At 71.2% G+C, this 104,734-nt stretch carries 94 protein-coding genes, 1 tRNA gene and 1 pseudogene; 38 read left to right on the top strand and 58 right to left on the bottom strand.

The genetic code is table 11. The features are described 5' to 3' along the window. Positions 1-941, bottom strand: a 941-nt coding sequence (locus tag OM076_RS29775; protein ID WP_270043768.1) for a serine/threonine-protein kinase, incomplete at its 3' end; no start/stop codon positions are given. A gap of 66 nt (positions 942-1,007) precedes the next feature. Between OM076_RS29775 and OM076_RS29770 the strand changes: the two genes are divergently transcribed. The 3 genes from OM076_RS29770 to OM076_RS29760 all read left to right on the top strand — a co-directional run bounded on the left by OM076_RS29770 (position 1,008) and on the right by OM076_RS29760 (position 4,306). Further along, a complete protein-coding gene (locus OM076_RS29770; protein WP_270043770.1) occupies positions 1,008-2,759 on the top strand; it encodes a putative manganese-dependent inorganic diphosphatase in 1,752 nt (583 codons plus the stop codon). An 18-nt stretch (positions 2,760-2,777) separates the two neighbouring features. Next, the gene (locus OM076_RS29765; protein WP_270043767.1) at positions 2,778-3,029 is read left to right on the top strand and encodes a hypothetical protein; all 252 of its coding nucleotides are present in this window, start codon (positions 2,778-2,780) and stop codon (positions 3,027-3,029) included. A gap of 203 nt (positions 3,030-3,232) precedes the next feature. Next, a complete protein-coding gene (locus OM076_RS29760; protein WP_270043766.1) occupies positions 3,233-4,306 on the top strand; it encodes a family 20 glycosylhydrolase in 1,074 nt (357 codons plus the stop codon). Between the two features lie 174 nt (positions 4,307-4,480). Here OM076_RS29760 and OM076_RS29755 read toward each other — a convergent pair whose 3' ends face one another. Then, positions 4,481-5,314, bottom strand: coding sequence for a Type 1 glutamine amidotransferase-like domain-containing protein (locus tag OM076_RS29755; RefSeq protein WP_270043765.1), 834 nt, complete (start codon positions 5,312-5,314; stop codon positions 4,481-4,483). Beyond that, positions 5,301-6,044 carry a Type 1 glutamine amidotransferase-like domain-containing protein gene (locus tag OM076_RS29750; RefSeq protein WP_270043764.1) on the bottom strand — a complete coding sequence of 248 codons (744 nt, stop codon included), beginning with the start codon at positions 6,042-6,044 and terminating at the stop codon, positions 5,301-5,303. The genes OM076_RS29755 and OM076_RS29750 overlap by 14 nt, the downstream gene beginning before the upstream one ends. A 160-nt stretch (positions 6,045-6,204) precedes the next feature. On the opposite strand from OM076_RS29750, the gene OM076_RS29745 reads away from it, so the two are divergent. Further along, the gene (locus OM076_RS29745) at positions 6,205-7,368 is read left to right on the top strand and encodes a carboxylate-amine ligase (RefSeq protein ID WP_270043763.1); all 1,164 of its coding nucleotides are present in this window, start codon (positions 6,205-6,207) and stop codon (positions 7,366-7,368) included. Positions 7,369-7,556: 188 nt separating this feature from the next. Here the strand turns inward: OM076_RS29745 and OM076_RS29740 are convergent, their stop codons facing one another. After that, positions 7,557-8,501: an endonuclease/exonuclease/phosphatase family protein gene (locus OM076_RS29740; protein WP_270043762.1), complete on the bottom strand. Its 945-nt coding sequence runs from the start codon at positions 8,499-8,501 to the stop codon at positions 7,557-7,559. A gap of 215 nt (positions 8,502-8,716) precedes the next feature. Between OM076_RS29740 and OM076_RS29735 the strand changes: the two genes are divergently transcribed. The 3 genes from OM076_RS29735 to OM076_RS46375 are packed head-to-tail and all read left to right on the top strand — an operon-like array spanning position 8,717 to position 10,324. Then, positions 8,717-9,208, top strand: a complete 492-nt coding sequence (locus tag OM076_RS29735) for a FixH family protein (RefSeq protein WP_270043761.1) — start codon at positions 8,717-8,719, stop codon at positions 9,206-9,208. Beyond that, on the top strand, positions 9,205-9,597 hold the full coding sequence (locus tag OM076_RS29730) for a c-type cytochrome (protein WP_270043760.1): 393 nt from the start codon (positions 9,205-9,207) through the stop codon (positions 9,595-9,597). Before OM076_RS29735 ends, OM076_RS29730 begins: the two co-directional genes overlap by 4 nt. A gap of 10 nt (positions 9,598-9,607) precedes the next feature. Next, positions 9,608-10,324, top strand: a complete 717-nt coding sequence (locus OM076_RS46375; protein WP_270043759.1) for a VOC family protein — start codon at positions 9,608-9,610, stop codon at positions 10,322-10,324. Here OM076_RS46375 and OM076_RS46370 read toward each other — a convergent pair. Both OM076_RS46370 and OM076_RS29715 read right to left on the bottom strand, forming a co-directional pair. Beyond that, positions 10,312-10,926, bottom strand: a complete 615-nt coding sequence (locus OM076_RS46370; RefSeq protein WP_270043758.1) for an alpha/beta hydrolase — start codon at positions 10,924-10,926, stop codon at positions 10,312-10,314. The two genes, OM076_RS46375 and OM076_RS46370, sit on opposite strands and share 13 nt — an antisense overlap. 13 nt (positions 10,927-10,939) lie before the next feature. Continuing rightward, positions 10,940-13,288 (bottom strand): aminotransferase class I/II-fold pyridoxal phosphate-dependent enzyme, encoded by a 2,349-nt coding sequence (locus OM076_RS29715; protein ID WP_270043757.1) that lies wholly within the window; start codon positions 13,286-13,288, stop codon positions 10,940-10,942. 266 nt (positions 13,289-13,554) lie between these two features. On the opposite strand from OM076_RS29715, the gene OM076_RS29710 reads away from it, so the two are divergent. Continuing rightward, positions 13,555-15,633 (top strand): putative bifunctional diguanylate cyclase/phosphodiesterase, encoded by a 2,079-nt coding sequence (locus tag OM076_RS29710; RefSeq protein ID WP_270043756.1) that lies wholly within the window; start codon positions 13,555-13,557, stop codon positions 15,631-15,633. On the opposite strand, the gene OM076_RS29705 is transcribed toward OM076_RS29710, so the two are convergent. Both OM076_RS29705 and OM076_RS29700 read right to left on the bottom strand, forming a co-directional pair. Next, positions 15,630-16,124: a DUF2269 family protein gene (locus OM076_RS29705; RefSeq protein WP_270043755.1), complete on the bottom strand. Its 495-nt coding sequence runs from the start codon at positions 16,122-16,124 to the stop codon at positions 15,630-15,632. The two genes, OM076_RS29710 and OM076_RS29705, sit on opposite strands and share 4 nt — an antisense overlap. Then, positions 16,124-16,774, bottom strand: a complete 651-nt coding sequence (locus OM076_RS29700) for an HAD family hydrolase (RefSeq protein ID WP_270043754.1) — start codon at positions 16,772-16,774, stop codon at positions 16,124-16,126. Before OM076_RS29700 ends, OM076_RS29705 begins: the two co-directional genes overlap by 1 nt. Positions 16,775-16,836: 62 nt before the next feature. Between OM076_RS29700 and OM076_RS29695 the strand changes: the two genes are divergently transcribed. The 6 genes from OM076_RS29695 to OM076_RS29670 all read left to right on the top strand — a co-directional run bounded on the left by OM076_RS29695 (position 16,837) and on the right by OM076_RS29670 (position 21,093). Continuing rightward, positions 16,837-17,115 carry a hypothetical protein gene (locus tag OM076_RS29695; RefSeq protein ID WP_270043753.1) on the top strand — a complete coding sequence of 93 codons (279 nt, stop codon included), beginning with the start codon at positions 16,837-16,839 and terminating at the stop codon, positions 17,113-17,115. After that, on the top strand, positions 17,112-17,639 hold the full coding sequence (locus OM076_RS29690; RefSeq protein ID WP_270043752.1) for a ferric reductase-like transmembrane domain-containing protein: 528 nt from the start codon (positions 17,112-17,114) through the stop codon (positions 17,637-17,639). Before OM076_RS29695 ends, OM076_RS29690 begins: the two co-directional genes overlap by 4 nt. Next, complete coding sequence (locus OM076_RS29685) at positions 17,636-18,544, top strand: FAD:protein FMN transferase (RefSeq protein WP_270043751.1); 909 nt, start codon at positions 17,636-17,638, stop codon at positions 18,542-18,544. Before OM076_RS29690 ends, OM076_RS29685 begins: the two co-directional genes overlap by 4 nt. Beyond that, positions 18,525-18,953 (top strand): hypothetical protein, encoded by a 429-nt coding sequence (locus tag OM076_RS29680; RefSeq protein WP_270043750.1) that lies wholly within the window; start codon positions 18,525-18,527, stop codon positions 18,951-18,953. The genes OM076_RS29685 and OM076_RS29680 overlap by 20 nt, the downstream gene beginning before the upstream one ends. 105 nt (positions 18,954-19,058) lie before the next feature. Continuing rightward, on the top strand, positions 19,059-20,345 hold the full coding sequence (locus OM076_RS29675) for a TolB-like translocation protein (RefSeq protein WP_270043749.1): 1,287 nt from the start codon (positions 19,059-19,061) through the stop codon (positions 20,343-20,345). Positions 20,346-20,355: 10 nt separating this feature from the next. Further along, positions 20,356-21,093, top strand: coding sequence for an SDR family NAD(P)-dependent oxidoreductase (locus OM076_RS29670; RefSeq protein ID WP_270043748.1), 738 nt, complete (start codon positions 20,356-20,358; stop codon positions 21,091-21,093). A 4-nt stretch (positions 21,094-21,097) separates the two neighbouring features. On the opposite strand, the gene OM076_RS29665 is transcribed toward OM076_RS29670, so the two are convergent. The 8 genes from OM076_RS29665 to bglX form a co-directional block, all read right to left on the bottom strand. Further along, the gene (locus OM076_RS29665; RefSeq protein WP_270043747.1) at positions 21,098-21,517 is read right to left on the bottom strand and encodes a hypothetical protein; all 420 of its coding nucleotides are present in this window, start codon (positions 21,515-21,517) and stop codon (positions 21,098-21,100) included. Positions 21,518-21,522: 5 nt separating this feature from the next. Then, a complete protein-coding gene (locus OM076_RS29660) occupies positions 21,523-21,984 on the bottom strand; it encodes a CYTH domain-containing protein (protein ID WP_270043746.1) in 462 nt (153 codons plus the stop codon). 38 nt (positions 21,985-22,022) lie between these two features. Next, positions 22,023-23,168 carry a sensor histidine kinase gene (locus OM076_RS29655; RefSeq protein ID WP_270043745.1) on the bottom strand — a complete coding sequence of 382 codons (1,146 nt, stop codon included), beginning with the start codon at positions 23,166-23,168 and terminating at the stop codon, positions 22,023-22,025. A gap of 85 nt (positions 23,169-23,253) precedes the next feature. Further along, positions 23,254-24,378, bottom strand: a complete 1,125-nt coding sequence (locus OM076_RS29650) for a coiled-coil domain-containing protein (RefSeq protein ID WP_270043744.1) — start codon at positions 24,376-24,378, stop codon at positions 23,254-23,256. Positions 24,379-24,438: 60 nt separating this feature from the next. Further along, positions 24,439-25,176, bottom strand: a complete 738-nt coding sequence (locus tag OM076_RS29645; protein ID WP_270043743.1) for a hypothetical protein — start codon at positions 25,174-25,176, stop codon at positions 24,439-24,441. A gap of 391 nt (positions 25,177-25,567) precedes the next feature. Further along, complete coding sequence (locus OM076_RS29640) at positions 25,568-26,266, bottom strand: hypothetical protein (protein ID WP_270043742.1); 699 nt, start codon at positions 26,264-26,266, stop codon at positions 25,568-25,570. Continuing rightward, on the bottom strand, positions 26,263-26,571 hold the full coding sequence (locus OM076_RS29635) for a PadR family transcriptional regulator (RefSeq protein WP_270043741.1): 309 nt from the start codon (positions 26,569-26,571) through the stop codon (positions 26,263-26,265). The genes OM076_RS29640 and OM076_RS29635 overlap by 4 nt, the downstream gene beginning before the upstream one ends. 53 nt (positions 26,572-26,624) lie before the next feature. Continuing rightward, positions 26,625-28,826 carry a beta-glucosidase BglX gene (gene bglX, locus OM076_RS29630; protein WP_270043740.1) on the bottom strand — a complete coding sequence of 734 codons (2,202 nt, stop codon included), beginning with the start codon at positions 28,824-28,826 and terminating at the stop codon, positions 26,625-26,627. Positions 28,827-29,044: 218 nt separating this feature from the next. Between bglX and OM076_RS29625 the strand changes: the two genes are divergently transcribed. Both OM076_RS29625 and OM076_RS29620 read left to right on the top strand, forming a co-directional pair. Continuing rightward, positions 29,045-30,508: a glucoamylase family protein gene (locus OM076_RS29625; protein WP_270043739.1), complete on the top strand. Its 1,464-nt coding sequence runs from the start codon at positions 29,045-29,047 to the stop codon at positions 30,506-30,508. Between the two features lie 47 nt (positions 30,509-30,555). Further along, positions 30,556-31,641 (top strand): hypothetical protein, encoded by a 1,086-nt coding sequence (locus OM076_RS29620; protein WP_270043738.1) that lies wholly within the window; start codon positions 30,556-30,558, stop codon positions 31,639-31,641. Here OM076_RS29620 and OM076_RS29615 read toward each other — a convergent pair. Next, positions 31,608-32,405 carry an SDR family NAD(P)-dependent oxidoreductase gene (locus OM076_RS29615; protein WP_270043737.1) on the bottom strand — a complete coding sequence of 266 codons (798 nt, stop codon included), beginning with the start codon at positions 32,403-32,405 and terminating at the stop codon, positions 31,608-31,610. The genes OM076_RS29620 and OM076_RS29615 overlap by 34 nt on opposite strands. Positions 32,406-32,444: 39 nt before the next feature. On the opposite strand from OM076_RS29615, the gene OM076_RS29610 reads away from it, so the two are divergent. The 3 genes from OM076_RS29610 to OM076_RS29600 all read left to right on the top strand — a co-directional run bounded on the left by OM076_RS29610 (position 32,445) and on the right by OM076_RS29600 (position 34,779). Continuing rightward, positions 32,445-32,978: a TetR/AcrR family transcriptional regulator gene (locus tag OM076_RS29610; protein ID WP_270043736.1), complete on the top strand. Its 534-nt coding sequence runs from the start codon at positions 32,445-32,447 to the stop codon at positions 32,976-32,978. 65 nt (positions 32,979-33,043) lie between these two features. Continuing rightward, positions 33,044-34,210, top strand: coding sequence for a sensor histidine kinase (locus tag OM076_RS46365; RefSeq protein ID WP_270043735.1), 1,167 nt, complete (start codon positions 33,044-33,046; stop codon positions 34,208-34,210). After that, positions 34,207-34,779 carry a response regulator gene (locus OM076_RS29600; RefSeq protein WP_270043734.1) on the top strand — a complete coding sequence of 191 codons (573 nt, stop codon included), beginning with the start codon at positions 34,207-34,209 and terminating at the stop codon, positions 34,777-34,779. Before OM076_RS46365 ends, OM076_RS29600 begins: the two co-directional genes overlap by 4 nt. Here the strand turns inward: OM076_RS29600 and OM076_RS29595 are convergent. Next, a complete protein-coding gene (locus OM076_RS29595) occupies positions 34,771-36,345 on the bottom strand; it encodes a hypothetical protein (protein ID WP_270043733.1) in 1,575 nt (524 codons plus the stop codon). The two genes, OM076_RS29600 and OM076_RS29595, sit on opposite strands and share 9 nt — an antisense overlap. Before the next feature lie 28 nt (positions 36,346-36,373). On the opposite strand from OM076_RS29595, the gene OM076_RS29590 reads away from it, so the two are divergent. Continuing rightward, a complete protein-coding gene (locus tag OM076_RS29590; protein WP_270043732.1) occupies positions 36,374-37,771 on the top strand; it encodes a DUF2252 domain-containing protein in 1,398 nt (465 codons plus the stop codon). A 115-nt stretch (positions 37,772-37,886) separates the two neighbouring features. Then, positions 37,887-39,665: a GTP-binding protein gene (locus OM076_RS29585; RefSeq protein WP_372518093.1), complete on the top strand. Its 1,779-nt coding sequence runs from the start codon at positions 37,887-37,889 to the stop codon at positions 39,663-39,665. Here the strand turns inward: OM076_RS29585 and OM076_RS29580 are convergent. Then, on the bottom strand, positions 39,640-41,916 hold the full coding sequence (locus tag OM076_RS29580; protein WP_270043730.1) for a CocE/NonD family hydrolase: 2,277 nt from the start codon (positions 41,914-41,916) through the stop codon (positions 39,640-39,642). The genes OM076_RS29585 and OM076_RS29580 overlap by 26 nt on opposite strands. A gap of 107 nt (positions 41,917-42,023) precedes the next feature. After that, complete coding sequence (locus OM076_RS29575) at positions 42,024-42,656, bottom strand: TetR family transcriptional regulator (protein WP_270043729.1); 633 nt, start codon at positions 42,654-42,656, stop codon at positions 42,024-42,026. Positions 42,657-42,732: 76 nt separating this feature from the next. On the opposite strand from OM076_RS29575, the gene OM076_RS29570 reads away from it, so the two are divergent. Beyond that, on the top strand, positions 42,733-43,467 hold the full coding sequence (locus OM076_RS29570; protein ID WP_270043728.1) for a phosphatase PAP2 family protein: 735 nt from the start codon (positions 42,733-42,735) through the stop codon (positions 43,465-43,467). On the opposite strand, the gene OM076_RS29565 is transcribed toward OM076_RS29570, so the two are convergent. Genes OM076_RS29565 through OM076_RS29555 form a run of 3 tightly spaced genes read right to left on the bottom strand, consistent with a single transcriptional unit; the run spans position 43,464 to position 46,068 of the window. Continuing rightward, complete coding sequence (locus tag OM076_RS29565) at positions 43,464-44,156, bottom strand: RES family NAD+ phosphorylase (RefSeq protein ID WP_270043727.1); 693 nt, start codon at positions 44,154-44,156, stop codon at positions 43,464-43,466. The genes OM076_RS29570 and OM076_RS29565 overlap by 4 nt on opposite strands. Then, entirely contained in the window at positions 44,153-44,545 is a 393-nt protein-coding gene (locus OM076_RS29560; protein WP_270043726.1) for a hypothetical protein, read from the bottom strand. Before OM076_RS29560 ends, OM076_RS29565 begins: the two co-directional genes overlap by 4 nt. A gap of 53 nt (positions 44,546-44,598) precedes the next feature. Beyond that, positions 44,599-46,068: a hypothetical protein gene (locus OM076_RS29555; RefSeq protein WP_270043725.1), complete on the bottom strand. Its 1,470-nt coding sequence runs from the start codon at positions 46,066-46,068 to the stop codon at positions 44,599-44,601. Between the two features lie 119 nt (positions 46,069-46,187). Between OM076_RS29555 and OM076_RS29550 the strand changes: the two genes are divergently transcribed. Next, positions 46,188-46,718 (top strand): hypothetical protein, encoded by a 531-nt coding sequence (locus tag OM076_RS29550; RefSeq protein WP_270043724.1) that lies wholly within the window; start codon positions 46,188-46,190, stop codon positions 46,716-46,718. Here the strand turns inward: OM076_RS29550 and OM076_RS29545 are convergent. Next, positions 46,702-47,622, bottom strand: coding sequence for an SGNH hydrolase domain-containing protein (locus tag OM076_RS29545; RefSeq protein ID WP_270043723.1), 921 nt, complete (start codon positions 47,620-47,622; stop codon positions 46,702-46,704). The genes OM076_RS29550 and OM076_RS29545 overlap by 17 nt on opposite strands. Before the next feature lie 128 nt (positions 47,623-47,750). Between OM076_RS29545 and OM076_RS29540 the strand changes: the two genes are divergently transcribed. Continuing rightward, positions 47,751-48,734: a magnesium and cobalt transport protein CorA gene (locus tag OM076_RS29540; RefSeq protein ID WP_270043722.1), complete on the top strand. Its 984-nt coding sequence runs from the start codon at positions 47,751-47,753 to the stop codon at positions 48,732-48,734. Positions 48,735-48,739: 5 nt separating this feature from the next. Here the strand turns inward: OM076_RS29540 and OM076_RS29535 are convergent, their stop codons facing one another. From OM076_RS29535 to OM076_RS29490, 10 genes are all read right to left on the bottom strand, one after another. Further along, a complete protein-coding gene (locus tag OM076_RS29535; protein ID WP_270043721.1) occupies positions 48,740-49,306 on the bottom strand; it encodes a universal stress protein in 567 nt (188 codons plus the stop codon). Next, positions 49,303-50,370: a histidine kinase gene (locus OM076_RS29530; protein ID WP_270043720.1), complete on the bottom strand. Its 1,068-nt coding sequence runs from the start codon at positions 50,368-50,370 to the stop codon at positions 49,303-49,305. The genes OM076_RS29535 and OM076_RS29530 overlap by 4 nt, the downstream gene beginning before the upstream one ends. Then, on the bottom strand, positions 50,371-50,805 hold the full coding sequence (locus tag OM076_RS29525) for a hypothetical protein (RefSeq protein WP_270043719.1): 435 nt from the start codon (positions 50,803-50,805) through the stop codon (positions 50,371-50,373). A gap of 2 nt (positions 50,806-50,807) precedes the next feature. Beyond that, positions 50,808-52,904, bottom strand: coding sequence for a potassium-transporting ATPase subunit KdpB (kdpB, locus tag OM076_RS29520; protein ID WP_270043718.1), 2,097 nt, complete (start codon positions 52,902-52,904; stop codon positions 50,808-50,810). After that, positions 52,901-53,509 (bottom strand): potassium-transporting ATPase subunit C, encoded by a 609-nt coding sequence (locus OM076_RS29515; RefSeq protein WP_270043717.1) that lies wholly within the window; start codon positions 53,507-53,509, stop codon positions 52,901-52,903. The genes kdpB and OM076_RS29515 overlap by 4 nt, the downstream gene beginning before the upstream one ends. Before the next feature lie 3 nt (positions 53,510-53,512). Beyond that, the gene (kdpA, locus tag OM076_RS29510; protein ID WP_270043716.1) at positions 53,513-55,201 is read right to left on the bottom strand and encodes a potassium-transporting ATPase subunit KdpA; all 1,689 of its coding nucleotides are present in this window, start codon (positions 55,199-55,201) and stop codon (positions 53,513-53,515) included. A gap of 2 nt (positions 55,202-55,203) precedes the next feature. Continuing rightward, the gene (kdpF, locus tag OM076_RS29505) at positions 55,204-55,293 is read right to left on the bottom strand and encodes a K(+)-transporting ATPase subunit F (protein WP_270043715.1); all 90 of its coding nucleotides are present in this window, start codon (positions 55,291-55,293) and stop codon (positions 55,204-55,206) included. 167 nt (positions 55,294-55,460) lie between these two features. Further along, positions 55,461-56,144 carry a response regulator gene (locus OM076_RS29500; protein ID WP_270043714.1) on the bottom strand — a complete coding sequence of 228 codons (684 nt, stop codon included), beginning with the start codon at positions 56,142-56,144 and terminating at the stop codon, positions 55,461-55,463. 13 nt (positions 56,145-56,157) lie between these two features. Further along, on the bottom strand, positions 56,158-56,916 hold the full coding sequence (locus tag OM076_RS29495; RefSeq protein WP_270043713.1) for a glycosyltransferase family 25 protein: 759 nt from the start codon (positions 56,914-56,916) through the stop codon (positions 56,158-56,160). Further along, on the bottom strand, positions 56,913-58,205 hold the full coding sequence (locus OM076_RS29490; protein WP_270043712.1) for an aminotransferase family protein: 1,293 nt from the start codon (positions 58,203-58,205) through the stop codon (positions 56,913-56,915). Before OM076_RS29490 ends, OM076_RS29495 begins: the two co-directional genes overlap by 4 nt. A gap of 569 nt (positions 58,206-58,774) precedes the next feature. On the opposite strand from OM076_RS29490, the gene OM076_RS29485 reads away from it, so the two are divergent. Genes OM076_RS29485 through OM076_RS29475 form a run of 3 tightly spaced genes read left to right on the top strand, consistent with a single transcriptional unit; the run spans position 58,775 to position 64,275 of the window. After that, positions 58,775-59,233: a hypothetical protein gene (locus OM076_RS29485; protein WP_270043711.1), complete on the top strand. Its 459-nt coding sequence runs from the start codon at positions 58,775-58,777 to the stop codon at positions 59,231-59,233. After that, the gene (locus OM076_RS29480) at positions 59,220-61,130 is read left to right on the top strand and encodes a potassium transporter Kup (protein WP_270043710.1); all 1,911 of its coding nucleotides are present in this window, start codon (positions 59,220-59,222) and stop codon (positions 61,128-61,130) included. The genes OM076_RS29485 and OM076_RS29480 overlap by 14 nt, the downstream gene beginning before the upstream one ends. Positions 61,131-61,140: 10 nt before the next feature. Continuing rightward, positions 61,141-64,275 (top strand): ATP-binding protein, encoded by a 3,135-nt coding sequence (locus OM076_RS29475; protein WP_270043709.1) that lies wholly within the window; start codon positions 61,141-61,143, stop codon positions 64,273-64,275. On the opposite strand, the gene OM076_RS29470 is transcribed toward OM076_RS29475, so the two are convergent. From OM076_RS29470 to OM076_RS29440, 7 genes are all read right to left on the bottom strand, one after another. Further along, the gene (locus tag OM076_RS29470) at positions 64,268-65,029 is read right to left on the bottom strand and encodes an ABC transporter permease (RefSeq protein WP_270043708.1); all 762 of its coding nucleotides are present in this window, start codon (positions 65,027-65,029) and stop codon (positions 64,268-64,270) included. The two genes, OM076_RS29475 and OM076_RS29470, sit on opposite strands and share 8 nt — an antisense overlap. Then, positions 65,026-65,781 carry an ABC transporter ATP-binding protein gene (locus tag OM076_RS29465; protein ID WP_270043707.1) on the bottom strand — a complete coding sequence of 252 codons (756 nt, stop codon included), beginning with the start codon at positions 65,779-65,781 and terminating at the stop codon, positions 65,026-65,028. Before OM076_RS29465 ends, OM076_RS29470 begins: the two co-directional genes overlap by 4 nt. Before the next feature lie 54 nt (positions 65,782-65,835). Next, positions 65,836-67,491, bottom strand: a complete 1,656-nt coding sequence (gene kdpA, locus OM076_RS29460; RefSeq protein WP_270043706.1) for a potassium-transporting ATPase subunit KdpA — start codon at positions 67,489-67,491, stop codon at positions 65,836-65,838. A gap of 381 nt (positions 67,492-67,872) precedes the next feature. Continuing rightward, positions 67,873-68,640 (bottom strand): ABC transporter permease, encoded by a 768-nt coding sequence (locus tag OM076_RS29455; protein WP_270043705.1) that lies wholly within the window; start codon positions 68,638-68,640, stop codon positions 67,873-67,875. Continuing rightward, positions 68,637-69,566 (bottom strand): ATP-binding cassette domain-containing protein, encoded by a 930-nt coding sequence (locus OM076_RS29450; protein WP_270043704.1) that lies wholly within the window; start codon positions 69,564-69,566, stop codon positions 68,637-68,639. The genes OM076_RS29455 and OM076_RS29450 overlap by 4 nt, the downstream gene beginning before the upstream one ends. After that, a complete protein-coding gene (locus OM076_RS29445) occupies positions 69,563-70,411 on the bottom strand; it encodes a DUF4097 family beta strand repeat-containing protein (protein WP_270043703.1) in 849 nt (282 codons plus the stop codon). The genes OM076_RS29450 and OM076_RS29445 overlap by 4 nt, the downstream gene beginning before the upstream one ends. Continuing rightward, positions 70,411-70,902, bottom strand: coding sequence for a hypothetical protein (locus tag OM076_RS29440; RefSeq protein WP_270043702.1), 492 nt, complete (start codon positions 70,900-70,902; stop codon positions 70,411-70,413). The genes OM076_RS29445 and OM076_RS29440 overlap by 1 nt, the downstream gene beginning before the upstream one ends. A gap of 135 nt (positions 70,903-71,037) precedes the next feature. On the opposite strand from OM076_RS29440, the gene OM076_RS29435 reads away from it, so the two are divergent. Further along, positions 71,038-71,727 carry an MgtC/SapB family protein gene (locus OM076_RS29435; protein ID WP_270043701.1) on the top strand — a complete coding sequence of 230 codons (690 nt, stop codon included), beginning with the start codon at positions 71,038-71,040 and terminating at the stop codon, positions 71,725-71,727. A 7-nt stretch (positions 71,728-71,734) separates the two neighbouring features. Here OM076_RS29435 and OM076_RS29430 read toward each other — a convergent pair whose 3' ends face one another. The 6 genes from OM076_RS29430 to OM076_RS29405 form a co-directional block, all read right to left on the bottom strand. Then, positions 71,735-72,208: a hypothetical protein gene (locus tag OM076_RS29430; protein WP_270043700.1), complete on the bottom strand. Its 474-nt coding sequence runs from the start codon at positions 72,206-72,208 to the stop codon at positions 71,735-71,737. A 172-nt stretch (positions 72,209-72,380) separates the two neighbouring features. After that, a complete protein-coding gene (locus OM076_RS29425) occupies positions 72,381-72,842 on the bottom strand; it encodes a hypothetical protein (protein WP_270043699.1) in 462 nt (153 codons plus the stop codon). Then, complete coding sequence (locus OM076_RS29420) at positions 72,812-75,037, bottom strand: helix-turn-helix transcriptional regulator (RefSeq protein WP_270043698.1); 2,226 nt, start codon at positions 75,035-75,037, stop codon at positions 72,812-72,814. The genes OM076_RS29425 and OM076_RS29420 overlap by 31 nt, the downstream gene beginning before the upstream one ends. A gap of 51 nt (positions 75,038-75,088) precedes the next feature. Further along, on the bottom strand, positions 75,089-75,595 hold the full coding sequence (locus OM076_RS47140; RefSeq protein WP_270043697.1) for an AAA family ATPase: 507 nt from the start codon (positions 75,593-75,595) through the stop codon (positions 75,089-75,091). 38 nt (positions 75,596-75,633) lie between these two features. After that, positions 75,634-77,208: a PAS domain S-box protein gene (locus OM076_RS29410; RefSeq protein ID WP_270043696.1), complete on the bottom strand. Its 1,575-nt coding sequence runs from the start codon at positions 77,206-77,208 to the stop codon at positions 75,634-75,636. Positions 77,209-77,371: 163 nt separating this feature from the next. Continuing rightward, on the bottom strand, positions 77,372-80,080 hold the full coding sequence (locus tag OM076_RS29405; protein WP_270043695.1) for an ATP-binding protein: 2,709 nt from the start codon (positions 80,078-80,080) through the stop codon (positions 77,372-77,374). 58 nt (positions 80,081-80,138) lie between these two features. Here OM076_RS29405 and OM076_RS29400 point away from each other — a divergent pair, with 58 nt between their 5' ends. The 3 genes from OM076_RS29400 (at position 80,139) to OM076_RS29390 (ending at position 83,268) form a co-directional block, all read left to right on the top strand. Beyond that, positions 80,139-80,504 carry a DUF488 domain-containing protein gene (locus OM076_RS29400; RefSeq protein WP_270043694.1) on the top strand — a complete coding sequence of 122 codons (366 nt, stop codon included), beginning with the start codon at positions 80,139-80,141 and terminating at the stop codon, positions 80,502-80,504. Between the two features lie 43 nt (positions 80,505-80,547). Beyond that, a complete protein-coding gene (locus OM076_RS29395) occupies positions 80,548-80,970 on the top strand; it encodes a hypothetical protein (protein WP_270043693.1) in 423 nt (140 codons plus the stop codon). A gap of 561 nt (positions 80,971-81,531) precedes the next feature. Further along, on the top strand, positions 81,532-83,268 hold the full coding sequence (locus OM076_RS29390; protein ID WP_270043692.1) for a hypothetical protein: 1,737 nt from the start codon (positions 81,532-81,534) through the stop codon (positions 83,266-83,268). Positions 83,269-83,467: 199 nt separating this feature from the next. Here OM076_RS29390 and OM076_RS29385 read toward each other — a convergent pair whose 3' ends face one another. From OM076_RS29385 to OM076_RS29370, 4 genes are all read right to left on the bottom strand, one after another. Beyond that, positions 83,468-84,211, bottom strand: a complete 744-nt coding sequence (locus tag OM076_RS29385) for an MgtC/SapB family protein (protein ID WP_270043691.1) — start codon at positions 84,209-84,211, stop codon at positions 83,468-83,470. Between the two features lie 582 nt (positions 84,212-84,793). Continuing rightward, entirely contained in the window at positions 84,794-86,611 is a 1,818-nt protein-coding gene (glmS, locus tag OM076_RS29380) for a glutamine--fructose-6-phosphate transaminase (isomerizing) (RefSeq protein ID WP_270043690.1), read from the bottom strand. A gap of 18 nt (positions 86,612-86,629) precedes the next feature. After that, a complete protein-coding gene (locus OM076_RS29375) occupies positions 86,630-86,896 on the bottom strand; it encodes a hypothetical protein (protein ID WP_270043689.1) in 267 nt (88 codons plus the stop codon). A 449-nt stretch (positions 86,897-87,345) separates the two neighbouring features. Next, positions 87,346-87,418: transfer RNA gene (locus OM076_RS29370), tRNA-Thr, on the bottom strand. 41 nt (positions 87,419-87,459) lie between these two features. Here OM076_RS29370 and OM076_RS29365 point away from each other — a divergent pair. The 3 genes from OM076_RS29365 (at position 87,460) to OM076_RS29355 (ending at position 91,021) form a co-directional block, all read left to right on the top strand. Continuing rightward, positions 87,460-88,251, top strand: a complete 792-nt coding sequence (locus OM076_RS29365; RefSeq protein WP_270043688.1) for a peptidylprolyl isomerase — start codon at positions 87,460-87,462, stop codon at positions 88,249-88,251. Positions 88,252-88,457: 206 nt separating this feature from the next. Beyond that, on the top strand, positions 88,458-88,937 hold the full coding sequence (locus tag OM076_RS29360; protein WP_270043687.1) for a response regulator: 480 nt from the start codon (positions 88,458-88,460) through the stop codon (positions 88,935-88,937). Positions 88,938-88,939: 2 nt separating this feature from the next. Further along, a complete protein-coding gene (locus OM076_RS29355) occupies positions 88,940-91,021 on the top strand; it encodes a putative bifunctional diguanylate cyclase/phosphodiesterase (protein WP_270043686.1) in 2,082 nt (693 codons plus the stop codon). On the opposite strand, the gene OM076_RS29350 is transcribed toward OM076_RS29355, so the two are convergent. Beyond that, a complete protein-coding gene (locus OM076_RS29350) occupies positions 91,018-91,542 on the bottom strand; it encodes a hypothetical protein (protein ID WP_270043685.1) in 525 nt (174 codons plus the stop codon). The two genes, OM076_RS29355 and OM076_RS29350, sit on opposite strands and share 4 nt — an antisense overlap. A gap of 51 nt (positions 91,543-91,593) precedes the next feature. On the opposite strand from OM076_RS29350, the gene OM076_RS29345 reads away from it, so the two are divergent. After that, positions 91,594-92,442: a PHP domain-containing protein gene (locus tag OM076_RS29345; protein ID WP_270043684.1), complete on the top strand. Its 849-nt coding sequence runs from the start codon at positions 91,594-91,596 to the stop codon at positions 92,440-92,442. Continuing rightward, complete coding sequence (locus tag OM076_RS29340; RefSeq protein ID WP_270043683.1) at positions 92,439-95,588, top strand: ATP-binding protein; 3,150 nt, start codon at positions 92,439-92,441, stop codon at positions 95,586-95,588. The genes OM076_RS29345 and OM076_RS29340 overlap by 4 nt, the downstream gene beginning before the upstream one ends. Here OM076_RS29340 and OM076_RS29335 read toward each other — a convergent pair. From OM076_RS29335 to OM076_RS29310, 6 genes are read right to left on the bottom strand one after another with little or no spacing between them, the layout of a single operon-like run. Then, entirely contained in the window at positions 95,499-96,260 is a 762-nt protein-coding gene (locus OM076_RS29335) for an ABC transporter permease (protein ID WP_270043682.1), read from the bottom strand. The genes OM076_RS29340 and OM076_RS29335 overlap by 90 nt on opposite strands. Next, positions 96,257-97,222: an ATP-binding cassette domain-containing protein gene (locus tag OM076_RS29330; RefSeq protein WP_270043681.1), complete on the bottom strand. Its 966-nt coding sequence runs from the start codon at positions 97,220-97,222 to the stop codon at positions 96,257-96,259. Before OM076_RS29330 ends, OM076_RS29335 begins: the two co-directional genes overlap by 4 nt. Positions 97,223-97,267: 45 nt before the next feature. Beyond that, positions 97,268-98,350 (bottom strand): NrfD/PsrC family molybdoenzyme membrane anchor subunit, encoded by a 1,083-nt coding sequence (gene nrfD, locus OM076_RS29325; RefSeq protein ID WP_270043680.1) that lies wholly within the window; start codon positions 98,348-98,350, stop codon positions 97,268-97,270. Continuing rightward, on the bottom strand, positions 98,347-99,189 hold the full coding sequence (locus OM076_RS29320) for a 4Fe-4S dicluster domain-containing protein (protein ID WP_270043679.1): 843 nt from the start codon (positions 99,187-99,189) through the stop codon (positions 98,347-98,349). The genes nrfD and OM076_RS29320 overlap by 4 nt, the downstream gene beginning before the upstream one ends. Then, positions 99,182-102,412, bottom strand: a complete 3,231-nt coding sequence (gene fdh / locus OM076_RS29315; RefSeq protein WP_372518092.1) for a formate dehydrogenase — start codon at positions 102,410-102,412, stop codon at positions 99,182-99,184. Before fdh ends, OM076_RS29320 begins: the two co-directional genes overlap by 8 nt. 10 nt (positions 102,413-102,422) lie before the next feature. Further along, positions 102,423-103,523, bottom strand: a complete 1,101-nt coding sequence (locus OM076_RS29310; RefSeq protein WP_270043678.1) for a DNA polymerase III subunit — start codon at positions 103,521-103,523, stop codon at positions 102,423-102,425. A gap of 180 nt (positions 103,524-103,703) precedes the next feature. On the opposite strand from OM076_RS29310, the gene tmk reads away from it, so the two are divergent. Both tmk and OM076_RS29300 read left to right on the top strand, forming a co-directional pair. Further along, entirely contained in the window at positions 103,704-104,282 is a 579-nt protein-coding gene (tmk, locus tag OM076_RS29305) for a dTMP kinase (protein ID WP_270043677.1), read from the top strand. Continuing rightward, a pseudogene (locus tag OM076_RS29300) lies at positions 104,279-104,734 on the top strand (hypothetical protein); the annotation flags it as partial. The gene tmk and the pseudogene OM076_RS29300, both read left to right, overlap by 4 nt.

The raw sequence follows: 104,734 nt of genomic DNA, 5'->3' as shown, positions 1-104,734 counted from the left end.
GGCGTCGCGGCGGTGGGGGTGGAGGCGTCGGCGGCGATGCCCGGTTCGGTGAGCGCGGCGTCCGGCGCGGCGGCGCCGCGGGCGACGACGCGCTCGGGCTCGGTCGGCACGGTGCCGGCCACGGCGGCCTGCGCGGCGCGGCCGAGGTCGCCGGCCGACGGGTAGCGCTCGTCGGCCTCCTTGGCCATCGCCCGCGCGACGACGACGTCGAAGTCGCCGCGCAGCCCGCGGCGCAGCGTCGACGGCACCGGCGGTGGCGCGGAGAGCTGTGCCCACAGCTTCGCCTCGTCGCCCTCGCGCTCGAACGGCACCCGCCCCGTGAGCGCGTAGTGCAGGACGCCGCCCAGCGCGTAGACGTCGGCGCGGGCGTCGACGCGCCCGCCGCGGATCTGCTCCGGCGCGACGTAGTCGAGCGTGCCGACCCACTGGCCGGTCCGGGTTCCGCCCACTCCGGTCAGCACCTGCTTGGCGAGGCCGAAGTCGGTCAGATAGACGTGGCCGCCGGGGTCGACCAGGAGGTTGGCCGGCTTGACGTCGCGGTGCACGAAGCCGGCGCGATGGATCGCATCGAGCGCCGCCGCGGCCTGCGCGACGTGGCGCGCCGCCTGCGCGGGGTCCAGCGCGCCGCCGCGCCGGACGAGCGAGCGCAGGTCGCTCCCGGCCACGAAGCGCATCGCGATGAACGCGACCCCGTCGTCCTCACCCGCCTCGTGGACCGGGAGCACGTTGGGATGGTCGACGCTCGCCGCGGCGCGCGCCTCAGCCAGGAAGCGCCGCCGCACGTCCTCCACGTCGAGCAGCTCGGGCGCGATCACCTTCAGCGCCACGACGCGCTCGAGAGCGAGCTGCGAAGCCCGGTAGACGACGCCCATCCCGCCCCGTCCTACGAGCGACTCGATCCGGTAGCCGGCCACGATGGTGCCGGGCTCGAGCGGCCCCATCCGGGCTGTATAGCCGACTTCAACTTCTTGGGCAATGCATCCGAACCGGTGCGGCTGCTCGTGCGTATGCACCCGCGAGGACCGGAACTGACGCCTTCGACGGACCCCCCTCCTGACGGGCGTCACCTTCTCCTCGCGGCCCGGCCACGGTCGGCCGGGCCGCCTGGAGGGAATACATTTCCGGCCATCACCCCGCTCCCTCGCATCTACGTCACGGGTCATCGCAACCCGGACACGGACTCGATCGCCTCCGCCGTCGGCTACGCCGAGCTGATGGGCCGCCTCGATCCGCACAACGAATACCGCCCGGTCCGCTTGGGCGAGATCAACACGCAGACGCGCTGGGTACTCGAGCGTTCCGGCGCGCGCGAGCCGCGCTTCCTGCCCCACGTGATGCTGCGCGTGCGCGACGTTATGCGCGAGGACTTCCCGAAGGCCGCCGACGGCGAGCCGGTGCGCGAGGTCGGCCTGCTGATGAGCCACCACGACCTCGACCTGCTGCCGATCGTCGACGACAACGAGGAGCTCGCGGGCGTGATGACCGAGCGCGCACTCGCCCGCCGCTACATCCGCGAGTCGCGCGAGCCGTCCGAGCTGGACGCGCCGACCACCGTGGGGGCGATCGCCCGGGTCCTGGAGGGCGAGCTGGTCTCCGGCGACGCGGACGCCGAGGTCTCGGGCCAGATCTGGTGCATGGCGATGGACATCGGCGCGCTGCCGAGCGAGATCGGCCCCGGCGACGTCGCCGTCGTGGGCAACCGCGACGACGCGCAGCGCGCGGCGATCTCCCTCGGCGTCGGCCTGCTCGTGGCCTCGAACGGGACCACGCCGAGCGAGTCGACGCTCGCGCTCGCGGCCGAGGAGGGCGTGCCCGTCGTCACGTCGCCGCTGGACAGCTACGTCACCGCCCGCATGGTCACGCTGTGCGCGCCGTGCCGGTCGCTGATGGACCCCGAGCCGCTGACCGTGCGCCCGGACGACCTGCTGTCCGACGTCGCCGACGAGGTCAAGGAGGTCCACTACCGCGCGGCGGTGGCGGTGGACTCCAGCCGCAAGCCGATCGGCCTCATCACCCGCACCGACCTGCTGAACCCGCGCCCGCGGCGGGTGCTGCTCGTCGATCACGCCGAGCAAGCGCAGAGCGTGATCGGCGTCGAGCAGGCCGAGATCGTCGAGATCCTCGATCACCACCACATCGGCTCGATCGAGACCACGGTGCCGGTGCGGGCGACGTTCGACCCGGTCGGCTCGACGGCCACGCTGGTGATCGAGCGCTTCCGCCAGAACGGGCTGGAGCCCAGCCGCTCCACCGCGATCCTGCTGCTGTGCGCGATCATGTCGGACACGGTCATCCTCAACTCGCCGACCACGACCGAGCGCGATCGCACCGTCGTGGAGTACCTGCAGCGCGTCCTGGCGCTGGACCCGATCGAGCTCGGGCGCGAGATGTTCACCGCCACGTCGAACCTCGCGGGCGTATCGGCGGACGCGATCGTCGCGCGTGACGCCAAGGAGTACGAGGTCTCGAGCGGGCAGACGATCGCGATCGCGCAGGTGGAGACCGTCGGGCAGGGCCTCGACGACCGCCGCGAAGAGCTCCAGGAGGCGATGCGCCAGGCGCGCGAGAAGCGCGGGCACGCGCTCTACGCGCTGATGGTGACCGACATCCTGGCCAAGGACACCGATCTCTACGTGTCCGGCGACGCGGGTCCGCTCGAGGCCGCGTTCGGGACCGAGGCCCACGATGGGGTGATCCCGCTGCCCGGTGTGATGAGCCGCAAGAAACAGGTTGCGCCAAAGGTTCTCGCGGCGCTGTGAAGGGGGTAGTGTCGTCACATGGTCCTCAGAAAACAGAAGAGCCGCAAGGCCCAGGTCACGGACCTCGCGTTCGACTACCTGAAGCTCAAGGCCGCCGGCAAGGCCGCCAAGGGCGCGGGTAAGGCCGCCAAGGGAACCGCCGTCTACAAGGCGGCCAAGAAGACGCCGGTGGTGAAGCGGGTCCCGGTGATCATCGGTGCCGGCGTGGCCGCGATCGTCGCCACCAAGGTCGTCAAGAACCGCAGCGGCGGCGCCCAGGCCGCGACCTGATTCCTCCGCTCATCCCCGCCCCGGCCGCGGTCCAGGCGCGGCCGGGCGAGCCGTTTCACCTGACGTCGGAGCCCGACTGCGGCGCGTACGACGGCCCCGCAGAGAGCTACCGGCTCGAAGTCTCAAGCGGCGGCGTCGAGTTCGCCGCCGCCGACGACGCGGGCCGCGCCCGCGGACTGGCCACCCTGCAGCAGCTCGGGCCGGTGATCGCGCCCGTCGTGATCGAGGACGCGCCGCGCTACGGCTGGCGCGGCTTCATGCTCGACGTCTCTCGCCACTTCTTCGGCGTCGACGACGTCCTGCGCCTGCTCGACCTCGCGGCGCTGTACAAGCTCAATGTCCTGCACCTGCACCTCACCGACGACCAGGGCTGGCGGTTCCCGGTCACGACGTGGCCGGAGCTGACGGTGTCGGGCGCCGCGACGCAGGTCGGCGGCGGGCCGGGCGGGTCCTACACCCACGCTGACTACGCGCGGATCGTCGCGCACGCGGCTGGGCGCGGGATCACGGTGGTGCCGGAGATCGACGTTCCCGGCCACGTCAACGCCGCGCTGCACGCCTACCCGGAGCTGGGCGGCGGCGAGCGGCCCGAGCCGTTCACGACCTGGTCCTCGCCGGGGCTGTCGCTGGACGTCGGGTCCGAGATCGCGCTGCGCTTCCTCGGCGACGTGGTCGGCGAGCTGGTCGCGCTGACGCCGGGCGACTACATCCACCTCGGCGGCGACGAGGTCGAGGGGATGGACCACGACGCCTACGTGAAGTTCATGTGGGATGCCGCGACGGTCGTCCTGCGCCACGGCAAGCGGCCGGTGGTGTGGGAGGAGGCGGGCGTCGCCAAGCTGCCCGAGGGCACGATCGTCCAGCACTGGTCCGACGCGGTTCCCGCGCGGGCCGGCGCCGCGCAGGGCCTGCCGCTGATCATGTCGCCCGCGCCGCACACGTATCTCGACCAGAAGTACGACGACTCGACCGAGCTCGGGTTGACGTGGGCGGGGGCGGTCGAGGTGCGTGACGCCTACGAGTGGGATCCGGCCGCGGTCATCCCCGAGGCGGAGGTGCTCGGCGTCGAGGCGGCGCTCTGGACCGAGACCACCGAGACGCGGGCCGACGTCGACTCGATGGTCTTTCCGCGACTGCCCGCCGTGGCCGAGGTCGGGTGGTCGGGGCGGCACGATTGGGAGGATTTCCGGAGCCGGTTGGGCGCTCACGGACCGCTGCTCGAGCGCCTCGGGGTGAACTTTCACCGCTCGAAACAGATCGACTGGTCTGAGGAGTAGCTGAATGGGGTAGTCGGGCGTCCGGTCCGAGACCGCGCGATCGGTCGTCGTCCGCATCCGCGACGCGCGCACCGGGCGCGTGCTCGCCCGCGGCACCTACCGGCTGCGCGCGGGCGTTCGGCGTGACGTGCGGCTGCGCGTCACCACGCGTCGCAAGATCGTCGCGACGGCGAGCTAGGGCCGGCGGCGGGGGCGCCGGGGGCGGAGCTGGTGTGCGGTCGGCGCCTGTGGCGCGGTGAGCGCGCGGACGCGGCGGTACTCGGCGATCTCGGGCGTCGGGCCGAAGCGGTCAGGCGTCGCCAGCAGGCGCGGCTCGAGCTGCTCCTCGACGCCGTCCGGGCCCAGGCGCAAGGCCTTGCGGTTCGGGCGCGAGGCGACGACCTCGGCCAGCTCGGTCCCGCGGAAGAGCAACGCGACGCCGTCGTCGGCGGCGTAGCCGGGTGGGATCGTCCCGTCGGCGATCGACTGGCGGCAGATCGGCAGGCGGGCGGGTTCGCCGTCCATGTGCACCGACATCGAACCCGGGAGGAAGCCCAGGCCCGGCGACGGGGCGGGATGGCCGAGCGATTTCGTGATCCCCCACTCGAACCAGCACATCGCCCCCGCGGACAGGCCGGCGAGCACCACGCCGGACTCCCACGCCTCGCGCAGGATCACGTCCAGCCCCAGCGCGCGCCAGACGGCGAGCAGGCCGAGCATCGACCCGCCGCCGACGTAGATCACGTCCTGGGCGAGCAAGGTCTCGCGCAGCGGCACCGGGTGCGAGCCCAGCCGGAAGAGCGAGATGTGCATCGGCTCGCACGAACGCGAGCCGAACGTGGCGTGGAACTGGCGGATCTGCGCCTCGCCGTCGCCCGAGGCGGTCGGCAAGAGACAGATCCGTGGCAGCGGTGCGTCCTGGGCGAGGCCCAGGACGTAGTCATCCAGCGCGGGGTTCTCCGGCTCCATCGTGAAGCCACCCCCGCCCATGGCGAGGATCGTCGGCGGCCGCCCCTTAGGCGGCGGCAAGGGTGATCTTCGGCCGTTCGCCGAGATAGGTCGCTTCCAACGGGAGCTCCACGACCTCGTCGCCGACGGCCTCCACCCGGTAGGCGCGCGCCTCGGGGCGCGAGCTCACCACCCGGTGCAGGTCCTCACCCACGAAGTGCAGCGCCGCCCCGTCGGAGGCCGCGTAGCCACCGGGGAGTGATCCATCGAGCAGCGCGGAGTGGTACGCCGGCCGCCGGTTGTCCTCTTCCTCGTAGTGCACCGCGTTGGAGTGCGGGAGGAAGCTCAAGCCGTCGTAGGGCTTGGCGTCGTGATGGTAGGCCGTGAGGCCCGACGCGAACCAGCAGAGTGACCCGGCGGACACGCCCACAAGGATGACACCTGCCTGCCACGCGGCGCGCAGATCCTCATCGATCCCGTGAGCCCGCCACACGCCGAGCAGCGACAGGATCGATCCGCCGCCGACGTAGATCAGGTCCTGTTTGAGCAGGTGCTCCCTGACCTTCCCCGGACCGCGATCGCGACGGAAGAGCGAGATGTGCGACGGATCGCAGATCTCGCTCGAGAAGTGCCGGTAGAAGCGCACGACGTAGTGGTCGGCGTCACCGGACGCGGTGGGGAAGAAGCACACCTTCGGCTTCTTGCGTCGGCACAGCGACAGCACGTATTCGTCGAGGAGCGGATTACCCGGCTCCATGCTGAATCCGCCGCCGCCGTAGGCGACAATCTGTGGTGGACGTCCACGTGCCATGGCGCCGAATGTACGGTCGATGAACGGCCGTGCGTCGGTACCGCGAGTACAAGCCGTTTCGACCGCCTGTCCTGCCCTCGACCCCAGGGCGATCATTGCTCATTTTCTCTGGACCACGGGGAAGGTCACAGCACCGATTCACGTGGGCACGCTGGCGTGCATGAGGATGGAAGCGGTGCTGCCTGAGTGGGCTATGTGGAAGGTACATCCCGACCTCGAGCCGTGGACCGTGGGCATCGAGGAAGAGGTCATGTTGCTCGAGCCCGACGGCTCGCCGGCGTGGCGCTCCGAGGACGTACTGCGGGTGCTGCCGGACGCGCTCGCCGAGCACACGCGCGGTGAGACGCACGGGCTTGCGCTCGAGCTGGCGACCGACCCCCACCGGACCGTGTGCGAGGCGACCACGCAGTTGCGCCAGCTGCGCGCCGGGCTGTCCGAGGCGGTGCGTGGGCTCGGGCTGCGGGCCGCGGTCGCCGGCACCCACCCGATGGTCCGCGCCGAGGACGTCCAGGTCTCTCCCGGCGCCCGCTACCAGTACCTGCACTCGTCGCTGCGCGAGCTCGCCCGGCGCGAGCCGACGTTCGCGCTGCATGTACACGTCGCCGTGCCCGACCCGGAGCTGGCCGTGCGCGCCTACAACGGCATTCGCGCCCACATCCCGGTCCTGCTGGCGCTGGCGGCCAACTCACCGTTCACCCGCGGGCGGGACTCCGGGCTCGCGAGCGCCCGCACCCCCGTCTTCCAGGCGTTCCCGCGCACGGGCATCCCGCGCGAGTTCGCGACCTACAGCGAGTACGCCGAAGCCGTCGACGTGCTGATCCGCTGCGGCGCGATCCCCGAGCCGACGTTCATCTGGTGGGACGTCCGGCTGCAGCCCAAGCTGGGGACGCTCGAGGTGCGGGTGATGGACGCGCAGACACGGATTCGCGACACCGCCGCGCTCGTCGCCCTCGTGCAGTGCCTGGTGCGGATCGAGGCGCTGGACCACATGGCCGAGCCGGAGCTCTCGCACGCGACCGAGGTGCTCGACGAGAACCGCTTCCTGGCCGCCCGCGACGGCATCCGCGCGCAGCTGCTGGACCCGCTGCGCGATCGCTGCGTGCCGGCATCGGGCCGGCTGGCGACGCTCGTCGACGCCTGCTGGCCGCACGCGCGGGCCCTCGGCTGCGAGCGCGAGCTCGGCCTCCTCGCCCACCTGGCGGGTGACCCTGGGGCGGATCGCCAGCGGGCGATCGCGTCCGAGCGGCAGGGCCTCGGCGGCCTCGTCCGAGCGCTCCAGGGCGAGTTCTCTCCACCGCGGCCGCAACTCGCGGCCGCGGCGTAGCCATTCGGTCGACTCCGAGTCGGTCCTCTTTCGACACCCGGTCGGTTGGAGGCCAGCCTGCCTTGCCGCAGACTCTTGAGAGGAGAAAGGGTGCTGCACACCGAGCTTCTGGACTCTCCTCCCTCGGAGCTCGGCTATCGGTGGCGGACCTTCCCGGCCAGGCCTGGACAACCTGGCCGGGACTCCGCTTACTGCCGCGGAAGTCTCAGTACCGCGATGACCGCCCGGTGATCACTGCCCGGGACGCGCACGACGGTGACCTTCTCGACCGTCACCCGCTTGTCCACGAGGATGTGGTCGATCGTGAGCGGCAGGGCGCGGGTGCGGCGCAGCCACGGCCAGGTCGATGTGAAGCCCTTGCCGGCGGCGTCCGCGGCGTCCGTGTAGCCGCGGCCCAATAGCGCCCGCAGCTCCGGGTGGTCGAGCGTGGCGTTGAAGTCGCCGGCGAGGATCTGCACGTCGCCGCGGCCGTCGGAGGACGGCAGCGCCTCGAGTGCTCCCCGCCACAGCGGCGCCGCCGTGGGGTTGACGGGCGGCGCCGGGTGCACGGCCTTGATGCGCACGGGCGGCGCCCCGGCGACCTTGAGGGAGACCTCCGGCTCGGCGTGGCCCTGGCGGTTCGGCGCCGTGTCAACCACCGCCAGCGGCGTCCGCGAGAGCACGCCAGAGCCCGAGGCGCGCTCGCGCGGATCGAGCACCCGGTCGGGGAAGAGCGTCTTCGCGCCCGCCCGGTCGAGCTTGCGCACCAGGCCGGGGCGCAGCTCCTGCAGGCTCCAGACGTCGACGTCGTGCTCGCGCGCGATCCGCATCACCGCCCGCGCGTCCGCCTGCCCGAGATACAGGTTCGAGGTCATCACGACCAGCCGCGGGCCGTCCGCCTCCGGCTCCGGCCCACCGACCGCCCGCGGCACCAGCGCGAGCGCGAACGCCGCCACCGCCACGCCTGCCACCCCCGCGACCACCCAGCGCCGCAGCAGGAGCGCCGCGACGACCGGCACCGGCGACGAGAGCGCCGCGTAGGGCGTGAACGCGAGCAACGCGACGAAGGGATACGGCAGCTCGAACCCGAGCGTCCGCACGCCCGCCCACACGACCCACGGCAACGCGACGACGACGGCGACCACGTTGCGCACGCCGCCCAACCTAGGCGGTCCAACGCCCCAACCGCCCACCCTGCACGAAACCTCCACACCAAGACGGGGTCAGACCCCTTAACAATTCAAACGGCGCTGTAGAGCCAAATGTAGTGTTGAGGGGTCTGACCCCCCCTTAATGACCCCCCCTTAATGGCGGAACCGGTGGAGCGGGCGCGGTGTAAGGGCGATGTTCGAGGGAAAAGGAGCTCGCCGTGCGCCGTGTACTGCTCGCTGTTGGACTGCTGTTGGTGTTCGCTCCCGCCGCGCATGCGGGTGGGTGGGCGACGGTCGGGCTGAGCTCGACGCCGTCCGGGAAGACGTGGGTGGTCGATCTGACGGTGCTCCAGCACGGCGTGACGCCGCTGACCGACGTGAAGCCCGCCGTGGTCATCCTCAGCGGCGACAAGCGCGAGGTGTTCGCCGCCAAGCCGACCGGCAAGCCCGGCGTGTACCGGGCGACGGTCGTGTTCCCGGCCTCCGGCCGCTGGGAGTACCAGGTCGACGACGGCTTCATCAGCCAGCAGCTCCACACCTACCCGCCCGTGCAGATCGGGGACGCGCCCGCCCCGGTCACGACGCCGAGCGGTGACGACGGGCCGAACCTGCTGTGGCTGATCGGAGGGCTCGCCCTGCTGCTCGCCGCGGCGGCGCTGCTGATCGTCCCGCGGCTGCGCACCCGGTCCCAGCACCCGCAGGCGGCGTGAGAGCCACCAGCCTCGCCGCCGGTGGCCTCGCCTGCGCGGGGGCGGCGATGACGATCGCCGCCTTCGCCGGCGGAGGCCAGGCCCTGCCGAAACCCACGCCCGCCCACGCGGTCACCACCGCCGACCGCGGCGCGCAGGTCTTCATCGAGCAGGGCTGCGGCTCGTGTCACACGTTCGCTCCCGCCAACGCCCGCGGCGGCATCGGCCCCGACCTTGCGCTCAGCCTGAACGGCAGGACCCGCGCGTATGTCCTGCAGTCCATCGTCGCCCCCAACGCCGAGGTCGCCCAGGGCTGGAACCCGGACACGATGCCCGGCGACTACGGCCAGCGGATCGCCCCGGAGGATCTCGTTCCACTGGCGGATTACCTGCTGAAAGGAGCCGAGTAGGCTCCGGGGCGTGTTCGATCACGTCACGATCCGCGTCTCGGACCGCGAGGCCTCCGACCGCTTCTACGACACCGTTCTCCCCGTCCTCGGCAAGCGCCGCTACGACGACGGGTCGTACAGCGAGTGGGGCGACCTCTCGATCGTCCCCGACGACGCGCCGGTCGCCGAGCGCCTGCACATGGCCTTCTATGCCGAGACCCACGACCTCGTCGACGCCTTCCACAAAGCCGGTGTCGACGCCGGCTTCCGCAGCGATGGCGCGCCCGGCCCACGCGACTACATCCCCAGCTACTACGGCGCCTTCCTGCTCGACCCCGACGGCAACAGCGTCGAGGCGGTCAGCCTCGACAAGAAGCGCACGCCCGGCCAGCTCGACCACCTGTGGCTGCGCACGACGAACCTCGACGCCGTCAGCGCCTTCTACGAGACGATCGCGCCCACCGTGGGGATCGAGGTCGAGCGGCGCGGCCCCGAGCGCACCTACATCCACAACGCGACGGGCTCCTTCTCGTTCGTCGTGGGCGAGCCGCCCACCCGCCACGTCCACCTCGCGTTCCCCGTCGACACCAACGAGGGCGTCGACGCCTTCCACGCCACCGCCACCGCCGCCGGCTACGAGGACAACGGCGCGCCCGGCGAGCGGCCGATCTACCATCCCGGCTACTACGGCGCCTTCGTGCTGGACCCCGACGGCCACAACATCGAGGCGGTCAATCACAACCGCTGAAGCAGCGCCCGCCCCGCCTCGATCTCGGCGTCGTTGACGAGGTGGTCCATGCCTTCGAAGACGTCCACGGTCACGGAGGCGCCCACCGCGCTCAACGCCGCCGAGGTCTCCTGCACCCGCCACGCCGGCACCCAGCCGTCGGGGTCCGACGTGCCGAGGTAGGCGGGCGTGCCGTCAAAGGTCCCCAGCCGCGGCGGGATCGTCCCCCGCGGCCCGCAGAACCCGCCGGTGTAGAAGAGCAGCCCGCCGTAGCGCGCCGGATGATGCAGCGCGTACTCGGCCGCCAGGCAGGCGCCCTGGGAGAACCCGCCGAGCACGACCCGCGACGGATCGCCGAGCGAGTGCATCAGCGCCTCCACCACGCCCAAGGCGGAGCTGCGATACGGCTCGTTCTCGGCGATCGGGGCCAGGAACGAGCCCGGCCACCAGCTGTTGTCGGTCGCGGCGGGAGCGACGTAGGCGACGTCGTCAAGGCCGAGACGCTCGGCCAGCAGCAACACGTCCTCAGGGCTGCGGCCCCGGCCGTGCAGCAGAACGCAGACGGCGCGGGCCTCGTCCAAGGACGGCCCGCGCCGCACGACCGGTCCTCCCTCGTGAATCACACGAGGGAGGATTTCACGCTCCGGCGCCCCGCGTGTCGGCGGACAGCGCCGAGAGCACCTCGGAGGAGTAGTGATCCGACGCCTGGGCGAACGCGACGCGCTCCTGCACGTGCGCGCCGAAGCGGGTCTTCTCGAACGTCGCGCCCATGCCCAGCAGCACGCGCTTGGAGCCCAGCGCCCGCGCCCGCAGCATCGCCTGGCGCAGTGCCTGGCGGTACGCGCCGTGGGTGCGCACGACCGCGTAGTCGAGTCCGACGACCATCGGCGCATAGTGACGCGGGCCGAGGAAATGGGCCCCGAACGCGACGACCGCGCCGGTCTCCTTCAAAGTCAGCGTCATCAGCTCCCACGACGGATGCGAGAGCATGTCGCGCAGGAAGGACTTGGGCAGCGGGAACGAGTTGAGGTCGCGCCCGCGGGCCTGGACCGCCAGATACAGCCCGTACAGGTGGTCGAGCTCGGCATCACCCACGTCCCGCCCGCCCGCGGTGAGCCACTCGACGTCATAGGCGTCGTCGAACGGCAGCACGGACTTGCGCTGGTGCACCCGCGCTTTCGAGCTCAACGTGCCGAGCCATTCCTCGTCGCCGCCCGCGACCGGCTCATACACGAGCGAGTCCGGCAGCGAGGTGCGCACGTAGCCGCGCTCCTTGACCGCCTCGGCCAGCTCCAGGTCGGCCGAGTAGAGGTCGCGGAACACGATCGTCCCGGCGCCCTCGTCCTTGGCGTGCTCGGAGACGGCGCCCATCAGCAGGTCCAGCGCGCCCTTCCAGTCCTTGTTGCGATCCAGGAACAGATGGTCGCCCTCGGTCAGCAGCGAGCCCATCGCGAAGGTCTGCGACGTCAGGTAGTACGGATCGGCGGCACGGCGCTGCTCGACCAGCTCGGAGACCTCCGCGGAGGCCATCATGTCGTCCTTCCACAGCGCCGCCGTGAAGAACGTGGCCAGCACCGGCCGGCGCTCGGCGTCGCGGACGACGTAGTAGTGAAAGCGCCACTCGTCCTCGGGCCGCTCGCCCTCGCCGCCGAAGGCGCGCTCGAGGAACTTCAGGCCGTCGACGGTGAACGTGCCGCGCTCACCGAGCATCCCGTCCCACTCCGAAGCGTCCAGCGCGTCAGCCGAGCGGTGGTGCTCGAGCGTCAACGTCGGCACCGAGCCGACGATCTTGGCGTGACGGCGCTTCGCGGCCTCGCCGCCGCGCTCCAGCGCGGCCGGGACGTGGCGCGCGAGCGAGTCCACGAGCGCGCGGATGTCGTCCTCGGTGTGGTGCAGCGTGAGCGTCACGCGGACGCCGGTGTGCTTCATCGGCACCGCCGGGAACGTGCCGAAGTTCGTGTAGTGGCCGTCCTCGACCAGGCGCTGGAGCACGTCGTGGGTGAGCGTCGGCAGGCCGAGCGGGATGTAGCGGATCGGCGTGACGTCGCGCGAGGCGAGCGGGATGCAGAACTCGTCGGCGAGGTCGGTGAAGAGCTCGATCCGGTCGCGCAACGCGGCCTGCATGACCGGCAGCTCGTCGGAGAGGTGGATCCTCGCCGACTGGATCGCGGCGCCCAGCAGCGGCGGCTGGACCGGGCCGGAGAAGATCATCGGGCCCCCGGTGGTGCGCACCTTGCGCTTCCACTCCGCGTTCGGGAAGACGATCGCGCCGCCGGCGGTCGCGAAGGACTTGTTCAGCGAGCAGGCGGCGATCAGGCGCGGGTGCATGCCCATCGCGTCCAGCGCCGGCCCGCGGCCGTGCTTGCCCGCCCAGCCGACGCCGTGCGAGTCGTCGATGTACATGTGCAGCTGCTCGTAGCGGTCCAGCAGCGCGGACAGCTCCTCGAACGGCGCGAAGTCGGCGAACATCGAGTAGACGCCGTCCGCCATGTACCAGATCTTGGAGTGGGTCGGGGCGAGGCGCTGGATCATCGCCTCCAGCCGCTCCATGTTGTTGTGGCGGATCAGGTCGACGGTCGTGCCCTTGACCCGCAGCTGGTTGGCCGCCATCTGCACGCTCGCGTGGACCTGATGGTCCAGCAGCACCGCGTCGGTGGACTCCACCAGCACCGGCAGCGTGGCCAGATGGCCGAGGGACGTGGTCGGCGTGACCAGCACGTGGCCGCCGAACATCTCGTCCAGCAGCGGCTCGAGCACGTTGTACTGCGGTGACTGCAGATAGGACCGAGAAGACGAGAACTGCGTCCCATAACGCGTCACAGCGTCGACAACGGCGTCGCGCATGCGCGGGTCCAGCTCCAGCCCCAGATAGCTGCAGGAGCCGAAGTTGATGTGCCGTTTTCCATTCAGCAGGACGGTCCGCCCGTCCAGCTCGTGATCGTCGATGTCGATCTGGAGCAGACCCTTGCTCGCTCCCGTCGTCATCACTTCATCCAGAATCGCCAGGCGCTCTTCAGCAGTCGGCACGTAGTTCCCCCGGGGGTTAGTGGTTCACCGTCCCCGTCGGCAATTCGGCGCAATAGCTGAAGTGTGTGTTTTGTCCGGTCTGCCTCAAGACCGGGGCGATTTGACCGAAACCATTGGACAAGGTGCTTCGTCCCCGCCCTATCGCTCTTCCTCCAACGCCCTTCGCGCGTTTCCGGCTGCTCTTCCTCGCTCTGGCCCTCGTCGGCGCGGTCTCCGCAGCCTGCATGGCCGCGGTTCAGGCCGATGCGCTGCTCGATCGCGTCACCGGCTGCGTGCTGGCGCTCGGGCTCGCCGCCTACTGGCTGCGCGGCTATCGCCGAGGGAGCTTCTCGCTCGCCCTGGAGCCCGTCGAGGCCCTCGCCGGCCTGTGGATCCTGCACGTGATCCCCGGCAACCCGCTGCTCCCGGTGCTCGGGATCGCCTTCCGCGGGCTCTATGGCGGGCCGCTGCTCGCGTTCGCCCGCTACGGCTTGTGGATGGGCGCGCTCTTCATCGCCCACGCCGGCTGGGGGCAGCAACAGCTCGACGGCGACATGTCCCGCGCGATGGGCGCGGCGCTGGCGCCGATCCTCTCGCAGTCGCTGGTCGTCGCCCTGCGTGCGTCGGAGACGATCCAGCGCCGCCTGACCTCGATCGTCGAGAACTCCACGGACGTCGTCACGATCGTGGGCGAGGACCTGCGCATCCGCTGGCAGGCCGGCTCGATCGCCGGCGTGCTCGCCCAGGACCCGGATGCCTTGGTCTGCAGCGACGTCCGCGACCTGATCCACCCCGACGACCGCGCGGCGCTGGACGGCTACCTCGCCGAGGCCGACGGCCGGCCCGACTACGCCCGCAACCTCACGTTGCGCCTCGCGCACGGCAACGGCGGCTACCGGCACTTCGACGTCGTCGCCGCCAACCGCCTGCACGACCCCAGCGTCGGCGGCTACGTCCTCAACATGCGCGACGCGACCGATCGCCGCGAGCTGGAGTCCGAGCTGCGCTCGCTCGCCGCCCAGCGCGAGCACGACGCCAACCACGACCCACTGACCGGCCTCGCCAACCGCCGCCGCCTGTTCGCCCGCCTCGAGGACACCACCGCCGCCGCCCGTGCCGCCAAGAGCAAGCTCTCGCTGCTGCTGATCGACCTCGACCACTTCAAGGAGCTCAACGACACACTGGGCCATCAGGCGGGGGACCGGCTCCTGCGCGAGATCGGCCCGCGGCTGGAGGCCGGCGTGCCCGGCGCCGAGCTCGTGGCCCGCGTCGGCGGCGACGAGTTCGCCGTCCTGCTCGCGCCCGGCACCACGGTCGAAGAGGCCGAGGAGACCGCCGGTCGCCTCGCCCGCGCGATCGAGGAGCCGTTCCGCTTCCAAGGTTTGACGCTGCTCGTGCGCGCCAGCGTCGGCATCGCGATGTTCCCTGAGCACGGGCGCGACGTCGAGACGCTGATGCAGCGCGCCGACATCGCGATGTACTCGGCCAAGGCGCGCGGCGTCGGGCACGAGGTCTACAGCGCGTCGCGCGACGGCCATTCTCGCGCGCGCCTCGCCCTGATCGGCGAGCTGCCGGACGCGATCGAGTCCGGCCAGGTCGTCGTCTACTACCAGCCGAAGTTCAACCTCGAGACCGGCGAGGTCGCCGGCGCCGAGGCGCTCGTGCGCTGGGACCACCCGCAGTTCGGCCTGCTCGGCCCGGGCGCCTTCCTCCCGCTGGCGGAGCAGACGGGCCTGATGCGCCCGCTCACGCTGCGGGTGCTCAACGACGCGCTCGAGCAGTGCGCGAAGTGGCGCGACCAGGGTCTCAACCTGCCCGTCGCCGTCAACCTCGGCGCGCCCAACCTGCTCGACCTCGGCCTGCCCGTCGACGTCCACGAGCTGCTGGCCAAGTGGGACGTCGACCCGTCGATGCTCCAGCTGGAGATCACCGAGACGATCGTCGCCGCCGACCCGGTGCGCGTGATCGAGATCATGAACCGGCTCGGGGAGCTCGGCATCTCGCTCTCGCTCGACGACTTCGGCACCGGCTCCTCGTCACTGGCCTACCTGCGCGAGCTGCCGGTCCAGGAGCTCAAGATCGACAAGTCCTTCATCCTCGGCATGGACGAGGACCGCGAGGCGGCCACGATCGTCGAGACGATTGTCGACCTCGCCCACAACCTCGGCCTGCGCGCCGTCGGCGAGGGCATCGAGACCGAAGAGGCGTACCGCCTGCTGGCCGCCAGCGGGTGCGACTACGGTCAGGGCTTCCTGATGGGTCGCCCGATGCCCGCCATCGAGCTCACCGCGCTCGCGCGCCGCGAGCCCGTCGGCCGTCTTTAAGCGCCCGGCTTCGTCACCATCAGCAGCACGGCGAGAATGATCAGGGCGCCGGCGACGGCACCCATCGTTCCCTCGCGCTGCGCCTGGCGCTGGTAGTCGTCGGAGAGCGTCGTCGCGCCGTCCGCGAGCTCCTGCTCGGCCATCGCGGCGAGCTTCTTGTCCGTGGGCGAGAAGTACGCGCCCTGCAGGCCGCCGAGGACGATCGCGATCACGAACGTGATGCCGAGCCAGGGCTTGTCCATCGCGTGGATCTTCACGCCCTGGTAGACGCCCGTGATGATTAGGACCAGCAGCGCGGGCGACGCCAGCTTGCGGGTGACCTCGAGGCTCAGGTGGTGCACGAAGGGCATGTACTTCGGGCCGAGCCGGAGCGCGAGCGGGAAGCCGACCGCGAGCGCGAAGGTCGCGCCCAGGCCGACGACGGCTGAGCTGATGTGCAGCCACAGCGAGAGGTTGTAAAGGCTGAAGTCGGCGAGCACGGGGGCGGACATTAGTCGCCGAGCAGGACGGCTGCGGTCGCTGCGAGGTCTTCTGGCTGACCGATGATCCGCTCCGCGCCGGCGTCGTGGAGCTCCTTGTGCGTGCCGATCCCCCAGGTCACCCCGATCGCGGGGAGCCCGTGCGCGTGGGCGGCGACGATGTCGAAGGAGCGGTCGCCGACCATCACCGCGCGGGTGGGGCCGAGCTCGTGCAGCGCGCGGCCGAGCGTCTCGGTCTTGTCCTCGGTGGGGGCGGCGAGGTCCGGGCCGGCGACGACGGAGAAATAGGCGCCGATGCCCATCGCGTCCAGCAGCGGGTCGGCGAACGCCTTCGGCTTGGACGTCGCGACCGCGAGGCGACGGCCGGCCAGCGCGTCCAGCGCCTCGGGGATGCCGGGCGCGACCGTCGTCTCGGTCAGTGACGCCGTCTTGTAGCGCTCGCGGTAGCCCTCGATGCACGCGGTCACGATCGGCGCGTCGTGCGCGACGCCGAGCAGCTCACCGAAGGCGTAGGGGAACGGCGGGCCGATGTACGGCTCGAGCTCCGCGTCGGCGCGGGTCGGGAGGCCGAGCTTCACGAAGGCGTGGTTGACGCAGGAGATGAAGACCGCGCGCGAGTCCACCAGGACGCCGTCGAGGTCGAAGATCACGGTCGTTCTCATCGCCCAGGATCCTCTCAGGGTTCTCGCAGGGGCCTCTCGGACGGCGACCCGATAGTGAGCGCATGCCCTCCCCCATCGCCCAGGAGAAACTCGCCGCCCGCGCTCGTCGCATCCGCCTGATCCGGCAGCGGGTCATCGCTTCGACCCTCGCCGCCTTCATCCTGGCGTGGGGCGTCGTCGCCTTCGACGGGTCCAAGGGCACGACCACCACCGTCGCCTCGACGACGAGCGCGACGACGACGGACACGTCCGGCAGCGCGACTTCGTCGGACACGACGTCCTCGCCGGACACGTCCGCGTCGACGGACACCGGGGCGACGATGACCACGAGCCAGTCGTGACCGAGCACGTCTTCTGGATCACGAGCCGCGCGGCCGGGATCACGGCACTGCTGGCGTCGAGCCTCGCCGTCGCGCTGGGCCTGTTGATGAGCACCCGCCTGCGCACCCGCCTCGGCGACCTCCGCGTCTGGCACGAGTCGCTCTCGCTGGCCACGATGGTCGCGCTCGCCGTCCACGCCTTCTCGCTGCTCGGCGACTCCTACATCAACTTCAGCCTGGCCGACGTGACGATCCCGTTCGTCTCCGGCTACCACCGGCTGTGGCTGAGCCTCGGGATCATCGGCGGCTGGGCGTTCGTGATCCTCGGGCTGTCCTACTACTTCCGCGGCCGCATCGGCCCGCAACGCTGGCGCAAGCTACATCGCTTCACCGCGCTGGCCTGGGTGCTGGGCATCGGCCACGCGCTGATGATGGGCACGGACGCCGGAACCGCCTGGTTCCTGCTCGCCGGCGCCCTCGTCGTGATCCCCGCCGGCGCGCTGCTCGTGCGCCGCTACACCCCGACCACCCCGGTGCACGCATGAGATTCGACTGCTTCGGCTCGCGCTGCGGCGTCTGGGCCGCCATCCCCGAGGCCGAGGAGGACGCCCGCCGCTGCATGGAGAACTGGCACGTGCGGTTCAGCCGCTTCCTCGGAGATAGCGAGCTCTCCCGCCTCAACGGCGACCCGCGCGAGGTCGTCCCCGTGAGCACGAGCATGGCCCGCCTGGTCGAGACCGTCCGCGAGGCGGCGGAGGCCACCGACGGCCTCGTCGACGGCACGCTGCTGGGCGAGATCGAGGCCGCCGGCTACGTCAGCGACCTTCCTGCGCCGCTGCCGCTGCGGCTCGCGCTGCGCCTCGGCGGCCCGCGCGCCCCCGCCGCCCCCAACCCGCATTCCCGCTGGCGCGAGCTCGAGGTAGCCGGCTGGGAGGTGCGCCGCCCGCCGGGCGTGCGCCTCGACAGCGGCGGGCTCGCGAAGGGCCTGTTCGCGGACCTGCTGGCCGAGCGGCTGCAGGATCACCGCAGCTTTGCCGTCGACTGCGGCGGCGACCTCCGGTTCACCGGCCCGTTGCGCCGGCTGGAGGTCGCGGACCCGTTCGGCGGCAAGCCGGTCCATGTATTCGAGCTCGAGACGGCGTCCGTGGCCACCAGCGGCGTCGGCCGGCGCAGCTGGCTCGGCCCGGATGGCCGCCCCGCCCACCACCTGCTCGATCCCGCCACCGGCCGCCCCGCCTTCACCGGCGTCGTCCAGGCCACCGCGCTCGCGCCGACCGCGGTCGAGGCCGAGTGGCGCGCGAAGGCGGCGGTGCTCTCCGGGCCCGACGGCGCGGCCCGCTGGCTCGAGCACGGCGGCGTCGTCGTGCTCGACGACGGCACCCACTTCGTCACCGAACCACCCACCACCAGTCTTCGAGGAGGACAGCACCATGAACCAGCGAGGCTTTAGACGTGTCGCCGTCTTCGCGAGCGCAGCCGCGCTCGCGGGCGGCGCCGTCGCCGGCTGCGGCTCAGACGCCGCGACCACCAACGGCAGCAGCACCACGCAGCAGCAAGGCCAGGGCCAGGGCCAGCCGCCCCAGGGCGGCGGGATGGACGTGAGCGCGCTCGCCGACGCGCTCGGCGTCACGACGACCAAGCTGCAAGCGGCGATGCAGAAAGTCATGCCCCAGCCAGGCGAACAGCGCCAGAGCGGTAGTCGCGGTGACATGGCCGCGACGCTCGCGAAGGAGCTCGGGCTGCCCGAGTCGAAGGTTTCCGCGGCGCTGCAGAAGCTGCGCCCGCAGGGCGGCCCACCGGCCGGTGGCAACGGCCAGGCAGCGCCCTCCGTCACACCTTCGAATTCCACGACGTCATAGAGGCAACGCCCAATTCGCGCCGGCGGAGAGCCGCCGGCGCGGGGGCGCCTCTTTGACAATGTGTACGCAAGGTGAGGGCAAGGTGGCAACGGGAACGTCCGCCGCATGCTCCCTCGTCTCATCGCCGCCGCGATCGCGCTGAGCCTGGTTGCGGCCGCGCCCGCAGCGGCCGACTCGATCGCCTACATCCAGAACGGCGACGTCTGGCTCGCGACGCCCGACGGCGCCCGCAAGCAACAGGTCACGCACACCGGCGGCTACTACTACGTCTCCCAGGCCGACGACGGCACGATGGCCGCGCTGGTCGGCGGAGAGCACATCCAGAAGCTCTCGCGCACGGGCCAGGTCCTCGCGGACTTCCCCACCTACGTCTCCGACGGCGCGCCCGCCGCCGGCGGTGTGACCCAGTTCCACGGCCCGTTCGACCCCGAGATCTCGCCCGACGGCTCGAAGATCGCCTTCGAATACTTCAACGACACCTACGACGCCGAGCCGGGCTGCAACGAGCTGACGGTGCCGCCGTGCTTCGCCTACACGCAGAGCCAGGGCGTCGGCATCACGAACTCGACCGGCTTCACGGGCGTCGACGCGTACGGGATCCTGACGGGCTGGATCGCCCCGCACTGGGTCTCCAACGACGTGCTGCTGCGCTCGAGCCCCGGCGCGAACCTCAACGACGACGCGGTCTTCACGCGCGTGGGCGAGACCACGAACGACCACTGGTTCTACGACCCGAACCAGGGCCTGGGCGTCAAGGACGTCGAGCTCTCGCGCGACCTCCAGACGGTCGTCGGCATCGCCGGGTTCAACGATGAGAAGCTGCGGGTCTACCGGACGACGATGTCCCCGTTCGGGGCGCCGGACTGGGACCACACGCCGTTCACCAACCACGAGAACGTCCCGGTCGCGCAGCAGTGCTACGAGCTGCCGGGCAAGTTCGACAACACGACGCTCGCCCCAAGCAGCAAGGCGATGGCCTACAGCACCGCCGAGGGGATCTTCGTCGCCGCGATCCCGGACAACTGCGCCCCCGGCGACGCCGGCGCGCTGGTCTTTCCGGGCGCCAAGTACCCCGATTGGGGCCCGGCGGACGTGCCGCCCGCCTCGGCGTTCGAAGCCACGCCCGCACCCACCACGGAGACGGCCAAGCCTGGCGCCGCACGCAAGCTCGCGCTGAGCGTCAGCCGCGCCGGCAAGGTGAAGGTCACGGTCCCGGGCGCCGGCAAGGTCAAGGTGACCGCCAAGCGCAAGCGCCGCACGATCGCGTCCGCGAGCAAGACGGCCAAGGCGGCGGGAACCGTGACGTTCAAGCTCAAGGCCCGCGGACGGGTCACCGTCACCGCCACGTTCCAGAAGCTGAGCGCGCACAGGACGGTCACGCTGCGGGGGTAACAATGCGCGTATGACATTGGAAGGCACGGTCGCGCTGGTCACCGGCGCGAGTAGCGGCATCGGCGAGGCGACGGCACGGGCGCTGGCGGCGCAGGGCGCGACGGTCGCCCTCGCCGCGCGCCGCAAGGACCGGCTCGACGCGCTGGCGGCGGAGCTCGGCGGCTTCGCCGTCGAGGCCGACGTCACCGACCGCGAGCAGGCCATCAACGCGGTCGAGTCCACCGTCTCGGCGCTCGGCCGCCTGGACATCGTGATCAACAACGCGGGCGTGATGCTGCTCGGGCCGATCGTCGACGCGCCGGTCGAGGAGTGGGACCGGATGATCGCGCTCAACCTCAACGGCCTGCTCTACGTCGCCCACGCGGCGCTTCCGCACCTCCTCAAGTACGCGCAGGAAGGGCCGCGCAACGTCGCCGACCTCGTGAACGTCAGCTCGGTCGCGGGACGCAGGGTGGGGCAGGGCGGCGGCATCTACCAGCTGACCAAGCACGGCGTCGGGGTGTTCAGCGAGGCGCTGCGCCAGGAGGTCACGGCGCGCCACGTGCGCTCGTCGCTGGTCGAGCCGGGCGCGACCGAGTCCGAGCTCGTCACCCACGTGCGCGAAGCGGTCCGCTCGAACCTCACCCCGTCCACGATCGAGATCCTCAAGGCGGAGGACATCGCGGACGCGATCGTCTACATCGTCACCCGCCCGCGCCACATGGCGGTCAACGAGATCCTGATCCGCCCGACGGAGCAGGAGCGCTAGCGCGTCAGAGCGGCGCGATGAACACCACGAGCACCGCCATCCCCCCGAAGACGATGGCCAGCGGGATCGCGCCGTGCCAGCGGTGCGCCCAGTCGTCGAGGAAATCGGGCGCCCAGCGCGCGAGCACGCCCAGCAGCGTGACCCACGCGAGCAGCATCAGCCCCGCCTCGATGCCGGCGCGCCGGCCCCATTCCCCGGCGACGGACTCGTAACCGCTGAACGTGAGGTAGGCGGCGAGGGCGATGATGAAGCCGGTGCCCGGGTAGCGATGGCGATTCCGCAGGCCGCGCGCGGGAGGGTTGGCGAGACCCACCCGCCGTGGCCGGGTCGGGCCGCGGAGCACGCTCCGGCGACGGACGCCGGGGCTCAGCGGGCCGAGCGGGCCGCCCACCTGGCGGGTGCGTGCTGCTCGACGGCCACGCACCGTCGCTAGGGCCTGCCGTCGGTGGCGAGGCGCTGGTTGGCGTAGCGCTTGTCGCCGGTCACGTCCTCGCCCATCCACGCGGGTGCGGCGAAGGCGTGGGCGGCGGCCTCGTCGGCGAACTCCACCTCGGCGGTCAGCAGGCCGTCGAGCGCGCCCTCGTAGACGTCGACCTCGGCGGTCAGCCCGCCGTCGAGCGGCACGAGGTAGCGGGTCTTGAGCACGCGACGGCCCTCGGTCAGCGGCCACAGGCGGTCGAAGTCCGCCGCCGCCAGCGTGACCTCCTCCTCGCCGCGCGCCAACCCCGCGCCGGTCTTCACCGTCAGCGTGTGCTTGTCGCCCTTGCGTCGCACCCGCACCTCGGCACCCGCCGGGTCGAGCGCGAGATAGCCCTGCTCCAGGCGGCCGGACTCGTGGCCGTCGAGGCCGTCCGGCCGCGCCGCGAGCAGGTACTTGCGCTCGACCTCCATGCTCCGGGACCTTACTCGGCGCTCAGGCGCGCCAGCTGTCAGCGGGCAACGGGGATCACGAGGCGCGCCGCGGTGCCTTCGCCGCGCGGTGACTGGAGCGAGAACTGCCCGCCCACCGCCGCCGCGCGATCGGCGATGACCTCCAGGCCGCCGCCCGGCTTGATCGTGGCGCCGCCGATCCCGTTGTCGCGCACCTCGATCGTCAGGTGGTTGCCGCCGTCGGCCGCACGCAGGGTGCATTCGGTCGCGTGCGCGTGGGCGGTGGCGTTGGCGATCGCCTCGGCGACCAGCAGGTAGGCGGTCGTCTCGACGACGGCTTCGAAGCGCCGTCCGGGCAGCTCGCGCAGGTGCACCGGGAGTGGCGCCCGCGCCGCCAGGACCTGCAGCGCAGCCGCGAGCCCGCGTTCGGAGAGCACGGCGGGATGCAGGCCGCGGGCGAGCTCGCCCATCGCGGCGCTGGCCTCCATCGCGTCGGCCAGGACCTCGGCGAGCAACGCCTCCTCCGGCGAGCCCGGCGTCGCCCGCCCGCAGGCGACGCGCAGCTTGAGCGCGAGCGCGACGACGTGCTGGTGCGCGCCCTCGTGCAGGGCGCGCTCGAGCCGCCGGCGCGCCTCGTCGCCGGCCTCGACCAGGCGGGTGCGTGACTCGGCCAGTTCCGCCCGCGCGTCCGCGTTGGACAGCGCCTGAGCGAGCAGCCCGCAGATCCCGACGAGCCGGCGCTCGCACCCGGCCGGCAGCGCGTCCTCCTCCGGCGCGGAGGCGAGCAACGCGCCCCACGCCTCGCCGTGGCGCAGGATCGGCGCGGCGACCGAGACCCGCAGCCCGACCGACTTGAGCACGTTCGCGACGTCGCCCTTGGCGTCCGCGCCGTAGGTGTGGCGGGTGGGCAGGAGCGTGCTCTGTGCGCGGCCGAGGGCGCTGGTCGTCCGGTTGAAATCGAGCTCCGCGTTGACCGGGAGGCCGCGCACGCCAGTGGTGCGATGAACGCCGACGATCACCGCCCGCTCGCCGCCGATGTAGCGCATGACGGCCCCGGCCTCGACGCCGAGCAGTTGGGCCACCTCCGCCGAGACGGCGCCGAACAGGGAGTCCAGCGGCTCGTCCTTGGCGACGAGCATGGCGATCCGGAGCAGGGCCGCCTGCTCTTGGACCACGTGGATGTCCTCGACACCCCGGACCAACATGCCGGGAGTCTCGCGGGTCCGGGTCACGCCCGCAAGGCTGGAAGCCCGGCGGAGAATCCCGGTGCGCCCATTCTTCGCCGGACTTCTAGAAGCCGGGGGGATGGCGAGCGACGAAGCCTGCGGTGCTGCGCATCTCGCTCGTCCAGCGGGTTCCGCCGCCGGAGAGCGCGCTCGTGTCGTAGCGGCGGCCGTCGACGACCATGAACGCGTGACCGCCGTTCGCGTAGACGGTGATGCGGCGGCCCGGACCGGGATCGCCCCAGCTCATGAAGCCGCCGGAGGTGAGAGAGCCGTTGAGCAGCCCGCCCGCGGCGAGCGCGTAGGAGATCGAGCCGGAGCAGTCGTAGCCGCCGGAGGCGCCGCCGTGGCCGCCGCCCCACACGTACGGCGTCGTGGCGATCTGGTTCGCGGCGGCGACCACGCGACCCACGACGTCGCCCCCGCCACCGCCACCGGAGCCGGTGGTGTGGCTGATGGTCGGGGCCTGACTGGCCGCCGTCGCTGCCGCCGCCGCCCGCCGCGCGGCCGCCGCCTGGCGGCGCTGGATCGCGGCGATCTTCCCGCGCACGGAGGCGAGCTTGGCCGCGGTGCCGTCACGCTTGCGCAGCTGGTCCTGCTCGCGGTTGAGCAGCGCGGTGCGGATCGCGTCGGCGCGGTTGACGTCCTCGTCGGCGGCGCGGGCGAGCTGGCTGTACGTCGTGCGCAGCGCCGCGAGGTCGTTCGTCATGCCCTTGACCTTGATCCGCGCGTCGCGGGTGTCGGCGAGCACGGAGGCGTTGCGGCGTGAGATCCGGCGCAGGAACTCGAAGCGGTCGATCAGGTCGCTGAAGCCGTTGGCGTTGAGCACGACGGTCGCGAAGCTCGGCTGCCCGTCCATGTAGCTCGAGCGCAGGTTCGCGGCGAGCAGCTTCTCGGCCGTCGCCTGCTTGCGCTCGAGGCGGGTGAGCCGCACGCGCGTGTCGACGAGCTTGTTCTGCGTGTCGGAGAGCTGCTGCCGGCGCTTGACGGCGCGGGCGTCGAGCACGGACAGCCGGCGCTCGGCGTCGGCCAGCCCTTCACGCGTGTTCGCGATCCGCGCCTCCTCCTGCGCGACCGCGTTCTTCAGGCGCGCCGCCGCGCTGCGCAGGCTGTCCTGGCCGTGCGCGGGAACGCTGCCGCCGAGCAGCGCGGCGAGCACCGCGAGCGGCAGGAGTCGACGAAGCACCTTCATTCGAGGCGACGACCCTAGTTCCTGCCCACGCGGATCCTGCAATCGATCGTGCAGCGTGAGTCAACGCAATGCGTACTCGAGCGCCGCCTTGACGGCGCGCGCGTAGACCGGCGGCTCGCCGCTGCGCAGGCGCTGGCGGGCGTTGGTGACGTGCTGGTCCTTGCCGCGGCCGACGAGCTCCAGCGGCCGGCTGGGGCGCAGGACGAGCGTCGCCTCGGCACCCTCGAGGCGCTCGGCGGGCGGGGACAGCCAGAGCCCGCCGGCGGCGTCGAGCGTCATGTCCGGCGCGCCCTGGACGCCGGCGGCGAGCCAGGCGGGGTGGCGCGGCTCGGTCTCCTCCCAGCGGCGACGCAGCCCGCGCGGGGCGAAGTGCGCGATCTCGTGGTTCGGCGGGACCTTGCCGACGACGACGCGGATCCACGCGTCGCGGCAGTCCTCGGCGATCGGCTGGTCGACGTGCGACGTGACCGCCTCCAGGAGCTGGTGCGCGTCCGTGCAGGAGGAGACCGCCGCGACCGCCGCGGCGAGCCGGCGCCGGCGCTCGCCGCCGACCCGTCGCTCCTGCGCCTCGATTGCGCGGCGCGCCTCCTCCGCGCAGCGCTCGCACAGGAAGGTGCCGTCCTCGCGGGCGATCGCGTGATCGCGGCACACCTCCGCGCGGCAGAGCTCGCACCACCAGGACGCGAACGCCCCGCAGCGGAAGGCACAGGGCGTCGGACCGGACCCCGGGGTCGGAGCGAGCAGGTACCCGCCGCAGCGCCGGCGGCAAACCAGGTAGCCGCGCGGGTCCCACGCCATGGACCCACGTGCCCCGCACTTGGGACATGACGCCGCCTGCTGCATGCCGCCCTTTCCGCTCGTTGACCCCGGGCGATCGTATCCGCACCCCGCGGGTGCGGACAGCCCCCGGACACCGTGCGCTCACCCCACCCCCAGACGCCAGGCACCCCTCTCAAACCGAACGCCCCGCACTGGGAAGCTGCAGGAGTCATGAGCCCCTCGCTGATCCAACTCACGTACGCCGCCGCATACCAGGCAGAGCGCCCCTCGCGCCGCCGCCGCCCCCGCTGATCCGACCGGAGCCACTGAAATGACCGTCGTCGCCACCACTCCCCGCCGCCCGCTCTCCCACGCGTTCACGACCCCCGTCGTGCGCGAGGTCGATCGTCCGCGCGGCGCGGTCGCCGGCTCAACCTGGTAGCTCGGGCCGCGGCCGTCGCGCCGCGCCGATGAGCGCCACGCCGAGCAGCGCCGCCAGCAGCAGCTCGGCCACGTAGGGATCGGTCGATTCGATCCGGTTCTCGAGCAGCGGATCGGTCGCATTCGCCGGGGCGATGTCGGGCGCGAGCCGCGGCAGCGCGTGGTAGGTGCCGACGGACACCACGAAGATCGCCAGGCACGTCGCGAACGCGGTGCCGAGCGCGGCGATCTCCCGTCCGCGCCGCGCCGCGACGATCACGGCCGCGAGACCGACCGCCAGCGCCCACTGCGGGTGCGAGCGGACCTCGCTTGACGCGAGCAGCGCCGCCCACCAGAGCAGGCCGGCCGTGACGGCCACGAACGCGACGCCGCGCGCCTCGTCGCGAGCGGACAGGCGGAGAACGGCGGCGATGCAGAGCACCGTCACGATGCCGGTGAACCAGTAGCCGGTGGTGTTGTGCTGGCCGCCCGGAGCCGTCATCAGCAAGAGCGGCACGGCCGCCACCAGGCACAGTCCCGCGAGCCGGAGCCGGACGCCGGCGGTCGCGGCCACCGCACGCGCACAGCCGACCGCGAAGCGGCGACGCGCGCCCGCTCCCTCCAGCGACGCGAACTCCGCGAGCATCGCGCGGCGCCACTCGTGATCCGGCAGCAACCGGACGACGATGGCCAGCAGCGCGGCGGTCATGACTCACCCAGCGCAGTGCGCCGCACGCGGCGGCGCGCCGGGGGAGCGACGGCGGCTTCGGCCGCCGCGCGCTCACCGTCGGCGGTCAGCCGGTACAGGTGGCGCGGTGGGCGGCCGGCCGGCGGGTCGGTCTCCCAGCTCGCCTCGAGCAGCCCGCGGTCGGTGAGCCGCATGAGGATCGGGTACAGCGTTCCGGCTTCGAGCCCGACCTCCTTGCCGAGCTCGTAGCCGTAGCGCGAGACCTGCGACTCGCGCGCGAGTGCCGCGAGCACCGCCGCGGTCTGCTTGGAAGGTCGCCGGGGCATGCACGCAAATCTACCTATATAGATTTGCGTGCCTACTCCCCGGACGACCAGGCTCAGCGCACCGTGAACGTCTGCAGGTTGTCGCTCTCGCTCGACGTGTCGCCGGCGTAGACCTCGATCGTCCCCGGCTCCAAGCGGAACTTGCCGCTGTTGTCGTAGAAGCCCACGTCTGAGGCGTCGAGCTTCCAGCTCACCGTGGTCTTCTCGCCCGGCTTGAGCGTCACGCGCTCGAAGCCGCGCAGGCGGCGGACCGGCTGGGCGAGCGACGCGACCGGGTCGTGGATGTAGAGCTGCGCGACGTCGTCACCCGCGACGGTGCCTGTGTTGGTCACGTCGACGCTCGCGGTGATCGAGGAGCGCGAGTTCATCGCCGGCGAGGAGAGCCGCAGGTTGTCGACCTTGAACGTCGTGTAGCTGAGGCCGAAGCCGAACTCGTACAGCGGCGCGCAGGACCCGATGTCGCGGTGGCGCGAGTTGTACTTGGACGTCACGTCGCACGGACGGCCGGTCGGCTCGTGGTTGTAGTAGATCGGGATCTGGCCGACGTTGCGCGGGAAGGAGACCGGCAGCTTGCCGCCGGGGTTGACCTTGCCGAAGAGCACGTCGGCGACGCCGTTGCCCGCCTCGACCCCGCCGAACCAAGCCTCGAGGATCGCCGGCGCCGCGGCGTCGACCTTGGTGAGCGTCAGCGGCCGCGAGTTGAACAGCACGACCGTGAACGGCTTGCCGGTCGCGGCGACCAGGTCGATCAGGTCCTGCTGCTTGCCGGGCAGGTCGATGTTCGAGCGCGCCTCGGCCTCGCCGCCCATCTCGCGGGTCTCACCGAGCGCCAGCACGATCTGGTCGGCACCGGCGACCGCGGCCTGCACACCGGCGGTGTCGATCGTCGCGCATTCGTTCGCGGGATCGTTGAGGTCGTTGTGGCTGATCGTGCAGCCGGCCGTGTAGGTCGTCCTGGGGTTTTGCTTCTTCATGCCGGCGAACAGCGAGACCGCGTCGTTGTCATCGCCGCGGCCCCACCACGGGCCGAGCATGTCGTGCCCGCTGTCGCCCAGCGGCCCGATCACGGCGGTCGTCTTGTCCGCCTTCAGCGGCAGCGTCGAGTTGGCGTTCTTGAGCAGCACGACCGACTTGCCGGCGGCCACGCGAGCGGCGGCGCGGTTGGCGGGCAGCAACTGCTTCTGCTGCGCCTGGGCGACGTTGATGTACGGATGCTCGAAGAGCCCCGCGCGGAACTTGATCCGCAGGATCCGGCGCACGGCGTCGTCGATGCGCTTCATCGAGACGGTGCGGTTCTGGACGAGCATCTTGCCGAAGTCGCGGTAGTTGGTCGAGACCATTTCGGAGTCCGTGCCGGCGTTGAGCGCCTGCGCGGCGGCGTCCGGGCCGTCGGCGGCGACGCCGTGGCCGCACGAGCCGCTGTCCGGGTTCTTCGGCGGGCACGCGCGCGTCTCGGCGACCGCCGTGTAGTCGCTCTCGATGAAGCCGTCGAAGCCCCACTCGTCCTTGAGGATGTCGGTCTCCGTGTACGGGTTCGAGCAACCCGGTCGCCCGTTGAGCGAGTTGAACGAGCACATCACCGTGTCCGCGCCCGCGTCGATGGCGGCCTTGAACGGCGGCAGATAGACGTTCCGCAGCCGCGCCTCGGACATGTCGGTGGTGTTGTAGTCGCGCCCGCTCTCCGGCTGCCCGTAGGCGACGAAGTGCTTGACGCTGGTGACGACCTTGTCCGGAGCCGCGTAGTTGCCGCCCTGGGCACCCGACACGCGCGACGCCGCCATCACCGAGTTCAGATACGGGTCCTCGCCCGCGGCCTCGACGATGCGGCCCCAGCGGGGCTCGTGCGAGACGTCGACCATTGGGCTGTAGATCTGCTTGATGCCGACCGCAGCCGACTCGAAGGCGCCGATCTTGTGATCGGTGAACGCGACGGCGGGATCGAACGACGACGCCGTCGCCAGCGGCGTCGGGAACACCGTCCGGAATCCGTGGATCGTGTCGAAGGCGAACAGGATCGGGATGTGCAGCCGTGACTTCTCGACCGCGTCGTGCTGGTACTTGTCGATCAGTACGGGATCGGTCTCGCTGAACACGCCGCCGACCGGCTTGAGCGCCTCCCCCGGGTTGTCCTTCATCTGCCCGTCGGAGAGCAGCGTCAACTGGTTGAGCTTCTCGTCCAGCGTCATCTTGCGCAGCAGGCTCTCGACCCGGCCCTCGACGCCGCCGTGATCACCTCCGGGCCTCTGAACCTGCAACGCGGCCTCGTCACCCGAGCGTGACGCCGCCAGGGCGCCTCCGCCTCCGACCGAAACGACCAGCACCGCGGCCAAAGCCCCGGAAATACGTGCTCTGCGAGACATGCTGCTTCCTCCCTACCGACCCTCTGCGAGACGGCCCGGAATTCCCCCGATGTTCGATCGTGCAAACCACGGGGTACGGACCTGTCGGGAAGTACTCGCGTTGGGAGGCGCTCATGTTGTCCAGGTCCATCGCGGCGCTCGTCGCGCTGCTCGTCTTGATGCCGGTCGCGACGGCGTCCGCAAACGATCACGGCGGCGGCGGTGATCTGCGTGCGTACGCGCAGGGCACTTGGGCGTCCTTCGCGGCGATGACCGACGAGAAGTCCGGCCTGCCCGCCGACATCCTCAACTCCGACGGCTCGACCAGCGTGCAGACGTCGACGACCAACATCGGCGCCTACATGTGGAGCGCCGTCGCTGCCGAGCGCCTCGGGATCATCCGCAAGCGCGAGCTCGCCGACCGGCTCTCGAAGACGCTCACCTCGCTCGAGCACATGGAGCGCTACCAGGACACCGGGCAGTACTACAACTGGTACGACCACCGGACGGGCGCCAAGCTGACGGACTGGCCGCCGCAGCACGATCCGAACTTCCATCCGATCCTGTCCTCGGTCGACAACGGCTGGCTCGCGGTCGGTCTGAAGATCGTCGAGAACAGCGTTCCGCAACTGCACAAACGCGCCGGTGCGCTGTACGACGCGATGAACTTCGGGTTCTACTACCGGCCCGACGTCAACCGCGTGCTCTTCCACTTCCGGCCGGACGATCCGAGCATGTCGCCGTGCTGTTACGACACCGTCGTCAGCGAGTCGCGGATCGTCGACTACATCGGCATCGGTCGCGGGCAGCTGCCCCAGAAGGAGTACTTCGGGCGCTGGCGCACGTTCCCGGACACCTGCGACTACTCGTTCCAGGAGCAGAAGCCGACCGGCGTCACGCGCAGGTACTTCGGCGTCGACGTCTACGAGGGCGCCTACACCTACGCCGGCAACAAGCTCGTCCCCAGCTGGGGCGGCAGCATGTTCGAGGCGCTGATGCCGTCGCTGTTCGTGCCTGAGGAGAAGTGGGCGCCGAACAGCTGGGGCGGGAATCACCCGGCGACCGTTCAGGCGCAGATCTACCACGGCATGAAGGAAGCCGGCTACGGCTACTGGGGCTTCTCGCCCGCGAACAAGCCGGAGGGCAACTACGGCGCGTGGGGCGTCGACGGCGCCGGCATGGACCCCAACGGCATGCCGTCCAACGAGGACAACACGCTGATCGACCACGGGTTCGCGGGCTGCCCGAATCGCGATCCCAAACCCGATCCGCCGACGACCGCGTACACCAACGGCGTCGTCACCCCGCACGCCACGTTCCTCGCGCTGCGCTACGCCCCGCGCGAGACGCTCGACAACGTCCGCAAGCTCGCCCACGACTTCCCCGGCCTCTACACCAAGTGGGGCTTCCGGGACAGCGTCAACGTCCAGACGGGGCTGGTCTCGGACGCGTACCTGTCGCTCGACCAGGGGATGATCATGGCCTCGCTGGGCAACGCGCTCGGCGACGACGTGCTGCGCCGCGCGTTCGCCGACCGCGAGCTCGAGCGCAACCTGCGACCGGTGATCGGCGCGGAGCAGTTCAGCCTCGGTAAGTAACTCTGCGTATTGCGGCGCGGCGCGCGCCGGGTTAGCGTCGGCGGGGCATGGACGCCCGCCGGACGCTCGCGCTCGCCTTCGGGATCTTCGCCGCTGTGGCGGCTCCGGCGCGCGCCCAGGCGCCGGTGCTCGCCACCAACGGCAGCGCGCTGGAGAAGCCGGCGAACCTCGCATTGCCCAGCGGCGCGAACCAGTGCCTGGCGAGGCCGTACATCGGGCTCGCCGCGGGCCAGATCCAGTTCATCGACACCGGGCAGACGACCTGCATGTGGTGGTCGACCGAGTACGGCCCGGCCGGCACGCCGATCGCCAACACGTACGTTCCGCGCGGTGCGGGCGCGGTGACGAAGGTGCGCGTGCGCAGCGGGCCCTCGCCGGCGCCGCTGCAGTTCGCGATCCTCGGCTCCGGCGGCGGGCTGTGCTGCACGACCAAGGCGGTCTCCCCGGTCTTCACGCCCGCGCCCGATCAGGTCAACGAGTTCGCGGTCAACCTCCCAGCGGGCTCGGGCGTGGGTGACACGGACGGCTCGCAGTACAACGACATCCTCGTCGTGTCGGTCGCGGGGAACGGGTCGCTGCCGGTCAACGACCGTGGCGCGCACGGGTTCATCTTCGACCCGCCGAACAACCAGGCGCGGGCCGCGTTCCTGCACCCCGCGCTGGCCAACGGCGCCTCGAACACCGACGTCGGGATCATGGACGGCTACGAGGTGCTGCTCCAGTACGACTGGTGTGGCGTGCCGATGACCGGCTCGAACCTGCGACCGGTCGCGCCGGCCGACCCGACGACGGCCTGCACTCCAGCCCCGCCCGCCCCGGGCGGCGGCGGCCCGGCCGACAACACGACGGCGCCCACGCCACCGCTGCGCACCGCCTCACCCAACGCCGGCGTGCGCGCCAACCGCGCCGCGGTCCGGCTGATCTGCCAGCTCACGACGGCCTGCACGGGAACGCTTCGCCTCGTCAAAGGCAAGACGCTCGGGACGGCGAAGTTCAACCTCAAGCCCGGGAAGGCCGCGACCGTCCGCGTCCCGTTGAACGCGGCCGGCCGCAAGGCCTTCAAGGGCAAGCGCAGGCTGGCGGTGTCACTCGTGCTGCCTCAGGGGCGGCTGCCGCTCACGCTCAAGCGGTAGCGCTCGGCGGGCTCGCGCCGCGACATGTTCGGGGCGAGCGTGAGGCGCGCCGCCTCGAACGCGTCCCAGTGCGCGGCGTCGGGCAGCGACGGGATCGTGATCAGCTCGCCCGCGTCGAGGCCGGCGAGGGCGGCGTCCACCGCGTCGTCGACCGTCATCACGGTGTCGCCGTCGAGGTTGGACAGCGGGTACCCCGACTTGTCCCACAGCTCGGTCGCCACCGCGCCGGGCATGACCGCCTGCACGCGCACGCCGGTCTCGGCCAGCTCGGCCGCGAGCACCTGCGTGAACGTCACCACGTAGGCCTTCGTGGCCGCGTAGGTCGCCATGCCGGGGAGCTGCAGCACCGTGCCGACGACGGAGCCGACATTGATGATCGTGCCGGCGCCGCGGGCGGCGAACGCCTTCGCGGCGACCTGGTCGAGGCGGGTGAACGCGGTCACGTTGAGGTCGATGACCCTCCCCAGGTCGGTGAGGTCGGCGTCGACGACCGGGCTGACCCAGCCCATCCCGGCGTTGTTGACGAGCAGCGAGACGTCCTCGCCGCGCAGGCGCTCCTCGACGCGCGCGAGGTCCGCGTCGACGGTCAGGTCTGCCGTGATCACCTCGGCGTTGCCGGGCAGGGTCGCGGCGAGCTCGCGCAGCTTGTCCTCGCCGCGGGCGACGAGAACGAGGTCGTACCCGCGCTTGGCCAACCGGTCGGCGTACGCCGCGCCAAGGCCTGCTGAAGCACCGGTGATCAGGGCGGTTCCGTTAGATGTCATGCGTCATCTATAGCACGATATGATGATGAGCGACAGCTAATGGCACGATCTTCACGAAAAGACACCGAGCTCCACCGCCAACAGGTCATCGACGGCGCGGCGACGCTGCTGCGCGAACGCGGCGTGGCGGGCGTCAACGTCGGCCAGCTGATGGCCGAGGCCGGCCTCACCCACGGCGGCTTCTACCGCCACTTCGCCTCCAAGGACGAGCTCGTGCAGCTCGCGCTGGAGAAGGCGCTGGCCGACCAGCGCGAATGGGTCTCCGGCATCACCGAGCGCGAGCTGATCGAGTGGTACCTCTCGCCCGAGCACCGCGACGACCCCGCCCACGGGTGCACCATGGGCGCGCTCGGCAGCGAGGTCGCCCGCGCGGACGAGGCGTCCCGCGAGACGTTCGCGACCGGCTTCGCCGACTACCTCGACACGTTCGCCGCCCTCGAGGGGCGCGAGCGCGACGAGGCGCTCGCCCGCTACGCGACGATGGTCGGGGCGCTCGTCATCTCACGGGCGACCGCCGGTGACCCGATCTCCGAGGCGGTGCTCGACGCGGCGCGCAACGCGCTCCTGCCGTAGCGCGCCCGATGGGGAGCACCACCCATCTTGGGTCCGGAAGGGGGTTTGCCTGCCACGGTTGATCCGTGGCGGCGCCCAACGTCATCCAAGCCTTGCGGGCGCGCCTCGGCGCGCCGTATACGGTGCGCTGGCTGGCGCTCTATGTCGCCGCGCGCCTGACCGCCTGGGCGATCGCCTTCGCACTGACCGCCTGGAGCGGGATCGACCAGGTCGACGCGGTGCTGCTGCTCTACGGCCCGCTCTCCACCGCGGTGCTGGCCGCCTCACCCGCCCTGCGGCGCTCGCCGGTGGCGTGGGCGATCGACGTCACGGCGACGCTCGCGCTCGTGGTCGACTCGGGCGACTGGCGCAGCCCGTACTACCTGCTGTGGCTGGTCGCGCTCGCGCTCCCCGCCGCCTACCTGCCGCTGCGGCACGCCGCCTGGCTGGCGCTGGGCGCGCCGGTGGCGTTCCTGTTCGTGGCGATCTGGGGCGGCCCCGCTCCCGGCCACCTGGCGGTCAGCTCGACGGAGACGCTCGCGATCCATCTCTCGCTGCCGACGCTGCTGGTCGGCGGGTTGGCCTACGTGTGCGACACGCTGCGGCGGCTGTCGGAGGAGCGCTCGCAGCGGGAGCGTCTGGCGATCGAGGCCGAGCGGCGCCGGATCGCCTGGGAGCTGCACGACTCCGCCAAGCAGCGCCTGCATGCCGCGCACCTGCTCGTCTCGTCGCTCTCCGGGCGGGTCGGCGAGCCGCTGGAGCGGGTCGTCGCGCGTGCGACCGTCGAGCTCGAGTCCGCCGCGTCGGACATGGACTCAAGCCTCGCCGAGCTGCGCTCGCCGCTGGAGGGCCGCCGCCTCGACGAGGCCCTGCGCGAGCGCGCGGGCGAGCTCAGCGCGGCCGACGAGCACCCGACGATCACGGTCACCGGCCGCGCACCCGTCCTGCCGCCACTGATCGCCGCACACGTCTACCGGATCGGCTCCGAGGCGATCACCAACGCGCTGCGCCACGCCGACGCCGAGACCATCGCGGTCGACATCCACGCCGACGCGCACCGCCTGCGCCTGCGCATCGCCGACGACGGTCGTGGGCTGCCCGCCGAGCGCCGCCCCGGAGCGAACGGCTTGTTCGCGATCGAGAGCCGCGCCGCGACGATCGGCGCGACGGTGACGTTCTCCGCCGCCGACGGCGAGCGCGGCACGGCGATCGAACTTCTCGTCCCCCTGCACCAGAACGGAGCCCCGACATGATCCGCGTCGTCGTCATCGATGATCACCCCGCGCTGCGCGCCGGCCTGCACACCGTCATCGACGCCGAGCCCGGCATCGTCTTCGCCGGCGAGAGCGACGGCGATGAGGAGAGCGTCTGGCCGCTGCTCAATCGCACCGAGCCCGACCTCGCGCTGCTCGACTACCACCTCCCCAAGAGCGACGGCCTGCAGCTCTGCTACCGCATCAAGCAGCGCGTCCCGGCGCCCAAGGTGATCGTGTTCAGCGCCTACGCCGGACCCGCGCTCGCCCTGCCCGCCGCGCTGGCCAAGGCCGACGGGCTGCTGGACAAGGGCGTGCCGGCGCGTGACCTCTTCGAGGCGATCCGGCTCGTCAATCGCGGTGAGCGCCTCCTCGAGCCGCCGTCGCGGGCGGTGCTGGCGGACGCTGAGGAGCGGCTGGAGAGCGCGGACATGCCGCTCCTGGCGATGTTGCTGGACGGTACGCCGGAGCGTGAGATCGCCACCGTGCTGGGGCGCGAGCGCCGCGAGGTCCAGTACTCGGTCCAGCGCATCCTGAGCCGCCTGCGGCTAGAGGTGACGTCAGCGTGACGCGATCAGGCGCCCGACGTCGGCGGCGTCGTCGGCGACCGTGATGCCGAGCTCCTCGAGACCGGGCCGCGCGTCGATCGGGACCTCGCCCCCGAGGTCCTCGTTGAGGATGCCGCCGAAGATCGTCAGGCCGTCGTAGCCGGCACGCAACTCGCGACCGAGGCTGAGCGCGCCGCCGTTGTAGGACCCGACGACGACGGCGTCGGCGTCCTCCTGGGTGGCGGCGGCGGCGACCTGAGCGGGTGTGGCGGCGCTGGAGAGCACGATCACGTCGGCGCCCGCGCCGGTCAGCGCCCTGGCGAGCGCGTCGCGGATGACGTCGTGGACCTCGAGCACGACGAGCATCACGCGGGCGCCGTCCAGGCGCGGCGTGGCGCGCGCGATCCGGGCGGCCTCGCGGGCGACGATGCCGGCCTTCCACGTCGGCCGCTGCGACCCGCCGGAGAACCCGGCCTCGAGCTCGGCCGGCTCGGCCCGCCGCAGCGCGAGCAGCACCGCCGCGGGGTCGCGGACATCGGTGCCCGCGTCGTCCAGCCGGGCGAGGACGTGATCGCGGAACCGCGCCGCCGCATCGGCGAGGTCCGCGCCATGGCGCTCGAGCTTCGCCCAGTCGGTGAGCGGCGCACCGCGGCGGGCCTCGCGCTCGATCTCGCGCGCGAGCAGCTGGACCTCGAGGATCTCCTCCGCGGACGGGATCCGCTCCGCCTCGGTCAGCGGCACCGGGTTGATCGCGTGGCCGGTCGGGCGGTGCAGCTGGGCGCCGACGTCGACGAGCAGGTAGTTGGCGAGCACCGCGGTGTTGCGGACGTGGTCGCTCGTGTAGTCGACGGTGTTGCCGTAGACCATCGTGCCGATCGAGTCGCGCCCGCGCAGGTCGTCGAGGGCGAAGCCGACCGCCGCGCGGTCCAGCGGCTCGGGGATCAGCCCGCCGTAGGAGTGCGCAAGCCGCGCGCCGAGCAGCTCCTCGACCACGTAGAGCTCCAGCGCCGCCCAGCCGGCGAACATGCCGTAGTCCGCGAACTGGACCGCCGGCCCGTCGTCGAGGTAGGAATGCACGAGCGTGCCGTCGGTCGCGGCCATTGCGCGGATCGCGCGCACGACCTGCCGCGTGAGCTCGGTGTCGTCGTACCCGCCCGGGGGCTCGAAGGCGAAGAACTGGCCGAGGTTGCCGATCGACGTGATCCCGGCCGCGAGCGCCGCGCGGGTGTTCTCGAGGCTCGCGGGCGTGCCGATCATGTGGTCGCCGAGGTGCGGCTGGACGGGCAGGGCGGCGACCTTGGCCCAGTCGTCCGCGTCCAGGCGCGGCCCGGTCTCCCGGCGCGCGGCGGCGCGCTGCTCGCTCGGCAGCCCCATCGCGCGGTCCAGGCAGAGACCGAAGCGCTCGATCGTGTGGCCACGGGCGGCCAGCTCGTCGTGCACGAACCGGACCGCCGCCTCGGTCGCCGGCCAGTCGGTCAGCCCGACATGCATGTGGTAGGTGATCCGGCCGGCGTCGCGGGCGCGGCGCTTGAACTCCAGCTCGTGGGCGACGCCGTGGGCGCGGCAGAACGCGGTCGTAGGCGGCAAGGCGCTCTCAGAGTAAGCTCGCGGGGCGATGGGTGTCGCGCTCGACGAGACGTCGGTGCAGCGCGGGAAGGCGGCGCGGGCCGCAAGTCCGCGGTCGTCGCATGCGGAGTGGGCGCAGCCTCCGCAGCGCCAGGACCCGGTCGCGGTCCTCGCGGCGCAGGACGTCACGCGGATACCGCAGCTCGTGCCGCTCCGCTACGGCCGGATGCTCGTCTCACCGTTCACGTTCTTCCGCGGCGCCGCGGCGATCATGGCCGCCGACCTCGCCACCACGCCGATCAGCGGGCTCCGCGCCCAGCTCTGCGGTGACGCGCACCTGTCGAACTTCGGTGGGTTCGCCGCGCCGGACCGGTCGCTCGTCTTCGACCTCAACGACTTCGACGAGACGCTTCCGGGCCCGTGGGAATGGGACCTCAAGCGGCTCGCGGCGAGCCTCGCCGTGGCCGGGCGCGACCGTGGCTTCTCGACGTCCGCTCGCGAGGACGTCGTCCGTGGCGGAGTGCGCGCGTACCGGCGCGCGATGCGCGAGTTCGCCGGCATGCGCACGCTCGACGTCTGGTACGCCCGGCTGGAGGTCGAGTCGCTGTTCGCCCGGTGGGGGAAGCGCCTCGATTCGGCCGGGCGCCGCACGGTCGACAAGACGATCGCCAAGGCCCACGGCAAGGACAGCCTGCGCGCCTTCGCCAAGCTCACGCACACCGTCGACGGGCGGCCGAGGATCGTCAGCCAGCCGCCGTTGATCATCCCGGTCGAGGAGCTCGCGCCCGAGCGGGAGGCGCATGACATCGACGAGTTCCTGCGCACGCTGGTCGCCCAGTACGCGGGAACGCTTCCCGACGACCGCCGCGTGCTGATCGACGGCTACCGGCCGGTGCACTTCGCTCACAAGGTCGTCGGCGTGGGCAGCGTCGGCAACCAGGCGTGGATCGTGCTGGCGATGGGTCACGACGACGGCGACCCGCTGTTCCTCCAGGTCAAGGAGGCTTCGGCATCGGTGCTCGAGCCGTTCGCCGGCAAGAGCGCGTACACGCATCCGGGCCGGCGCGTCGTCGAGGGCCAGCGGTTGATGCAGGCCGCGAGCGACATCCTGCTCGGCTGGCTGACCGTGCAGGACGACAAGACCGGCGTCCCGCGCAACTACTACGTGCGGCAACTCTGGGACGCGAAGGCCTCGGCACAGCTCGACGCGGTGCCGGCGTCGGACCTCGAGGCGTACGCGGAGATCTGCGGCTGGACGCTCGCCCGCGCGCACGCCCGCTCCGGCGACCGCTGCGCGATCGCCGCGTACATCGGCTCAAGCGATCGCCTCGACCGCGCGCTGGTGCGCTTCGCCGAGGCCTACGCCGACCAGAACGAGCGCGACTACGAGGCGCTCGTCGCCGCCGCGAAGTCCGGCCGCGTGATCGCGGACGGGTTCGAATCCTGAAATCCGCCCGCCCTACCCTGGGCAGCGATCCACCCGTTCGACCGCAGTAAGGAGCTCAGCGTGCGCACAGCCCTGCATGTCCCCACCACCTTCTTCACCAAGGACATGACCTTCTGTGCGCAGTTTGAACCTGGGGATCCTGGCGCATGTCGACGCCGGTAAGACCAGCCTGACGGAACGGCTTCTCCACGAGGCCGGCGTCATCGACGAGCCCGGCTCGGTCGATGACGGCAATACGCAGACCGACTCGCTCGCGCTCGAGCGGGCACGCGGGATCACGATCAAGTCGGCGGTCGTGTCGTTCGCCATCGGCGGCGACGTCACCGTCAACCTGATCGACACCCCCGGGCATCCGGACTTCATCGCCGAGGTCGAGCGGGTGCTGGGCGTCCTCGACGGCGCGGTGCTCGTGGTCTCAGGCGTCGAGGGCGTCCAGGCGCAGACCCGCGTGCTGATGCGGACGCTGCAGCGGCTGCGGATCCCGACGCTGTTCTTCGTCAACAAGCTCGACCGGCGGGGCGCGGACCTCGCACGCGTCCTGGGCGAGGTGCGCGCGAAGCTGACCGGCGGCGCCGTGCTCCCCGACGCCTCCTGCGCCGAGGTGCTCGCCGACCACGACGACGCGTTCCTGAGCGCCTATTTGGAGGGCGAGGGCGATTGGCGGCGCGAGCTCGCCGCGCAGACCGCCCGCGCGATCGCCCATCCCGTCTTCGCCGGCTCGGCGATCACCGGCGCGGGCGTCGCGGAGCTGATCGCGGGCGTGCGCGAGTTCCTGCCCGCGCACGTGCCCGATCCCGACGGACCCGTCTCCGGAACCGTGTTCAAGGTCGAGCGCGGCCCGGCGGGCGAGAAGGTCGCCTACGTTCGGCTGCGGACGGGAACGGTGCGGCTTCGCGACCGGCTGGCGGGCGAGAAGGTCACGGCGATCAGCGTGTTCGGCTCCGATCGCCGGGACGCCGTCCGGGCGGGTGAGATCGCGCGGGTGTGGGGGCTGAGCGAGGTGCGGATCGGCGACGCGCTCGGCGAGGCGGCGTCGTCGAACGGGCGCCACTTCGCGCCGCCGACGCTCGAGACGGTCGTCGTGCCGTGCGACGAGCGCGACCGCGGCGCGCTGCATCTCGCGCTCGTGCAGCTCGCGGAGCAGGACCCGCTGATCAACCTGCGCGAGGGCGACGAGACCGCGGTGTCCTTGTACGGCGAGATCCAGAAGGAGGTCATCGGCGCGACGCTGGCCGGTGAGTTCGGCGTCGAGGTCTCCTTCCGCGAGACGACGCCGATCCACATCGAGAAGCCGGCCGGCACCGGGGCGGCGGTCGAGCTGATCGGCAAGGGCGAGCACGGCTTCCTGGCGACGGTCGGCCTGCGCGTGCAGCCCGGGCCGACCGAGTTCCGGCTCGAGGTCGAGCTGGGCTCGATGCCGTACGCGTTCTTCCGCGCCGTCGAGGAGACGGTCCTCGCGGTCCTCGCCCGGCGGCGCGTGCAGGACTGCACGGTGACGATGACCCACGCGGGCTATTGGGCGCGGCAGAGCAGCGCGCACGGCGGGTTCGACAAGAGCATGTCGAGCACCGCGGGCGACTTCCGCGGGCTGACGCCGATCGTGCTCCTCGCGGCGCTGCGGCAGGCGGGAACGACGGCGTACGAGCCGCTGCACCGCTTCGAGCTCGAGCTCCCCGCGGACACCCTCGGCATGGTGCTGCCCGCGCTCGCCCGGGTCCGCGCGCTCCCGGACGCCCCGGTCGCGCGCGGCGAGGTGTGCCTGCTCGCGGGCACGCTCCCCGCCGCGAACGTCCACGCCCTGCAGCAGCAGCTACCGGGGTTGACGCGCGGCGAGGGCGTGATGGAGTCGGCGTTCGAGCGCTACGCGGTCATGGCGTCGTCGTGGACAGCGTGAACGTCAGCGTCTTGCTGTACGCGCCGGTGCGCAGCGCGTCGTTCGCGTTGATGTGCTGCTTGAACGTGATCGTCACCGCGTCGTTGGAGACCGGCACCGACCACGTCGACTTCGAGAACAGCACCTGCAGCGGATCGGGCAGGGAGAACGTGCCGTTCATCAGGTGGCCGGGATCGGACACCGTCAGCGCCGCGTCACCCGCGGACGAGATGACGTTGGCCGAGGTGGTCGCCGTGTAGTCCTTCGCCACGCCCGGGGTGAACGGGCCGAACGACGCCGGCGCCCCGAGCGTGAGCGCGAGCGTCGCCGGCACGGCGCCGCCGACCGGCGCGTCGGCGTGCGTCGAGGCGGCGTCGGCCAGCGCGCCCGCCTCCTCCAGCGCACGCGTCCCGCCGACGACCGGCAGCGAGAGCTTCGACTGCTTCGCGTTGAGCGTGATCGTGGTGCCGGTCGTGCCGTTCTTCTGCAGCGAGTTGTAGTTCGCCATCAGCACGACGCCCAAGCGGTGGCCCGCCGGGATCGTGTACTCCACGGGCATGATCGGGAACTTCAGCTGGAACTCGACGCCGGGCGTGACCGGGGTCTCGGTGTAGAGCGAGTCCTTGTTGGACGTGTCGATGATCCCGCGCGTCAGGCGCCAGCCCTGGGTCGCGGTGATCGTGACCGTCGGCTTGGTCGGGATCTGGTAGCAGGCGTCGTAGTCCATGACCTTGCCGTCCGGGCCGAGGCGGGTCGACGACGAGCCCCAGCAGTCGCTCGGTGCCGTGGCCGGGGTCGACTGACCGTCGCCAGAGCGTGTGATCTGCGTGCTCGGGCCGTAGTCGACGATCATCGCCGCGACGTTGGACTGCGGCTTGTCCAGCGAGACCCGGAGGTCGACCTTCGGCGAGCCGGACAGGTGCAGATCGGTCTTCAGCGGCGGCGAGAGGAAGACGCGGCGGTTGTTCTGCGTCGTGCCCGCCGCGATGTTGAGCGCGGTTGCCTCACTCTGGTTGGCGAGGTCGGTCCACTTCAGCGTGTCGGTCGCGCCGCCGGACCGCTCACCCAGGGTGCCGGCGGTCGTCTGCGTGTCGCCCTGCAGATAGACGTCGACGTTGCTGGACCCCGGGACCGGCCAGTCGGCGTGCGTCGACCAGCTGTCCTTGGTGTCCTCGATGTCGACCCGCGGCTGCTGCATGATCGTGTTCGGGACGTCGTAGAGCCAGTAGTCGAACCACTGATGGAGCTGGTTCATCCACTCGGTGCGGCGGATCATGAACGGGTCGACGTGCCCTTCGCGGCAGATCCACAGCTTGCGGGCGACGTTGTTGGCGGCGAGCAGGGACCACCACTCCGAGAACTGGTCCGGGTCGACGTTGTCGTCCTGGATGCAGTGCGTCTCGAACACCGACGCTTTGATCTTGTTCGCGCTGGGCCGGTAGTTGCGGGCATCCCAGAAGGCGTTCATCGTGCCGTCGGCGTCGCCGTCGAGCAGGCTCATCGCGTCGCGCGCCGGCAAGCAGTGCGCCTGGCGGTCCGGGTCGGTGACGTAGTTGGAGAGCCAGGCCGGGTAGTGCGGGGTCGAGCCGATGATGCCGCCCATCCGCGAGTAGTCGTACCAGGACGAGATGGCGCTGATCGGGACGATCGTCGTCAGCCCTTCGACGCCCGTCGCGGCCACCGCGTTGGGCAGCGTGCCGTTGTAGGAGCGGCCGATCATGGCCGACTTGCCGGAATGCCAGTTCGCGAGGATCGGATCGGCCGTGCCGGTCACCGACTTGTAGCCGGGCGCGCGCCCGTTGAGCCAGTCGACCACGACCTTGATGCTCATCACGTCGCTCGGACCGCCGTTGGTCGCGCAACCGGTCGAGTTCGCCGTGCCGTCCATCTCGGCCAGGATCACCGCGTACCCGCGCGGGACGAAGTAGTTGTCGTACCAGAGCGGCCAGCGATCGTTGATCCCGTCGCCGTCGACGTCCGCGATCGACTGTCCGAAGAACTGCCCGGGCGCCGACGTGTAGTACGGGCTGGGCGCGACGATCGCCGGGACCTTCGCGTCCGTCTTGGGCCGCATGATCTCGATCGCCGTGCGGTCCTCGACCCCGTCCATGTCGGCGTCCTGGCCGTTCGGGATGTACACCCGCTCGCGGATCGCCTGGTCGTAGTCGAAGACCGGTGCGGTCTTCCCGTCGACCACCTGTATGCCCTGCGCCTGCGCCCGCTCGGCGCCGCCCGTCGCCAAGCTCGCCAGCACGATCGCGCCGACCAGCAACCTGCCCCTAAGACGTCTCAATGTTCCCCCCGGGAGTGGTTCTCCTCCTCCGCGACGGACTCTGAACGCGCGGACCGCCGCGTCCAAGTTCTCATGCGTGGAAGTCTCTACACGCGGGCGGAGAGCGTCCCGGCGAGCACTGGGACGAGCAGGCGCTCGAGGTCGGTCGGGCACTTGCCCTCGAGGTCCGTGCGGGCGGTACCCGCGACGAGCCCGCGCAGGATGCCCGTCACGCAGCCCCACCGGAACCGCAACTCCTCGTCGCCGACGTCGGGCAGCGCCTGGCGCAGGTGCGCCATCAGCTCCTCGTCGACGCGTTCGAGCGAGGCCTTCATCCAGTCGTGCATCTCGCCTGGCGGGCCGCTGAGCGTGCGGTCGAAGATCCGCAGCAGCGCTCGATCCGGGCTCTGCGGGTTGCTCAGGGCGTCGACGATCGGGTGGGCGACGGCGCGCGCGACGTCCTCGATGCTCGCGTGCTCGTCGAGCGCCTGAAGGCTGGCAAGCTGCTCGTCGAGCAGACGGGTGATGGCGGACTTTGCGGTGGCGCAGCAGAGCGCGCTGAGCGAACCGAAGTGGTAGCTGACCGAGGCGACGTTGGTCTCCGCCGCGGAGGTGATGTCGCGCAGCGTGACGCCGTCCTCGCCGCGGTCGGCGAGCAGCGTGAGCGTCGCCTCCATGAGGCGCTGCTTGGTGCGGGCGCCGGCGTCGCGACGCCGGTCGGTGACGGTCTCCTCAGCCATCCGTTGGGTGTATTGAAGCAAACGCTTGAAAACTTTGCTTGCGCGTGCAAAGGTAAATCAAGCGATTGATTTGCTTATGAACCGCCTCGTTAATTCCACTCTGCGTCGCGTCCACCCGGAACTGCTGTTCTTCCTCGGCGCGTACCTGCTCTACATCGGTGCGCGCTGGGTGTTCGCGGGCGATCCGAGCACGGCACGCGACCACGCCATGTGGATCGTCTCGCTCGAGCGGTCACTGCACGTGGAGGTCGAGGAGTCCGTCCAGCACGCGCTCGACGGGCCGACGGTGAGCTGGCTGCTGAGCAACGTCTACATGGCGGCGCAGCTCGTGGTGCTGCCCGGCTCGCTGTTCGCGCTGTACCGCTGGGCGCGGCCGGTCTACCGGCGCCTGCGGGCGACGGTGCTGGCGACGTGGATGATCGCCGTGCCGATCCACGGCCTGTGGCCGGTGGCACCGCCCCGGCTGGCGGGGATCGGCATCACCGACACGGTCAGCGACCAGCTCGTGTCGCTCTCCGGGCACTCGACGATCTTCTACAACGCGTTCGCGGCCGTGCCGAGCCTGCACGTCGGGTTCGCGTTCGCGATCTCGATCGCGCTGGCGAGCGCGCTGCGGTGGCGGTGGGCCAAGGGGCTCGCGCTGCTGTGGGGCCCGCTCGTCTTCCTCGCGGTCGTCGCGACCGGCAACCACTTCGTGTTCGACGGCGCCGTGGGCCTCGTGGTCACGACCGCCGGCTTCGCGGTCGGCACGCTGCTCCCGCGCGTCGCCCACCACTGGACGATGCCGCGCCACGACCTCGTCGCGGCCTAACTCAGCGTCAGGCCAAGCGTGGTGAGCGCGGAGACGAAGTCGGGGTCGCCGGCTTCGATCGGCTCAGCCTCCTCGAGGATCTCGTCGAGCTCTGAGCCCTCGAAGATCCCCCAGTTCTCGAGCTCGTCGCCCAGGCGCGAGCGGTAGCGGATGCCGTCGACCGGCTCGCCGTCCTCGCTCTCGGCGCGCTCGAACACGTAGCGCGAGACCTCCTGCGTGAGCGCGCGCGGCGTGCGTTTGCGGATGTCGCCCGCGTCGAGGTCGTCGAGGCCGTAGTGCACGAGGCGGGCGGCGAGGTGGTGGCGCAGGTGGGCGAGGGACTCGGAGTGCGAGATGTCGGCGAAGTCGAGGCTGGTGGCGCTTGCCTCCCCGACGCAGCGGGTCTCCAGCCACTCGCGCGGCACGACCGCGGGCGGGAGCGTCGGGAACGTCTCGTCGTCCTCGATCGCCTGCAGCTCGGCGATCAGGTGCACATCAGGGCGGAAGCGGGCGAGCGTCTCCATGAACGCGCCGCGCCGCTGCGCGGCCGCGTAGAGGACGCGGTACTCGCCCTGCGGATCGTCGTAGCGGTTGCCGAACGTGTTGTCGGGCCCCGCGTACGTCCACGGCGCGAGCGCCCACGCGTCCGGGACCCGGCCGACGCGATGCAGCGGGCCGGCCGGGCGCACGACCTGCAGCGCGGGCGTCACCCGCCGATCAGGAACGCGCGCTCGGCGGCGACGATCGCCGGCCCGACCTCGTCGAGATCGCCGTCTCTGAGCAGGCGCGCGGGTGACCGGTCGTCCAGCTGCGGGTTCAGGCCCTGAAACCACGCCTGGGCGATCGCGGGCGAGTCCGCGGCCGCGATCGGCAACGCCACCCGCAGCGCGAAGCGCAACCGCAGCTGCACCTCGTCGCTCGGCATCCGCTCGCCCTCGGCCCACTGGTGCACGGCGCGCGTCTCACCCACGCGACCCAGGTAGGCGACGAGCTTCGCGCCGAGCAGCTCGCGGAGCTCGGTCGCGACGTCCTCGAAGCTCGCGCGGGTCGCGTGCGCGTGGGCGACGAGATCGGGGCGGGCGTGGTCGGCTACAGCCATGTACCAGAAAGTATCACGTGCTGATCACAGCGCAATACCAACTCGATCACAGACTAGATCTCTTGGACGCGGTACGTGGAGACGTCGTGGGCCTTCAGCAGCGGGTTGAGCTTGCGCAGCGCGGCCTGCTTGAGCTTCCCGACCTTGTCGAGATCTGCCGTCGAGCACTTCGAGCCGCACTCGCGGTTCTGGCGCAGCGCCTCGGCGATCGCTGCCTCGAAACTCGCCACCGCCGCCTTCAGGTCCTTGTCGGCCGCCTTGGCGTGCAGGCGCTTGAGGTCGCTCAGCAGCGTCGCCCGGCTCGCGGTCGCCGCCTTGATGTCGCCGTTGACCGCTTCGGCGCGGCCCTTCTTGGAGAGCTGCATCAGCTTGTCGAGCTCCTGCACCTGGGCGTCCAGGTCGGGCGCCTGCTTGGTCGTGCTCGCGGCGGTCGTGGTCACCGGCTTCGGCGTCGTGGCCTGGACGACGGCACCCGCCGGCGCCTCCTCCGTGCCGGCGGCCAGCGGCTTGCTCGGCTCCGACCCGCCGGTCAGCACGAGGACGGCGACGGTGGCGATCGTGGCGAGCGCGACGATCGCGGCGACGATCGCGGCGGTCCGCTTGTCGATCGGCGAGCGGTTGATCGCGGCGGGTCCGGGCGGATGGCGCGGTGCCGCGGGCGCGGGCGCGGCGTCATCGATCGGCGCGAGCGGCGCTTTGGCGGCACCCATCGGCGGAAGCGTGTCCGGCACGGGCGCCTGCGCGGCGCGCCGGGCAGCGGCGGCGGCCTCCTCCCGTGCCGAGGCGTCCTGCGCTGCGGCCTCGTCCGTGGGTGGCGGCGCTCCGTCCCGGCGACTCGAGACGGGCCACAGCGAAGCCGCGGTGATGTATCCGGCCGGGGTCTCGTCCGAGGGGTGCGCCGCGGCGGGCCCAGGCGGCGCCTCGGGCGTGGCGGGGGCGGGCGCCTCCGGCTCGACGCGAGCCGGCTCGGCGGGAGCCTTGGGCGCCGAGTGCGAGAGGAGCGCAGCCGCGAGCGGATCGCCCGACGGCGGCGCGGGCGGCCCGGCGGCGAGCGGGTCGCCGCCGGCGAGCGCGGACGGCGACGCGGGAGCGAGCGGATCGCCACCGCGACCCGCGGACGGCACCGCAACCGGAACCCCGGCAGGCGGTCCCGCGGCGAGCGGATCGCCGCCCCCTGCCGACGGCACCGCGGGCGGCGCCCCGGGCGCGAGCGGATCGCCACCGGACGGCACGGCGGGCGGATCGCCGGCCGGCGGCTCAGGCGCGGGGCGCAGCGCCGGCGCGGTCAGCCCAGGCGGCTCCGGAGGCGGGCGCAGCCCGGGTACCGTCATCGCCGCCGAGTCGAACCCGAGCGACGTCGTGACGGCGGGTGGCTCCGGGGGCGGCAGAAGTGTCGGCGCCGTGACCGCGGGCGGCTCCGGCGGCGGCCGCAGAGCAGGACCCGTGAGCGCCGACGGCGCCGGGATCTCCGGCGGCGCGGGCGGCGGCTTCAGCGCCGCGGCCGTCAGGACCGCTTGCGTCATGCCGCACGCCTCGCACACCTGCGCCTCTGCCGACAGCTCGGTGCGGCAGTATGCGCAGAGCTGTCGGCCGGTCTCACTCATCGCGCACGCCGAGCCTAACCGCAACCGCCCCCGCCGTGGTGAGCACTAGCCTTCCGTCCATCCGCCGAGCGCTGACCGTCGTCCTCCTTCTCGCCGCGCTCGTCGCCGCCGGCTGCGGCAAGCCGACGGACCCGATGTCCGACGCGGACGTCCAGTCGTTCGCGGCGTTCGCGAACTCCTACCAGGTGGTCGCGACCGAGATGCTGACGCTGAGCAAGGCGGTCGCTGACGAGAAGATCCCCGCCGCGCGCACCAGCCTCGACACGCTCACGCCGGAGCTGAAGGCGACCGACAGAACGGTCCAGGCGATGCACAACCGCACGGTTCGCCTGATCCTCGAGGACTACATGCGGATCACCCGCAAGGCGATCGGCTCCGTCGGGAAGCTGGTCAGCGCACTCGAGGCCAACCCGGACACGGTGCCGAGCCGCGATCTCCTCGCCGAGATCGAGTCGACGAGCGCGGACCTCAAGGAGGCCGACGGCAACCTCGTCGGCCGCGTCCTCGACCAGACGGTCTCAAAGGCCCAGAAGCGGGCGATCGACCGGGCGATCACGCTCCAGAACTGATCGCCCGCGCGAGGTACGGGCCGAGCGTGCGGGCGAACAGCTTCGTGATGTGACTGTCGACGTCGCGGTGCACGAGCACCCCGCCGACCACCGGGAAGCACACGCGCGCATTGCAAAAGTGGTCGCTGAGATCGACGACGCGCACCGCACGCGCGGTCTGCAGCCGCGCGGCGGCGACCAGCGGGTCGCGCGGGAGCGCGAACTTGCGCGCCAGCGCGCACGCCTTGCCCGCCGGCACCCGCCGCGCCATCGCCGCCCGCACGCAGTCGTGCGTCCGCAGGCGGATGCGCGGCGTGTCGCGGATGACGATCAGCGACGTCACCGACGCCGGCAACTGCGCAAGCCGCTCCGACTCACCGCTCACCCGCGTCTCGTAGCGCGACGCTCCGGCGGGGGCCGTGATCGGCTGCAGCGCGTTGGCCGACAACACGACCGTGCGGATCTCCGGGTGCGCGGTCAGCCACGCGAGCACGTCCGCGTCCCACTGCGGGCAGAGCGTCGGGAACGGCGGCCCGATCCCGCTCGGCGTCGTCGTCAGCAGGCAGTGCGGCACGGTGATGTCGAACACCCGCCAGTGCAGCGCGTGCGCGACCACGCCGACCGCCGGACGCCAGTGCTGCGCGTGGCTGTCGCCGATCAGCGCCACGCTCTCGCCGTCCGCCGGCCCGAACGCGCAGGTCGCCATCGCCGCGGTGACCTCCACCTTCTCGCAGTCGATGTTGGGGATCAGTGGCGCCTGATCCGGCGTCGGGGTGACCGTCAGCCGCAACGCCGGGTTCTTGCACGGGTGCCGCGGGTCACGCGCCGCCGCGCCGAAGCACGCCGGAGCGGCGTGCGCCGGCGCCGCGACGAGCACCGCCGCGAGCACCGCGAGACATAGCCGACCCCAGCACGCGCGATCCATCGCGCCCTCCTCCACCACTCCAGTTTCCGGACAGCACGACGACCCTAGCCCAACTTCACGAGATCTTGATGGCGGAGCGCCCGATCTTTGCGCGCTCTTGACGGCCGCGTGCGTAGCGTCGGCGACAGGTGATCGTTGATCGCGCCATCTACCGGGACGGCCGGCGGTTCGCCGCGCCCGACGACCTCGACGACCTCTTCGACGCGTGCCGCGACGGGGGCGGGATCGCGTGGATCGGCCTCTACCGGCCGTCGGCGGAGGAGTTCATCGCGGTCGCGCGAGAGTTCGAGCTGCACGCGCTCGCCGTCGAGGACGCCGTGAACGCGCACCAGCGCCCGAAGCTCGAGCGCTATGGCGACACGCTGTTCCTGGTGCTTCGCCCCGCGCGCTATGTGGATGAGACCGAGACGGTCGAGTTCGGTGAGGTGCACGTCTTCGCCGGGCCGCAGTTCGTGATCACGGTGCGCCACGGCGAGGCGCCGGACCTCGCCGGTGTGCGTGAGTGCCTCGAGGCTCGTCCCGACCTGCTCCAGCGCGGGACCGGGGCGATCGTGCACGCGATCCTGGATCGCGTCGTCGACTGCTACGCGCCCGTCGTCGAGGGCATCGAGAACGACATCGACGAGATCGAGGACGACGTCTTCGACGGCAGCCCGCACGTCTCGCGGCGGATCTACGAGCTCGCGCGCGAGGTGATCGTCTTCCAGCGCGCGACCAAGCCGCTGGTCGCGATCCTCGACGAGCTGATGGACGCCAAGGCCGTCGACGTCGAGGAGCGGCGCTACCTGCGCGACGTCCAGGATCACGCGCTGCGGATCCAGGAGCAGGCCTTCGGGTTTCGCGAGCTGCTGCAGAACATCCTCAGCGTCAACCTCACGCTCGAGACCAAAGCGCTGAGCGAGACGTCCAATGCGCAGAACGAGGAGGTCAAGAAGATCTCCGCCTGGGCGGCGATCCTCTTCGCCCCGTCGATCGTCGGCACCGTCTACGGCATGAACTTCGAGCACATGCCCGAGCTCGGCTGGGGGCTCGGCTATCCGTTCGCGCTCGCGCTGATGCTGCTCGTCGCCATCGTCCTGTTCGCGACGTTCAAGCGTCGCGGCTGGATCTGACGGCCTTAGAAGTGCCCGCGCACGGCGTCGCCGGTGATCCGGCGGTCGTCGGTGAACCCGGGACGCAGGATCAGGACTTCGGCGGGCGCGCGTTCGAGCAGCCAGACGAGGTCATCTCCCGACAGGCCGCCGCGGGCATCGCCGGCGGCGGGGACGATCACGCGATCGACCGGCTCCTGCTCGAGCAGGAGGGCGAGCGCGTGGCGGTAGGTCCGGCCGCGGCCCACGCGGGAGTCGACGGGGATCGCAGCCGTCGCGGCGGCCTGCTCGATCGCCTCCAGCAGCGGCATGCCGACGTTGCACTGGGCGGGGACGGCGGCGTCGAGCGGCAGGTGGCGCGGAACGGTGGCCAGGAACGCGGGCACCAGCGTGGCGTCCTCGGCGCGGGCGAGCCGGAGGGCCGCGTCGAGCGAGCGGCGCGAGATCGCGGTGCCGGTGAACGGGAGCAGGATCCGCCGCACCGACCCGGCGCCGGCGGACTCCAGCTTGCGGCGGTGGCGGGCGTAGGCGAAGCCGCCGAGCGCGCCGACGACGATCGCGACGGCGGCGACGATGAAGTGCGTGGCGATCATTTCTCTCTCCGGGCGGCGACGATGCGTACGTCGACGCCACGGGGCGCGGCGCGCATGATCCGTTGGGGCAGCGGTTCACGCAGGCGCGCGAGGCCGCGGCGCGGCGGGGATTCGCCGACCAGCACGTAGGTGGTGCCGCGTTCGCGGATCTCCGCGGCGGCGGCTTCGACGACGTCGTCGGATTCGCGCACGACCATGTGCGCGCCGAGAACGGAGACCAGTTGCTGCAGCGCGAACAGCGCGCGGGCGGTGTCGCCGTCCGGCGCGCGGCCGGGCGGTTGCACCCAGAGCACGTCGAGGTCCGCGCCGAGGCGCTGGGCCGAACGCCATGCCCTCCGCACGAGCCGCTGGGCGCTGGGCTGCGGCTGGACGAGCGCGAGCAGCCGCTCGCCCACCGCGGGCGCGGAACGGACCTCCTGCGCGGGGTCCCGCCTGGAGACGACCTCCTCGGCGACCTGTCGCAGCGCGGTCTCGCGCAGCGCGGTGAGGTTCTCGATCCGGAAGAAGCCGTTCAGCGCGGCGTCGATGCGCTCCGACGGGTAGACCTTGCCCTCGCGCAGGCGCTGCAGCAGCGCCTCCGGCGTGACGTCGATGAGCACGACCTCGTCCGCCCGCTGCAGTGCCTTGTCCGGAAGCGTCTCGCGCACGCGCACGCCGCTGTGCTCGGCGAGCTGGTCGTTGAGGGATTCCAGGTGCTGGACGTTGAGCGTCGAGAAGACGTCGATGCCGGCGGCGAGGACCTCCTCGACGTCCTCGTAGCGCTTGCCGTGCTCGAGCCCCGGGGAGTTGGTGTGCGCGAGCTCGTCGATCAGACACAGCTGCGGCGCCCGCGCGAGGATCGCCGGGAGGTCCATCTCGGCGACCGTCGTGCCCCGATAGACGACCTCGCGCCGGGGCACCATCTCGAAGCCGTGTGCGAGCGCCGCGGTCTCGGCGCGGCCGTGCGTCTCGAGCAGGCCGATCACGGTGTCGCGGTCATCGGCTCGCCCCTCCTGGAGCATCCGGTAGGTCTTGCCGACGCCCGCGGCCATGCCGAGGAACACCTTGTGGCGTCCACGCGGCATCTAGAGCGCGTAGCGCGCCCGCTCCGTCGCCGCATGCAACTCGAGCGGGGTCCACGGCCGGTAGAGCGGGCCGCCGCCGTCGGTGAGCAGCTGCAGCGCGAGCGCGACGCCACGTGGCTCCGGGTCGCGGATCTCGACCAGGTCGTCGGCCAGCGCCAGCAGCGCGGGCCCGGCTTCGAGCACGGCCGCGCGACAGACCGGCACGCCGGCGCCGCGCCGCTGCGAGCCGCTGGCGACCGCCCGCCGCAGGCCGCGGGCGAGCTGCCGGCGGATGCGCGGCTCCACCAGTTGCGCGGCCCGCAGGGCCAGCAGCTCGCTATTGCCCGGATTCGCACCGGCGGCCAACTCGCGGTCCAAGCGCATGCGCCTCAGCGCGACGCGCAGGCGCAGCGCGGGACGTGGCCGGCGAGCGTCGACGCCGGCAAAGGCGGCCATCGTCACGCCCCCAGGAGGTTGTGGACGATGAGGTCGATCAGCTTGATCCCGGCGAACGGGGCGATCAGGCCGCCGACGCCGTAGATCAGCAGGTTGCGGCGCAGCAGCGCCGTGGCGCCGACGGCGCGGTACTTCACGCCACGCAGCGCGATCGGGACGAGCATCGGGATCACGATCGCGTTGAAGACGATCGCGGAGATGATCGCCGACTGCGGCGTCCCCAGGTCCATCACGTTGAGCTTGGACAGCGGGCCTTCGGACTGCCCGGCCGCCGCGTAGGTGGCGACGAAGATGGCCGGCAGGATCGCGAAGTACTTCGCGATGTCGTTGGCGATCGAGAACGTCGTCAGCGCGCCGCGGGTGATCAGGAGCTGCTTGCCGACCTCGACGATCTCGATCAGCTTCGTCGGGTTGGAGTCGAGGTCGACCATGTTGCCGGCCTCGCGCGCCGCCTGGGTGCCGGTGTTCATCGTCACGCCGACGTCGGCCTGCGCCAGCGCCGGGGCGTCGTTGGTGCCGTCGCCGGTCATCGCCACCAGGCGGCCGAGCTCCTGCTCGGAGCGGATCAGCTCGAGCTTGCGCTCCGGCGTCGCCTCGGCGAGGAAGTCGTCGACGCCCGCCTCTTCGGCGATCTTGGCCGCGGTCAACCGGTTGTCGCCGGTGACCATGACCGTGCGGATGCCCATCGCGCGCAGCTGCTCGAAGCGCGCCGCCATCCCTTCCTTGACGGTGTCCTTGAGGTAGACGACGCCGAGCACCTGCGCGTCGCGCGCGACGGCCAGCGGCGTGCCGCCCTCGCGCGAGATGCGGTCGAGCACGGGCGCGAGCGCCGCGGGCGCCCCGCCGCCTTCCCCTTCGACGAACTGGATGATCGCGTCGCCCGCGCCCTTGCGCAGCCGCACGCCGTCGGTGTCGATCCCGCTCATCCGCGTCTGCGCGGTGAACGGGACGAACTCGTGCGTGCCGAGGTCGCGCTCGCGGATCCCGAACTGCTTGGCCAGCACGACGATCGAGCGGCCCTCGGGGGTCTCGTCGGCCAGCGACGCCAGTTGCGCCGCCTCGGCCAGCTCGACCTCCGAGACGCCCGGCATCGGCACGAACTCCGACGCCTGGCGGTTGCCGAGCGTGATCGTGCCGGTCTTGTCGAGCAGCAGGACGTCGACGTCGCCACTGGCCTCCACCGCGCGACCACTCAAAGCAAGCACGTTGCGGCGCACGAGCCGGTCCATGCCGGCGATGCCGATCGCACTCAAGAGGGCGCCGATCGTCGTCGGGATCAGCGCCACCAGCAGCGCGATCAGCGTGGTGATGGAGATGTCGGTGTTCGCGAACTCGGCGAACGGCTTGAGCGACACGATCACGAACAGGAAGACCAGCGTCAGGCCCGCTAGCAGGATGTTGAGCGCGATCTCGTTCGGCGTCTTGCGCCGCTCGGCGCCCTCGACCAGCGCGATCATCCGGTCCAGGAACGACTTGCCGGGCTCCTGGGTGATCTCGACCACGATCCGGTCGCTCAGCACGCGCGTGCCGCCGGTGACGGCGGAGCGATCGCCGCCGGACTCGCGGATCACCGGGGCCGACTCGCCCGTGATCGCGGACTCGTCGACCGAGGCGATTCCTTCGACGACCGTGCCGTCGCCCGGGATCACCTCGCCGGCTTCGACGATCACGGTGTCACCGCGCTGCAGCTGCGACGCGCTGACCTCGCGGCCGTCGCCCAGGCGGGCCATCGTGTCGGCGCGCATCGCCCGCAGCGAAGCGGCCTGCGCGCGGCCACGGCCCTCCGCCAGCGCCTCCGCCAGATTGGCGAAGACGACCGTCAGCCACAGCCAGACCGTGACCGTAAACGTGAACCACGCGGGCTCGTTCCCGCCGCCGAGCGGCTTCCCGCCGAACAACTGGATCAGCCACGCGATCGTCGTGATCAGCGCGCCAACCTCGACCACGAACATGACCGGGTTGCGGACCTGCACGCGCGGGTCGAGCTTCTTGAACGAAGCCCCGATCGCCGGCCACAGGATCTCCGGCGTGAACAGGGACTTGCTCGCGCGCGGCGTGCCCGTAGGCGCGGGCGAGGGCGGTGTTTGAATGGCGGTCATCGGCCGAGTGCCTCGTTGAGCTTGGTGGTGTTGACGCCCGGCTCGCCGAGCAGGCCGAGGAAACGGCCGTCGGTGCTGTCATCCACGAGCTGGTTGACGCGCTCGAGCGGGATCCCGCGGGCCTGGGCGACGCGGCGCGCCTGGATGCGCGCGTTGTCGAGGGAGATGTGCGGGTCCACGCCAGAACCGGACGTGGTCACGGCGTCCGCCGGCACCTTGGCGTTCGTCAGGCCCGGGTTGTCGGGCCCGTTGAGCGCGATGTAGGCGGCGAGCTGGTCGCGGTAGAAGTACTGCGCGCTGGCCTGGTTGGGCCCGCGGTTGGAGAAGAACGTGCCGTTGGCGTTGTAGTCCGTCTGCGAGGGCCGCGGCTGGAAATAGCGCGGATCCGGCTCGGTGACGGCGTTGCCGTCGGCGTCCTTCTTCGGCTGGCCCGAGGCGTCGAGCACGGGCTTCGTCCAGGCCTTGGCGATCAGGTCGGGGTTGCCGTCGGCGTTCTTTCCGAACGCGACCTGCGAGATCCCCGTGACGACGAGCGGATAGACGAGCCCGAGCAGGACCGTGAACACGATCACGGCCAGGGCTGAGGTGATGAGATTCCGTTTCATGGCTTAGAAGAGGCGGTCGGTCATGCCCTGGACGACGGGGCCCAGGAGCAGAGCGGGGAAGAAGGTCAGCGCGCCGATCAGCACCACGACGCCGACGAGCAGGCCGGCGAAGGTGGGCGTGTCGGTGCGCATCGTCCCGAGGCCCGCCGGGGCGACGCGCTTTTTCAGCATCACCCCGGCGACGGCGAGCGTGAAGATGATCGGGATGAAGCGGGCGAGGACCATCGTCATGCCGCCGAGCAGGTCGGCGAAGGTGATGCCGTGGGCGCCGATGTTCCCGGCGACTGGCTGGTAGTAGCCCGTGTAGCCCGCGAACGCCGAGCCGTTGTTGTTGGCCTGCGACATGTAGGCGTACAGGGACTCGGAGAAGCCCTGTGGGCCGGAGGCGTAGATCGACGGCCCGCCGTACTTCAGCGACGTTGCCAGGCTCGTGGCCACGAGGATCGCCAGCGGCGTGAAGAGCAGCCCGAGCACGACGAGCTTGATCTCGCGCGCCTCGATCTTCTTGCCCAGGTACTCGGGCGTGCGGCCGACCATCAGGCCGCCGATGAAGACCGCCAGCAGCGCGTAGAGCAGGATCGTGTACAGACCCGTGCCGACGCCGCCGAAGACGCTCTCGCCGTAGGCCAGGTTGACCATCGGGACGAGCCCGCCGATGCCGGTCAGCGACTCGAACGCGGCGTTGACCGCGCCGGTCGAGGTGGCGGTGGAGATCGCCGCCCACAGCGATGAGCCGGCGGTGCCGAAGCGGACCTCCTTGCCCTCCAGGTTCGCGCCGGTGATGCCGGCGGCGTGCATGGCCGGCGTGACGTGGGACTCGGCGAGGTAGATGACCGTGACCGAGATCGCGAACAGCACGAACATCGCGCCGAAGATCGTCCAGCCCTGGCGGCGGCTGCCGACCATGCGGCCGTACGTGAAGGTCAGCGATGCCGGGATGGCGAGCATCGCGAGCATCTCGATGAAGTTGGTGAGCCCGTTCGAGTTCTCGAACGGCATCGCGGAGTTGACGTTGAAGAAGCCGCCACCGTTGGTGCCGAGCTCCTTGATGATCTCCTGCGAGGCCACCGGGCCCCAGTGTGTGAGCGACTGCACGACGCCCTGCGAGGCGAGGACCAGGGCGCCGATCACGGAGATCGGCAGCAGCACGTAGAGCAGCGCCCGCGTGAGGTCGTGCCAGAAGTTCCCGAGACCGGTCGCGCCGGTGCGGCGCGCCGCGATCCCCCGGATCAGGGCGATGGCCACGACGATGCCGACCGCGGCGGAGACGAAGTTCTGGACGGCGAGGCCGCCCATCTGGCTGAAGAACGACAGCGTCGTCTCCCCGCCGTAGTACTGCCAGTTCGTGTTCGTGATGAACGACGAGGCGGTGTTGAACGACAGATCCCACGTCCCGGAGTGGAAGCCGCCCGGGTTGAAGGGATGCAGCGTCTGCGTGCGCAGGATCAGGTACAGCGCGAGCCAGAAAAGACCCGAGAACACCAGCAGCGAGCCCGCGTAGGACTTCCAGCCCTGTGAGCGTTCGGGGTCGACCCGGATGACGCGGTAGATGAGCCGCTCAAGCGGCCCGAGCACCGGGGTGAGGAACACGCGCTCGTTCGTGAACACGCGCGCCATGTAGCCGCCCAGCAGCGGCACGATCGCGGTGAGCACCGCGACGAAGACGATGATCTGGATCCAGCCCTGGAGCATGGCTAGAAGCGCTCCCCTCGCAACAGCGCGTAGAGGAGGTACCCCGCCAACAGGGCGGAGACGATGAGGCCCAGCAAGTCGGCGCCGCTCATATGCGGTCCACCAGCTCGATCAGGCCGTAGAGCGCGAGAAAGGCCAGAACGGCCAGTGCGACGGCGACAAAATCCATGCCAGCGATCCTGCACCCGCGCCCGTGAAGGCCCCATACAGAACCGGGGCGCCGGTATGCAGATTTCGTAAAGGTGGTTTGCGGGCCTGACTACGCGGCGAAGCGGTAGCCGATGCCCGGGTCCGTGCGGATGTAGCGCGGCGCCTGTCCTGCGGGCTCGATCTTGCGTCGCAGGTTGGCCACGTGGGCGCGCAGGACGGCCCCGTCGGTCGCGTACTCGGGGCCCCACACCTCGATCAGCAGCGAGCGATGCGTCATCAACCGCCCGCGGTTGCGCGCGAGCAGGCGCAGGAGGTTGAACTCGATCGGGGTCAGGTGCACTTCGGCGCCGTCGACGCGCACCGTGCGTGCCGCGAAGTCGAGTTCGAGCCCGTCGGCGCGCAGCACCGGTTCGGCCTGTCCTGGGCCGGCGCGCCGCATCGCCGCCTCAAGTCGCGCGACGAGCTCGCGCGGACCGAACGGCTTGGTGACGTAGTCGTCGGCGCCCGCCTCGAGTGCGCGCACCTTCGCGTCCTCCTCGCCCACCGCCGAGAGCACGAGGATCGGCATCTCCGACCAGCCGCGCAGGCTGCGGGTGATGTCGATGCCGTCGCCGTCGGGCAGCACGAGGTCGATGATGGCGGCCTCCGGCGGGCGAACCGCGGCGGCGTCGAGCGCGCCCTCGACGCTCGCCGCCTGCAACACCTCGAAGCCCGCGTCACGCAGGAGGATGCGCAGCGCGCGCAAGATCTGCGGCTCGTCGTCCACGACGAGGACCCGAGGACGGTCGCTCATCACGAGCCACCGGTCACGCGTCGGTTGTCCCTCCGACGAGGCGAAGTGCGGCGGGATGCAGGTCGCCCGAGTAGTCCCCGGTCGCCTCGGTGTCGCTGCCGGCGACCTCCTTGGGGAGCTGCGTGACGAGCGGCGGGTCGAACGCGTAGGCGTTCAGCCGGGGCGGATAGCGCCTGCGCACGTCCGCGCGCGGATGCGGCATGTACAGCGCCGGCAGCAACTCGTCGACCGGGATCAGCGCACGTTCGAAGCCGACGTCCAGGAGCTTCGCCAGCCCCGTCGCGCTCAGCATGTAGGCGAATGTGCAGTAGCTGTACGCGGGGCGCACGATCGAAGGGCTTAGCCGCGCGTCGGAGTCGGGCTCGAGCACCCACCGGCCGACGTAGACCAGATCCCATTCCGGGTCGAGGGCGTTCAGCTCCGCGAGCCGCATTTCCAGCGCGTGTTCGATGCCTCCGACGAGCGTCACGTCGTCCTCGAGGATCAGCGTGCGCTCGGCGTGCACCGCCGCCGCGCGCTGCCAGCACAGCCAGTGGCTGACGGCGCAGCCGATCTCCCCCAGCTTCAGCGGCCGGTTCCACCACGCGTTGTGGGAGTCGATCTGCCAGTCGAAGAGCGCGAAGCCGCGGAGGTGGGCGGGCCGGATCGCCGCGCCGTCGCGCGGCCCCGGCCAATGGGTGGTGTACTCGACCGCCCAGCTGCGCGGAAGGATGCGCTCCATGCGCGCGCGCCGATCCGGCCGCCGGGCGAGATTGACGACGAAGACCTTCATCGCGCGTAGCGGAGCCGGCGACCGAGTCCTCTGAGCACGGCGTCCAGGCGCGCGACCAGGTCGTCGACCTCCGCGTGGGTCACGCACAGCGAAGGTGCGAGGGGGAAGATGTCGCCGCCGCGGCCGAGCAGCCCGTGCTCGTCCATCAGCTCGCGTGCCGCGGCCTGGAGCCCGGCGCCGGCCGGGAACGGCTCGCGCGTCGAGCGGTCGCGGACGAGCTCGACGGCGCACATCAGCCCGCGCCCGCCACGGACGTCGCCGACGATCGGGTGGTCGTAGAGCTCGAGCAGGAGCTCGTAGAGGTAGTCGCCCATCACGCGGGCGTTCTCGACCAGGCCTTCGCGCTCGATGATGTCCAAGGTCGCCAGCCCCGCCGCGCACGCCGCGGGGTTGCCGCCGAACGTGAACCGATGGTTGAACGGGGAGTGCGCGCCCGTGAACGTGTCGGCCACGTGCTTGGCCGCGATCGCCGCGCCGATCGGCACGTAGCCGCCGGTCAGCCCCTTGGCGACCGTGGTGATGTCCGGCACGACGCCCCAGTGCTCGGAGGCGAACATGGTCCCCGTGCGCCCGAACCCGGTGATCACCTCGTCGAAGATCAGCAGCACGCCGTAGCGATCGCAGATCCGGCGGACCGCCGGCCAGTAGAAGGCGTCGGGGGTATGGACGCCTGCGGCGGCCGAGATCGGCTCACCGATCACGGCCGCGACGGTCTCGGGTCCCTCGTTGAGGATCGCGCGCTCGATCTCGAGCGCGCACTCCAGGTCGGAGAGGATCGGCCGGTACTCGTCGGGGCCTTGGACGCGCACCGCGCCGGGCAGCAGCGGGCCGTACTCGACGCCGGTGTTGGACCCGCCGCCGCCGAGGCTGAGACACGCGAGCGTGGCGCCGTGGTAGGAGCCGCGGCGGCTGATCACCTTGAAGCGGCCCGATTCGCCGCGGTTGCGGTGATATTTGCGAGCCATCTTGAGCGCGGTCTCGACCGCCTCGGAGCCGCCGCTCGTGAAGAGCACGCTCGAGTCCGGGTCAGGCGCGAGAGCCGCGACCCAGTCGGCGAGCTCGATCGTCGCCGGGTGGACGGTGCCGTCGGGCGCATAGCTCAACCGCGACATCTGCGCGTGCACCGCGTCGGCGATCTCGCGCCGGCCGTGCCCGACGTTGGTCAGCCACATGCCGGACAAGCTGTCGAACCACGTGCGGCCCTCGGCGTCGAGGACCCACGGGCCGGCGCCACCGACCACGAGCTTCAGCCCGTGCTCGGAGAAGAGGTCACCGGGCTTGTAGGGCACAGGCCAGAGGTGCGCCTGACCGGCGGCACGCAGCGTCGCGACCCGCGCGGGGGCGAGCGGCGCTGCTAAGTCGCCCCGTGAGGGTTCGGATTCTCCTGCTGGGACGTGAATCGTTGCCATGCTCGCGAAGCTAGGCGACGCCGCGTCAAGGACGTGTCCAGATCCGGCTGCGGCGCATCAAGATCGTGTGAAGCCGGCTTCGCCTTCACGAAACCTTGATGGCGAACCGTGAAACCTGCACGCCGTCTTTGCGTCGCGTGGCTGATCTTTGACAGCGTGCTGCCGGCTCCCCAGTCACACGGTCGTGTCGGCAGTAGGGACCTCTCTCTCCCGCACGTCGTCGGCCCGCTCCCAGGGCGGGCCGACACGTGTCCTGGAAGGGTCTGCGCGGGGCGTCTTCACGAGATCTTGATGCCCGACGGCCACACCTGCACAGAGTCTTTGCGAGACCGGTCCGATGATGGTCTCATGGACACGAAGACGCTCCCGAGACCCGAGGACCACCACTTTGGCCTGCCGACCGTGACGCCGCAGCCGGCGCCGCCGGCGCCGCAGCCATCGACAGATTGGTGAGCGCGCAGGCGCAGGCGAGCGCGCCGTCCCCGACGTTCCTCCTGCGCGCGGTCGTGTGGTGGCGCAAGCCGTCGCTCGACCGCGCGCTCGCGGCCGGCACGACCGACACCGCGGCGCTCCGACTCCGCGCGGAGCAGCTCGTCGCGCTCGACTCACGCACGCGAATCGCGGACGGGATCGAGCTCGCCATGGCCGACGAGGGCGCGCGCGCACGCCGCCCGCACAGCTCACCGGTGCAGCGCGTGTCGCTGGCGCTGGCGCACCCGGAACTCGTGTGGCTCGTGGCATCGCTGCGCACGGCGGGGGAGCCCTCGGCACAGGCGGTGGCGCAGGCGCTGCAACTGCTCACCGACGACGCAGGGCCGCTCTACACGCCGAAGTCCGTGACGGAACTGCGCGATACTGCGGGCCGGATCAGCACCCAGCTGATCGCCCGCCCCCGTGACGCGCTCTAACCACTCGACCGCTCAGGCCGCGCTCGCCGTCGGCGCGCTCGGCGTCGTCTTCGGCGACATCGGCACGAGCCCGCTGTACACGGTGCAGACCGTGTTCAACCCGGATGACCCGCATCCGGTCGCGGTGTCCACGAACGCGGTGTTCGGGATCATCTCGCTGATCTTCTGGTCGGTGATGCTGATCGTCACGCTCACCTACGTCGTCTTGGTGATGCGCGCCGACAACGACGGCGAGGGCGGGATCATGGCCCTGATCACCCTGATCCGCCGCCAGAACGTGCCCGGCGGGCGCCGGGTGGCCGTCGTGCTCTCGGCCCTGGGCATCTTCGGGGCGTCGCTGTTCTTCGGCGACAGCATGATCACGCCGGCGATCTCGGTGCTCTCCGCGGTCGAAGGGCTCAAGATCGTCGAACCGTCGCTGGAGCATCTGATCGTGCCGATCACGGCGACGATCATCGTGCTGCTCTTCCTCTTCCAGCGCTTGGGCACGGCGACCGTGGGGCGCTTGTTCGGACCGGTGATGATCGTCTGGTTCCTCTCCATCGCCGTGTGCGGCGTGAGCGGCATCGCCGACCATCCCGAGATCCTGAAGGCGTTGTCTCCGACGTACGCGATCAAGTTCTTCTTCGGGCACTTCTCGATCGCGTTCTTCTCGCTGGCCGCCGTGGTGCTGGCCGTCACGGGAGCCGAGGCGCTCTACGCCGACATGGGGCATTTCGGCCGCCCGGCGATCACGCGTGCGTGGCTGATCCTCGTCTTCCCCGCTTGCATCCTCAGCTACCTGGGCCAGGGCGCGCTGATCCTCGGCGATCCGGTCAAGAACATCAGCAGTCCGTTCTTCCTGCTCGTGCCCGACTGGGCCCGCATCCCGATGGTCCTGCTCGCCACCGCGGCGACGGTCATCGCCTCCCAGGCGGTCATCACCGGCGCCTTCTCGGTCGCTCAGCAGGCCGTGCAGCTCGGCTATCTCCCGCGGTTGCGGATCGCGCACACCTCCGACGAGACGATCGGGCAGATCTACGTCCCCTGGATCAACTGGACGCTGATGGTCTCGGTCCTCATCCTCGTGTTCGCCTTCCAGACCTCCGCCGCGCTGGCCTTCGCGTTCGGCATGGCGGTGACCGGCACGATCACGATCACCACGCTGCTGTTCTTCTACCTCTACCGCCACAAGTGGGGCAAGCCGTTGTGGCTGGTGGCCTCCCTCGGCGGCGGCTTGCTGGTCGTCGACGTGTTCTTCCTCGCCGCCAACCTGACCAAGCTCACGCACGGCGCGTGGCTGCCGCTGCTGATCGGCATCGTCGCCTTCACCGTGCTGATCACCTGGCAGCGCGGCCGCGCGATCGTCACACAGCGCCGGGAAGAGGACGAAGGCTCGCTGCGCGCGTTCGTCGACGAGCTCCATGACCTGGATCCGCCGCTGCTGCGCGTCTCGGGCACCGCCGTCTTCCTGAACCGCGGCAAGGAGACCGCGCCACTGGCCATGCGCGCCAACGTCGAACGCAACCACGTGCTCCACGAGCACGTGGTGATCGTCTCGATCGAGACCCAGACCGTGCCCTACGTCCCGGCGACCGAACGCTTGGTCATCGACGACCTCGGTTACACCGACGACGGCATCCTCCACGTCAGCGCCCGCTTCGGCTACATGGACGACCCGAACGTCCCGGACGTCCTGCGCCAGCTCGAGTCAGCCGAGATCGAGTCGCCGATCGAGGTGGACGACGCCAACTACTTCCTTTCGACGATCGAGCTGCGCGCCGGCGACGCCCCCGGGCTCGCCCGCTGGCGCAAACGCCTCTTCATCGCCACCTCGGGCATCACCGCCGACGCCGCCGAGTACTTCGGCCTCCCCCGTGATCGCACCGTGATCATGGGCTCCCACGTCGACGTCTAGAACTAGATGGATGCAGATCGGGGTGCTCGGATCATTCGAGGTTCGCGCGGACGACGGCGGTTTGGCCGACGTGCCGGGTGCCCGGTTGCGCGCGCTGTTGATCGCCCTCGCACTCGAACCGGGCCGCGTGGTGCCGAAGGCGACGCTCGTCGACTGGATCTGGGGTGAACGCCCGCCCTCCGACGCGGCGAATGCTTTGCAACGCTTGGCTTCCCGTTTGCGGAAGGCGCTGCCGGACGCGTTGATCGAGGCGCAGACGGGCGGCTACGTCTTGACGGTGGAGCCCGGCGCTGTCGACGCGGTGCGCTTCGAACGCCTCCTCGGTCAGGCTCGCAATGGCGAGGAGCCGCAGCGGGCACGGCTGCTGCGTGAGGCGCTCTCCTTGTGGCGCGGCGCAGCCATGCAGGATGTCGACCTGCAGGACAGTGCGGCGTTTGACGCGACGGTCGCCCGGCTCGAGGGGCTCCGCCTGACCGCCATGGAGGATCGATTCGACGCGGAGGTCAGCACCGGCGACGGTGCCGCGCTGATCGCGGAGCTGACCGACCTGGTGGCCGCGCATCCGGTGCGGGAACGGCTTGTCGCCGCGCTCATGCGGGCCCTGGTCGCGGCCGGTCGTGACACGGAGGCGCTGCTCGTCTACGAGCAAACGAGACAAGCCCTGGCCGGCGAACTGGGCGTCGGCCCCTCACCGGGGCTGGCCGCGTTGCACGGCGCGCTGCTACGGGGCGAGTTGCGCCGGCGCGAGGAGAACGGGAAGACCAACCTGCGTGCCGAGCTGACCAGTTTCGTCGGCAGGGACGCTGATGTCGCCGTGGTCCGCGAACTCGTCGCGGAGCACCGGCTGACCACGCTGATCGGGCCGGGCGGTGCGGGGAAGACCCGGCTGGCCACGGAGACCGCGCGCACGCTGCTCGGAGACCTGCCGGACGGGGCGTGGTTGGTGGAGCTCGCCGTGATCGGCTCCGACGGTGACGTGGCGCAGTCGGCGCTCGCCGGGCTCCGGCTCCGGGATTCGCTGCTCGGCGCGACACCGAATGCGGAGCCGACCGACCGGCTCATCGCCGCGCTCCGGGAGCGGGAGGCCCTGCTGATCCTGGACAACTGTGAGCACGTGATCGACTCGGTGGCGACGTTCGCCGATCGAGTGCTCGGGGAGTGCCGGCGCCTGCGCATCCTGGCGACGAGCAGGGAGCCGCTCGGCATCACCGGCGAGGCGCTGTGGCCGGTCGACCCGCTGCCCTTGCCGGAAGGGGACGCCGGCCCCGCCGAGATCGACTCCTCTCCGGCCATCCAGTTGCTGCGGGACCGAGCGAGCGCGGTGCGCAAGGATCTCGCGGTCGATGCCCACGCGTTGTCGACGATGCTGCGCATCTGCCGCGCGCTGGACGGGATGCCGCTGGCGATCGAACTGGCCGCGGCCCGGTTGCGCACCATGTCCATCGACCAGCTCGCCGAGGGGCTCCACGACCGCTTCCGCCTGCTGACCGGCGGGAGCCGCACCGCGTTGCCGCGGCACAAGACGCTGCGCGCGGTGGTCGACTGGAGCTGGGAGCTGCTCGCCGACGCCGAGCGGAGGGTCTTGCGCAGGCTCGCGGTGTTCTCGGGCGGGGCGAGCCTGGAAGCGGCCGAGCGGGTGTGCGCCGGCGATGCGGTCGAGCCGGAGCAGGTCCTCGAGTTGCTCACCTCGCTGGCCGAGAAATCGCTGCTGAACACCGAGGGCGACGGCGCGGTGCGCTACCGGATGAGCGGCACGGTCAAGGAGTACGCCGCCTACCGGCTCACGGAGGCCGGGGAAGCGGAGCCTGCGCGTCACGCGCATCTCGCGTACTTCACCGAGCTCGCCGAGACCGCGGAGCCGCAGCTTCGCCGCGCCGAGCAGGTGGCGGCGCTGGCCACGCTCAGGGCCGAGCACGACAACCTCGGTGCCGCGATGCGTGGAGCGCTCGCGGCCGGCGAGGCGCCGGCGGCGATGCGGCTCGCGGTGGCCGCCGGCTACTACTGGTGGCTCGGCGGGCACAAGGTCGAAGGGCTCGAGCTGCTCGTCGCCGCCACGAAGCTGCCTGGCGAGGTGAACGACGCGATCCGGGCGATGGTGTACGGGCTCGTCGTGATGTTCGTCAGCGACGGACTCGGCGACGAGCGCCAGGCCGAGGAGTGGATCCACAAGGCCTACCGGTTGGGGCAGCGCAGTCAGGGTCGCTACCCCCTGCTGAGGCTCGTGGATCCGCTGGAGGACATGTTGCGGCGCCCGGAGGCAGCCATGCACGCCTTCGATCCGTTGCTTGACGACAACGACCCCTGGGTGCGCGCGCTCGCGCGACTGCACGTCGGCAGGATGCGGATCATCCTCGGCGACGGCGAGCGGGACGCGGAGGCGCTCCTCGAGCGGGCGCTCGGCGAGTTCCGGGCACTGGGTGAACGGTTCGGGATCTCGTTCGCCCTGACCGAGCTGGCGGACCGGATCGCCATGCGCGGCGAGTTCGCCGCCGCATGCGAGCTCTACGAAGAGGCGATCGCGGTCGTGACCGAACTCGACGCCGTCGCGGACGTCATCCGGATGCGGTCACGACAGGCGCAGCTGTTCTGGCTGCTGGGCGATCAGGCGTCCAGTGCGGCGGCGATCGCCGACGCCGAGCGGCGCGCGGACCGGGTCACCTGGCCGGATGCCCTGGTCGGGTTGGCGCTCGCGGCGGCGGAGCTCGCCCGCTGGGACGGCGATGCCGAGGAGGCCTACCACCAACTCGGCGTCGCGACGACCATCCTGGGCGACGAAGCGGAGCGGGCGACCAACCGCGCGGTGACGCACAACCTGCTCGGCCAGCTCGCCGACGATCTCGGCGACGCCCGGACGCACCACGCGGAGGCCTACCAGGCGGCGACCGAGGCCGGACACCCGCCCTTGATGGCACACGTCCTCGTCGGAGTCGCGGACCTGGCGTTGCGCCGCGACCAGTACGAGCAGGCCGCGCGGCTGCTCGCGGCGAGCGCCGCGGTACGCGGACTGCCCGATCGGTCCCACCCGGATGTCGCCCGGATCGGGCGAGCCGTGGGGCACCGTCTCGGCGACGCACGGGTCGCCGAGACGACGCGGGAGGGCACGCGGACGGACTGGTCTGAACTGGTCGCGGTCACGCTCAGCTGAGCTTGCGCCGGTAGACGGCCATGGCGAAGCCATAGGCGAGGACGAGGATGCCGAGGCACCATGCGAGAGCCAGCCAGATGTCACTGTCGACCGGGCGCTGCGCGAACAGATCCTGGATCGCGTTGACGATCGACGTGACCGGCTGGTTCTCGGCGAAGGCACGCACGGCAGCCGGCATGGTGTCCGTGGGAACGAAGGCCGAACTGATGAACGGCAGGAAGATCAGCGGGTAGGAGAACCCGGCGGCACCGTCCACGGACTTCGCCGACAGGCCCGCGATGACCGCGAGCCAGGTGAGCGCGAGCGTGAACAGCGCCAGGATCCCGGCGACTGCGAGCCACGCCAGCGGGCCTGCCGAGGTGTGGAAGCCCATGACGAGGCCGACCAGCACGATGATCACGACCGCGAGTCCGTTGGCCACCAGCGAGCTGAGAACGTGTGCCCAGAGCACGGACGATCGTGCGATCGGCATCGAGTGGAAACGCTCGAAGATGCCGGTGTTCATGTCGGTGAACAACCGGACGGCCGTGTACGCGATCCCCGACGCGATCGCGATCAGCATGATTCCGGGCAGCAGATAATTGACGTAGCTCTCGGTGTGCGTCTGGATGGCTCCGCCGAGCACGTAGACGAACAGCAGCATGATCGCGATCGGTGTGATCGCGGTCGTGATGATCGTGTCCACGCTGCGGAAGATGTGACGCAGCGAGCGGCCCAGCAGGACGGCCGTGTCTCCGAAGAAGTGCGTGCTCATGACCGGTCCCCCACAAGCGCGAGGAAGACTTCCTCGAGCGTCGGCTGCTTTTCGACGTACTCGACCTTGGCCGGCGGGAGGAGCTGCTTGAGCTCCGCGAGCGTGCCGTTCGCGATGATGCGCCCCTGATGCAGGATCGCGATCCGGTCCGCGAGGTGTTCTGCCTCGTCGAGATACTGCGTCGTCAGCAGGACCGTCGTCCCCTGCTCGGCCAGATCCTTGACGACCTGCCACACCTCGATGCGCGCTTCGGGATCGAGCCCCGTGGTCGGCTCATCGAGGAAGACCACCTTCGGCCGGCCGATCAGGCTCATGGCGATGTCCAGGCGACGGCGCATGCCGCCCGAATACGTCGCGACCTTTCGCGCTCCCGCGTCGGTCAGGTCGAAGCGCGCGAGAAGCTCGTCCGCCACCTGGCCGGCGCCTTTGAGATGCCGCAACCTGGCGACCAGCACCAGGTTCTCCCGGCCGGAGAGGATCTCGTCCACCGCGGCGAACTGCCCGGTCAGACTGATGGATTCACGCACGCGGAGCGGGTCTGCCGCGACGTCGACGCCATCGACGCTGGCCGCGCCGGCGTCTGATCGCAGCAGCGTGGACAGGATTCGCACGATGGTGGTCTTTCCCGCTCCGTTGGAGCCGAGGAGGGCGAAGATGCTGCCCGGTGCCACCTCGAAGTTCACGCCCCGCAGGACGTGCAACTCCTTGTAGGACTTTTCTATGTTCTGCACACGGATCGCGGCGCTTGTCATGCGACCACCATCGACGCCGGGCCTGACACCCGCCCGCCACGCCCCTGACATGGCTCAGAACAGCCGGTGGGTGAGCGCCTGGGCGGCCGGTCCGAGCATGAACGCGGGCACGAACGTGAGCAGCGTCACGAGGGCGATCACGCCGATCAGTACCGCCGCGAACGTCGGCGAGTCGGTTCGCAGCGTGCCGAGCCCGGGCGGTCGCGTCCGCCGGCCGGCGAGCGAGCCGGCGACGCCGAGCGCGGCGATCATCGGCGCATAGCGGCCCACGACCATCGTGACCCCGCCCGCGAGATCGGCGAACGTGATCCCGTAGGCGCCCACGTTGCCCGGCGCGTTCGGCTGCGCATACCCGGTGTAGCCCGCGTAGGCGGACCCGTTGTTGAACGCCTGCGAGACGTACGCGTAGACACTTTCGGCGAAGCCCTGCGGGCCGCCGCTCGCGAAGATCGACGCGCGGCCGTACGAGGTGGCGACCGCCAGCGCGGTGATCGCCAGCACGAAGCACGGCACGCCGATCGTCCCGATCACCACCAGCTTGATCTCCCGCGCGCCGATCGTCTTGCCGAGGTATTCGGGTGTCCTGCCGACCATCAGCCCCGCGAGGAACACGGCGAGCATCACGGTCATCAGGATCCCGTACAGCCCTGAGCCGATGCCGCCGAAGATGACCTCGCCCGTCGCCATGTTGGCGACCGCTATGAGGCCGCCGAGGCCGCTGAACGACTCCATCGCGCCATTGACCGCCCCGCTGGAACCGGTCGTGGTCGCCGCGGCGTACAGGGCGGTTCCCGCGACGCCGAAGCGCTGCTCCTTCCCCTCGAGGTTCACCCCGTGCACGCCGGCCGCGAGTTGGGCGGGCGTGCCGTGCGCCTCGGCCGCGTAGATCACGGCGACCGAGCCGGCGAAGAGGAGGAGCATCACCCCGTACAGCGCCCAGCCCTGGCGCCGGCTGCCGACCATGCGCCCGAACGTGTGCGTGAGCGCCGCCGGCACGAGCACGATCAGCAGTGCCTGGAGGAAGCTCGAGAGCCCGGACGCGTTCTCGAACGGCATCGCCGAGTTGACGTTGAAGAACCCGCCGCCGACCGAGCCGAGCGTCTTGATCGCCGCCCACGTGGCGACCGGCTGATCGACGGACTGCACGATGCCCTGCGTGAGGAACACCAGCGCGGCGATCACCGTGATCGGCACGATCACGTACGCCAGCGCCCGCCACAGGTCGACCCAGAAGCACCCGAGCGCCGTCCCGCTCTGCGCCGACACGCCGCGGATCACGGCGACCGCGACCGCCAGCCCGACGCCCGCGCCGAGGTAGCTGTGCACGGCGATCCCGGCCATCTGCGAGAACGCCGACAACGTCGTCTCGCCCGCGTAGAACTGCCAGCTCGTGTTCGAGACGAACGACGCGGCGGTGTTGAACGACACATCCCACGTGCCCGAGCCGAAGTGCCGCGCATTGAACGGATACAGGCCCTGCGTGCGCAGCAGCCCGTACAGCGCCACCATGCAGACGAAGCTGAACACGATCGCGCTGCGCGCGTAGGCCTTCCAGTCCTGCGGCTCGGGACGCAGCAGGCGAAGCTCGAGCGCCGTCGGCGGTCGAGCGAAGACGCGGGCGATGTACGCCCCGAGCGGCACGACCAAGGCGCTCAGGACGGCGATGAAGCACGCGATCTGCGCCCAGCCCACCACCGTCGTCGAATCCATGCCGCCGATGATCGAGCGCCGGCGCAAAGAGTTCGTCTAGGTCGCGGCCCCGCTCATCAAGATTTCGTGAAGCCATTCGAGCGAGCGCTCTTCACAACACCTGTATGGGCACACAGAGTTTCTGGACGGGACCTTCACGTGGGTCGATCCACAGTGGGAGACATGCACATCCTCGCGTCGCTCGTGAGCCTCGCGCTCGGAGCCAAACTGCTCCTGCGCCTCGTCGTGCCTCGAGACGAGCCTCGTCTCGCTCTGGCGGTCGAACGGCAGCGACAAGCCCGTCGCCTCCGCTGACGCCCGTCAAGCAGGCGAAGTCAATGCCGCCGGGACCTCGGGCGCGTGCCGGCCGGTTGAACCGGCTCAGCTCCGAGCTGGTTGCCCTCAGGCTTGACGGTTGTAGAGCCGCTTGGCCCACAGGTAGGAGGCGAAGCCGCCGCCGACCGACCACGCGATGGCGAGCACGGCGCTGTTGCCGATCGGCGTGCCCATCAGGAGCCCGCGCACCGTGTCCATGATCGGCGTGAACGGCTGATACTCCGCGAAGATCCGCATCGCCGCCGGCATCGAGTCGGTGGGGACGAACCCGCTGCCGAGGAACGGCAACAGGATCAGCGGCATCGGCAGGTTGCTCGCGGTCTCGACGCTCTTGGTCACGAGCCCGAGCGCGACGGACAGCCAGATCACCGCCAGCGAGACGAGGATCAGCAGGCCGAGGAGCGCGAGCCACTCCAGCGGCTCGGCGTTGGGGTCGAACCCCAGCGCCAGCGCGACCCCGATGATGACCGCGAGCCCGATCAGCGTCTGGATCAGGCTGCCGACGACGTGCCCCGTCAGCACCGAGACGCGCGCGATCGACATCGTGCGGAAACGCGTGACGATGCCCTCGGTCATGTCCATCGCGACCGAGATCGCGACACCCTGGGCCGCTCCGGCGATCGTGAGCAGGAGGATCCCGGGGGTGATGTAGTCGAGGTAGTCGTCGCGCCCGCCGCCGAGCCCGGCGCCCATCGTGGAGCCGAAGACGAAGACGAAGAGCAGCAGGAAGACGAGCGGGATGCCGATCGTCACGACGGCTCCCACGGGGTAGCGCAGCGTGCGGCGGAGGTTCCGGCGCAGCATCGTCGCCGAGTCCTGGATGGCGTAGTTCATGCGGTTGATCTCCCGGTCAGGGCGAGGAAGACGTCGTCCAGGTCGGGCGTGTGCACGGACAGGTCGTCGACCGCGATCGCATCGCGGTCGAGTCGGTCGAGCACCGCGCGCAGCGACTGCAGGCTGCCGTCGCTGGGGACCTTCAGCGCGAGCGCGGTGTCGTCGCGCACCGCGCCGGCGAGCGCGCCGGCCGCCGCTTCGAGCTCGTCCGGGCGCGCGAACTGAAGCCTGATGTGGCCGCCGCCGACCAGCCACTTGAGCTCGTCGGGGGTGCCCGCGGCGACCAGCACACCGTCGTCCAGGACGGCGATGCGATCGGCGAGGTGGTCGGCCTCGTCGAGGTACTGCGTGGTGAGGAAGACGGTGACGCCGCCGGCGACGAGGTCGCGGATGATCTCCCACATCGTGTGCCGCGACCGCGGGTCGAGCCCGGTCGTCGGCTCGTCGAGGAAGATGATCCGCGGGTCGCCGACGAGCGTCATCGCGAGGTCGAGCCGCCGGCGCATGCCGCCGGAGTAGGTCGCGGCTGCCCGGTCTGCGGCGTCGACCAGGTCGAAGCGCTCGAGCAGCTCGGTCGCGCGCCGCCGGCCCTCGACGCGTCCGAGATGCCGCAGGTCCGCCATCAGGATCAGGTTCTCTCGGCCGGTCAGCAGGTTGTCGACGGCGGAGAACTGGCCGGTGACGCCGATCTCCGCGCGAACCGCTTCGGGTTCGCGCGCGACGTCGTGGCCGAACACGCTGGCCTCGCCGCCGTCGGCGCCGATCAGCGTCGCGAGGATCTGGACCATCGTCGTCTTGCCCGCGCCGTTGGGCCCGAGCAGCGCGAAGATGCTCCCCGCGGCGACGTCGAGGTCGACCCCGTCGAGGACGACGTGGGAGTCGAACGACTTGCGCAGGCCGGTCGCCGCGATCGCGGAACATGTCATCGCGCCCGCCGGATCTCGATGTTCCCCAGCGACGTCCGCGCCCGCAGCTCGACCTTGTCGGCCGACTCGTCGGGCGCGGTCGAGCCCTCGAGTGCGTTGTGCACGCGACCCGCGGTCGCATTCACGTCGAGCCACGCCGCGGTGCCCTCCGGGATGCCAACCTCGACGTCTCCGATGCTCGTTTCGAGCACGACCGCGCCGCGCGCCACCGCGCCGACGCGCACGTCGCCATTGGCGGTCTTGGCGACGACGCCGGCCTGGGCGCGATCGACGACGATGCTGCCGTTGGCCGACTTGAGGCGCAGCTCGCCGGCGGCGTCCGCGACATACGAATCGCCATTGGAGTTCTTGATCACCGCGCTCGACGCCAGCTCGCGGACGCGCACCTCGCCCGAGCCGACCGTGATGTCCGCATGGCCGCCGGCGTGATCGACCTCGATGTCGCCGGCGCCGCTCTTGAGATCCAGCTTGCCGGCGTGCTCGAGGCGGATCTGCCCGATCCCCAGCCGCAACCGGCAGTCGCCGAAGCGGCCCTCGCAGTTCATATCGGCCATCTGCGCGGTGCCGTGCAGCTGCGAGCCCGCGGGGAGCTCGATCGTGACGTCGAGCGACCCTCCGGTCTGGCGCGGCAGCCACGAGCGCAGCTTGGGAGCCTTGACCAGCAGGCGTCCGGCCGAGAACTCGACGCGGGTCTGCTCGGCGGCGGCGACGTCCTCCTTGTTGGTGGCGTCGCTGGGCCGGACCTCGACGACGGTCGTGTCGCGCTCGCCGGCGGTGATCCGGACATCGCCCAGGACCACGTCGACCGTGGCGAAGATCGGCTGCGGAGTCTCGAACGCGGACATCAGCGCACCCACCCGGTGAAGGACTGGCCGATCCGTCCGCCGCGCTGGCTCGGCCCGCGGGGCTCGGCGGTGACCGCCGCAGCGGCGGCGCGGACGAGCCACGAGTTGACCGAGAGCCGGTCGCGGCTCGCGGCCTGCTCGACCTCGGCCTTGAGCTGCTCGGGCAGGCGCAGGTTGATGCGCGCCGTCGCCGCCTCGTCGAGCTCGGGCGCCGGCGGGGCGTCGCGCTCGGGCTCCTGCGGCGGAGCGGGCGGCGTCGCGACGACGAACTCGGGATCGCCGGCGCGCAGGCGCAGCTCCACCGAGGCGGGCGCGAGCTCGCGGGTGATCTCGTCGGCGGCGGCCGACAGCGCGTCGAGCAGCATCAGCCGCACCGACGAGTCGAGCGGGGCAGCGAGGCGCTCGGCGAGCGCGCGCGCTTCCTCCCCGCCGGCCTCCGCGGCGACGGCGAGGTCCCGGCGGAGTGCATCCACATAAGGGGTCAGGTCCATGGCGCCAGTATGGCACCGTCATGGCACCATGTCAACACCACATGTGGTGTCGCCTGGCACTGGCTTCACGAAATCTGAATCCCGGAGGCCGTGATCTGTACGGCGTCTTGGTGGCGGCGTCCCATGATCAGACGTATGACTTCGATCGCTTTCCCCGACATCGCGCTCCGGCTCACGCTCGTCGTGCTCCTGTGCGGCGCGATCGGGCTGGAGCGAGAATCGCGCGACCAGCCCGCCGGCGTGCGCACCCATGTGCTCGTGGGCATGGGCGCCGCCGTCTTCACGCTCATCTCCGCCTACGGGTTCTCCGGTTTCGAGCGGGCCGGCGCGCCGATCGACCCGACGCGCATCGCCGCCCAGGTGGTGACGGGCGTCGGCTTCCTCGGCGCCGGCGCGATCATCCACCAGGGCCTCGCGGTCCGCGGCCTCACCACCGCCGCGGCGGTCTGGATCTCGGCCGCGATCGGCATGGCCGCCGGCATCGGCTTCTATTCACTCGCGATCACGGGGACCGCCGTGGTGTTGGTCGCGTTGCTGGTGTTCCGCCACGTCCGCACGGGGCTGCTGCACCGTGTGCAGTCCGACCGCTTCGTGCTCGAGGTGGAGGTCGAGCCCGACCGGGTCGGTGACATGCTCGCCCTCGTGGCGGAGCACGACGCGGTGCTCGACAGCCTCGACTGCGAGCGAGAGGGCGAGTTGACCGCGGTGCGGCTGCACCTGCGCGTCTCACCCGGCGAGGATCGCGCCGCCCTCGTGAAGGCGATCGAGGATCAGGCGTGCGTCGCCTCCGCGCACGCGAAGCGCGGCCTCGAGCTCGCGGCGTAGCGCGCGGCTAGGCCCCGAACCCGCCCCCGCCCCAGATCCCGGACTCCTCGAAGCTCATCCGCTGCGCCTTCGGCGCCGTGATGACGGTCACGGGAACCCCGAGCTTCTCGACACGGGCGGGCAGGTCTCGCTTCAGCCACTGCGACGTCCGCTTCGGCAGCGTGGAGATGACCACGTCGTCGAAGTCGCCCTCGGCGAGCGCCCGCTCGATCGACTCGAACGCGTGCGGTCCGCCGATCATGCCCTCGACGTGCGCCGGGCGATTACCGGTCGCGCCCTGGGCCGCACGCCGCAGTGACTTCAGGCCTTCGTTGAGCGTCCAATCGGCCGCGTTCCTCGAGGTGACGTCGGGGATCAACAGGACGAACGCCGTCGGTCGCTCGGCCGCGCGGCGGTCGACCTCCTGGAGCAGGAGATGCGTGCCCGCGGTGCGGTTGGCCACGATCAGCGTGCGATGCGTGGGTGTCGATGCGGATGCCATGTCTCCGTCCTCCTGAGTCGGCTGGCATCGCCAACCGTCTCAGGCGCTCGACCTGCGGTCAACCGGGGCGAGCTCGCGCACGACCGGGACCGTGAACGCGTGCGAAGCGGGTCGACGGGCGGTGGCGGCGAGCCGGATCAGCGAGGGGTTCATGACACTCCCGCGCCTGCGGCTAGCCCAACCCGGTGCCGTAGAGCCCCGATTCCTCGATGGTCATCCGCTTCTCCTTCGGAGGCGTGATGACCGTCACGGGGACGTTGAGCTTCTCGACCCGGGCGGGGAGGTCTCGCTTGAGCCATTGCGACGTCCGTTTGGGCAGCGGCGAGATCACGACGTCATCGAAGTTGCCGTCGGCGAGCGCTTTCTCGATCGACTCGAATGGGTCGGCTCCTCCGACGATGCCCTCGACGTCGGTCGGGCGATGACCGGTTGGACCCTGCGCCGCGCGCCGCAAGGACTTCAGCGCCTCGTTGAGCGTCCAGTCGGCCGCCTTGGTCGACGTGACGGCGGGGATCAGCAAGACGAACGCCGTCGGCCGCGCTGCCGCCCGGCGCTCGACCTCCTCGAGCAGCAGGTGTGTGCCCGCGGTGCGGTTGGCCACGATCAGCGTGCGATGCGTGGGTGCGGCTGCCATGTGTCCGTCCCTTCGATTCGGCCGGCACCCGCGAGCGCGGCGCCGAGATCCCGGCGTGACGTGATGTCCAGCTTGGTGAACACCTTATGCAGGTGATACTGGACTGTGCGGGGGCTGATGAACAGCCGGCTGCCGATGTCCGGGTTCGAAAGCCCTTCGCCGGCAAGCCGGGCGATCTGCGCTTCCTGGGGAGTGAGCTCGGCGCTGGTCTCGAAGCTGCGCTTCGGAACCTTCTCGCCGGCGGCGCGCAGCTCACGCGCGGCACGCGCCGCGAACGCCTCGAAGCCCATCTCGGAGCACAGTTCGTAAGCGATTCGCAGGTGCTCGCGCGCGTCAAGGCGGCGACGCTCGCGTCGCAGCCACTCGCCGTAGACGAGATGGGTGCGCGCGAGATAGCCGGCGGGTCCGCCGCGACGCAGTCGCTCGATCGCCTCGCGGTAGAGGTGATCGGCTGCTTCGCCGTCGCTGAGCAGCGCCCGCGACCGCGCCTCGATCCCCAACGCCCAGTCCGTGCCGCTCGGACGAGTCCGTTCGGAGAGTCTCCGCAAGGCGTCCGCCGCGAGCCCGGCCTCGCCGCAGCGAGCGGCCGCTTCGACGAGCTCGATCAGCCCCCACGTCGAGACGATCACCACGGCACGGTGGCCGATCTGCGGGTCATCGCCGGCGTGGGTGGCCGCGTCGAGCGCCTCCTGGTAGCGGCCGAGACCGTTCCATAGGACCGCGCTCGCCCACTCGACGATGCTCGCGTTCAGTCCCTCGCCCCGGCCGACCGCCTCATCGAGGCCGGCCTCGATCAAGGTGGAGCTCTCGGACTCGCGCCCCTGCCAGGCGGAGACCAGCGCGTCGCAGTAGAGCGGGTGCGGGCTTCCGGTCGCCTCGGTGACGGCCTTGAGCTCCTCGAGCAGCGAGGTGGCCTGGACGAGCTCGCCGGCGAGCACGTGCCCGACGATCAGCGGGATGAGCGCGATCGGGAGTGTGACGAGCGCCCCGGCGTCACGCGTGAGCTGGACCTGGCGTGCGCAGAGCTCCCGCCATCCAGCGAAATCCCACAACATGTTGGAAGCCTGAGCCGCGATGACGATCCACTGGAACTCGGTGTCGGAGGCCAGGCCTTCGTCGCGGAAGGCCTCGAGTGCGCCGCGCAACGCCGGCGCCGCGTCCGCGTAGTCCTCCAGGATCATCGCGACCATGCCGTCCAAGAAGCGATCCGCCGGCCCGCCGGGCGGAGGTGCCGCGGGCGCGAGCTTCGCGGCCGCCGCCACTTGGCGCATCGGACCGAGGCGGTCGGCGAACAGGGCCGCGAAGACCGCATCGAGGTAGGTCTCACGCGCGAGTGAGACATCGACGGGCTCCAGCCGCTTCGCCGCCTTCAGGAGCAGCAGGGGAGCCTCGCTGCCACGACTGAGCGCGAACGAGACCTGGGCTCGGACGAGGTCCACCTGGGCGCGCTGCAGCTCGTCGAGCGGTCCCGCCTCGGCGGTCACGAGCATCTCCAGAGCGGCATCGAACGCGCCCGCTCGATACTGCGCCTGCGCCGCTGCCAGGGCTCGCGCGGCCCGCCGCGCCGGATCGGGTGTCAGTCCGGCAGCCGCCCGCAGGAACGCGGCCGCTGCGGCCAGCCCCCCGCGTGCCTGCGCTCCGGCCGCCGACCGCTCCAACGCGCCCGCCACATCCTCGTCGGGCCCGGCCGCGGCATGCGCGCGATGCCACGCGCGGCGGTCGGGATCGGTCACCGGGTCGGTGGCTGCCGCCAGCGCTCGGTGCACGCTCCGCCGGTCGCCCGGCGACGCCCCGCGATAGACCGCTGACCGCACCAGGGGGTGGCGGAATCGGACTCGTGCACCGAAATCGCACAGCCCGGCGGCCGACGCGGGTGCCGCGGCCTCCAACCCGATGCCGAGCTCCCGCGCCGCGTTCCAGACGAGCACCGGCTCGCCGACCGGCTCAGCCGCAGCCACCAGCAGCAGGCGTTGGCTGTCGGTGGGCAGACGCGCTCCCCGCTGCCGGAAACTCTCCTCGATGTGACCGGCGAGCATGCCGGAAGCGGGCAGCCCGAAACCGCCGGCCAGCTCGACATGGGACAACCCCCGCGGCAACTCCAAGAGCGCGAGAGGATTGCCGCGAGTCTCCGCCACGATCCGGTCGCGCACCTCCTCGTCGAGCGGCCAGCGGATCACCGAGTTCAGCAGCGCCACCGCGGCGTCCTCTCGTAAGCCGCCGACCACGAGCTCGGGCAGTCCGGAATCTCACTCGTCAGCTGAGTCCCGCACGGCGAACACGAGCGCCACCGACTCGGAACGCAGCCGGCGCGCGGCGAACGTCAAGGCCTGCGCCGAAGCGTCGTCGAGCCACTGCGCATCGTCGATCACGCACACCAGCGGGCGCGCCTCGGCGACACCGGCCAGCAGACTCAGCACGGCGAGACCAACCAGCAAGCGATCGGGCGCCGGTCCAGGACGCAGACCGAGCGCCGTGCCGAGCGCGTCGCGCTGCGGCTCAGGGAGCGAGTCCAGCTGGGCCAGCATCGGCGCGCACAGCTGCCCGAGCGCCGCGAACGTCAGCTCCATCTCGGACTGCACGCCCGCAACGCTCTCGACCCGGCATCCGGACGCTCGCCCGACCAGGTACTCCAGCAGCGCCGATTTGCCCACCCCGGCCTCGCCACGCACGACCAGCGCCCGGCTCTCACCCGCGCGAACGGCGTCGACCAGCCGGTCGAGCGTGTCGCACTCGGAGCGCCTGCCGAGCAGCACGGCGCGAACCTACATGGCCGCGCGAGCCCGGGCAACCGCTAGAAGCCGCCTACGTCGGGGGCTCGCCCGAGCAGCGATTCGTCGCGAATCGGAATCCTGGCCGTCACGGTCGTGCCTCGGCCCTGGGCGCTGTCGATCGACAGCGCTCCGTCGAGCGCGGCCAGGCGGTCGGCAAGCCCGAGCAGGCCGTGGCCATCCGCTCGCGCGCCGCCGACGCCGTCATCCTCGATCGAGATGCACAAGGCCCCTCCGGCGACGTGGGCGCTCACCTTGCCGCTTGTGGCACGCGCGTGCTTGGCGACATTCGTGAGTGCCTCCGCGATCACGAAGTACGCCGTGGCCTCGACCGGCGCCGGCAGCCGGCCGACATCGATCTCGAGCGCGACGTCGACGGACGCGCGCGATGCGAGGGTGGTTGCCGCCGCGGCGAGTCCGCGACTGGACAGGACATCGGGGAGGATGCCGTGGGCGAGCTCCCGCAGTTCGCGGATCGCCAGTTGCGACTGCTCGAGCGCTTCGGCGACGTGCGAGGCAACCTGATCAGGGGAGCGGACGATCGCCCGCTTGGCGAACTCGAGCGTCACGACGGTGTGGACGAGGCGCTGCTGCGCCCCGTCGTGCAGGTCACGGACGACGCGGGAGCGCTCCTCGTCCGCGGCGGCCACGAGCCGTGTGCGCGATGCCGCCAGCTCCGCTCGCACTTGGACGTTGGAGATGGCGGTCGCGACCAGCTCGGTAAAGGCCGCAAGCCGGGTTTCCGTGCCCGCCGGAAGCGGCTCTGGCACGGAGGAGGCGGCGATGATGATCCCCCACAGCCGGTCCCCGGCGATGATCGGCGCGCCGACCGCCGCGCGGATGCCTCGTCCGCAGATCGATCCGGACCTGGGCCCCGACTGCGGATAGTCGTCGATGCGAGCGGCCCGCCACGTGTCACGTACGAGCGCCGCGATGTTCGCGCCGTCGATCGCGATACGCGTGCCCGGCGGGATGTCGCCCTCCAGGCCGTGCCACGAGGCGACGATGGTCACCGTCTCGTCGTCGTAGCGCACGACGCGGATCGCCTCGACCGCCAGCAGGCGACCGGCTTCCTCGGCCACGGCGTCGAAGATGTCGACGGGCTCAGCGTGGCGAGCGACGAGCGTGGCGACCCGCCGTAGCGCCGCGTGCTCGTCGGCGAGCTGGCGCAGCTCGTCGCGGCTGGAGTGCGCCAGCCGCCATGCCGCCTGCAGCTCGTGATCCGTGCGCCGGCGCTCGGTGACGTCGCGCGCCGCCGCGAGGACGGAGCCCTTGTCGGGCATGGTCTTCGTCGTCCATTGCAGCCAGCGCACCGAACCGTCGGCGCACACGATGCGGTGCTTGGCGCCGGCCAGGTCGCGTCCATCGGTGAGCGTCGCGAGCGATTCGTCCACGTCGTCCGGGTGGACAAGGTCGAGGAAGCGCATCCTCAGCAGCTCGTCGCGCGAGTACCCGGACGTCCGCTCGAACGCGGGGTTGACGCGCTTGAGGTAGCCGTCGACGCCGACGACGCAGAGGACATCGAGCGCGAGATCGAAAAGCTCATGCAGCGCCGGATCGCCGGGGAGCGACGCGAGATCCTCCGGTCGCGCGCCCATGATCCTGACGAGCCACGACCGCACCGACCGCCTCGGTCGCGCAGCCGTCCGTCTGGCCGAGCGGGTGTATGTGGTTTGGGGGAGCATGGCCGGACCGGACGAAGCTTCTCGCCTTCCCCGGTCCCGTCGCACCCGTAGTGGTCGCTAGTCGGTGCGCAGGCGGTCAAGCGGCACGTCGCGAACCGAGCCCGAGCTTGGCGATCACGCTCCGGAGGTGCCAGTCGACCGTGCGATGGCTCAGAAACAGCTCGGCCCCGATCTCGGCGCTGGTCTGCCCGGCACGCGCGCGGCGGGCGATCTGCGCCTCCTGGGGAGTGAGCCGATCCCGTGTCTCGACGGTACGGCGCCGCAATGTCTCGCCGGTGGCCAGCAGCTCGCCGCGGGCGCGCTCGAGGAACGCCTCAGCACCTGCGTCCGCGAAGATCCGGCTCGCTGCCTGGAGGTGTGTCCGTGCGTCGATCCGACGGCGGTGACGGCGCAGCCACTCGCCGTAGAGCAGGTGGGCTCGCGCGAGCTCGAGCCGCACGCTCGTGCGCCCGAGCCGTTCGATCGCCTCTTGGTAGAGCGCCTCGGCATTCCCGTCGTCGGCCAGCAACGCCCGCGACCGCGCTTGCAGTCCTCGAGCCCAGTTCGTGTCCGACGCCTGCGCAAGCTCGGAGAACTGCTCGAGCGCCCGCGCGGCCTGCTCGGTCTCTCCGCTCCGCGCAGCGGCCTCGACCAGTTCGACCAAAGCCCAGGCACGCGTCGATGCGCTTCGTTCCGGCTCGAACGCACTGGCTCGCTCCGCCGCCGTCCGTGCGGACGCGTAGCGACCGAGGCCGTTCAGGCACAGGGCGCTCGCCCAATAGGACACCGTGACCCCGATGCCCTCGCCGCGCGCGACGATGTCGTCCATCGCGTCGTCGCGCAGGCGCTCGACCTCGTCCTCGCGGCCTTGCCACGCCGCAAGGCCGAGCGCGCCGTACGGCGTGTGCCGGCTGCCGATGGCATTCGTGACGGCCGCGAGTTCGTCGAGCAGGGCCGACGCCGTGCCGAGCTCGCCCGCGAACAGGTGCGTGAAGATGCGCGTCTCGAGCGCCACCGGGAGCTCGCCGAGCGCGCCGAACTCGCGCGCGCGGCCGACGAACCGCGCCGAGAGGGCCTGCCAGCTCTCGTCGTCGAACAGCAGCGAGGCCATGGCGCTCGCCAGCCACAGCAGATGCAGCTGCTCGGCGGGCAGGGCGGCTTCGTCGCGGAAGCCGTGGACCGCGCGGCTCAGCACCGGCAGCGCAGACGCGTAGCCCGCGGTGAAGAGCAGTGCCAGACCGTTCGCCAGCAACTCGCCGGCGTGTGAGTCCCCTGATGGAGCGGGCGCCGCGAGCAGGGCATTGGCGATCTCCACCCCGGATACGTCGGATGCCAGGCGGCCGGTGAACATCGCCGCCGAGAGCGCCGCCAGGTACGTCTGCCGGGCGAGCTCGGGGTCGACCGCCACGAGCCGCTCGGCGGCGGCGAACAACAGACGCGCTCCATCGGCGCCGCGGTTCGCGGCGAACGCGACCTGGGCGAGCAGCGTGTCCAGCTTCGCGAGCTGGGTTTGGTTGAGCGAGCCCGTGTGCGCGATCGCCACCAGGTCTTCGGCCCGATCGAAGGCCCCGGCCTGGGTGTAGGCTGCTGCCGCTTCAATCGCGCGCCGCGCGCGCCGGCCGGGTCCCGGGGTCAGCCGGGCCGCGCGCTCCAGGAAGGCCGCGCCCGCTGCCAGCCCGCCGCGTGCCTGCGCGCGTCCCGCGCTGCGCTCGAGCTCGGCGGCCACCGCCTCGTCGGGACCGGGAGACGCCTGGGCGCGATGCCACGCCCGCCGGTCCGGATCGCGCTCCGCGTCGGTCTCGGCGGCGAGGGCGGCGTGGGCGGCCAGGCGCTCCTGGAGCGTCGCCGCCCGATAGATCGCGGAGCGCACGAGCGGATGCCGGAAGCGCAAACGCGAGCCGAGCTCGACCAGATCCGCGTCGGCCGCCGGCCTCATGGCATCCGGGTCGATCCCGACCCGCTCGGCAGCGCGCCGGACGAGCGACGGGTCGCCCAACGGCTCCGCCGCCGCGATGACCAGCAGGCGCCGCGTCTCATCGGGCAACGGCTGCAGCCGGCGCAGGAAACTCTCCTCGATCCGGCGGGAGAGCCGGATCGCGTCCGGCGCGCTGAACCCGCCCGCGAGCTCGGCCGGCGTCAGACCCCGCGGCAGTTCGAGGAGCGCCAGCGGATTCCCGCGGGTCTCGACCACGATCCGGTCCAGCACCGCCCGGTCGAGCGGACCGGGAAGCGCCTGCTGCAGCAGGGCCCGGGCGTCCCCGTTGATGAGGCCCTCGAGCACCAGCTCGGGCAGGCCGTGAAGGAGCTCGGCCGAAGAGCGCGTCGCGAAGACGAGCGCCACCGATTCCGCCAGCAGGCGCCGGGCGACGAACGTCAGCGCGTCGGCGGAGCCGCGATCCAGCCACTGCGCGTCGTCGACGACCAACAGCAACGGCTGCTCCTCCGCGGCCTCGACGAGCAGCCCGAGGACCCCGAGGCCGATGACGAAACGGTCCGGAGCGCTGCCGGTGCTCAACCCGAACGCGATCTCAAGCGGCCGGCGCTGCGCTTCAGGCAGCCGATCGAGATGCGTCAGCAGCGGCGCGCACACCTGATGCAGGCCGGCGAACGCCAACTCCATCTCGGACTGGACGCCGGTGGCGCGCAGCATCCGCATGCCATCTGCCCGAGCGAGCAGGTCGTCCAGCAGCGCCGTCTTTCCCACTCCGGGCTCGCCGCGCAGCACGAGCGTGGCACTCCGTCCCGCCCGGACGGCGTCGAGTACTCCTCCAAGCGCCTCGCGCTCGCGGCTGCGGCCGATCAACACGGGCCTGACGCTATTGCACCCGCGTCATGCCCGGCCACGACCGGAATAGCTTGGGTGGATGGACATCCGCCTGAAGCGCGCGTATGACACCGCGGCGCCCGAGGACGGGCACCGCGTCCTTGTCGACCGGCTGTGGCCGCGCGGCGTCTCGCGCGAACGCGCTCGGCTCGACGGGTGGGAGCGCGACCTGGCGCCGAGCACCGAGCTGCGACAGTGGTTCGGCCACGACCCCGAGCGCTTCGACGAGTTTCGCCTGCGCTACGTCGACGAGCTCCGACACCACCGCCCGCAGCTGACCGAGCTTCGCCGCTGGGCGCGTGATGGCACGCTCACGCTCGTCTACGCGGCCGCCGACACCGATCACAATGACGCCAGGGTCCTCGCGGATGTCCTGCGCCGCGGCCTGCCGGCGCCTGCCCACTGAGCTCCCGGACGGACGGCGAGGCTGCAGGCCTGCGTCCTCGCTCATGCTCTGCCGCTACTACGCCGTCCTCTACACCCGTCAACCGCGCGACGGTGTTGCGCGGTGGGACGGTTCGCGCCTGGCGTCCGGTCTGTACTTCTGGCTCGTCCGGGCACAGCGACTCCGGGCCACCAAGGGGTGTCCGACGAGGATCCGGTCGTCGGGCAAGATCGCGTGGTCCGACAACGAGGAGACCACCGATGCACAAGCGACGTACAGCATCAGCCTGAAGTCCGGCTCCCGGCTGGTCGGCCGCTTGCGCGGATCGTTTGACAGGATCAGCACCCGCTTCGACGGCGCGATCGGCTCCAAACGCCGCGTGACGGCGGGGCGGCTGACCGCGACGGCGAGCCTGCGCGACGGCGGTGATCACCTCGTCACCGGCGAGCCGCGACAGGTGCGGATCTCTGGTGCTCCAAGCGGGTGAACGGGTTGGCCGGCGCCGAACGCGACCGGCCAGCAGAAGCCTGTTCGCTACCAGGCGCCGGCGGCCGCGACCTGGGCGGCCCGCGGGACGAGCTCGCGCACGACCGGGACCGTGAACGCGTGCGAGGCGGGGCGGCGGCGAGCGGGGGTGGCGATCAGGGTCATGGTCAGGCTCTCTACTTGGCGGCGGACTTGCGGAGACGGCGGCGGGCGGTGCGCTCTGCCTGCTGTGCGTTGGCGTGGTGCAGCTGGATCAGCGAGGGGTTCATGACACTGGTAATTCTCCCGTCGCGCGGCCCTGGTTTTGAGGCGGCTGGCAGGCGTTCAGGCGGGGCCGACCCCGCCTCCTCCAGTACGGATCACGCCCACATCCCGGGTGCTGCCCGCACCCTGGCGCAGCTCCGCGGCCGCCTGGGGTTTGCTCTCGTGGTCTCGAGGTGCCCGAGGCGGAGCTACCTCGCGCGCTATCGGCCCAGCGCGTCCGCTTCCGGTGAGGTCAGTCCGGCCTCCTGGGTGCGATCTCAGCGTCCGTGGTGTGCACAGGGCATGCCCCCCGCTTCGGGTGGAGACGGTCCTGGTGTGTACCGGAAGCGATGCGACCGCTCAGGCTGATTTGCGTTTCTTCAAAGCGCAGGGATATGTTCGCTCGACGAACTCGCCTGTGCGCACGCTCGGCGCGCACGCATCATGGGAGGGCGCTGTGGGTCGCGACGCTGTAACGGCACGCCTGGCGCAGGAGCGCAAGCGGGAGGAAGAACGCCCCGGCCAGCAGCAAGCGAACCCGATCCACGAGGCCTTGCAACGCTCGCCCGGGGCGAGCGATGACCCCACCACCGTCCTCGCCCTTCAGCGGTCGGTGGGTAACCGGGCCGTCCAGCGCCTGCTCGAGCATCGGGCCGCGCTGTCCGCACCCGGACACGGCAGGCTGGCGCGGCTGCACGAGTCTCATGGGGTTGGCGGAGCGGGGGTGGTCGACGACGAAGCCGACGAGCGCGAGGACGACGTCGAGGAGCTCGATGACGAGGCCGCCGAGTACCTGTACGACCCCAAGCGCAACCCGCACACCCTCGGGCAGTATCTCCCACCGGGGCTGACCGCGGCCGACGCCAAGTCCCCGGCCAACCTGGCGGCCGAGGTCAAGCTGAAGGAGGCGGCGGAGGCCAAGGCCAAGCTCGAGGCCGAGGCGAAGGCCAAAGCGGAAGCGGAGGCCAAGGCCAAGGAGGCCGCGGAAGCCCAGGCCAAGCTGGAGGCGGAAGCCAAGACGGCCTCGGAGGCCAAGGCCAAGGAGGAAGCCGAGGCCAAAGCCAAGGAAGCCGCGGAGCTCAAGGCCAAGCTGGAGGCCGAAGCGAAGGCCAAGGCGGCGGCGGAGGCCAAGGCCAAGGAGGAAGCCGAGGCCAAGGCCAAGGAGGCCGCGGAGCTCAAGGCCAAAGAGGCGGCGGAGCTCAAGGCCAAGTTGGAAGCGGAAGCCAAGGCCGCCTCGGAGGCCAAGGCCAAGGAGGAAGCCGAGGCCAAAACCAAGGAAGCCGCGGAGCTCAAGGCCAAGCTGGAGGCCGAGGCAGAGGCCAAGGCGAAAGCGGAAGCCAAGGCGAAAGCGGAGGCGGCCGCCAAGGCCAAGCAGGAGGCACAGGCCAAGGCGAAGGCGGAGGCGGAGGCCAAGGCCAAGAAGGAGATGGATGACAAGAAGGTCGTGATCCGCGAAGAGATGCGCAAGCGGCTCGTCGAAAACGTCAAGGGCACCCTCGTTGACCGGTGGGCCAAGCTCACCGCCGTTCAACAGGACACAATCGTCCAACAGGTCTTCGACCAGAAGGCGACGCTAGACGCTTACCTGAAGGCCAAGAAAGACGCCGAGGTGCATATCAAGGCGGTCGTCCAGGTGGAGAAGCAGGGCTGGCTGGCAGCCGACAAGACCTTGCTGAGGGCGGGTGTGACCGCGCTTGGGCTGTCCGGTGAGGTCCTGGAGATCGTCAACGAGGCCATCGACGCCCACAAGATCAGCACCGACTCCTTCGGACTCACCATCGAGAAGAGCCACACGCTTTCGGCCATCCTCACGGCGTGCAACCAGTGGGGGTTGATCACGCATCAACGCGTGAACGGCGATCTGATCAGCGAAAAGCTCAAGATCATCAGCAACGTGCACTCGCCCGGCCGGGACAAGCCCGATATCGCATGGAAGCAGCGCGGCGATCACTGGGAGAAGACACGCAACCTGATCGTGCACGTCGACGGCGTGGCGTCCAACGTCCACGTCCACACGACCGGCACCTGGAAGGCAAAGACACCGCCAAAGCAATGACGAGACGATCGCCAGGCGAGAACCCGCGGCGCAGCGCCAAACGGCGGCCGCCGCCGACCTGAGCGCGGTCGCCGCGACCCTCTACAGCAGGAGCCCCAGAACGACGACGAGGCGGACGCGGAATAGCCGCAATCCACCTCGTACTCGGATGATCGCTATCGACGGCGCCGGTAGCGCTGCGAATGCCGGGGGTGCCAGTTCAGTCGCCGTTGCGCGTGTGGTCGGTGGCGGCGACTTCGAGTACGCCGTCCAGGTCGCTGACCGCGACGGCCAGCGGTTCGATCGTCGGCTGGCCTCGGAGCTCGAGCGCGACGGCGACGACGGAAGCACCGCGAATGTCGTGTTCGAGCTGGTGGGTAGTGACCTCGACGATCGCGAACCCTCGACGTGTGCATTCCGATAGCACCGTGCGGAGAATTCCGCGGCCGTCCTCGTAGACGACCCGCAGCCCGAACCCGACATGGCGTGAGTGAGGCAAGACGACGAGCAGTCGCGGGTAGACGAGCACGACCACGAAGTGACCGGCGGTGGCGAACAGGGCGACGAGGGCCAATCCGGCCCCACAGGCCATGCCGATCGCGGCGGTCATCCACACGATCGCCGCGGTCGTCAGTCCCTGCACGGCGTCGCCGCGCACGAAGATCAGGCCGCCGCCGATGAAGCCGATTCCGGTCACCACCTGGGCGGCAACGCGCGACGGATCCAGCGTGACGTCGCTACCGAGCACGTCGCTGAACCCGTACTTGCTGACGATCACGAACAGCGCGGAGCCGAAGCCGACGAGCGTGTGGGTCCGCAGGCCGATCGGCTTGTGGCGCCAGTTGCGCTCCAGCCCGATCAGCGATGCGAGTGCGAACGCCAGACCGAGCTGGCCGATCTGTGTCCACCCCTGGCCGCCCTCGACGACCGCGGTCACCGACGCGCCGCTCGCACTCCACGCCACGTGCTCATCCTCGTCCGGCGCTGCTCAGCCGGCTCGCGGGTCCGGCGCTTCGGCGTACATGCTGAACCGCGCGCTCAGGCCGGGCCACTGGTCCTTCGCACCGTTGGAGCTGTCCGCGCGGACCGCTTCCAGCCCGAAGCGCGAGGCGGCCCGTGAGCGCCCGCCGCGCCCGTTCGCGTCAGCTCCCGACTATGGGAGCGGGCTGCGCAGGGAGTTTCGCCTGAGCAGCGGTCAGAGCTGCGTGGGACATACAGGAGGCCTGACGAGATGGTGTGAACGGGCTCGTCGCCGATCGCGTGCAGCACCGCCCCGGCCGTGCAGATTCGAGCGCGAGACGGAACAAGCGGCGTCATCGCGGTGGACCGCAGGCCAACGGTTGCCGCCTTCGCCGTCGGAGGCAGCGACGCCCTTCTCGGGCCGTCGACCACGCGCGCCGGGCGGGCGCGCGCTCGGTTCGTGGGTGGGCGGGGGTCTTCGCGAGGCCGATCGCGACCGAGACCGGGTCCAAGCCTCAGAAGGGGAGTGGTGGTGCCCGCTGAGGCTCGTGGCGCGAGACCTCAACCGGTCGGCCGATGACCGCGCCTATTCCACGGTGACGCTCTTGGCCAGGTTGCGGGGCTGGTCGACGTTGCGGCCGAGGTGAAGGGCGGCATGGTAAGCGAGGAGTTGCAGCGGGATGCCGAGCAGGATCGGGTCGAGCTCGGGCTCTGACCGCGGCACGAGGAGCAGTTCGTCGGCCAGGCCCTCGCCCGGGTGCTCGTGGCCGACGACGACCAGCGGGCCGCCGCGCGCCTTGACCTGTTGCAGCGATGAGCGGTTCTTGTCCAGCAGGTGGTCGGAGGGGACGATCGCGACGGTCGGGACGTCCGGTGTGATCAGTGCGAGTGGGCCGTGCTTGAGCTCGGGCGTGGGGTAGGCCTCGGCGTGCACGTAGGAGAGCTCCTTGAGCTTCTGCGCGCCTTCGAGCGCGACCATGTGCCCGCGCACGCGGCCGATGAAGAACGCGGTCTGGGACCCGGCGATACGCCCGGCGAGCTCGGCGATCGCGTCCTCTCGCGCGAGGATGTCGTCGATCTGGGCGGGCAGCTTCTCCAAGGCGGCGATCAGCCGTTCGCCGGCGGCCGGCCCGGCGTCGCGCACGCGCCCGAGCAGGAGCGCGAGCAGCGCGAAGCCGACGAGCGTCGAGGTCACCGCCTTAGTCGAGGCGACCGACACCTCCGGCCCGGCGTGCAGGTAGATGCCTCCCTCGGCCCCCCGCGCGATCGACGAGCCGACGACGTTGACGAGCCCGATGACACGTCCGCCCTTGGCCTGGATCTCGTGGACCGCGGCGAGTGTGTCGGCGGTCTCCCCCGATTGCGAGGTCGCGACGTAGAGCGTCTCGGGATCGATGATCGGGTCGCGGTACCGGAACTCCGATGCCGGCTCGGCGTCGGCGGGCAGGCGCGCGAAGGACTCGATCATCTGCGCGCCGCCGATTCCCGCGTAGTAGGCCGAGCCGCAGCCGAGGATCTTGACCCGCCGGAACGCGCGCAGCTCGCGCGGTGTCATGTTCAGGCCGTCGAGGCGGGCCGTGGCGAAGCGATGGTCCAGGCGGCCGCGCAGTGTGCCGGCGACCGACTGCGGCTGGTCGGCGATCTCCTTGCGCAGGTAGTGGGCGAAGCCGCCGCGCGCGTAGTCCTGCTCGGCAACCGCGATCGCGTGCGGCTCCTTGATCGTCGGCCGGCGATCGAGCGTCGACGTGCGAAAGCCCTCGATCGTGACCGTCGCGAGCTCGCCGTCGTCCAGGTAGGCGACCTGCTGGGTGTGCTTGACGAGCGCGGCCACGTCTGAGGCGACGAACATCTCGCGGTCGCCGATCCCGATCACGACCGGCGAGCCGTTGCGGGCGACGATCAGCCGGTCGGGCGCGGCGGCGTCGCAGACCGCGATGCCATAGGCACCGACGACGCGGCGCAGCGCGGCGCGCACACGCTCCTCGAGCGTCTCCTCGGGTGAGCGCGCGATCAGGTGGGCGAGCACTTCGGTGTCGGTGTCGGAGATCAGGCTCACGCCGTCGGCCACGAGCTCGGCCCGCAACTCGTCGGCGTTCTCCAGGATGCCGTTGTGGACGACCGCGAGCCGGCCCTCGGCGTCGACCTGCGGGTGGGCGTTGAGGTCGTTCGGCGGCCCGTGCGTCGCCCACCGGGTGTGGGCGATCCCGACCGGGCCGCTCATGCGCTTGGGCAGCCCGGCCGCCATCTCGCGCACCCGACCCTGGGCCTTGTGCACGCGCAGCGCGCCGTTCTTGACGACCGCCACGCCGGCTGAGTCATAGCCCCGGTACTCGAGCCGCTGGAGTCCTTCGACCAGGTAGGGCACACAGTCGCCCTTGCCGACGTAGCCGACGATTCCGCACATACACGCTCCTTCGTGTTCTCAGCCGTAGATGACTCTGCGGATCTGCCGGACGCTCAGCTCGGGCGGCAGTACCCGCCGCCGGCGCAGCTCACCCGCCAGGCGCTCGAACGCCTCGGGGTTGGCGACGCCCTCGCCCTGCAGCTCCCGATGGCGGCGGCGAACGAACGTCTCCAGGTCCTCTCGATGCCAGGCGAGAACCTCCTCGACCACGCGCCGAGCCGTTCCCGGATCCAGCCCGGCGGTCCGGTGCAGGTGCCCCACGAGATCCTCGAGATCCGAAGCCATCGCGCAGCAATGTACGAAACCACGGTGCGAAACGCGAGAAGTTTGCCCGAAATCGGGCAGTGACCTGCGCTGCCAGGCGGGTTCTCGACCTATAGAGGCTGCTCACACGGTGCTCGAGGAGCCCGAGTTTGGGCGCCCAGGCCCGTCATCCCCGACCGGCGGTTCGGCGGTTCGCGGGCGCGCGCCACTCTTCTGGGCCGCCGTAAGCACCCGGTCGAGCGCGCCTTCTTCGACCAACGCGCGGACGACGTGCTCGAGTAGCGGGCCGCGCACTGCGCTCGTGCTTCGCAGCGCCTCGGCCGGCTGTCGAGCGGCTCGACGAGCTAGCCGGAGACCGGCTATCTGGGAGGCGTGTGCCCCCAGAACGCCCCCAGAATCGGACGCGAACCCTTCACCAACGCGCCCCCAGTTGCACGAAAACCCCCGCTAGTGCGGGGGCTTTCGAGAGGAGCCGACGAGCGGACTCGAACCGCTGACCCCTTCATTACGAGTGAAGTGCTCTACCAGCTGAGCTACGTCGGCGCAGCGGGCAGGGTAGCGAAGGCCGGGGTACCTTTGGGGTCGTGTTGCGTCGACTTGCGAAGTTCGCAGTGGCGGTGACCGTCGCCGGGCCCGGGTTCAGCAAGGCGATCGGCGACGATGAGGCGGCCCGCTGGGGGCCCGCCGGCGGCGTCAGTTTCCTGATCTCGGCCGCGTGGGCGGAGGGCGAGGCCCAGGAGCGCGGGGTCGTCGTGAGCGACGCGGACGCCAAGGACGCGACGCGCGATCCGCACGATGGCCTGACCAGGCAGGACCGGATCTACGAGGCCCGGATCAATCTGATCAACGCCGCTCTGCACGCGCCCGTCGGCCAGGCGGCGGCGCAGAGCGTCACGCAGCCGCAGATCGACGCGTACGTGCAGTCGCACCCCAAGTTCGAGCCGGAGCGGCGGTACCTCTCGCTCCTGCGCACCCGCGACCGCCACACGGCCGAGGCCGCGCTGCGGGCACTCAAGCGCGGGCTGACGTTCGCGGCGGCGACCCGCAGGTACACCAACGCTGAAGGCGGGAAGATCGCCGTCAGACCCGGAGAGATCGATCCGCGCGGGCTCGACCGCGCGATCTTCAAGGCACCCACGGGCAAGTACCTCCGCTATGGCACGGACGTGTTCCGCGTCCGCTTCATCGGGCCACCGCAGCCGCTCCCGATCGAGCAGCAGAACGCGTCGGCATGGGAGGTGCTCGCCAGCGACGCGCAGGAACAAGCGATCGCCGCCTTCGACGCCCAGATCGCCGCGAAATGGCGGCCCAGAACCACCTGTGCGCCTCCTGAGCTCGACCCGGCGAAGTGCGGCAACCCCCCAACGGTGCAGTAGCGCCCTCACCGCAAGCACAGACTCGAAAACTCGTACATCCGCCGAAGTTCGGGCCCCCACATTGTTGCGCCCAACCGCGGCGCCTATCGTCGACTTTCACAACCTGCCGAGGGGCTTGGAGTCCCACGGCCAGAAGTACGTCGAGGAGTTGTTTTGATGCGGTGGCCAAGGATGGTCCTCCGCCCCCGGGACTGCAGGGGGCGCGCATGAGCGATCGCTTCCAGCGGTCGCGGGTGCCGATGTTGCCGACGGTGCTGTTCGCGGATGCGAACGAGGACTACCGGTCGATGGCGCGTGACGCACTTCTCGAAGGCCGGACCGCGACCGACCTGCGGACGGTCGCGGATGGAACCGAGCTGCTCGCGTACCTCAAGCGGGCGAATGCGACGGAGGGCGCCCTGGCGCCCACGCCGTCGCTGATCGTCATCGACGCGAATCTGCCCGGCACGCCCGCCGGGCACGAACTGATCCGCGCGCTCAAGCAGAATCCGAGCACGAAGCGCGTCCCCGTGGTCGCGCTCGGGGCCGACGACGACCCCGAAGCGGTCGAGGCCGCCTACGAGGCCGGCGCGAACACCTACATCGTCAAGCCGGTCACGTTCCTCGCGCTCGTGCGGCTGATGAAGGTCTTCACCGCGTACTGGCTCGAGACCGCAGAGCTGCCGCCCGGGCAAGAGGCCGCGTAGCGGTGCTCGTGCTCGCGGTCTCGGCCGACGACGCGCGCCACGCACCCGTGCGTGCGCTCCTGCGCGCCGAGCAGGTCGAGCACGTCTCGACGCCCGAGCGCGCGCTCAACGCCATCCGCGAGCGCGCCTACGACGTCGTCCTGGTCGACCGCGAGATCGACCCGCCGGGAACGGACGGGCTCCGGCTCGCGCAGCTGCTGGTGCAGGCCGCCCCGCACATCCCGGTGATCGTGCTCAGCCACCAGGCCGATCGCGCGGCGGACGTGGAGGCCGCGAACGCCGGCATCGCCGACTTCCTGCTCGTGCCCGGCTTGTCCGCCGACCGCCTCGAGCACGCGATCCGCTACGCGATCATCCACCAGAAGACCGTGCAGCGGCTGGTCGCGTCCGAGGAGCGCAACCTGCTGGCGCTCAAGGGCGCCAACGACGGCGTCTGGGACTGGGACGTCACCGCCGGCACCGTGTTCTACTCACCGCGCTGGAAGCAGATGCTGGGCTACCGGGAGTACGAGGTGGGAACGGCCCGCGGCGAGTGGCTCGGCCGCGTCCACGCCGACGCGCGCGCGTCGCTCACCCAGGCGCTGGACGCGTATGTCGCCCAGCCCTCGCACGAGAACTTCGCGTTCGAGCACCGGGTGCAGCATCGCGACGGCTCCTACCGCTGGATGCTGGCGCGCGCGACCGCGGTGCGCGATCCGCAGACGCTGAAGGCGACGCGGATCGTCGGCGCGCTCACCGACGTGACGGATCGCTGCGAGGCCGAGCGCCGGCTGCAGCACGACGCGCTCCACGACGCGCTCACCGGCCTGCCCAACCGCGTCCTGTTCGTCGACCGTCTGGATCAGTCGATCCGGCGCGCGTTGCGCTATCACCCCGAGTGCTGCGCCGCCGTGCTGTTCCTCGACCTGGACCGCTTCAAGGTCATCAACGACTCGATGGGCCACGCCACCGGCGATCAACTGCTCAAGGCGGTGGCGAGCCGGCTCGAGGCGGCGCTGCGGCCCAACGACACCGTCGCGCGGCTCTCCGGCGACGAGTTCACGCTGCTGCTCGACGACGTGTGCGAGGTGCGCGAGGCGACGATCATCGCGGAGCGCGTCCTGCACTCGCTGCAGGCGCCGTTCCTGCTCGACGGGCGCGAGCTGTTCATCGGTGCGAGCATCGGCATCGCGCTGGCGACCGCCCGCTCGCACCCGCAGCAGGTGATGCGCGATGCCGACGTCGCGATGTACCGCGCCAAGGCCGACGGCAAGGGCCGGCATGCGGTCTTCGACGCCGAGATGCACGAGCAGGTCATGCGCCGGCTCAATCTCGAACACGAACTTCGCAGCGCGATCGAGAGCGGCTCGCTGGAGGTCGGCTACCAGCCGATCGTGCAGGCCGCGACGGGCCGCATCGTCGGCTTCGAGGCGCTCGGGCGCTGGCCGCATGGCGAGCCGGCGGAGGTCCTGGACATGGCCGAGGAGACGGGGCTGGCCGTCCCGCTCGGTCGCCAGGTGATGAGGGCCGCGTGTGCGCAGCTCGCGGGCTGGCGCGAGCTGCCGCGTGGAGCGGGCCTCACCTTGGGCGTCAACGTCAGCGGACGCTCGCTGGCGGAGCCCGATTTCATCGCGCACCTGCGCGAGACGCTGGAGGAGACGGGGCTGGACCCGCGGGCGCTGCGGCTGGAGGTCTCCGAGCACGACCTCTCGGGCGGGCGCGCGGAGGACGCCACCCGCCACGTGCTCGATCGCGCGCTGGAGGAGCTCGGCGTGCGCACCCACATCGACCACTTCGGGACGGGCGCGTCGCCGCTGCGGCTACTGCACCGCTTCCCGGGCGACGCGATCAAGATCTCACCCGCGCTGGTGGCCGGGATCGGCCACGACGCGGGCGCGTTCGAGATCGTGCGCGCCGTGGTCGGGCTGGCGCACAACCTCGGGCTCGAGGTGATCGCGGGCGGGGTGGAGAAGCGCGAGCAGCTCGACTACCTGAAGGTGCTCGGCTGCGAGTTCGCGCAGGGCTTCCACATCGCCCCGACGCTCACCCCCGAGGAGGCGCGGGCGCTGCTGGAGTCAACAGCGCCCTCGCACCTGCCGGTCTAGTACCGCGTCGTCGGCGTGTCGCGCCGGCGTTCTTCCTGGACCTCGACCTCGTCGCGCTCGAAGCGGGCCGGGCGATCGCTCGCGGGGCGCTCGTCGTCGATCGTGCCCGCGGTCGGCTCGTCGCGGTCGTCGACGCCGTCGCCGTCGCCGTCACGGTCGTGGCGACCATTCATCGCGGACGTACCTTCGAAGCGCTCGCGCTCGGAGTCGTCGATCAGCTCGTGATCGGCCATGCCGCGCTCATGCAGCCCGGCGCGCTCCTCGTGCAGAGACGCCTGGGCGCGCTCGGCCTCGGCTTCCTTCTGAGCGATCCGGGCCCTCTGCTCGGCCTCGCTGGCTTGTCGCTCGCGTGCTGTGGCTTCCGCACGCTGTTCCTCAGCCGCACGATCACGGCGGGTTTGAAGCTCACGTTCGCGCTTCTGGACCTGGGCCTTGGCCCGCATGCGGGGCAACATGAACGCAAGAAGCGCGATCACGATCAGGGCCACGACGACGATGGCGATAATGGCGCCGGTGGTCATCGGATACCTCCTATCGCTGCTTGGATGGGGTTGATGGAAGGCTTCCCGCCAATGCCCACCGGACAAACCGCGCCCACGTTCGACCTGCAGTCGCATTCGACGCATTCCGACGGCGCGCTCGCGCCCGCCGGCGTCGTCGAACGCGCCGCGAACGCCGGTGTGACGCTGCTTGCGCTGACCGACCACGACACGGTGGACGGCGTGCCGGAGGCCCTCGCCGCGGCCCGTGCTAACAACATCCAACTGACCCCGGCCGCCGAGTTGTCAGCCGTGTATGACGCCTACGAGGACCTCCACATCCTCGGCTACGACCTCGACCACACCGACAGCGCGCTGCTCGACGCGCTGCACGACTTCCGGGCGGACCGGGTGCGCCGCATCTTCGCCATGGCCGACCGGCTGCGCGAGCTCGGCTTCGTGCTCGACGACGGCGGGTTCAAGCACCACGAGGCGCCGGGGCGGCCGCACCTCGCGGACGCGATCCTCACCAATCCGGCGAACGCGAACCGGTTGCGCGAAGAGGGGATCGATGGCAAGAACGCCCTCTTTCCCGCCTACCTCGTCCCGGGCGCTCCCGGGTACGTCCGGCGGTCACGGCCGACCGTCAAGCAGGCGATCGACGTCATCCACGCGGCGGGCGGGTTCGCCGTCTGGGCGCACCCGTACTGGGACGTGACCGACCCGGTGCCGATGCTGCGCGAGTTCGCGGGCGACGGGATCGACGGCGTCGAGGCCTTCTATCCCACCCACACTGCGGAGCAGGCGCGTACGCTGTACGACAGCGGCTTGATCACCACCGGCTCCTCTGACTTCCACGGCCCCGGCCACGAGCTCTTCAACCGCTTCCGCGGGTTCTCTCTGTACGGCCTGGAACCGAACCTGGGGCCGCTCGCGCGGTGAGCGTGCGCATCGGCATCCTCGGTGCGCTGCAGATCGAGCGCGACGGCGCCCCAGTGGAGCTCTCGGGCGGGCGGCTCCGCGCGCTCGTCGCGCGGCTCGCCCTCGCCGGCGGCAAACCGGTCACGGTCGGCGCCCTCGTCGACGCCGTCTGGGACGACGAGCTGCCCTCCGATCAGCAGCACGCGCTGCAGTCGCTCATCTCACGAGCGCGGCGCGCGCTGGGCGACGCCGAGGCGATCGCGCCCGCTCCCGGCGGGTACCGGCTGACCGCCGACGGCGTCGACGCGCATCGCTTCGAGGAGCTCGCCGCGACCGGCGCCGGCGCGCTGCGCAACGGCGACCCGGAGCACGCGGCGGCGACCCTGCGCGAGGCGCTCGGCCTCTGGCGCGGGCCGGCGCTCGCCGACCTCACCAGCCAGCCACTGCTCGCCGCCGCCGCGCAGCTGGAGGATCAGCGCCTGGCCGCGCTGGTCAACCGCGCCGAGGCCGAGCTCGCGCTCGGCCACGGGGCGACCGTCGTCGCCGAGCTCGAGGCGGCGCTGGCCGACCACCCGCTGCACGAGAAGCTCGCGGCGCGCCACATCGCGGCGCTCTACGCGGCCGGCCGGCAGGCCGACGCGCTCGCCGCCTACGAACGGGTCCGTACGCGGCTCGCCGACGAGCTCGGCGCCGCGCCCTCGCCCGACCTGCAGGCCGCGCACCTCGCGGTCCTCAAGGGCGACACGCCGGCCAAGCCGAAGGGCCGGCGCAGCAACCTGCGCGCCCAGGTGACGAGCTTCGTCGGCCGCGACGAGGAGGTCGAGCACATCGGCAGGCTGCTCACTCAGTCGCGGCTGGTGACCCTCGTCGGCCCGGGCGGCGCGGGCAAGACGCGGCTGGCGAACGAGGCGCTGATGCCGTGGGTCGACAAGGTCCACGACGGCGTGTGGATGGTCGAGCTGGCCCCGGTGACCGCCGAGGTGGAGATCGTCCCGGCCACGCTGGCCGCGCTCGGCCTGAGAGAGGCCGCGGTGCTCGAGCGCCGCGACATGCCCGCGCGCGACGGCCTCGAGCGCCTGCTCGACACCCTCGAATCACGCCAGACGATCCTCTTCCTCGACAACTGCGAGCACCTGATCGGCGGCGCGGCCAAGCTCGCCGACCGCTTGCTGGCCGACTGCCCCGAGCTGCGGATCGTCGCCACCAGCCGCGAGCCGCTGGCGATCGCCGGCGAGAACCTGATTCCGATCCCGCCGCTGGGCGACGACGCGATCCGCCTGTTCAAGGACCGCGCCCAGGCCGCCTCGCCCGGCACCGAGCTCGACGAGGAGCTGGTGGCCGAGATCTGCCGCCGGCTCGACGGGCTGCCGCTGGCGATCGAGCTGGCCGCGGCGCGCCTGCGCACGATGCCGATCGAGCAGCTCGCCGCCCGCCTCGACGACCGCTTCCGCCTGCTGACCGGCGGCAGCCGCGCCGGCCTCCCCCGCCATCGCACCTTGCGCGCCGTGGTCGACTGGAGCTGGGGCCTGCTGGAGGAGCACGAGCGCGCGCTCGCCCGCCAGCTTGCGGTGTTCAACGCCGGCGCCACCGAGGAGTCCGCGGCGGCCGTCACGGACGACCCGGACGTGCTCGACGGTCTTCTCTCCCTGGTCGACAAGTCCCTGCTGCAGGTGGTCGGCGACCGCTACCGGATGCTCGAGACGATCCGCGAGTACGGGATCGAGAAGCTCGAGGAGGCGGGCGAGGTCGCCGAGACCCGCACGCGGCACGCGCGCTACTTCGCGCAGGTGGCGATCGCCGCCGAACCCACGCTGCGCACGCACGAGCAGTACGACGCCTTCCAGCAGCTCAAGATCGAGCACGATGACCTGATCGCCGCGCTGCGCTGGCTCGGCGATTCCGGCGACCGCCGCCGCGCGCTGCAGCTGGTGGTCGCGATGCTGTGGTTCTGGATGCTCACCGGCGCGCAGGACGAGGCGCAGACCTGGGTGCGGTTCGCGGTGGACATCCCCGGCGAGGCCGACCCGATCGACCTGCTGATCGGCGAGGGCATCCTGATGATGATCGCGGCCGCGACCGGCGGGAAAGAGGACGCCGAGCAGCTGAAAGCGCTGGCCGAGCGGGTCGAGAGCGAGGGTGACGGGCGTCCGCTGCTCGCGCTCGCCCGCGTGATCCTGGCGCTGTTCTCGGGTGCGGACGACATCGCCGAGACCCGTCTGGCCGAGACGCTGGAGCATCCGGATCCGTGGACGCGAGCGGCGGGGATGCTGGTCCGCGCGCACGTGGCCGAGAACGGCGGCGATCAGGAGCACATGCGCGCCGACCTCGAGCAGGCGATGGCCCAGTTCCGTGAGATCGGCGACAACTGGGCGCTCGGGATGACCCTCTCGTCCTTGTCGAGCTGCCTGATGCTCGCCGACGACCTTGACGGCGCCGAGACCGTGCTGGACGAAGCGACGGAGCTGCTGGACACGCTCGCCAGCCAGGACACCGCGTCGCTGCTCTGGTTGCGGCTGGCCGAGATCAACATCCGCCGCGGCAACCTCGACGCGGCCCGCGAGCACGTCGAGCACGTCGTGGCCGAGGCCGACCTGCGTCGCGAGGAGGCCGTGATCGTACGCGCGACCCTCGCGCGGATCGAGATGCTGGCCGGGAACATCGAGCGCGCCCGCGAGATCGTCGACGGTCTGCGCGAGCGGGTCGGCGGGCTCCCCAGCGCGCGCCCCGACCAGGAGCACGCCCGCGCGTTCACCCAGGCGATGATCGCCCGGCTCGCGCTGGCCGACGACGACCTCCAGGGCGCCGCCGGGGTCATCGACGAGGCCATCGGACTGGCGGTGGCGACGACCGATATGCCGATCGTCGCCATCGTGGGTTCCACGTCGGTGGAACTCTCCCTGAAGTCCGGACGCGTCGAGGACGCCGCCGAGCAGCTCGGCGCCTGCGCCGCGCTGCGCGGGGCGGAAGACCGGTCCAACCCGGAGCTGGCGCCGCTCTATGCGGCGATCGCCGGTCACGAGGCGGCCTTCGAGCGGGGTCGCGGCCTGGGCCGCGACGCCGCCATCGCCCGCCTCGCATCATGCGCGCCGGCTGTAGGCGCGGAGCGCGAGCGGGACGAAGACCGCCAGCAGGGCGCCCATCCAGCCGATCGTCCAGAGGACGTCTGAGGCCTCGACGCCGCCGAGCAGGAGCCCGCGCAGGCTGTCCACGAGGTGGGTGAGCGGGTTGACCTTCGTGAAGGTCTGCAGCCAGTCCGGCAGCGTGTCGACCGGGACGAACGTGCTGGCGCCGAACGTCAGCGGGAACAGCGCGAGGAACAGGATGCCCTGGACGGAGCCGGGCGTGCGGGCGAGCATGCCGATGTAGACGGAGACCCAGCACAGGCAGAGCGCGAAGCCGACCGCCAGCGCGGACCCGGCGAGCACGTGCAGGACGTCGGTCTGGGCGCGGAAGCCGATCACGTAGCCGAAGCCGAGCGTGATCGCGATCAGCAGCACGTAACGCACGACGTCGCCGAGCACGGCGCCGACGAGTGGCGCGGCGCGCGAGATGGGCAGCGACTTGAAACGGTCGAAGACGCCCTTCTCGATGTCCGAGTTGAGATTGACGCCGATCGCGACGCCGCCGAAGGCGATCGTCTGGGCGATGATGCCGGGGAGCATGAACTGCAGGTAGTCGTGCTGCGAGCCGCCGGCGATCGCGCCGCCGAAGACGTAGGTGAAGAGCAGGATGAAGATGATCGGCTGGAGCGTCACGTCCAGCAGCGCCTCCGGGTTGCGGTAGACGCCGATCAGGTTGCGCTTGGCCAGCGCGGCGGAATGGCGGGCGAGGCGGATCATGCGAGCACTTCCTCGGGCTCGGCGGCCGCCTCGGTGTGGCGGCCGGTCAGGGAGAAGAAGACCTGGTCGAGGCTGGGCAGCATCAGCGAGAGCTCGGTGACGGCGATGCCGGCGTCGTTGAGGCGGTAGACGGCCTCGGCCAGCGCCGCGTCGCCGGTCACGGGCACGGAGACCGTCCCGCGGTTGGGGCGGTCGACCGGCGCCTGCGCGATGCCGGTGATGATCGCCTCGACCTCGTCCAGGCGGGTGGCGTCGGCCGGGCGCACCATCAGCGTCTGCCCGCCGACGATGTGCTTGAGGCCGTCGGGCGTGTCGTTGGCGATCACGCGGCCCTGGTCGATGACGGTGATCTCGTCGGCGAGCGCGTCGGCCTCCTCGAGGTACTGCGTGGTCAGCAGGACGGTCGAGCCGTCGGCGACGAGGTTGCGCACGACGCCCCACATGTCCTCGCGCTTGGCGGGGTCCAGCCCGGTCGTGGGCTCGTCCAGGAAGACGATCCCGGGGCGGCCGACGAGGCTTGCCGCGAGGTCCAGGCGCCGGCGCATGCCGCCGGAGTAGGTCTTCGCGGGGCGGTCGGCGGCGTCGGAGAGGTCGAACCACGCGAGCAGCTCGCCCGCGCGCGACTTGCGCGTCTTGCGGTTGAGGTCGAGCAGCGCGCCGATCAGCTCGAGGTTCTGGCGGCCGGTCAGCAGCTCGTCGACGCTCGCGTACTGGCCGGTAAGGCCGATCTGCTCGCGGACGCGCGCGGGCTCCTGCGCGACGTCGTGGCCCGCGACGATCGCGGAGCCCTCGTCGGCCTTCAGGAGCGTCGCGAGGATGCGGACCGCGGTGGTCTTACCGGCGCCGTTGGGGCCGAGCACGCCGTGCACGGTGCCCGTGCGTACGGCGAGATCGACCCCGTCCAGCGCCTGGGTCGTCCCGAAGCGCTTGCGCAGGCCGCGGGCTTCGATTGCGTATTGCATGCCGGCAGCATCGGCGGCGGCGCTCGCACGCCGCTCGCACCGCGCTCACACGGTGTGAGAGCGCGCCATCTCCGCCACCGCGCGATCATCGCGGGCGGAGATCGGGCCGGCCTCGACCCAGGCGTAGCGGAAGAGCAGGCCGGCCGCGAGATAGAGCACGGAGGCCGCGTGGCCGGCCTCGGAGCGCCCGGTCCGCGCGCGCACCGCCTGCAGGCCGAGACCGGCGTGCACGAGGCGCTTGGCCCACTTCATCTTGCGCGAGTGATGCAGTGGCGCGGCGTGCCGGCCGAGGCGGCGTTCGTTGACCAGCGAGAGCACGAGCTCCGCGGTCATCGCGCCCGCCTGCACCTGGCGCAGCGCGATCCGGGTCGGGTGATCGGACTCGACCCCGCTCGCGGCGAGCACGAGCTGGGTCGCGGCCCCGCCGGTGCCCGTGGCGGTGCAGACGAAGATCGGGCCGAGGTAGAGCCGCGAGCGCGCCCACAGCGGCACGGCGGTGCTCGCCAGCAGGACGCCCGTGTAGGAGCCGAGGTAGCCACCGGCCACCGCGGTCGCGGCGCCGAGCGTGCGCGCCGTCCTCTCTCGCCCCAGCAGATCGGCGCCCACCGCGCCGGCGATCAGGTTGCCGAACACGGTCAGGCACCACGCGCCCATGCTCATCGGCGAGCGGGTTTTGAAGATGCGGAGCATGTTGTAGAAGCGTTCCGGCCGGCCGAGGTCCAGCATCAGCAGCGGCGGGGACGCGGCGAGCGCGCCCAGCGAGACGAGCCGTGCGATGCGGGCGGAGCGGTGATCGCCCGCGAGGTCGCAGGCAAGCGCCACGAACGCGGAGCCGGACGCCATCCCGCCGGTCCAGAAGTACAGCGGCACCTCCCACGTCCAGACCGGCGCGTGCATCATTCCCGGCGCGACGTCGCCGAGCGGGCCGGTCCGGGCGCGCACCGCGGCCTCCGCCACCGTTTCGGGCACCTCGCGGGCGGCGTAGTCCGTGTCGTCCTTGTAGAGGTACGACCAGCGCGCGTCGCTCCAGTCGTCGCTCGCCAGCGGGACGGGCCGGCCGGTCTTGCTCCCGAAGTCCGGGCCGCCGGCCTCGCCGCTCGCAGGCGTCATGTCGCGCTCTTCGCTCATCGCCGCGCCCTCAGGAACGCCGCCGCGACGCCCGCCGCCGCCAGCAGCCCCGCGCCGACCGCGGCCAGCGTTGCGGGCACGACGTTCTCCTGGATCGGCGACTCGGCGTTGGCCGGCAGGGCATAGCGCTCGGGCGGCTCGGTGAGCAGGAAGAACGCTCCCAGCCCGCCCGCCAGGGAGGTCTCGGGTGGGTCGCCCGCGCCGTAGAGGTAGGCGTCCTCGATCCCGCGCTCGTGCAGGGCGGCGACGCGCCGTTCGGCGACTTGCACCAGGTCGTCGTAGGCGCCGAACTGGATCGAGTCCGTGGGGCAGGCCTTGGCGCAGGCGGGCTCCAGGCCGTCCTCGAGCCGGTCGTAACAGAGCGTGCACTTGGCGGCGCGGCCGTCGTCGTGGTCGCGGGCGACGACGCCGAACGGACACGACGGAATGCAGTACCCGCAGCCGTTACAGACATCCGGCTGCAGGACGACGGTGCCGAACTCGCTGCGGATCAGGGCGCCCGTGGGACACGCGTCCATGCAGCCCGCGTTCGTGCAGTGCTTGCACACGTCGGACATGAAGACCCAGTTGCTGAAGTCGTCGACGGCGTTCTGGATCGTCCAGTCGACGAGGCTGTCGCCGACCTCGACGAAGCGCACGTGGCGCCACGTGGTCGCGCCGAGCGCGCCCGTGTTGTCGTAGGAATCGGCGCTGCGGGTGTCCGGGCCGTCGGCGGGTAGGTCGTTCCACTGCTTGCAGGCCACCTCGCACGCCTTGCAGCCGATGCAGACCGTCGTGTCGGTGAAGAAGCCCATGCGCTGGGCGCCGGGTTTGACGATCGACAGCTCGAGCTCACTCATGCCCGGTGACCTCCGCGGGGTGGTCGCGGTTGGGCGCCACGCCGGGCGGCGTGTCGCGGATGCCGGCGAGCTTGCGCGTGCCGGTGCTGGTGTTCCCCGCGCGCACGTTGACCACGAACGCCTTGGACTCGTGGATCGAGGTGTTCGGGTCGCCGGAGAGCAGGATCAGGTCGTTGGCCGCGTCGCCGGGCAGCGGACCGCCGGTGCCCCAGTGCCAGGGCAGGCCGATCTGGTGGATCAGCGCGCGGTCGATCTTCAGCGGCCGCATGCGCGGCGTCACGCACGCGCGGGCGGCGATCTCACCGCGCGGTGAGGTGATCGTCATCCAGCCGCCGTGCTCGATGCCCTCCTTGGCCGCCAGGATCGGGTCGATCTCGGCGAACATCACCGGTTGTAGCTCCGCCAGCCACGGCAGCCAGCGCGACATCCCGCCCGCGGTGTGATGCTCGGTCAGCCGGAAGGTCGTGGCGACGTGGGGGTAACGCGGGTCCCCCGGTGACGCCGCCGGGTTGTCCTTGCGCGTCCAGCGCAGTGCGGCCGGATTGGTGTGGATCTCCGGGTACAGGAAGTTGTCGACCGGAGACTCGATCGGCTCGTAGTGGGTCGGCATCGGGCCGTCGAGCAGGCCGCTCGGGGCATAGAGCCAGGCCCGACCGTCCTCCATCATGATGAACGGATCGGCGCCGCCGATCGCGTCCATGCCCTGGGCATCCGGCGGCGGCACGTAGTCCGGGGCCTTGTCCGCCGGGAAGTCCGGCACGTCATAGCCCGTCCACTGCGCTTCGGCTTGGTCCCACCAGATGTACTTCTTGCGCTCCGACCAGGGCTTGCCCTGCGGGTCGGCGCTGGCGCGCGAGTAGAGGATGCGGCGGTTGGCCGGCCACGCCCACGCCCACTCGGGTGAGACGCTGCCGCCGGGCTTGCTCACGTCCCCGGGGTCGCGGCGCTGGGCCTGGTTGACGTTGCCGGCGAAGACCCCCGAGTAGATCCAGCAGCCGCAGGCCGTCGAGCCGTCGTCCTCGAGCTCCTCGAAGCCGGACACGAGCCTGCCGGTGGCGGTCTCGTAGCCGTTGATCTCGCGCATCACGTCCTCGACGTCGGGCTCGCGCTGTTGACCGAGTTCCGCGTAGTCCCAGCGGAGGTTCACGATCGGCCAGTCGCGCTTGGCCGTCGAAGCGGCGTAGTGGGCCTGGACGCGCTTGAAGAGGTGGTACATGAACCACAGCTCGGAGCGGGCGTCGCCGGGCGGCTCGAGCGCCTTGTCGCGGAACTGGATCAGCCGCTGCGTGTTCGTGAACGTGCCCGCCTTCTCGACGTGGCTGGCGGCCGGCATCAGGAAGACCTCGGTCTGGATCTCCTCGGTCTTCAGCTCGCCGTCGCGGACCTCCGGCGAGTCGTACCAGAACGAGGCCGACTCGACCTCGACCAGGTCGCGGACCACGACCCATTTCGTGCTCGCCAGCGCGCGCCGCTGCAACCCCGCGTGCATCGACCCGACCGCCGGGTTCTGGCCCATCAGGAACAGGCCGTCCAGGCCGCCGTCGAGCGCGCGCAGCATCGTCGGGAAGGTCGAGTGGTTGCCGGTGATCTTCGGCAGCGACTCGAAGCCGTAGTCGTTGTCGGCCGTCGCCGCGTCGCCGAACCAGGCCTTCAGCAACGAGACCGCGTACTTCGGGAGGTTCGACCACCACCCGGTCGCGTCGCCGCCGCTGTCGCAGTACGTCTCGAGGTCGAGCTCGCCCTCTCGCGCGTGCGGCATGTGCAGGTAGCCGGGGAGCAGGTCGTAGAGCGTCGGGATGTCGGTCGAGCCCTGGATCGACGCGTGGCCGCGGAGGGCGAGGACGCCGCCGCCGGGGCGGCCGATGTTCCCGAGCAGCAACTGCAGGATCGCGCCGGCGCGGATCATCTGGGCGCCGGCCGTGTGCTGCGTCCACCCCACGGCGTAACACAGCGCGGAGGTGCGCTCGCGACCCGAATGCTCGACCAGCAGGTCCGCCACCTGCTGGAACTGCTCGGGGCCGATGCCGCAGATGCGTTCGACCATCTCGGGCGTGTAGCGCTCGAAGTGGCGCTTGAGGACGTTGATGACGCAGCGCGGGTGCTGGAGCGTCTCGTCGCGCTCGACGTCGCCGCTCATCATCCCCGCGCCGGTCCGCGCCTCGAACGACTGCGTCGAGTGCTCGCGCCGGCCGGACGCCGCGGCGGTCTCGCCGCCCTCGTAGGACCAGGTGCTCGGGTCGTAGCTGCCTTCGTCTGCGTCGAAGCCGCTGAAGAACCCGCCCAGGTCCTCGGTGTCCTCGAACGCTTCGTTGATCAGCGTGGAGGCGTTCGTGTAGGCGAGCACGTACTCCTTGAAGTACGTCTCGGTCTGCAGCAGGTGGTTGATCAGGCCGCCGATGAAGGCGATGTCCGAGCCCGCGCGGATCGGGACGTGCAGGTCGGCCATCGCGCTGGTGCGGGAGAAGCGCGGGTCGACATGGATCAGCGGTGCGCCGTTCTCACGCGCCTTCATCGCCCAGCGGAAGCCGACCGGGTGCGCCTCGGCCATCGAGGAGCCGATGATCAGGATGCAGTCGGAGTGCTGGAGGTCCTGCAGGTATGTGGTGGCGCCGCCACGACCGACCGTGGTCCCCAGACCGGGGACCGTGGAGGAGTGTCATATGCGCGCCTGGTTCTCGATCTGCACCGCGCCCATGGCCGAGAACGCCTTCTTGATGAGGTAGTTCTCCTCGTTGTCGAGGGTCGCGCCGCCGAGGTGGGCGAAGCCGAGCGTGCGGTCCGTGCGCCAGCCCTCGTGGTTGGTGTCCTGCCAGCCGTCTTCGCGGGCGTTGATGACGCGCTCGGCGATCATGTCCATCGCCGTGTCGAGGTCGAGTTCCTCCCAGGCGGTGCCGCCGGGGCGGCGGTATTTGACCTTGGTGAGGCGGCCGGGGCTCTGGACGAGCTGTCTCGAGGCCGATCCCTTCGGGCACAGCGTGCCCTGGTTGATCGGGGAGCGCGGGTTGCCCTCGATGTCGAGCAGCTTGCCGCCCTTGGTGTAGACGACCTGGCCGCAGCCCACCGCGCAGTAGGGGCAGACGCTCTCGGTGACCTTCACGCCCTCGATCCGCGCCGCGGCCTGCTGGGTGTGCTTCGAGACCGCGTGCGCGCCCATGCCCCAGTCGGCGGCCTTCCCGATCACGGGGAGCGCGCGGAGCTTCTGCCAGGGCGGGCCGTGGCTCACGGAGTGCGCTCTACCCCGAGAGCGTCTCTTCCAGGCGGTACGCGAGCGCCTCGCACGCCAGCTCCTCGCTGACGTTGAGGATCAGGCGGGCGCGGGTGTCGTCGACCAGCTCCATCGCCTTGCGCAGGGCGACGGGGTCGCGGCCGGCATCTTCTTGGAGCGCTTCTGTGCGGTCGCTGTGAAAGGCCAGTTCGGGCACGCCCGCGGCGACACACGTCAGGTCGCGATACCAGAGCCCGGTGAGCTGCAGCGCGTGGTCGAGCGCCTGCGTGGCGGCCCGGCGGTCCGCCCGGCGGGCGCGCTCGGTGAACTCGGTCTCGCGCCGTTTGTGCTCCTTCTTGGGCAGGTACTGCAGCTCCTCGACGAGCGCGCGCTCGATCTCCTCCTTCGCGCTCTGGCCGCGCTGCTTGGCGCGGTCGAGCACGGCGCGCCAGGGCCGCTCTGAGCCGGTCGTGCCCTTGATCGGCGCGCGGGCGAGGCTCTCGGCGGCGGCTCTGAGCGCCGGGCCGTCGCCGAGCGCGAGCGCGAGCGCCTTGTTCGCGTCCCCGAGGCTCAGCCGCGCGGCGGCTTCGGCGGTCGTGGGCGGCACGCCCTGGGATTGCAGTCGTTGCGCGAGCTGACCGGGCCGGGGCGGGTCGAAGCGCACGGCCTGGCAGCGGCTCGCGATCGTCGGCAGCACCTGCGTCAGACGGTCGGTGAGCAGGATCAGCACCACGTACGACGGCGGCTCCTCCAGCGTCTTCAGGAGCGCGTTCGCGGCCTCGTCGTTCATCACGTCCGCCCGCTCGAGCACGAAGATCCGGTGCCGCGCCTCGAACGGCGTGTGCGCCGCGGCGGCCACGACCGCCTCACCCACGTCGCGCCGCAGCATCTCGTGCGCGCCGCTGGGCGTCACCCACGTGAGGTCGGGGTGCGAGCCGTGGGCCGCCCGCGTCTTGACGTTCTCCGGGTCCTTCGCCCCGCGGGCGAGCAGCTCGCCGGCGAACACCCGGGCCGCTTCGCGCTTCCCGGACCCGGCGGGTCCGTGGAGCAGATAGGCGTGTGCGGGCTCGTCCTTGAGCGCCGCGCCGAGGACGGCGCGGGCGTGGGGGTGGGCGTCGAGGGCGAGCACGGTGATCTGATCCTAGGCGGCACGCAGGCGGCCCCCTCGTCGCCGGGCAGCCCCGCCGTCTCGCGAGCGTCGACTTTCTCGCGCTGTGGGTGAGAAAGTCGACGCTCGCGCCCCATCCGAGTGCCAACGCGCCACTTTCGCACGCCGAGACGGCCGCCCGGGTTGTCAGACTCCATCGCGATGCTGATCACGGTCGAGGGCCTCGACGGCGCCGGCAAGACGACGCTGATCTCGGGCCTCGCCCGCTCGCTCGGCGCGGTCGTCCTGCGCGAGCCCGGAGGGGTCGAGCTGTCCGAGCGGATCCGGGCGCTCGTCGCCGATCCGTCGCTCTCGGTCGACCCGCGGGCGGAGGCGCTGCTGTACGCCGCGGCGCGGGCGCAGCTCGTGGCCGAGAAGCTGCGGCCGCTGCTCGATGAGGGCGCGACCGTGCTGTTGGACCGCTTCGTGGACTCCTCGCTCGCCTACCAGGGCGGGGGCCGGGGGTTGGGCGTCGAGGAGATCCGGGCGCTGAACTTGTTCGGGACCGGGGGGCTGCGGCCCGACCGCACGCTGCTGTTGCGGATCGAGCCGTCGCAGGGCCTGGCGCGGATCGCCGGTCGCGAGGCTGACCGGCTCGAACAGGCGGGGGGCGAGTTCTTCGCGCGGGTCGCTCAGACCTATGACGAGCTCGCCGCCGCGGACCCCGACCGGTTCATCGTCCTCGACGCCGCCCAACCCCCTGCCACCGTCCTTGAGTCAGCCCTGAAAGCCCTGTCGTGAAACGCGCACTCGACCTTCTCGCCGCCGTGTTCGCCAACCCCGCCGCGGGTGCCCCGCTGCTGGAAGAGCTGCGCGCCGGCTGGCGCGAGCTCGCGCCGGACGAGCGCGCGGCGCTCACCCCGCTGGCGAAGCTCGCGGCCGAGCGGGTCAAGGCCGCACCGAAGGACGACGGCGACGGGTACTGGGCCTCGCTGGAGTCAGAGGCGCCGCCCGAGGAGGAGTGGTCCTCGGAGTCCGCGGGCTACGACGACGCGCCGAACGGCGCCGCCCTCAGCGCGGAGGACTCCGACTGGCGCCGTGAACGTACGCGCCGGGGCGGCCTCGCGCCCTCGTCGGGCGGCGACGCCGCGCCGCCCGCTTCGGGCCTGCGGGCCTCGGCCGGCGGAGGCGCTGCCCCGCCCGACCTGGCCCCGCGCCCCGCCGGCGGTGGCCACGCCGCGGCGCCGTCGGTC

It is taken from the genome of Solirubrobacter ginsenosidimutans (genome assembly GCF_027587205.1).
This window is presented reverse-complemented; position numbering and strand designations above follow the sequence as displayed.

Bases quoted from the DNA above. Each gene is read 5' to 3' on its own strand.
- OM076_RS29470 (WP_270043708.1), bottom strand. From the start codon at position 65,029: ATGAGCACGCACTTCTTCGGAGACACGGCCGTCCTGCTGGGCCGCTCG.
- OM076_RS29345 (WP_270043684.1), top strand. From the start codon at position 91,594: ATGCCCACCGGACAAACCGCGCCCACGTTCGACCTGCAGTCGCATTCG.
- OM076_RS29330 (WP_270043681.1), bottom strand. From the start codon at position 97,222: ATGCAATACGCAATCGAAGCCCGCGGCCTGCGCAAGCGCTTCGGGACG.
- OM076_RS29680 (WP_270043750.1), top strand. From the start codon at position 18,525: ATGAACCAGCGAGGCTTTAGACGTGTCGCCGTCTTCGCGAGCGCAGCC.
- OM076_RS29575 (WP_270043729.1), bottom strand. From the start codon at position 42,656: ATGGCTGAGGAGACCGTCACCGACCGGCGTCGCGACGCCGGCGCCCGC.
- OM076_RS29640 (WP_270043742.1), bottom strand. From the start codon at position 26,266: ATGACCGCCGCGCTGCTGGCCATCGTCGTCCGGTTGCTGCCGGATCAC.
- OM076_RS29395 (WP_270043693.1), top strand. From the start codon at position 80,548: ATGCTCTGCCGCTACTACGCCGTCCTCTACACCCGTCAACCGCGCGAC.
- OM076_RS29770 (WP_270043770.1), top strand. From the start codon at position 1,008: ATGCACCCGCGAGGACCGGAACTGACGCCTTCGACGGACCCCCCTCCT.
- OM076_RS29555 (WP_270043725.1), bottom strand. From the start codon at position 46,068: ATGACGCAAGCGGTCCTGACGGCCGCGGCGCTGAAGCCGCCGCCCGCG.
- kdpB (WP_270043718.1), bottom strand. From the start codon at position 52,904: ATGACCGCCATTCAAACACCGCCCTCGCCCGCGCCTACGGGCACGCCG.
- OM076_RS29435 (WP_270043701.1), top strand. From the start codon at position 71,038: ATGACTTCGATCGCTTTCCCCGACATCGCGCTCCGGCTCACGCTCGTC.
- OM076_RS29445 (WP_270043703.1), bottom strand. From the start codon at position 70,411: ATGTCCGCGTTCGAGACTCCGCAGCCGATCTTCGCCACGGTCGACGTG.
- OM076_RS29600 (WP_270043734.1), top strand. From the start codon at position 34,207: ATGATCCGCGTCGTCGTCATCGATGATCACCCCGCGCTGCGCGCCGGC.
- OM076_RS29440 (WP_270043702.1), bottom strand. From the start codon at position 70,902: ATGGACCTGACCCCTTATGTGGATGCACTCCGCCGGGACCTCGCCGTC.
- OM076_RS29765 (WP_270043767.1), top strand. From the start codon at position 2,778: ATGGTCCTCAGAAAACAGAAGAGCCGCAAGGCCCAGGTCACGGACCTC.
- OM076_RS29700 (WP_270043754.1), bottom strand. From the start codon at position 16,774: ATGAGAACGACCGTGATCTTCGACCTCGACGGCGTCCTGGTGGACTCG.
- OM076_RS29530 (WP_270043720.1), bottom strand. From the start codon at position 50,370: ATGCCGCGTGGACGCCACAAGGTGTTCCTCGGCATGGCCGCGGGCGTC.
- kdpA (WP_270043716.1), bottom strand. From the start codon at position 55,201: ATGCTCCAGGGCTGGATCCAGATCATCGTCTTCGTCGCGGTGCTCACC.
- OM076_RS29750 (WP_270043764.1), bottom strand. From the start codon at position 6,044: ATGGCACGTGGACGTCCACCACAGATTGTCGCCTACGGCGGCGGCGGA.
- OM076_RS29360 (WP_270043687.1), top strand. From the start codon at position 88,458: ATGAGCGATCGCTTCCAGCGGTCGCGGGTGCCGATGTTGCCGACGGTG.
- OM076_RS29655 (WP_270043745.1), bottom strand. From the start codon at position 23,168: ATGTTGGTCCGGGGTGTCGAGGACATCCACGTGGTCCAAGAGCAGGCG.
- OM076_RS29450 (WP_270043704.1), bottom strand. From the start codon at position 69,566: ATGACATGTTCCGCGATCGCGGCGACCGGCCTGCGCAAGTCGTTCGAC.
- OM076_RS29515 (WP_270043717.1), bottom strand. From the start codon at position 53,509: ATGAAACGGAATCTCATCACCTCAGCCCTGGCCGTGATCGTGTTCACG.
- OM076_RS29410 (WP_270043696.1), bottom strand. From the start codon at position 77,208: ATGGGCGCGCGACCGGAGGATCTCGCGTCGCTCCCCGGCGATCCGGCG.
- OM076_RS29705 (WP_270043755.1), bottom strand. From the start codon at position 16,124: ATGTCCGCCCCCGTGCTCGCCGACTTCAGCCTTTACAACCTCTCGCTG.
- OM076_RS29525 (WP_270043719.1), bottom strand. From the start codon at position 50,805: ATGGCCGCCTTTGCCGGCGTCGACGCTCGCCGGCCACGTCCCGCGCTG.
- OM076_RS29320 (WP_270043679.1), bottom strand. From the start codon at position 99,189: ATGAGTGAGCTCGAGCTGTCGATCGTCAAACCCGGCGCCCAGCGCATG.
- OM076_RS29455 (WP_270043705.1), bottom strand. From the start codon at position 68,640: ATGAACTACGCCATCCAGGACTCGGCGACGATGCTGCGCCGGAACCTC.
- OM076_RS29635 (WP_270043741.1), bottom strand. From the start codon at position 26,571: ATGCCCCGGCGACCTTCCAAGCAGACCGCGGCGGTGCTCGCGGCACTC.
- OM076_RS29745 (WP_270043763.1), top strand. From the start codon at position 6,205: ATGAGGATGGAAGCGGTGCTGCCTGAGTGGGCTATGTGGAAGGTACAT.
- OM076_RS29625 (WP_270043739.1), top strand. From the start codon at position 29,045: ATGTTGTCCAGGTCCATCGCGGCGCTCGTCGCGCTGCTCGTCTTGATG.
- nrfD (WP_270043680.1), bottom strand. From the start codon at position 98,350: ATGAGCGAAGAGCGCGACATGACGCCTGCGAGCGGCGAGGCCGGCGGC.
- OM076_RS29645 (WP_270043743.1), bottom strand. From the start codon at position 25,176: ATGGCGTGGGACCCGCGCGGCTACCTGGTTTGCCGCCGGCGCTGCGGC.
- OM076_RS29620 (WP_270043738.1), top strand. From the start codon at position 30,556: ATGGACGCCCGCCGGACGCTCGCGCTCGCCTTCGGGATCTTCGCCGCT.
- kdpF (WP_270043715.1), bottom strand. From the start codon at position 55,293: ATGAGCGGCGCCGACTTGCTGGGCCTCATCGTCTCCGCCCTGTTGGCG.
- tmk (WP_270043677.1), top strand. From the start codon at position 103,704: ATGCTGATCACGGTCGAGGGCCTCGACGGCGCCGGCAAGACGACGCTG.
- glmS (WP_270043690.1), bottom strand. From the start codon at position 86,611: ATGTGCGGAATCGTCGGCTACGTCGGCAAGGGCGACTGTGTGCCCTAC.
- OM076_RS29670 (WP_270043748.1), top strand. From the start codon at position 20,356: ATGACATTGGAAGGCACGGTCGCGCTGGTCACCGGCGCGAGTAGCGGC.
- OM076_RS29650 (WP_270043744.1), bottom strand. From the start codon at position 24,378: ATGAAGGTGCTTCGTCGACTCCTGCCGCTCGCGGTGCTCGCCGCGCTG.
- OM076_RS29400 (WP_270043694.1), top strand. From the start codon at position 80,139: ATGGACATCCGCCTGAAGCGCGCGTATGACACCGCGGCGCCCGAGGAC.
- OM076_RS29560 (WP_270043726.1), bottom strand. From the start codon at position 44,545: ATGGCTGTAGCCGACCACGCCCGCCCCGATCTCGTCGCCCACGCGCAC.
- OM076_RS29495 (WP_270043713.1), bottom strand. From the start codon at position 56,916: ATGAAGGTCTTCGTCGTCAATCTCGCCCGGCGGCCGGATCGGCGCGCG.
- OM076_RS29710 (WP_270043756.1), top strand. From the start codon at position 13,555: ATGGCCGCGGTTCAGGCCGATGCGCTGCTCGATCGCGTCACCGGCTGC.
- OM076_RS29535 (WP_270043721.1), bottom strand. From the start codon at position 49,306: ATGATCGCCACGCACTTCATCGTCGCCGCCGTCGCGATCGTCGTCGGC.
- OM076_RS29685 (WP_270043751.1), top strand. From the start codon at position 17,636: ATGAGATTCGACTGCTTCGGCTCGCGCTGCGGCGTCTGGGCCGCCATC.
- OM076_RS29430 (WP_270043700.1), bottom strand. From the start codon at position 72,208: ATGGCATCCGCATCGACACCCACGCATCGCACGCTGATCGTGGCCAAC.
- OM076_RS29610 (WP_270043736.1), top strand. From the start codon at position 32,445: ATGGCACGATCTTCACGAAAAGACACCGAGCTCCACCGCCAACAGGTC.
- OM076_RS29500 (WP_270043714.1), bottom strand. From the start codon at position 56,144: ATGAGCGACCGTCCTCGGGTCCTCGTCGTGGACGACGAGCCGCAGATC.
- OM076_RS29335 (WP_270043682.1), bottom strand. From the start codon at position 96,260: ATGATCCGCCTCGCCCGCCATTCCGCCGCGCTGGCCAAGCGCAACCTG.
- OM076_RS29615 (WP_270043737.1), bottom strand. From the start codon at position 32,405: ATGACATCTAACGGAACCGCCCTGATCACCGGTGCTTCAGCAGGCCTT.
- OM076_RS29675 (WP_270043749.1), top strand. From the start codon at position 19,059: ATGCTCCCTCGTCTCATCGCCGCCGCGATCGCGCTGAGCCTGGTTGCG.
- OM076_RS29375 (WP_270043689.1), bottom strand. From the start codon at position 86,896: ATGGCTTCGGATCTCGAGGATCTCGTGGGGCACCTGCACCGGACCGCC.
- OM076_RS29715 (WP_270043757.1), bottom strand. From the start codon at position 13,288: ATGACGACGGGAGCGAGCAAGGGTCTGCTCCAGATCGACATCGACGAT.
- kdpA (WP_270043706.1), bottom strand. From the start codon at position 67,491: ATGGATTCGACGACGGTGGTGGGCTGGGCGCAGATCGCGTGCTTCATC.
- OM076_RS29590 (WP_270043732.1), top strand. From the start codon at position 36,374: ATGGGTGTCGCGCTCGACGAGACGTCGGTGCAGCGCGGGAAGGCGGCG.
- OM076_RS29660 (WP_270043746.1), bottom strand. From the start codon at position 21,984: ATGGAGGTCGAGCGCAAGTACCTGCTCGCGGCGCGGCCGGACGGCCTC.
- OM076_RS29465 (WP_270043707.1), bottom strand. From the start codon at position 65,781: ATGACAAGCGCCGCGATCCGTGTGCAGAACATAGAAAAGTCCTACAAG.
- OM076_RS29570 (WP_270043728.1), top strand. From the start codon at position 42,733: ATGAACCGCCTCGTTAATTCCACTCTGCGTCGCGTCCACCCGGAACTG.
- OM076_RS29350 (WP_270043685.1), bottom strand. From the start codon at position 91,542: ATGACCACCGGCGCCATTATCGCCATCGTCGTCGTGGCCCTGATCGTG.
- OM076_RS29695 (WP_270043753.1), top strand. From the start codon at position 16,837: ATGCCCTCCCCCATCGCCCAGGAGAAACTCGCCGCCCGCGCTCGTCGC.
- OM076_RS29425 (WP_270043699.1), bottom strand. From the start codon at position 72,842: ATGGCAGCCGCACCCACGCATCGCACGCTGATCGTGGCCAACCGCACC.
- OM076_RS29545 (WP_270043723.1), bottom strand. From the start codon at position 47,622: ATGGATCGCGCGTGCTGGGGTCGGCTATGTCTCGCGGTGCTCGCGGCG.
- OM076_RS29475 (WP_270043709.1), top strand. From the start codon at position 61,141: ATGCAGATCGGGGTGCTCGGATCATTCGAGGTTCGCGCGGACGACGGC.